This window comes from Nonomuraea cavernae (assembly GCF_014646355.1).
GTDB lineage: Bacteria > Actinomycetota > Actinomycetes > Streptosporangiales > Streptosporangiaceae > Nonomuraea > Nonomuraea cavernae.
The window spans coordinates 57,672-170,023 of sequence record NZ_BMNH01000004.1; the positions used below are offsets into that span (position 1 = coordinate 57,672).

Annotated in this window: 107 protein-coding genes and 1 pseudogene; 53 read left to right on the plus strand and 55 right to left on the minus strand. The window is 71.1% G+C overall.

Features of this window, described 5'->3' with window-relative positions; translation table 11 throughout:
* Window positions 1-25 precede the first annotated feature (25 nt).
* Genes IEY82_RS09485 through IEY82_RS09500 form a run of 4 tightly spaced genes read right to left on the minus strand, consistent with a single transcriptional unit; the run spans window position 26 to window position 3,271 of the window.
* Entirely contained in the window at window positions 26-913 is an 888-nt protein-coding gene (locus tag IEY82_RS09485) for an amino acid ABC transporter permease (RefSeq protein ID WP_189123660.1), read from the minus strand.
* Window positions 910-1,578 carry an amino acid ABC transporter permease gene (locus IEY82_RS09490; RefSeq protein WP_189123661.1) on the minus strand — a complete coding sequence of 223 codons (669 nt, stop codon included), beginning with the start codon at window positions 1,576-1,578 and terminating at the stop codon, window positions 910-912. Before IEY82_RS09490 ends, IEY82_RS09485 begins: the two co-directional genes overlap by 4 nt.
* A gap of 58 nt (window positions 1,579-1,636) precedes the next feature.
* On the minus strand, window positions 1,637-2,497 hold the full coding sequence (locus IEY82_RS09495; RefSeq protein ID WP_189123662.1) for a glutamate ABC transporter substrate-binding protein: 861 nt from the start codon (window positions 2,495-2,497) through the stop codon (window positions 1,637-1,639).
* 18 nt (window positions 2,498-2,515) lie between these two features.
* Window positions 2,516-3,271, minus strand: coding sequence for an amino acid ABC transporter ATP-binding protein (locus tag IEY82_RS09500; protein WP_308015947.1), 756 nt, complete (start codon window positions 3,269-3,271; stop codon window positions 2,516-2,518).
* A gap of 135 nt (window positions 3,272-3,406) precedes the next feature.
* Here IEY82_RS09500 and miaB point away from each other — a divergent pair, with 135 nt between their 5' ends.
* Window positions 3,407-4,897 carry a tRNA (N6-isopentenyl adenosine(37)-C2)-methylthiotransferase MiaB gene (gene miaB / locus IEY82_RS09505; protein WP_189123663.1) on the plus strand — a complete coding sequence of 497 codons (1,491 nt, stop codon included), beginning with the start codon at window positions 3,407-3,409 and terminating at the stop codon, window positions 4,895-4,897.
* 74 nt (window positions 4,898-4,971) lie between these two features.
* On the opposite strand, the gene IEY82_RS09510 is transcribed toward miaB, so the two are convergent.
* Entirely contained in the window at window positions 4,972-5,640 is a 669-nt protein-coding gene (locus IEY82_RS09510) for a hypothetical protein (protein ID WP_189123664.1), read from the minus strand.
* Window positions 5,641-5,813: 173 nt separating this feature from the next.
* Here IEY82_RS09510 and IEY82_RS09515 point away from each other — a divergent pair, with 173 nt between their 5' ends.
* From IEY82_RS09515 to IEY82_RS09530, 4 genes are all read left to right on the plus strand, one after another.
* Window positions 5,814-6,350: a hypothetical protein gene (locus IEY82_RS09515; RefSeq protein WP_189123665.1), complete on the plus strand. Its 537-nt coding sequence runs from the start codon at window positions 5,814-5,816 to the stop codon at window positions 6,348-6,350.
* Between the two features lie 282 nt (window positions 6,351-6,632).
* Entirely contained in the window at window positions 6,633-7,376 is a 744-nt protein-coding gene (locus IEY82_RS09520) for an isocitrate lyase/PEP mutase family protein (protein WP_189123666.1), read from the plus strand.
* Window positions 7,377-7,391: 15 nt separating this feature from the next.
* Entirely contained in the window at window positions 7,392-8,063 is a 672-nt protein-coding gene (locus IEY82_RS09525; RefSeq protein WP_189123667.1) for a class III extradiol dioxygenase subunit B-like domain-containing protein, read from the plus strand.
* 85 nt (window positions 8,064-8,148) lie between these two features.
* Entirely contained in the window at window positions 8,149-8,676 is a 528-nt protein-coding gene (locus tag IEY82_RS09530) for an NUDIX domain-containing protein (RefSeq protein WP_189123955.1), read from the plus strand.
* A gap of 2 nt (window positions 8,677-8,678) precedes the next feature.
* On the opposite strand, the gene IEY82_RS09535 is transcribed toward IEY82_RS09530, so the two are convergent.
* Entirely contained in the window at window positions 8,679-9,593 is a 915-nt protein-coding gene (locus tag IEY82_RS09535) for a ribonuclease Z (RefSeq protein WP_189123668.1), read from the minus strand.
* A gap of 92 nt (window positions 9,594-9,685) precedes the next feature.
* On the opposite strand from IEY82_RS09535, the gene IEY82_RS09540 reads away from it, so the two are divergent.
* Window positions 9,686-10,198 carry a methylated-DNA--[protein]-cysteine S-methyltransferase gene (locus tag IEY82_RS09540; protein WP_189123669.1) on the plus strand — a complete coding sequence of 171 codons (513 nt, stop codon included), beginning with the start codon at window positions 9,686-9,688 and terminating at the stop codon, window positions 10,196-10,198.
* Window positions 10,199-10,202: 4 nt separating this feature from the next.
* Here IEY82_RS09540 and IEY82_RS09545 read toward each other — a convergent pair whose 3' ends face one another.
* On the minus strand, window positions 10,203-10,394 hold the full coding sequence (locus tag IEY82_RS09545; RefSeq protein WP_189123670.1) for a hypothetical protein: 192 nt from the start codon (window positions 10,392-10,394) through the stop codon (window positions 10,203-10,205).
* Window positions 10,395-10,477: 83 nt separating this feature from the next.
* Here IEY82_RS09545 and miaA point away from each other — a divergent pair, with 83 nt between their 5' ends.
* Genes miaA through IEY82_RS09575 form a run of 6 tightly spaced genes read left to right on the plus strand, consistent with a single transcriptional unit; the run spans window position 10,478 to window position 16,488 of the window.
* Window positions 10,478-11,383 (plus strand): tRNA (adenosine(37)-N6)-dimethylallyltransferase MiaA, encoded by a 906-nt coding sequence (miaA, locus tag IEY82_RS09550; RefSeq protein WP_189123671.1) that lies wholly within the window; start codon window positions 10,478-10,480, stop codon window positions 11,381-11,383.
* Window positions 11,384-11,392: 9 nt separating this feature from the next.
* Window positions 11,393-12,205 carry a diaminopimelate epimerase gene (dapF, locus tag IEY82_RS09555; RefSeq protein ID WP_189123672.1) on the plus strand — a complete coding sequence of 271 codons (813 nt, stop codon included), beginning with the start codon at window positions 11,393-11,395 and terminating at the stop codon, window positions 12,203-12,205.
* Window positions 12,206-12,254: 49 nt separating this feature from the next.
* Window positions 12,255-13,010 carry an SCO6745 family protein gene (locus IEY82_RS09560; RefSeq protein ID WP_225262534.1) on the plus strand — a complete coding sequence of 252 codons (756 nt, stop codon included), beginning with the start codon at window positions 12,255-12,257 and terminating at the stop codon, window positions 13,008-13,010.
* 19 nt (window positions 13,011-13,029) lie between these two features.
* Window positions 13,030-15,306, plus strand: a complete 2,277-nt coding sequence (locus IEY82_RS09565) for a tetratricopeptide repeat protein (protein ID WP_189123673.1) — start codon at window positions 13,030-13,032, stop codon at window positions 15,304-15,306.
* Window position 15,307: 1 nt separating this feature from the next.
* Window positions 15,308-16,066: an SDR family NAD(P)-dependent oxidoreductase gene (locus tag IEY82_RS09570; RefSeq protein WP_189123674.1), complete on the plus strand. Its 759-nt coding sequence runs from the start codon at window positions 15,308-15,310 to the stop codon at window positions 16,064-16,066.
* Window positions 16,067-16,125: 59 nt separating this feature from the next.
* Window positions 16,126-16,488, plus strand: a complete 363-nt coding sequence (locus IEY82_RS09575; RefSeq protein ID WP_189123675.1) for a phosphomannose isomerase type II C-terminal cupin domain — start codon at window positions 16,126-16,128, stop codon at window positions 16,486-16,488.
* A 124-nt stretch (window positions 16,489-16,612) separates the two neighbouring features.
* Here the strand turns inward: IEY82_RS09575 and IEY82_RS09580 are convergent, their stop codons facing one another.
* Window positions 16,613-17,218, minus strand: coding sequence for a TetR/AcrR family transcriptional regulator (locus IEY82_RS09580; protein ID WP_189123676.1), 606 nt, complete (start codon window positions 17,216-17,218; stop codon window positions 16,613-16,615).
* Between the two features lie 111 nt (window positions 17,219-17,329).
* Here IEY82_RS09580 and IEY82_RS09585 point away from each other — a divergent pair, with 111 nt between their 5' ends.
* The gene (locus tag IEY82_RS09585; RefSeq protein ID WP_189123677.1) at window positions 17,330-17,923 is read left to right on the plus strand and encodes an SDR family NAD(P)-dependent oxidoreductase; all 594 of its coding nucleotides are present in this window, start codon (window positions 17,330-17,332) and stop codon (window positions 17,921-17,923) included.
* Window positions 17,924-18,221: 298 nt separating this feature from the next.
* Here IEY82_RS09585 and IEY82_RS09590 read toward each other — a convergent pair whose 3' ends face one another.
* The gene (locus IEY82_RS09590; protein ID WP_189123678.1) at window positions 18,222-18,830 is read right to left on the minus strand and encodes a TetR/AcrR family transcriptional regulator; all 609 of its coding nucleotides are present in this window, start codon (window positions 18,828-18,830) and stop codon (window positions 18,222-18,224) included.
* A 104-nt stretch (window positions 18,831-18,934) separates the two neighbouring features.
* Here IEY82_RS09590 and IEY82_RS09595 point away from each other — a divergent pair, with 104 nt between their 5' ends.
* The 6 genes from IEY82_RS09595 (at window position 18,935) to IEY82_RS09620 (ending at window position 28,530) form a co-directional block, all read left to right on the plus strand.
* Complete coding sequence (locus IEY82_RS09595) at window positions 18,935-20,404, plus strand: MFS transporter (protein ID WP_189123679.1); 1,470 nt, start codon at window positions 18,935-18,937, stop codon at window positions 20,402-20,404.
* 233 nt (window positions 20,405-20,637) lie between these two features.
* On the plus strand, window positions 20,638-23,085 hold the full coding sequence (locus IEY82_RS09600) for a GcvT family protein (protein WP_189123680.1): 2,448 nt from the start codon (window positions 20,638-20,640) through the stop codon (window positions 23,083-23,085).
* Window positions 23,082-24,284, plus strand: a complete 1,203-nt coding sequence (locus IEY82_RS09605) for a sarcosine oxidase subunit beta family protein (protein WP_189123681.1) — start codon at window positions 23,082-23,084, stop codon at window positions 24,282-24,284. Before IEY82_RS09600 ends, IEY82_RS09605 begins: the two co-directional genes overlap by 4 nt.
* A gap of 13 nt (window positions 24,285-24,297) precedes the next feature.
* A complete protein-coding gene (locus IEY82_RS09610; RefSeq protein ID WP_189123682.1) occupies window positions 24,298-24,546 on the plus strand; it encodes a sarcosine oxidase subunit delta in 249 nt (82 codons plus the stop codon).
* Complete coding sequence (locus IEY82_RS09615; RefSeq protein WP_308015948.1) at window positions 24,543-27,797, plus strand: 2Fe-2S iron-sulfur cluster-binding protein; 3,255 nt, start codon at window positions 24,543-24,545, stop codon at window positions 27,795-27,797. Before IEY82_RS09610 ends, IEY82_RS09615 begins: the two co-directional genes overlap by 4 nt.
* A 46-nt stretch (window positions 27,798-27,843) precedes the next feature.
* The gene (locus tag IEY82_RS09620) at window positions 27,844-28,530 is read left to right on the plus strand and encodes an HNH endonuclease family protein (protein ID WP_225262537.1); all 687 of its coding nucleotides are present in this window, start codon (window positions 27,844-27,846) and stop codon (window positions 28,528-28,530) included.
* A 127-nt stretch (window positions 28,531-28,657) separates the two neighbouring features.
* Here the strand turns inward: IEY82_RS09620 and IEY82_RS09625 are convergent, their stop codons facing one another.
* From IEY82_RS09625 to IEY82_RS09635, 3 genes are read right to left on the minus strand one after another with little or no spacing between them, the layout of a single operon-like run.
* Window positions 28,658-29,017, minus strand: coding sequence for a PepSY domain-containing protein (locus tag IEY82_RS09625; RefSeq protein ID WP_189123683.1), 360 nt, complete (start codon window positions 29,015-29,017; stop codon window positions 28,658-28,660).
* A gap of 35 nt (window positions 29,018-29,052) precedes the next feature.
* The gene (locus tag IEY82_RS09630) at window positions 29,053-30,291 is read right to left on the minus strand and encodes a sensor histidine kinase (RefSeq protein WP_189123684.1); all 1,239 of its coding nucleotides are present in this window, start codon (window positions 30,289-30,291) and stop codon (window positions 29,053-29,055) included.
* A complete protein-coding gene (locus tag IEY82_RS09635; protein ID WP_189123685.1) occupies window positions 30,288-30,968 on the minus strand; it encodes a response regulator transcription factor in 681 nt (226 codons plus the stop codon). The genes IEY82_RS09630 and IEY82_RS09635 overlap by 4 nt, the downstream gene beginning before the upstream one ends.
* 93 nt (window positions 30,969-31,061) lie before the next feature.
* Here IEY82_RS09635 and IEY82_RS09640 point away from each other — a divergent pair, with 93 nt between their 5' ends.
* A complete protein-coding gene (locus IEY82_RS09640; RefSeq protein WP_189123686.1) occupies window positions 31,062-31,589 on the plus strand; it encodes a septum formation initiator in 528 nt (175 codons plus the stop codon).
* On the opposite strand, the gene IEY82_RS09645 is transcribed toward IEY82_RS09640, so the two are convergent.
* The 8 genes from IEY82_RS09645 to aceB form a co-directional block, all read right to left on the minus strand.
* On the minus strand, window positions 31,573-33,486 hold the full coding sequence (locus tag IEY82_RS09645; RefSeq protein WP_189123687.1) for a hypothetical protein: 1,914 nt from the start codon (window positions 33,484-33,486) through the stop codon (window positions 31,573-31,575). The two genes, IEY82_RS09640 and IEY82_RS09645, sit on opposite strands and share 17 nt — an antisense overlap.
* Before the next feature lie 63 nt (window positions 33,487-33,549).
* Window positions 33,550-33,762, minus strand: a complete 213-nt coding sequence (locus IEY82_RS09650) for a DUF2277 domain-containing protein (RefSeq protein WP_189123688.1) — start codon at window positions 33,760-33,762, stop codon at window positions 33,550-33,552.
* 4 nt (window positions 33,763-33,766) lie between these two features.
* Window positions 33,767-34,501 (minus strand): IclR family transcriptional regulator, encoded by a 735-nt coding sequence (locus tag IEY82_RS09655; protein WP_189123689.1) that lies wholly within the window; start codon window positions 34,499-34,501, stop codon window positions 33,767-33,769.
* Window positions 34,502-34,512: 11 nt separating this feature from the next.
* On the minus strand, window positions 34,513-35,265 hold the full coding sequence (locus IEY82_RS09660; protein WP_189123690.1) for an IclR family transcriptional regulator: 753 nt from the start codon (window positions 35,263-35,265) through the stop codon (window positions 34,513-34,515).
* A gap of 13 nt (window positions 35,266-35,278) precedes the next feature.
* Window positions 35,279-36,481 carry a (Fe-S)-binding protein gene (locus IEY82_RS09665; protein ID WP_189123691.1) on the minus strand — a complete coding sequence of 401 codons (1,203 nt, stop codon included), beginning with the start codon at window positions 36,479-36,481 and terminating at the stop codon, window positions 35,279-35,281.
* A gap of 1 nt (window position 36,482) precedes the next feature.
* Window positions 36,483-37,730, minus strand: coding sequence for an FAD-binding oxidoreductase (locus tag IEY82_RS09670; RefSeq protein ID WP_189123692.1), 1,248 nt, complete (start codon window positions 37,728-37,730; stop codon window positions 36,483-36,485).
* Window positions 37,730-39,202, minus strand: coding sequence for an FAD-linked oxidase C-terminal domain-containing protein (locus IEY82_RS09675; RefSeq protein WP_372459695.1), 1,473 nt, complete (start codon window positions 39,200-39,202; stop codon window positions 37,730-37,732). The genes IEY82_RS09670 and IEY82_RS09675 overlap by 1 nt, the downstream gene beginning before the upstream one ends.
* A gap of 113 nt (window positions 39,203-39,315) precedes the next feature.
* Window positions 39,316-40,893: a malate synthase A gene (aceB, locus tag IEY82_RS09680; RefSeq protein WP_189123693.1), complete on the minus strand. Its 1,578-nt coding sequence runs from the start codon at window positions 40,891-40,893 to the stop codon at window positions 39,316-39,318.
* 158 nt (window positions 40,894-41,051) lie between these two features.
* Between aceB and IEY82_RS09685 the strand changes: the two genes are divergently transcribed.
* The 7 genes from IEY82_RS09685 (at window position 41,052) to holA (ending at window position 51,184) form a co-directional block, all read left to right on the plus strand.
* Window positions 41,052-41,747, plus strand: coding sequence for a DUF4097 family beta strand repeat-containing protein (locus IEY82_RS09685; RefSeq protein ID WP_189123694.1), 696 nt, complete (start codon window positions 41,052-41,054; stop codon window positions 41,745-41,747).
* Window positions 41,748-41,829: 82 nt separating this feature from the next.
* Window positions 41,830-43,242 carry a GTPase HflX gene (gene hflX / locus IEY82_RS09690; RefSeq protein WP_189123960.1) on the plus strand — a complete coding sequence of 471 codons (1,413 nt, stop codon included), beginning with the start codon at window positions 41,830-41,832 and terminating at the stop codon, window positions 43,240-43,242.
* A 426-nt stretch (window positions 43,243-43,668) separates the two neighbouring features.
* Window positions 43,669-44,877, plus strand: coding sequence for an imidazolonepropionase (gene hutI, locus IEY82_RS09695; protein WP_189123695.1), 1,209 nt, complete (start codon window positions 43,669-43,671; stop codon window positions 44,875-44,877).
* Between the two features lie 13 nt (window positions 44,878-44,890).
* Window positions 44,891-45,700 carry a DegV family protein gene (locus IEY82_RS09700; RefSeq protein WP_189123696.1) on the plus strand — a complete coding sequence of 270 codons (810 nt, stop codon included), beginning with the start codon at window positions 44,891-44,893 and terminating at the stop codon, window positions 45,698-45,700.
* Window positions 45,701-45,966: 266 nt separating this feature from the next.
* Window positions 45,967-46,815 carry a ComEA family DNA-binding protein gene (locus tag IEY82_RS38990; protein ID WP_225262539.1) on the plus strand — a complete coding sequence of 283 codons (849 nt, stop codon included), beginning with the start codon at window positions 45,967-45,969 and terminating at the stop codon, window positions 46,813-46,815.
* A gap of 574 nt (window positions 46,816-47,389) precedes the next feature.
* Window positions 47,390-50,167, plus strand: a complete 2,778-nt coding sequence (locus tag IEY82_RS39825; protein WP_268241127.1) for a ComEC/Rec2 family competence protein — start codon at window positions 47,390-47,392, stop codon at window positions 50,165-50,167.
* 33 nt (window positions 50,168-50,200) lie between these two features.
* The gene (gene holA, locus IEY82_RS09720; RefSeq protein WP_189123697.1) at window positions 50,201-51,184 is read left to right on the plus strand and encodes a DNA polymerase III subunit delta; all 984 of its coding nucleotides are present in this window, start codon (window positions 50,201-50,203) and stop codon (window positions 51,182-51,184) included.
* 143 nt (window positions 51,185-51,327) lie between these two features.
* Here holA and IEY82_RS09725 read toward each other — a convergent pair whose 3' ends face one another.
* The 6 genes from IEY82_RS09725 to IEY82_RS09750 form a co-directional block, all read right to left on the minus strand.
* Complete coding sequence (locus tag IEY82_RS09725) at window positions 51,328-52,026, minus strand: ABC transporter ATP-binding protein (protein WP_189123698.1); 699 nt, start codon at window positions 52,024-52,026, stop codon at window positions 51,328-51,330.
* Complete coding sequence (locus IEY82_RS09730; protein ID WP_189123699.1) at window positions 52,016-52,939, minus strand: ABC transporter ATP-binding protein; 924 nt, start codon at window positions 52,937-52,939, stop codon at window positions 52,016-52,018. The genes IEY82_RS09725 and IEY82_RS09730 overlap by 11 nt, the downstream gene beginning before the upstream one ends.
* Window positions 52,936-55,554, minus strand: coding sequence for an FtsX-like permease family protein (locus IEY82_RS09735; RefSeq protein ID WP_189123700.1), 2,619 nt, complete (start codon window positions 55,552-55,554; stop codon window positions 52,936-52,938). Before IEY82_RS09735 ends, IEY82_RS09730 begins: the two co-directional genes overlap by 4 nt.
* Window positions 55,551-58,646: an ABC transporter permease gene (locus IEY82_RS09740; RefSeq protein ID WP_189123701.1), complete on the minus strand. Its 3,096-nt coding sequence runs from the start codon at window positions 58,644-58,646 to the stop codon at window positions 55,551-55,553. The genes IEY82_RS09735 and IEY82_RS09740 overlap by 4 nt, the downstream gene beginning before the upstream one ends.
* A gap of 212 nt (window positions 58,647-58,858) precedes the next feature.
* Window positions 58,859-59,128: a 30S ribosomal protein S20 gene (gene rpsT / locus IEY82_RS09745; RefSeq protein ID WP_189123702.1), complete on the minus strand. Its 270-nt coding sequence runs from the start codon at window positions 59,126-59,128 to the stop codon at window positions 58,859-58,861.
* Window positions 59,129-59,258: 130 nt separating this feature from the next.
* Entirely contained in the window at window positions 59,259-60,251 is a 993-nt protein-coding gene (locus IEY82_RS09750; RefSeq protein ID WP_189123703.1) for a glycoside hydrolase family 18 protein, read from the minus strand.
* A 55-nt stretch (window positions 60,252-60,306) separates the two neighbouring features.
* Between IEY82_RS09750 and lepA the strand changes: the two genes are divergently transcribed.
* From lepA to IEY82_RS09765, 3 genes are all read left to right on the plus strand, one after another.
* Window positions 60,307-62,136 (plus strand): translation elongation factor 4, encoded by a 1,830-nt coding sequence (gene lepA / locus IEY82_RS09755; protein ID WP_225262541.1) that lies wholly within the window; start codon window positions 60,307-60,309, stop codon window positions 62,134-62,136.
* A gap of 236 nt (window positions 62,137-62,372) precedes the next feature.
* Complete coding sequence (locus IEY82_RS09760; RefSeq protein ID WP_189123705.1) at window positions 62,373-62,699, plus strand: hypothetical protein; 327 nt, start codon at window positions 62,373-62,375, stop codon at window positions 62,697-62,699.
* Between the two features lie 125 nt (window positions 62,700-62,824).
* On the plus strand, window positions 62,825-63,460 hold the full coding sequence (locus IEY82_RS09765) for an MOSC domain-containing protein (RefSeq protein WP_189123706.1): 636 nt from the start codon (window positions 62,825-62,827) through the stop codon (window positions 63,458-63,460).
* A 151-nt stretch (window positions 63,461-63,611) separates the two neighbouring features.
* Here IEY82_RS09765 and IEY82_RS09770 read toward each other — a convergent pair whose 3' ends face one another.
* Window positions 63,612-64,856 (minus strand): glycoside hydrolase family 18 protein, encoded by a 1,245-nt coding sequence (locus IEY82_RS09770; RefSeq protein WP_189123707.1) that lies wholly within the window; start codon window positions 64,854-64,856, stop codon window positions 63,612-63,614.
* 103 nt (window positions 64,857-64,959) lie between these two features.
* Here IEY82_RS09770 and hemW point away from each other — a divergent pair, with 103 nt between their 5' ends.
* Entirely contained in the window at window positions 64,960-66,180 is a 1,221-nt protein-coding gene (hemW, locus tag IEY82_RS09775; RefSeq protein WP_189123708.1) for a radical SAM family heme chaperone HemW, read from the plus strand.
* On the opposite strand, the gene IEY82_RS09780 is transcribed toward hemW, so the two are convergent.
* Genes IEY82_RS09780 through IEY82_RS39000 form a run of 3 tightly spaced genes read right to left on the minus strand, consistent with a single transcriptional unit; the run spans window position 66,173 to window position 68,651 of the window.
* Window positions 66,173-66,856, minus strand: a complete 684-nt coding sequence (locus IEY82_RS09780) for a DUF4870 domain-containing protein (protein ID WP_189123709.1) — start codon at window positions 66,854-66,856, stop codon at window positions 66,173-66,175. The two genes, hemW and IEY82_RS09780, sit on opposite strands and share 8 nt — an antisense overlap.
* Entirely contained in the window at window positions 66,853-67,665 is an 813-nt protein-coding gene (locus tag IEY82_RS09785; RefSeq protein ID WP_189123710.1) for a DUF3097 domain-containing protein, read from the minus strand. Before IEY82_RS09785 ends, IEY82_RS09780 begins: the two co-directional genes overlap by 4 nt.
* A gap of 17 nt (window positions 67,666-67,682) precedes the next feature.
* The gene (locus IEY82_RS39000; protein WP_225262542.1) at window positions 67,683-68,651 is read right to left on the minus strand and encodes a YccF domain-containing protein; all 969 of its coding nucleotides are present in this window, start codon (window positions 68,649-68,651) and stop codon (window positions 67,683-67,685) included.
* Between the two features lie 154 nt (window positions 68,652-68,805).
* Between IEY82_RS39000 and hrcA the strand changes: the two genes are divergently transcribed.
* From hrcA to IEY82_RS09805, 3 genes are all read left to right on the plus strand, one after another.
* Window positions 68,806-69,819: a heat-inducible transcriptional repressor HrcA gene (gene hrcA, locus IEY82_RS09795; RefSeq protein WP_189123711.1), complete on the plus strand. Its 1,014-nt coding sequence runs from the start codon at window positions 68,806-68,808 to the stop codon at window positions 69,817-69,819.
* Window positions 69,820-69,830: 11 nt separating this feature from the next.
* Complete coding sequence (dnaJ, locus tag IEY82_RS09800; protein WP_189123712.1) at window positions 69,831-70,970, plus strand: molecular chaperone DnaJ; 1,140 nt, start codon at window positions 69,831-69,833, stop codon at window positions 70,968-70,970.
* Between the two features lie 180 nt (window positions 70,971-71,150).
* Entirely contained in the window at window positions 71,151-71,885 is a 735-nt protein-coding gene (locus IEY82_RS09805) for a 16S rRNA (uracil(1498)-N(3))-methyltransferase (RefSeq protein WP_189123713.1), read from the plus strand.
* 9 nt (window positions 71,886-71,894) lie between these two features.
* Here IEY82_RS09805 and IEY82_RS09810 read toward each other — a convergent pair whose 3' ends face one another.
* Both IEY82_RS09810 and IEY82_RS09815 read right to left on the minus strand, forming a co-directional pair.
* The gene (locus IEY82_RS09810) at window positions 71,895-72,533 is read right to left on the minus strand and encodes a hypothetical protein (RefSeq protein ID WP_189123714.1); all 639 of its coding nucleotides are present in this window, start codon (window positions 72,531-72,533) and stop codon (window positions 71,895-71,897) included.
* On the minus strand, window positions 72,530-73,042 hold the full coding sequence (locus tag IEY82_RS09815; protein ID WP_189123964.1) for a SigE family RNA polymerase sigma factor: 513 nt from the start codon (window positions 73,040-73,042) through the stop codon (window positions 72,530-72,532). Before IEY82_RS09815 ends, IEY82_RS09810 begins: the two co-directional genes overlap by 4 nt.
* Window positions 73,043-73,323: 281 nt before the next feature.
* Here IEY82_RS09815 and IEY82_RS09820 point away from each other — a divergent pair, with 281 nt between their 5' ends.
* From IEY82_RS09820 to era, 8 genes are all read left to right on the plus strand, one after another.
* Window positions 73,324-73,668: a histidine triad nucleotide-binding protein gene (locus IEY82_RS09820; protein WP_189123715.1), complete on the plus strand. Its 345-nt coding sequence runs from the start codon at window positions 73,324-73,326 to the stop codon at window positions 73,666-73,668.
* Window positions 73,669-73,759: 91 nt separating this feature from the next.
* Window positions 73,760-74,797 carry a PhoH family protein gene (locus IEY82_RS09825; RefSeq protein ID WP_189123716.1) on the plus strand — a complete coding sequence of 346 codons (1,038 nt, stop codon included), beginning with the start codon at window positions 73,760-73,762 and terminating at the stop codon, window positions 74,795-74,797.
* Entirely contained in the window at window positions 74,794-75,270 is a 477-nt protein-coding gene (gene ybeY / locus IEY82_RS09830; RefSeq protein WP_189123717.1) for an rRNA maturation RNase YbeY, read from the plus strand. The genes IEY82_RS09825 and ybeY overlap by 4 nt, the downstream gene beginning before the upstream one ends.
* The gene (locus IEY82_RS09835) at window positions 75,267-76,562 is read left to right on the plus strand and encodes a hemolysin family protein (RefSeq protein WP_189123718.1); all 1,296 of its coding nucleotides are present in this window, start codon (window positions 75,267-75,269) and stop codon (window positions 76,560-76,562) included. Before ybeY ends, IEY82_RS09835 begins: the two co-directional genes overlap by 4 nt.
* Before the next feature lie 363 nt (window positions 76,563-76,925).
* Window positions 76,926-77,582 (plus strand): hypothetical protein, encoded by a 657-nt coding sequence (locus IEY82_RS09840; RefSeq protein WP_189123719.1) that lies wholly within the window; start codon window positions 76,926-76,928, stop codon window positions 77,580-77,582.
* Window positions 77,583-77,592: 10 nt separating this feature from the next.
* Window positions 77,593-77,913, plus strand: coding sequence for a cytidine deaminase-like protein (locus IEY82_RS09845; RefSeq protein ID WP_189123720.1), 321 nt, complete (start codon window positions 77,593-77,595; stop codon window positions 77,911-77,913).
* 1 nt (window position 77,914) lies between these two features.
* Window positions 77,915-78,391 (plus strand): NUDIX domain-containing protein, encoded by a 477-nt coding sequence (locus IEY82_RS09850; RefSeq protein WP_189123721.1) that lies wholly within the window; start codon window positions 77,915-77,917, stop codon window positions 78,389-78,391.
* 17 nt (window positions 78,392-78,408) lie between these two features.
* A complete protein-coding gene (era, locus tag IEY82_RS09855) occupies window positions 78,409-79,317 on the plus strand; it encodes a GTPase Era (RefSeq protein ID WP_225262552.1) in 909 nt (302 codons plus the stop codon).
* Here the strand turns inward: era and IEY82_RS09860 are convergent.
* From IEY82_RS09860 to IEY82_RS09905, 10 genes and pseudogenes are all read right to left on the minus strand, one after another.
* On the minus strand, window positions 79,308-79,799 hold the full coding sequence (locus tag IEY82_RS09860; protein ID WP_189123722.1) for a hypothetical protein: 492 nt from the start codon (window positions 79,797-79,799) through the stop codon (window positions 79,308-79,310). The genes era and IEY82_RS09860 overlap by 10 nt on opposite strands.
* Before the next feature lie 56 nt (window positions 79,800-79,855).
* Window positions 79,856-80,629 (minus strand): urease accessory protein UreD, encoded by a 774-nt coding sequence (locus IEY82_RS09865; protein ID WP_225262554.1) that lies wholly within the window; start codon window positions 80,627-80,629, stop codon window positions 79,856-79,858.
* 2 nt (window positions 80,630-80,631) lie between these two features.
* Entirely contained in the window at window positions 80,632-81,303 is a 672-nt protein-coding gene (gene ureG / locus IEY82_RS09870; protein ID WP_189123723.1) for an urease accessory protein UreG, read from the minus strand.
* Between the two features lie 14 nt (window positions 81,304-81,317).
* Window positions 81,318-82,013: an urease accessory protein UreF gene (locus tag IEY82_RS09875; RefSeq protein WP_189123724.1), complete on the minus strand. Its 696-nt coding sequence runs from the start codon at window positions 82,011-82,013 to the stop codon at window positions 81,318-81,320.
* Window positions 82,013-83,722: pseudogene (locus tag IEY82_RS09880) on the minus strand (urease subunit alpha). The gene IEY82_RS09875 and the pseudogene IEY82_RS09880 overlap by 1 nt, the downstream one beginning before the upstream one ends.
* Window positions 83,715-84,026: an urease subunit beta gene (locus tag IEY82_RS09885; protein WP_189123725.1), complete on the minus strand. Its 312-nt coding sequence runs from the start codon at window positions 84,024-84,026 to the stop codon at window positions 83,715-83,717. Before IEY82_RS09885 ends, IEY82_RS09880 begins: the two are co-directional and overlap by 8 nt.
* Entirely contained in the window at window positions 84,023-84,325 is a 303-nt protein-coding gene (locus IEY82_RS09890; RefSeq protein ID WP_189123726.1) for an urease subunit gamma, read from the minus strand. Before IEY82_RS09890 ends, IEY82_RS09885 begins: the two co-directional genes overlap by 4 nt.
* A gap of 71 nt (window positions 84,326-84,396) precedes the next feature.
* The gene (locus tag IEY82_RS09895; protein ID WP_189123727.1) at window positions 84,397-85,125 is read right to left on the minus strand and encodes a Mut7-C RNAse domain-containing protein; all 729 of its coding nucleotides are present in this window, start codon (window positions 85,123-85,125) and stop codon (window positions 84,397-84,399) included.
* A 25-nt stretch (window positions 85,126-85,150) separates the two neighbouring features.
* A complete protein-coding gene (locus tag IEY82_RS09900) occupies window positions 85,151-86,107 on the minus strand; it encodes a GNAT family N-acetyltransferase (protein ID WP_189123728.1) in 957 nt (318 codons plus the stop codon).
* A 41-nt stretch (window positions 86,108-86,148) separates the two neighbouring features.
* Window positions 86,149-86,394: a DUF2630 family protein gene (locus IEY82_RS09905; RefSeq protein ID WP_189123729.1), complete on the minus strand. Its 246-nt coding sequence runs from the start codon at window positions 86,392-86,394 to the stop codon at window positions 86,149-86,151.
* 38 nt (window positions 86,395-86,432) lie between these two features.
* On the opposite strand from IEY82_RS09905, the gene ddaH (IEY82_RS09910) reads away from it, so the two are divergent.
* Together ddaH (IEY82_RS09910) and leuA are read left to right on the plus strand one after the other, a co-directional pair.
* Window positions 86,433-87,176 carry a dimethylargininase gene (ddaH, locus tag IEY82_RS09910; protein ID WP_189123730.1) on the plus strand — a complete coding sequence of 248 codons (744 nt, stop codon included), beginning with the start codon at window positions 86,433-86,435 and terminating at the stop codon, window positions 87,174-87,176.
* 264 nt (window positions 87,177-87,440) lie between these two features.
* Window positions 87,441-89,147, plus strand: coding sequence for a 2-isopropylmalate synthase (gene leuA / locus IEY82_RS09915; RefSeq protein ID WP_189123731.1), 1,707 nt, complete (start codon window positions 87,441-87,443; stop codon window positions 89,145-89,147).
* A gap of 143 nt (window positions 89,148-89,290) precedes the next feature.
* On the opposite strand, the gene IEY82_RS09920 is transcribed toward leuA, so the two are convergent.
* The 5 genes from IEY82_RS09920 to IEY82_RS09940 all read right to left on the minus strand — a co-directional run bounded on the left by IEY82_RS09920 (window position 89,291) and on the right by IEY82_RS09940 (window position 94,042).
* Window positions 89,291-89,485: a hypothetical protein gene (locus IEY82_RS09920; protein ID WP_189123732.1), complete on the minus strand. Its 195-nt coding sequence runs from the start codon at window positions 89,483-89,485 to the stop codon at window positions 89,291-89,293.
* 383 nt (window positions 89,486-89,868) lie between these two features.
* On the minus strand, window positions 89,869-92,076 hold the full coding sequence (locus tag IEY82_RS09925; protein ID WP_189123733.1) for a hypothetical protein: 2,208 nt from the start codon (window positions 92,074-92,076) through the stop codon (window positions 89,869-89,871).
* Window positions 92,073-92,315, minus strand: a complete 243-nt coding sequence (locus IEY82_RS09930) for a hypothetical protein (RefSeq protein WP_189123734.1) — start codon at window positions 92,313-92,315, stop codon at window positions 92,073-92,075. Before IEY82_RS09930 ends, IEY82_RS09925 begins: the two co-directional genes overlap by 4 nt.
* 699 nt (window positions 92,316-93,014) lie before the next feature.
* Window positions 93,015-93,227 (minus strand): DUF397 domain-containing protein, encoded by a 213-nt coding sequence (locus tag IEY82_RS09935; protein ID WP_189123735.1) that lies wholly within the window; start codon window positions 93,225-93,227, stop codon window positions 93,015-93,017.
* Window positions 93,215-94,042: a helix-turn-helix domain-containing protein gene (locus tag IEY82_RS09940; RefSeq protein ID WP_189123736.1), complete on the minus strand. Its 828-nt coding sequence runs from the start codon at window positions 94,040-94,042 to the stop codon at window positions 93,215-93,217. The genes IEY82_RS09935 and IEY82_RS09940 overlap by 13 nt, the downstream gene beginning before the upstream one ends.
* Before the next feature lie 150 nt (window positions 94,043-94,192).
* Between IEY82_RS09940 and IEY82_RS09945 the strand changes: the two genes are divergently transcribed.
* The 4 genes from IEY82_RS09945 to IEY82_RS09960 all read left to right on the plus strand — a co-directional run bounded on the left by IEY82_RS09945 (window position 94,193) and on the right by IEY82_RS09960 (window position 99,374).
* Window positions 94,193-94,660 carry an ATP-binding protein gene (locus tag IEY82_RS09945; RefSeq protein ID WP_189123737.1) on the plus strand — a complete coding sequence of 156 codons (468 nt, stop codon included), beginning with the start codon at window positions 94,193-94,195 and terminating at the stop codon, window positions 94,658-94,660.
* Between the two features lie 370 nt (window positions 94,661-95,030).
* A complete protein-coding gene (locus tag IEY82_RS09950) occupies window positions 95,031-96,410 on the plus strand; it encodes an MFS transporter (protein WP_189123738.1) in 1,380 nt (459 codons plus the stop codon).
* On the plus strand, window positions 96,407-98,773 hold the full coding sequence (locus tag IEY82_RS09955) for a PEP/pyruvate-binding domain-containing protein (RefSeq protein ID WP_189123739.1): 2,367 nt from the start codon (window positions 96,407-96,409) through the stop codon (window positions 98,771-98,773). The genes IEY82_RS09950 and IEY82_RS09955 overlap by 4 nt, the downstream gene beginning before the upstream one ends.
* 1 nt (window position 98,774) lies before the next feature.
* Window positions 98,775-99,374, plus strand: coding sequence for a TetR/AcrR family transcriptional regulator (locus IEY82_RS09960; RefSeq protein WP_225262557.1), 600 nt, complete (start codon window positions 98,775-98,777; stop codon window positions 99,372-99,374).
* 113 nt (window positions 99,375-99,487) lie between these two features.
* Here IEY82_RS09960 and IEY82_RS09965 read toward each other — a convergent pair whose 3' ends face one another.
* A complete protein-coding gene (locus tag IEY82_RS09965) occupies window positions 99,488-100,186 on the minus strand; it encodes a TetR/AcrR family transcriptional regulator (RefSeq protein ID WP_189123741.1) in 699 nt (232 codons plus the stop codon).
* Window positions 100,187-100,300: 114 nt separating this feature from the next.
* Between IEY82_RS09965 and IEY82_RS09970 the strand changes: the two genes are divergently transcribed.
* From IEY82_RS09970 to IEY82_RS09980, 3 genes are read left to right on the plus strand one after another with little or no spacing between them, the layout of a single operon-like run.
* Complete coding sequence (locus IEY82_RS09970; protein WP_189123742.1) at window positions 100,301-100,654, plus strand: YrdB family protein; 354 nt, start codon at window positions 100,301-100,303, stop codon at window positions 100,652-100,654.
* 2 nt (window positions 100,655-100,656) lie between these two features.
* A complete protein-coding gene (locus IEY82_RS09975) occupies window positions 100,657-101,568 on the plus strand; it encodes an NAD-dependent epimerase/dehydratase family protein (protein ID WP_189123743.1) in 912 nt (303 codons plus the stop codon).
* Window positions 101,565-102,491, plus strand: a complete 927-nt coding sequence (locus IEY82_RS09980) for a Gfo/Idh/MocA family protein (RefSeq protein WP_189123744.1) — start codon at window positions 101,565-101,567, stop codon at window positions 102,489-102,491. The genes IEY82_RS09975 and IEY82_RS09980 overlap by 4 nt, the downstream gene beginning before the upstream one ends.
* Here IEY82_RS09980 and IEY82_RS09985 read toward each other — a convergent pair.
* Together IEY82_RS09985 and IEY82_RS09990 are read right to left on the minus strand one after the other, a co-directional pair.
* Entirely contained in the window at window positions 102,436-103,260 is an 825-nt protein-coding gene (locus IEY82_RS09985) for a trypsin-like serine peptidase (protein ID WP_189123745.1), read from the minus strand. The two genes, IEY82_RS09980 and IEY82_RS09985, sit on opposite strands and share 56 nt — an antisense overlap.
* A 186-nt stretch (window positions 103,261-103,446) precedes the next feature.
* Window positions 103,447-104,724 (minus strand): Glu/Leu/Phe/Val family dehydrogenase, encoded by a 1,278-nt coding sequence (locus tag IEY82_RS09990; RefSeq protein WP_189123746.1) that lies wholly within the window; start codon window positions 104,722-104,724, stop codon window positions 103,447-103,449.
* 242 nt (window positions 104,725-104,966) lie between these two features.
* Between IEY82_RS09990 and IEY82_RS09995 the strand changes: the two genes are divergently transcribed.
* Complete coding sequence (locus IEY82_RS09995; protein WP_189123747.1) at window positions 104,967-106,514, plus strand: alkaline phosphatase D family protein; 1,548 nt, start codon at window positions 104,967-104,969, stop codon at window positions 106,512-106,514.
* A gap of 94 nt (window positions 106,515-106,608) precedes the next feature.
* Here the strand turns inward: IEY82_RS09995 and rocD are convergent, their stop codons facing one another.
* The 3 genes from rocD to IEY82_RS10010 form a co-directional block, all read right to left on the minus strand.
* Entirely contained in the window at window positions 106,609-107,820 is a 1,212-nt protein-coding gene (rocD, locus tag IEY82_RS10000; protein WP_189123748.1) for an ornithine--oxo-acid transaminase, read from the minus strand.
* A gap of 1 nt (window position 107,821) precedes the next feature.
* Window positions 107,822-108,619, minus strand: a complete 798-nt coding sequence (gene ddaH, locus IEY82_RS10005) for a dimethylargininase (RefSeq protein WP_189123749.1) — start codon at window positions 108,617-108,619, stop codon at window positions 107,822-107,824.
* Window positions 108,620-108,731: 112 nt separating this feature from the next.
* Window positions 108,732-109,217 (minus strand): Lrp/AsnC family transcriptional regulator, encoded by a 486-nt coding sequence (locus IEY82_RS10010; RefSeq protein ID WP_189123750.1) that lies wholly within the window; start codon window positions 109,215-109,217, stop codon window positions 108,732-108,734.
* A 98-nt stretch (window positions 109,218-109,315) separates the two neighbouring features.
* On the opposite strand from IEY82_RS10010, the gene IEY82_RS40135 reads away from it, so the two are divergent.
* Window positions 109,316-111,670, plus strand: coding sequence for a GH1 family beta-glucosidase (locus IEY82_RS40135; protein ID WP_189123751.1), 2,355 nt, complete (start codon window positions 109,316-109,318; stop codon window positions 111,668-111,670).
* Window positions 111,671-111,686: 16 nt separating this feature from the next.
* Here IEY82_RS40135 and IEY82_RS10020 read toward each other — a convergent pair whose 3' ends face one another.
* A complete protein-coding gene (locus IEY82_RS10020) occupies window positions 111,687-112,076 on the minus strand; it encodes a hypothetical protein (RefSeq protein WP_189123752.1) in 390 nt (129 codons plus the stop codon).
* Window positions 112,073-112,306, minus strand: a complete 234-nt coding sequence (locus IEY82_RS10025; protein ID WP_189123753.1) for a hypothetical protein — start codon at window positions 112,304-112,306, stop codon at window positions 112,073-112,075. The genes IEY82_RS10020 and IEY82_RS10025 overlap by 4 nt, the downstream gene beginning before the upstream one ends.
* Window positions 112,307-112,352: the final 46 nt, after the last annotated feature.

Genomic DNA, 112,352 nt, shown 5'->3' on the forward strand with positions numbered 1-112,352 from the left:
CTACTCGGGTGACCACTCCGCGGCGTCAGCCTCCGGGTACGCCTCCGGCGGTTTGGTCCAGCCCGACCGCTCCGGGAGGCGCGATCGGTGTCGCCGCGGACTTGCGGCTGCGGCGGCTGCGCCGCTCCAGCCGGGTCGCCAGATAGCTCAGTGCCAGGTTGAGCGTCACGTAGATGATGCCGATGACGATGGCCGCCGGGATCAGCGAGCCGAAGAAGGCGGCCGGCAGGATCTTGAAGCCGGTGTTGAGCAGGTCGACGTAGGCGATGATGTAGCCGAGCGCGGTGTCCTTGAGCAGGACCACGAGCTGACTGACGATCGCCGGCATCATCGCCGTGACCGCCTGCGGCAGCAGCACCAGCCGCAGCACCTGGTTCTTGCGCATGCCGATCGCGTACGCCGCCTCCGACTGTCCCTTGGGCACGGCGTTCACGCCCGCTCTGACCACCTCGGCCAGGACCGACCCGTTGTACAACGTCAGGCCGAGCACCACCGCGGCGAACGCGTAGTCGCCGCCGCCGAACAAAGTCGGCGCGAGGTAGAAGATGAAGAAGATCAGCAGCAGCAGCGGGACGGCCCGGAAGACCTCCACCACCAGGCCCGCCGGGACCCGGATCCAGGCGTGGTCGGAGAGCCTGGCCAGACCGAAGATCGCACCGAAGGCCAGGGCGAGCACCGCGGCCACCGCGGCGGCCTTCAGCGTGCCGATGAGACCGGGGATGATGAAGAACTCCCAGGTCTCGGCCTCCAGGAACGGCTGCCAGATCTTGCCCTCGAACTGGCCCTTGGCGTCGAAGCCCCGGTAGACGCCGTAGACGGCGGCGCCGACCACCACGATGCTGACCAGCGTGAGGAGATGGTTGCGCACTCTCGTGCGCGGCCCAGGGGCGTCGAACAGGACAGAGGTGCTCATCGGACCACCGCCAGGCGTCGGGCCAGCCAGCCGGTGTAGTAGCCGATCGGCAGGGTGAGGGCCATGAAGGCCACGACGATTCCGAGGAAGATCGGAATCGAGGCGCCGGTGGTGTCGAACGTCTCCTTCATCACGGCCGCGGCGTCGGCCAGGAAGCCGCCGGCGGTGGCGACCGTGGTGTTCTTGATCATCGCGATCATCACGCTGCCGAGCGGGGCGACCACCGCGCGGAACGCCTGCGGCAGGATGATCAGCGTCAGGGACTGGAAGAAGGTCAGCCCGATCGCCCGGGCCGCCTCGGCCTGCCCCAGCGGCACCGTGTTGATGCCGGCGCGCAGCGCCTCGCACACGAAGGCCGAGGTGTAGACCGCCAGGCCCAGCGCGACGATCCAGAACGAGTTGGTCCTCGGCACGTCGGAGAAGACGAGGCCGAGCGTGTCGCTCAGGCCGAGCGCGGAGAAGGCCAGGACCAGGGTCAGCGGGGTGTTGCGCACCACGTTGACGTAGACGGTGCCCGCCGCGCGCAGCACCGGCGTCGGTGAGACCCGCATCGACACCAGGATCGTGCCGAGGAGGAGAGAGACGACCCCGGCCACGAGGGAGAGCTTGACGTTCTCCAGGAACCCCTCCGCGAGGGCGGGGGCGTACTTGATCAGTTCGTCCATCGTGCTCCACCACATAGGAGGGCGGCGGCCGGGTCACCGGCCGCCGCCTCTGGTGTGACTAGGCGCATCCCTCAGCCGGCGGTGCGGCCTCCGACACCTTCAGTCCTTCGATGCCGCCGAACCACTTGTCCAGCAGCTGCTTCATGGTGCCGTCGTCCCACAGCTTCTTCACCGCGGTGTTGACGGCCTCACAGGTCTTGGTGTCGCCCTTCTTCAGGCCGACGCCGTACTTCTCGTCGGTGAAGCCCTGGCCGAGGACCTTGAAGTTGCCTCCGGCCTGCTTGGCGAAGCCCGCCAGGATCAGGTCGTCGGTGGTGACGGCGTCGAGGTTGCTGCCGCCCAGCTTCTGCACGCACTCGGAGTAGTTGGCGGCGTCGACCGTGGTGGCGTCGAGGTCGAGCTCACCGTCCGGCGGCGGGTCGGTGATCCGCTTGTAGGAGTTGGAGCCGGCCGCCTTGCAGATCTTCTTCCCCTTCAGGTCCTGCGGGGTGTTGATCGAGGTGTCGTCCTTGCGGACCATCACGTCCTGGTGGGCGATGACGTACGGCCCGCCGAAGGTGACCTTGCCCTTGCGCTCCTCGGTGATGGAGTAGGTGGCCACGACCAGGTCGACCGTGCCGTTGGCCAGGAACGGCTCACGGTTGGACGAGGCCGACTCCTTCCACTCGATCTCCACGTCCTTGCCGCCGGCCAGCTCCTTGACCAGGGCCTTGGCCACGTCGACGTCGAAGCCCTCAGGCTCGGCGCCCTTCTTCAGGCCGAGGCTCGGCTGGTCCCACTTGGTGCCGACCACGATTTTGCCGGCCCCTTGGACCTTGTCGACCACGGTGGAGTAACTCTCGTCACCGCCGCCGCAGGCGGCCAGGCCGGCGACCAGGGCCGCGATGGAGAGCGCGGCTCCCATTCGACGCATGTGCATGTGTACCTACCTCAATAGTCAGTGCGTGAGGATCTTCGAGAGGAAGTCACGCGCTCGGTCGGTCTGCGCGTTGGTGAAAAACTCGTCGGGGGTGTTCTCCTCCACGATCTGTCCCTCGGCCATGAAGACCACCCGGTTGGCCGCCCGGCGGGCGAACCCCATCTCGTGGGTGACGACCATCATGGTCATCCCGTCACGGGCCAGCCCGACCATGACGTCGAGCACCTCCTGCACCATCTCGGGGTCCAGCGCGGAGGTCGGCTCGTCGAACAGGATCATCTTGGGGTCCATGGCCAGCGCTCTGGCGATCGCGACCCGCTGCTGCTGGCCGCCGGAGAGCTGGGCAGGGTATTTGTCGGCCTGCGCCGCGATGCCGACTCGTTCGAGCAGCTCCATGGCCCGCTCGTCGGCCGACCTCTTGGCGACTCGGCGCACCTTGAGCGGCCCCAGCGTGACGTTCTCGCGGATGGTCTTGTGCGCGAAGAGGTTGAACGACTGGAACACCATGCCGACGTCGGAACGCAGCCTGGCCAGCGCCTTGCCCTCCTCCGGCAGGACCTCGCCGTCGAAGGTGATCGTGCCGCCGTCGATGGTCTCCAACCGGTTGATCGCCCGGCACAGTGTGGACTTACCACCGCCCGAAGGACCGATGACGACAAGGACCTCGCCACGGGAGACCGTCAGGTTGATGTCCTTCAGAACGTGGAGGGCCCCGAAGTGCTTGTTGACGTTCTCCAACTGGACCAGTGGAGTGACGTCCCCGTTCTCCGTCATGGTCAAAACCTAGGGGGCCTTAGGACGCTGGTCACTAACCGAGCGGTACCGATCCGATCACATCATGCCACCGAGCTGCTGTTTTGTATCGTAGCGGCTGGCGCAGGACGGACAGCGACTACCCTTGGACATGCCATGACTGTGACCCAGGAGAGCGCCCGCACCTACGAAGTGCGCACATACGGGTGCCAGATGAACGTCCACGATTCCGAGCGCCTGTCAGGACTGCTGGAGGACGCCGGTTACGTCCGCGCGGCCGACGGCGAGAGCGCCGACGTGGTCGTCTTCAACACCTGCGCGGTGCGCGAGAACGCCGACAACCGCCTCTACGGCAACCTCGGCCATCTCCGGCCCGCGAAGATGAGCAACCCCCGCATGCAGATCGCGGTGGGAGGCTGCCTGGCGCAGAAGGACCAGGGAGAGATCGTCCGCAAGGCGCCCTGGGTCGACGTGGTCTTCGGCACCCACAACATCGGCTCGCTGCCGGTGCTGCTGGAGCGGGCCCGCGTCGAGGGCGAGGCGCAGGTCGAGCTGAAGGAGTCGCTCGAGGTCTTCCCCTCGACGCTGCCCACCAAGCGCGAGTCGCCCTACGCCGCCTGGGTGGCCATCTCGGTCGGCTGCAACAACACCTGCACCTTCTGCATCGTGCCGTCGCTGCGCGGCAAGGAGAAGGACCGGCGGCCCGGCGACGTTCTCGCCGAGGTCCGCACCCTGGTCGACCAGGGGGTGCTGGAGGTCACCCTGCTCGGCCAGAACGTCAACACCTACGGCGTCGAGTTCGGCGACCGGCTGGCGTTCGGCAAGCTGCTGCGCGCCTGCGGCTCGGTCGAGGGGCTGGAGCGGGTCCGTTTCACCTCACCGCATCCGGCCGCGTTCACCGACGACGTGATCGCCGCCATGGCCGAGACGCCCAACGTCATGCACCAGCTCCACATGCCGCTGCAGTCGGGCTCCGACCGCGTGCTCAAGGCCATGCGCCGCTCCTACCGGGCCGAGCGCTACCTCGGCATCATCGAGCGGGTCCGCGCGGCCATGCCCGACGCGGCCATCTCCACCGACATCATCGTCGGCTTCCCCGGCGAGACCGAGGACGACTTCCAGGCCACCCTCGACGTCGTACGGCAGAGCCGCTTCGCCAACGCCTTCACCTTCCAGTACTCCATCCGTCCCGGCACCCCCGCGGCCACGATGGACGACCAGATCCCCAAGCAGGTCGTCCAGGAGCGCTACGAACGCCTGGTCGCCCTCCAGGAGGAGATCTCCTGGGAGGAGAACAAGAAGCAGGTGGGGCGCACCCTGGAGGTGCTCGTCGCCGAGGGCGAGGGGCGCAAGGACGACGCCACCCGGCGGCTCTCGGGCCGGGCGCCCGACAACCGGCTCGTGCACTTCGCCGTCGGCGACGTGACGCCGCGGCCCGGTGACATGGTGACGGTCGAGGTCACCTACGCGGCGCCGCATCACCTGGTGGCCGACGGCGCCGTCCGGGAGGTGCGCCGCACCCGGGCCGGCGACGCCTGGGAGATCCGCCAGGGCGCTCCGGCCAAGGGCTCCGGCGTGCTCCTGGGGATGCCGTCCATCGGCCGTCCCGAGCCCGTGCCGGCGTCGGGCGGCTGCGCCGCCCACTGAGCCCGTGGGCGTGCGCGGCGCCCTCGGAGTTCGCGGCTCACGGAGCTCGCGACGTGCGCGTTGAGCCGCAGGGGTCAGCGGTGGAGGCCGTCGAGCAACTGATCGCAGTACGGCCGGCGGAAGTCGTCGAAGGTGGCGCACGGGTCCGCGCCTCGTATCTGTGGCGCGGGCGGCTCCGGTGGCGGTGTGCGCCTGGCCGTGCCGGGTGGCTGGGTGGCGGCCGGACGCACGGGCGGAGTCATGCTGGGGAGCGCCGGCAGCGTGGTGACCGTGGTGATCGTGGGGGCCGGCTGGGTGGCGGCGGCGCGTGGTTGCGTGGGACCGGGTGCGGGCGACCCGGCAGGGCCCCGCTCCGCGGTCGCCGATGTCGCCTCGCCGTCGCGAGCCGGCGGGACGGTCGCGTCCACGGCGGCCTCCGGCGGCAGGGCCCCGGCGGCGGTGGCCCCGGGCGGGGGGAGGACCTCGAGCCAGCGGGTGACCGGAGCCGGGTGACCGCCGGACGAGACCGTGCGGACCTCGGCGGGACGATTCGCCTGCCCAGCCGCTCCTGTGTGCTCGCCGGGAGCCGGGACGGTGGGCGAGGGGGCCGGATATCGCGCCTGCGGTGTCGGTGAGGGAATGCTCGACGCGCCGGAAAGCACGGCTTCCTGGTCGTTTATCGGCGCCTTTTTCGAAGCCGGCCTGGAGGTGCCGGTGAACGCGAGGAATATGCCGAGACCGGCGATGGCGAGTACTCCGGCCACGCCCGCCACGGGCGCCAGGCGCCCCCGGCTACCTGGGCGAATGGATCTAAGGGAGGACAAGTCGTGATTCCTTTGTGATGGGTGCGCGAGCATTCCACTGCTGCGGCTAGTGTGGTCCAACACCCGCGGAAGCCGGAGAGCTTTCCCGATACGACCGCAGGGAGTTGTCACCCATGCAGGATCCGACCGAGCCGGATCGCCAGGAGATCCTCACCGGGCCGGGCGATGCGCCCGGCTCCCCCCGCAAACGCAAGCCTCTCGTCCTCGCCGCCTCGGCACTCGTGGCCGTCCTCGCCGCCGGCGGTGTCGGCTACGCGCTGGCCGGCAACACCCCCGCCCAGGTGGGCCAGTCCGTTCAGCCCCCGTCCACCGGGGATGCCCCGGAGGAGGTCCCTGACGCGGACGACGGCGCCACCGGTGATGCCACCACTGACGTCCCGCAGGACGGCACCGCCTCCGACGCCGACACTGACACAGGTGCCGACACGGGCACCCGCCCCGACACGGGCAGCCGCCCCGACGCGGGCCCGGCCGACGAGCCGGCCGACCGGGGCTCGGCGGGCACCGACGCCAAGCGCTCGACCAACGTCGGCACCGGCAAGAAGCCCACGTCACCGCCCAGTGCCCCGGTCGAGGATGATCCGGCCGACAACCCGGCCGACGGTCCGGCGGGCCTGGTCAGCGGCGAGTGCGCCAAGAGCGGCTGCTGACGGCCGCGGCGGCCGGTTCGCTGAGACCAGGTGCGAAGGCCATGCGGCGGCCGGTCCGTCGAGAGTGGGTGCGAAGGCCATGCGGCGGCCGGTCCGTCGAGAGTGGGTGCGGAGGTCACGCGGCGGCCGGTTCGTCGAGAGTGGCCTCGAAGAGCCGCGCGGCGGCCGGTCCGCCGGCGCGGGGCCGCCCTCCGCATGGGCCGGACGCCTGGTCAAGTGGCTCACCGCTTTCAGCCCGTACTGGATCTACGGCGAAGGCCACTTCGTGCGTAGGGTCCCGGTATGACCACTGACAGAGCCGCTGCGCTGCGCGAACTCCATGTGCCGGGAAGGCCGCTGATCCTGCCGAACGTCTGGGACGCGGCCTCCGCCCGCGCCGTCGTGGAGGCGGGTTTCCCGGTGGTCGCCACCGGGAGCGCCGCGGTCGCCGAGGTGCTCGGCTACGACGACGGCGAGGCGACGCCGGTCGCGGAGATGATGGCCGCGATCGCCCGCATCGCCCGGGCCGTCGCCGCGCCCGTCACCGCCGACGTGGAGCGTGGCTACCGGCTGCCGCCCGCCGAGCTGGCCGAGCGGCTGATCGCCACGGGAGCCGTGGGCTGCAACCTGGAGGACACCGACCAGGCCACCGGTGCTCTGGTCGACGTCGAGGAACAGGCCGCGTTCCTGGCCGCCGTACGCGCCGCCGCCGGGCCGGGCCTGGTGATCAACGCCAGGGTGGACACGTACCTTCGGGGCGAGCGCGCCCGTGAGGTCGCCGTCGCGCGGGCGCGGCGCTACCTGGAGGCGGGCGCCGACTGCGTCTACCCGATCGGCCTCGCTGACGAGAAGGAGATCGAAAGGCTGGTCACCGAGGTCGGGGGCCCGGTCAACGTGCTGTTCCGGCCCGGGACACCCTCACTCGCCCGGCTGGCCGAGCTGGGGGTGGCGAGGGTCAGCTTCGGCCACGGCCTGCACGCGGCCGCGCACGCCCACGCCCGCGCTCTGTTCCAGGCGGTCGCCGAGGGCCGCGACCCCTACGCGTAGGCATACCCTGGCGTTGTGCTTGCCGCCGCGGCCGTCTGCCCGCACCCGCCGTTGATCGTGCCCGAGCTGGCCGGCGCCGCCGCGCCCGAGCTGGACGAGCTGCGTTCGGCCTGCCACGCCGCGATCACCGGGCTCCTCGCCGCCGACCCCGACCTGCTCGTCGTGGTGGGCGGCGCCGACACCACCAGCCGTTACGACGGCGGAGCCGCGGGCACGCTGCGGCCCTGGGGCGCCGACGTCACCGTGGGCCACGGCGACCCTGTGCTGCCGCTGTCGCTCACCATCGGCCGCTGGCTGCTGGAGGACCACGACGTGGCCGCCTTCCAGGCGGTGGCCTTCGACGCCGCCCCCGGCGACTGCCTGGCACTGGGCGCGGATCTCGTCAGGGACGGCCGGGTCGCGCTGCTGGTCATGGCCGACGGCTCCGCCCGCCTGACCGAGAAGGCGCCGGGCCACCACGATCCGGCGGCGCAGCCGTACAACGAGGTGATCGCCCGCGCCATCGCCGACGCCGACGTGTCCGCGCTCGCCCACCTCGACCCCGCGAAGGCCGACCGGCTGTGGGTGGCCGGGCGGGCCGCGCTCCAGGTGCTGGCGGGGGCGGCCGGCCCGGGTGACGTCAAGGGGCAGCTGCTGGCCGACCTCGCCCCCTACGGCGTCGGCTACTTCGTCGGCCTCTGGCGCTGACCCGCCGCACGTTCGTGACGGCCGCCGGGGTTTCGCCCTTGTAGCGTGGGTGGCGAGGTCGGGGGCCGAGATGGGAGAGTTCGGCATGCGCTGGCAGGTCCACTCCGAAAAGTCCCTCTATACCGACCGTTGGCTGGACGTCCGGGTGGCGGATGTCGAGCTGCCCGACGGCGGGCGGCTGGACCACCGGCTGATCCGGACCGCGCCGGCGGCCGGGGCCGTGGTCGTCGACGACCGGCACCGCGTGCTGCTGCTCTGGCGGCACCGCTTCATCACCGACTCGTGGGGGTGGGAGATTCCCATCGGCAAGGTGGAGGAGGGAGAGGAGCCGCGCGCCGCCGCCGCTCGGGAGGTGGAGGAGGAGACGGGCTGGCGGCCGGGCCCGTTGCGCCCGCTCCTGTACGCGCAGCCGTCCAACGGCATCTCCGACGCGGCCCACCACATCTTCCGTGCCGACGGCGCCACCCACCTCGGGCCGCCCAGCGACCCGTGGGAGGCCGAACGGGTCGAGTGGGTGCCGCTCGCGGACGTCCGCCGGCTGATCGACCGGCGCGACCTGGTCAGCGGCACCAGCATCGCCGCCCTGCTCTACCTGCTGACCGAGGGGCGGTAGCGCTACGGGACGGTGAGGTGGCGCCGGCGTTTGGGGACGGGGACGGTCATCAGATCGCGGGCGAGGGTGACCGGGCCGTCGTAGCTCTGGCGGACCTCGTCGAGGAAGGCGGGTTCGTCGGCGAAGCCGTAACGTTCGGAGAAGTGGGTCAGGACCAGGTGACGGGTACGGGCCTCGGCGGCGACCAGGCCGGCCTGGTGAGCGGTGAGGTGGCCGTACTCCTTGGCGAAGGCGGCCTCACCGGACAGGAAGGTCGACTCGATGATGAGGAGGTCGGTGCCGGCGGCGAGCTCGAAGACGGCGTCGCAGAGGCGGGTGTCCATGATGAAGGCGGCGCTCTGACCGGGCCGGGGGACGCTGCACTGGGCGAGGGTGACGCCCCGGACGGAGCCGCCGCGCTGCAACTCGCCCACCTCCGGGCCGCGGATGCCGAGGGCGGCGAGCCGGTCGGGCAGTATGCGGCGGCCGGCGGGCTCCTGGAGGCGGTAGCCGTAGGACTCGACGGGATGTGACAGACGGCGGGCGGTGAGGGGGCCGATGGCGGCATGGTCGCCGGTCACGGGGTGCTCGGTGATGACGTCGGTGTCGGCGAAGGCGGCGGCGTGGCGCAGGTTGCGCCAGTAGCTCTCGCCGGAGGCCGGGAAGACGGCCTGGACGGGGTGGCGCACCTTGTCGCGGGCGATGCGCTGGACGACGCCGGGCACGCCGAGACAGTGGTCGCCGTGGAAGTGGGTCACGCACAGCCAGTGCACGTCGGTGGCGCTGACCCCGGCGTGTGCCATCTGGCGCTGGGTGCCCTCGCCGGGATCGAACAGGAACCCCTGGCCGTCCCAGCGCAGTAGGTAGCCGTTGTGGTTGCGGTGCCGGGTCGGGACCGCGCCGGCCGTGCCGAGCACCACGAGTTCGCGAGATGACACGAGCGCGATGCTAGACGTTCGGGACGGATGTCGTCAGATGGCGGGCGTACGATACGACCGGAATGCCACGTACGACGACTTCACCTGAGGACATGATGGCCACGGTCGTGTTCGCCGAGCTGGCGACACCGGTGGGGCGGTTCGTGCTGGCCGTCACCGAGGACGGCCTGGTCGCGTCGGGATGGGGGTCGCGGGCGCGCCTGAGCGAACGTCTCGGCCTGCCCGAGGTGCACGACCCTGCCCGTGCCGCCTCAGCGGTCGCCGAGCTCGACGCCTACTTCGCCGGTGAGCTGCGGGTGTTCGAGACGCCCGTCGACTGGCGGCTGACGTCGGGGTCGCGGCGGCAGGTGCTCACGGCGCTGCACCGCGTCCCGTACGGCACGGCCGTGACCTACGGCGAGCTGGCCGGCCTCAGCGGGTCCCGGGTGCCGGCCCGCGGCATCGGCTCGATCATGGGCTCCAACCCGATCCCGATCGTGGTGCCGTGTCACCGGGTCGTGGCGGGCACCGGCCTCGGCGGTTTCAGCGGCGGCGAGGGCGTCGAGACGAAGCGCTGGCTGCTCACCCACGAGGGCTACCTGCAGCCAACGCTCCTCGACCTCTGACCGGTCAGACCTCCTCGTCGCCGGTCTTGTCCTGGGCGGCCGGTCCCGTCTGGCCGCCGCCGGCGGTCTCCTCACCGTGTGCGCGAGGCTCGCCGGGCATGTCGCCCGGCTTCTCCTGCCTGCTCTGCTTGGGGATGTGGTGCGCCTTCTCCTGAAGGCCGCCGAGCATCTCCTTGACCTTGTCCAGAATCGACATCTGACCCCCCGATCAGTCGGCCCTGGCCGGCGCCAGGGCGCCGTCTGTCACCCCCTACCCCGACTCTTGACACACTTACCGGTGTGCGCCAGCAGCCAGTCATCGCCGTCGTGGGTCCCACCGCGGCCGGAAAGTCCGACCTCGCCGTGGACATCGCGCTCCGGCTGGGAGGTGAGTGCGTCAACGCCGACTCCATGCAGCTTTACCGAGGAATGGACATCGGCACCGCCAAACTCTCCCTCGCCGAACAGCGGGGGGTCCCGCACCATCTCCTGGACGTCTGGGACGTCACGGTCACGGCCAGCGTGGCCGAATACCAGAAGCTGGTCCGGCCGCTCATCGAGTCGCTGCCGGTGCCCGTGCTCGTCGGCGGCAGCGGCCTGTACGTCCGGGCCGCGATCGACGACCTGCGCTTCCCGGGCACCGATCCGGAGATCAGAGCCAGGCTGGAGGCCGAGCTGGCCGAGACCGGTCCCGCGCCGCTGCACGAACGGCTCACGCGACAGGACCCGGCCGCGGCCGCCGCGATCCTGCCGAGCAACGGCCGCCGCATCGTCCGTGCGCTGGAGGTGATCGAACACTCCGGCCGGCCGTTCTCGGCCACCATGCCGTCCTACCAGGCGGTCTGCCCCAGTGTGCAGATCGGGCTGCTGGTGCCGAGGCCCGAGCTCGACGAGCGGATCGCGGTCCGTGTCCGGCGCATGTGGGCGGCGGGGCTGGTCGAGGAGGTGCGGGGGCTGCTCGGGCAGGGCCTGGCGGAGGGCCGTACGGCCGGCCGAGCCCTCGGCTACGCGCAGGTGCTGAGGTTCCTGGAGGGGGAGTGGACCGAGGAGGAGGCCCTGGAGGAGACGATCAGGGCCACCCGGCGCTTCGCCCGGCGCCAGGAGTCGTGGTTCCGGCGTGACCCCCGGGTGCGCTGGCTGCCTTATGACGCTCCCGACCTGCTCGAACGATCCCTGGCGCAGATCGCCCGGCCAGACTCGGCATAAAATTCGGATATGCGCTTCCTCAAGGGCCACGGCACCGAGAACGACTTCGTCATCCTTCCCGACCCCGACGGCGAGCTGGACCTGCATCCCGCGCTCGTCGCCGCGATCTGCGACCGGAGGGCCGGCATCGGCGCCGACGGCGTGCTGCGCGTGATGCGGACCAAGCTCAGCCCCGAGGTCTCCGACCAGGCCGGCCAGGCCGAGTGGTTCATGGACTACCGCAACGCCGACGGCAGCATGGCCGAGATGTGCGGCAACGGCGCGCGGGTCTTCGCCCGCTACCTCGTCGAGGCCGGCCTGGCCGAGCCGGGCGAGTTCGCCATGGCCACCAGGGGCGGCGTCCGGAGGGTACGGCTCGGCGCCGACGGCGACGTCTCGGTGGAGATGGGCAAGCCCGTCGTACGCGGCCGGAGCGTCGCGGGCGTCGGCGGCCACGAGTACGAAGGCGTGCACGTCGACCTGGGCAACCCGCACCTGGCCTGTCCCATCGGCGACCCGGTCGTCCAGCTCGACCTCGGCCACCAGCCCGCGTTCGACCCGGGCGTCTTCCCGAGCGGCGTCAACATCGAGCTGTTCAACCCCGTGGGCGAGGCGCGCGTGGTCATGCGGGTCTTCGAGCGGGGCGTCGGCGAGACGCGCTCGTGCGGCACCGGCGCGGTCGCCACGGCCGTCGCCGCGGCGGGGCTGAGCGGCGAGACCACCGGCACCTGGGCGGTGGAGGTGCCCGGCGGCACGCTCACGGTCACGCTGGAGGCCGAGACCAGCTATCTGTCCGGCCCCGCGGTGCTCGTCGCGGCCGGAAACCTGACGCTTGCAGAATGATGTTCTCCTGAGGGATGCTGAGTCCACTTTTTGAACCGAAGGGGTGGACATGGTGGACCCGCGCACCACGGCGAAGAGCGTGAAGGCGCCCATAGGCCAGTACGGCGGCGGCTTCATGATCTCCAGGGAGGCCAAGGCGGTCTGCGAGGAGTACGGCCTCGGCGCGCGCGAGTTCTACTTCCGCGGCCGGTGCGGAGTGCTCGGCGAGTGCGACGCCGGCGTGGTCGCCGCGGTCGCGGTGTTCTTCCCGCCCGGCCACGTCGAGGAGAGCTGGAACGGCGGCCGCAAGCTCCCCGTGGACAAGGCGGTCGAGCTCTACACCGAGGTCTGCCACGCCTGGGGACGACGCAGGCTCGGCCACTTCGACGGCTGCGCCAGGCTCGCCGAGCTGCTCGAACCGGTCGTCCGGCGGGCTTCGATGATCGGGGCGCCGCTGGCCGCCGGTTGGCGGGCGGTGCCGCTGCCCGAAGATCCGCCCGCCCGCGCCACTCAGTTGATGCACGTCGTGCGGGAGTTGCGCGGCGGCCTGCACGCCAACCTGGTGATCGGGGCGGGGCTCGGTCCGCTGGAGGCCGCGCTCGCCACCGGGCACGACGCCACGCCGTTCGGGCAGGTGACAGGCGTCGACCTCGCGAGGTTCTTCCAGTGGCCCGAGCCCTATCCGACGCCGGGGCCGGACATGGTCGCCCGCCGGGCGGCGGTGGAGGAGGCCACAGATGACCTGATGGCATCGGTATTTTCGGTTCTCAACGACACCGAATCGGACGAGCTCATCGAGCTTCTGCGTTTGGGGCACGCGCATTGACCTGGCAGACTGACCTGCCATGGACGTGGACATCTGGGCCTGGGTCGGCGAAACCCAGCAGCAGCTTTCCGAAGCGGGCAACGTGGGGCTCGCCATGGCGCTGGGAGACCTGCCCGCACAGGCCTACGAGGGCCGTTTCCCGCAGCTTGACGTGATGGCCCCGGCCATCGCCCAGCAGGCGGAGGGGCTGGAGCTGCCCTGGCTGGAGTTCTACGCCCGCTACTGGCATCTGCTCGGCCGGGTCGGCGACCGTGCTCAGGGCGCGGTCGCGATCGGCGACGCGGAGCAGTTGCTGGCCTTCGCCCAGCGCGAAGGGGTGCGCGACTGCCCGTCCGCTCCGGCGGCCGTCGAGGCGCTCGCGATGGCGTGGGCCAACGCCGACGGCCCCGGCTACGCCACCGAGCGGATGGAGACGCTCGGCGCGGTCATCGAGGGACTCCAGCCGGCCGACCCCGCCTACACCGGTCTGGTCACGCAGTACGTGGCCGCGCTCGTCGACGCGGGCAGGGCCACCGAGGCCGTCGGCTACGCCGAGGCCGCCGTCGAGCGGCTGCGCGCCGCCGACCGCCAGGCCAGCTGGGAGCTCGGCGCCGAGAGCGCCCGCGCGCTGCTCGCCGCCGGCCGCGCCGAGGACGCGCTCGCCGCGCTGCAGGCGGCGACCGACTTCCAGGCCGACGACCCGGTGGCCAAGCCCCGCCGCGACGGCGTGCGCCGCGCGTTGATCCTGGCCACGCTCGGCCGCATCGCCGAGGCCGTCGACGCGCTGCCCGACCTCGACGTGGTCGGCGAGCACCCGCGCTCCTGGGTCGAGTGGTCCGAGGCGGTCGGCAAGCTGGCCGGCTCCACCCAGATCACCAACACCTGGCAGCTCGGCCGGGTGCTGCGCCAGTGGATCGACTACTTCGGCATGATGGGCGGCTACCGCGCCCGGGTCGAGCTCTCGCTGATCGCCGGCCACCTGGCGCTGGCCAGGCAGGGCGCCTGGCAGGCCCGGCTGCTGGCCGATCTGGCCGAGTCGGGCACCGCCGAGCTGCGCGAGAGCGCGGGCCTGGCCGAGCGCATCGCCGCGCTGCGCGCCGCCGCCGACGCGACCGCCGAGCCGGAGGCGCCCGGTCCGCTCGACGAGCGGGTCGCCTACTTCGACGCCGCCGACGGCTACAACGCCGACCCCGAGCGCTGGGTCGGCTGGCTCGCCCCGCTCTCCGGCCAGGATCTCGAGACGACCCGCCGGCACACCACCACGCTCGGCTTCCTGGGCTACCCGGCCACGGGCGCCGACATCTACTGGAAGCTGCTGGTCGACTCCGGCGACATCGCCACCGCCGACCCCGAGGACATCGGCTACCTGACCACGCTGCTCACCGAGGCGAGGCAGGACGAGCGGCTGGAGCAGATGGCCGCGATGCTCGCGCACGACCAGCAGCACCTGGCGCTGACCCGGCTGCACAGCGCCCGCGAGCGCTGGGCCGAGGCACTGGACGCCGCCGAGCACGCCGTCGCCGCCGGGGCCGGCATCGAGGCCCGCCGCCTGGTCGCCTCCGCCGCCCAGCAGCTCGACCAGAACGCCAGGGGCGCCGACGTGCTGCGCGAGGTCCTCGACGAGCTGACCGAGGAGGACGTCTGGCGCATGATCGTCATGGCCACCTCGGCCGAAGACTGGGACACCGTACGCAAGGGCGCGGCCAAGATCGGCATGCCGGTCAAGTCGGCCGAGGGCCCGATCGAGGAGGAGATGGGCCTCATCAGGGTCATCCTGCCCGCGCCCGACGGCGGCCAGCGCCAGGTGCTGTCCATCCGCACCGGCCCCGCCACCGCCAGGCTGGCGCTGCCGCAGCCGCGCGGCATGGACTACAACGCCGGCGACCTGGTCGTGTTCGACCCGCAGCTGCTGGAGCCGCTCCCCGAGGACCCCGAGGAGCAGCAGAACTTCGTGCCGCCCTTCGCCGCGGTGCGCATCCTGCGGCCCGGCGGCTACACCAGCTACTTCTTCGACGGCGCCGCGCCGAGCGAGGCCGACTGGGCGGAGTTCACCGAGGTCATGGCCGAGCGCGGCTGGCCGATGTGGGTCTACAGCGACGAAAACTACACGGTCACCCACCCGACCGGCGGCGACCCGCTGCCGGGCGTGTTCGGCTGGGTCGCGGTGCCGCCCAACGTGTCGGCGGTCGAGGTCGACGCCCTGCTCGACGACGCGACCGAGCGCTGGTCGCACCCGCTGGCCTGGCTCGACCTGGCCCGCGAGGTCGATGTCGAGGTCGAGCGCCACGAGCGCATCGTGAAGGAGTACGGACTCTAAAATGCTGCGCAGCTTCAGCCTTGAGGGCAAGGTGGCCGTCATCACCGGGGCGTCCTCCGGGCTGGGCGTGGCCTTCGCCCGGGGGCTGGCCGAGGCCGGCGCCGACGTGGTGATCGGCGCCCGGCGCCTCGACCGGCTCGCGGACACGCGGCGGCTGGTGGAGGAGGCCGGTCGCCGGTGCCTGGCCGTGCGCACCGACGTGACGCGGGTCGAAGACTGCGACGCGCTCGTGGCGGCGGCGGTCGCCGAGCTGGGCGCGGTCGACGTGCTGATCAACAACGCCGGCGTGGGCACCGCGGTGCCCGCCCTGCGGGAGACGCCGGAGGAGTTCCGGCAGGTGATCGACATCAACCTGCTCGGCACCTACTGGATGGCCCAGGCGTGCGCGCGGGTGATGCGGCCCGGATCGTCGATCGTCAACATCGGCAGCATCCTCGGTGAGACGACGGCGGGGCTGCCCCAGGCGGCCTACAGCGCGTCGAAGGCCGCGGTGATCGGGCTGACCCGCGACCTGGCCCAGCAGTGGACGGGACGGCGCGGGATCCGGGTCAACTGCCTGGAGCCCGGTTTCTTCGAGTCCGAGATGACATCCCAGTACAAACCGGGCTACCTGGAGGAGCTGCTGGAGCGGCGGGTGCCGATGGGCCGGGCCGGCGACCCCGCCGAGCTCGTGGCGGCAGCCGTCTTTCTGGCGAGTGACGCCTCGTCGTACATCACCGGTGTGACGCTTCCCGTGGACGGCGGGATTTTGATCACCTGATAGCTTGCCCTCTTGGCCCGGGCGTTTCGGGTTCGTCGGGTTGCGAAGCGGGAGGGACGATGCAGGAGATCGACAGGCTGGCCGCGGTGATCCGGGACGAGCGTCCGTGGGGCGGCTTCGAACGGTTCACGCTCAACGAGACGTCGACCGTGAAGATCATTGATGTCGCGCCCGGCCAGACGCTCAGCCTGCAGCGCCACGAGCACCGCGACGAGCTCTGGGTCGCCCTCGACGCGGGCTGCGTCTTCGAGGTCGACGGGCAGCGGCTGGAGCCCGAGGTGGGCGAGCGCATTCTCATCCGTCGCGGGCAGACCCACCGGCTCAGCTCCTCCGGTCCGGCCACCCGCATCCTGGAGATCGCCTTTGGGCACTTCGACGAGGACGACATCGAGCGTCTTGAGGACGCCTACGGCCGTTCCTGACGGTCAGCGATCGGATCGGCGGCAGGGCGACGATCGCATCGAACGGCGGATCGGCGGCGGATGGGCGATCCCATTGAACGGCGGATCGGACATCGGGCCGGCGGTGGATCGGCGGAAGAGCGGATCAGCGGGCGTAAAGGCCGGTCAGGGCGGTTTTCACCACTGCGTCCGCGTAGTCCGATGTCAGCGGGCCGCTGCGATAGAGCCAGCGCCGGTGGACCGCGCCCCACAGCAGGTCGACGGCCACGTCGAGGTCGAGGTCGGCGGGTAGCTGGCCGGCCTCCTGGGCCTTGCGCAGTCGGGTCTTCTTGAGCTCTTTCATGGGCTCCTCCAACTGCTCGGCGTAGCGCGCGGCGAGCTCCGGGTCGGTCGCGATCTCGGTGTTGAGCGCACGCATCGGCTCGTCGAACCGGGGGTCAGTCAGCTCGGCGACCGTGGCGCGGAGCACTTCCTTGAGATCGGCCTCCAGGTCGCCCGTGTCGGGGAGCGCCGCGTCGCCCTCCTGGCCCTCGGACAGCGACAGGAAGGCGTCGAACAGGACCGCGCCCTTGGACGGCCACCACCGGTAGATCGTCTGCTTGCCCACGCCGGCGCGGGCGGCGATGCCCTCGATGCTGAGCCTGGCGTAGCCCACCTCTCCCACCAGCTCGAACGCGGCCATGAGGATGGCCCGCCTGGACGCCTCGCTGCGTCGGTTGGCGTCGGGAGGTGTTTGTCGGCGGTCGGTCATGGGGGGCAAAGTATCACGAGACGAGACGGTTCGGCTTGACAGCTCCATGGCGGGGAGGCGTAGTTCAGGACACGAGACGAACCGTCTCGTCTAAAGAAGGAGGTGCAGGCCATGACCGCTGGACGTGTGTGGTTCGTCACCGGTGCCAGCCGCGGGCTGGGCAGGGCGTTCACCGAGGCGGCGCTCGGCGTCGGAGACCGGGTGGTGGGACTCGCCCGTGACGTGGAGCCGCTCGCCGGACTGGCCGGGGACCGGTTGCTCGCGCTGCCCGTGGACGTGACCGATCGCGACGCGGTGTTCGCTGCCGTGGAGGTCGCCGTCGAGCAGTTCGGGCGGCTGGACATCGTGGTCAACAACGCCGGCACCCTGCACATGGGCATGATCGAGGAGTTCGGCGAGGCCGAGGCCCGGGCGCAGATGGAGACCGACTTCTTCGGCGCGTTGTGGGTGAGCCAGGCCGTGCTGCCGCGGTTGCGGGAGCAGGGCTCGGGTCACCTCGTCCAGGTCTCCAGCATCGGCGGCCTCGGCGGCCACCCGATGACGGGGATGTACAGCGCGAGCAAGTTCGCCCTGGAGGGGATGAGTGAAGCGCTGGCGATGGAGGCCGCGCACGACCTCGCGTTCGACCTGTCGCGGCGGCGGATGGCCACCTGCGAGGCGTGGGAGGCGGCCGAGCACGCCGTCCCGCAACCGCCTGGCTCGTGAAATCCAAGATCCGCAGTTCGTTACCGACAGCGGCCTGGCTGACCTGACCGTACGCCGGAGAGGCCCGCGCCCGCCCGCGTTCCGACACCACCTCGTACGTCTACCTGGGTGCCGTCCGGCGAATCCTCGAGAACTGGGTGACCACCGGCAGGCACCCCCGCTGGACCAGGCGAGCGTTCTGGACATTGCGGGCATGGCCGTACTCGCCATCGGGCGAGCTGATCGACATCGCGTTCGATCGCGTCAGCGGGCAGGAGGCGGCCCGGATTCTGAGCGAGGTGCTCGGCCGCCAACCTGATCATCCACCAGACCCGATGAGCGGGAGCAGCAGGTCATCGACGACCGCTTCGATCTGCTCGCCGGTGCTCTTGGGTTGTCCGCTGATGCAGTGGTAGAGGAGCATCGCTGGCCCGGCTGCGGCGATCGCCGTCTCGCTCGCACCCGATGCGGCGCCGCCGTATCTTCTGATCAGCTCGATGATGCGTGTCTCGCAGGGCACGGTGACCGACTCATGGAAGAGAACACGTAGCTGGGCGGTCTGCTCATCGCCTGCGGCCGCCACCGCCTGGAAGGCCGTGCCCTTGGAGTCGAACAGTGCCTGATTGAGGTAGCCGAGGAATATCACCAGGCCGTCGCGGAGCGGTGTGTCTGCGGGGATCTCCGGCGGGGCGGGAAGCAGGTCGCGCAGCGCATCGCGTACCAGTTCCTCCTTGTTGCGCCACCGCCGGTACAGGGCCGCCTTACCGGTGCCGGCCGCGGCGGCGACTCGGTTGGTGCTCAGCTTGGCGTAGCCGACGGTCCCGAGCTGCTCGATCACCGCGTCGAAGATGACCCGGCGCAGCGCTTCACCACGCCGCCGCGAGATGGGCGGCTCCGGCCGCGCCGCCTGTTCCGCCGATGTGGTCATCGACCCCTCCGTACGCACTCGACCGTTGCGCTCTCACCCTACTGGCCCCATATAGTGAACCACCTGGTTCCCTATATGGAGATCGCCCAGTCTGAGGAGGAGAGATGTCGAGCCCACCCGAAAGATCCCCCGCTGCAGCACCGGCGCCCGCCACCGACGCGGCGCCGCGAGCCGCTGACGCAAAGCTGACCGGCTTCGGTGTGATGACACTGGCCGTGATCGTTTCCTGCGAGCTGATTCTGATGCTCGACGCCACGATCATGAACGTCGCGCTGCCTGAGATCCGGGGCGGTCTCGGGTTCACCCCCGTCGGGCTGTCCTGGGTCACCAACGCCTTTCTGCTCGCCTACGGCGGCTTGATGCTGCTCGGCGGCCGTGCCGGTGACATTCTCGGCCACCGTAAGGTGTTCCTCATTGGCATGGCGCTGTTCACCGCCGCCTCCCTGCTGGGCGGCTTAGCCCCCACCCCCGAGGTGCTCATCGTCGCCCGCGCCGTGCAAGGTCTGGGTGCGGCGTTGGCCGCGCCGAGCACGCTTGCCCTGCTGACCACCAACTTCCAGGGCAGCCTGCAGGCCAAGGCCCTCGGTGTCTACTCCTCGGTCACCGCTTCTGCCATGACCTTCGGCCTGGTCCTGGGTGGAGTCATCACCACCGCGCTGTCTTGGCGCTGGGTGCTGTTCATCAACGTCCCCATAGGGCTGTTCGCGATCCTGGTCGCACCGCGATATGTCGCCAAGTCGCCGACACGGGCGGGCCGTTTCGATGTGAGCGGGGCGCTGACGTCGGTGTTCGGGCTGGTCGGGGTGGCCCTCGCGCTGGCGCGTACAGTCGAGCACGGCTGGCAGGACCCGGTCGCGCTCGCGGCGCTGACGACCGGGGTCGTACTGCTGGTCGCGTTCGTGCTGATCGAGTCACGGGCGAGGCAGCCGATCATGCCACTCCGGCTGTTCGCCGACCGTACCCGCGCCGCTGCCTTCGCCGGCCTCCTGCTGATCCCCATGGTGACGGTGAGCATGCAGTTCTTCGTTGTCCAGTTTCTCCAGGAGGTGCTGCACCACAGCCCACTGCAGGCCGGGTTGGCGTTCCTGCCCATGGCGATCGGGATGTTGCTGACCGCGCAGAACGCATCGAAAGCGATTGCCAAGTTCAGCGCCAAGACCGTCGCGCTCGTCGGTGTGGCGTTGCTCGTGGCCGGCGTGGCGTGGCTGGTTCCGATCTCGGCGATGACAAGTTACGTGGCCGGCATCGCCGGTCCCCTGCTGCTGGCAGGGGTGGGGCTGGGCTTGGTCGTCGTACCGTTCAACATGGCGATCATGTCCACCGTCGACCCTGCCGAGTCGGGAGTTGCCGCCGGGGTGCTCCAGACCGCGATGCTCATCGGCGCCTCGGTCGGCCTTGCGGCACTGTCCACTGTGTACGCCTCGACCATCGAAGAAAACAGCGCCTCCGTGACGCGCCCCACAGTCGATGCCATCGCCGCGGGCATGGGGGCAGCCTTCGCCGTCAGCCTTGGCTTCGCGGCCACGGCACTGCTGATCATCTTTTTTGTGATGAAGAGAACACGCCTGCCCTGAGGTAGTGAGCGCCGACCAGATCCCTCCGACTGAGGATGAGAGCACATCGCCGCGCGCCGGCGGCGGCCTGACCCTCGCCTGGCCCGGGACAGAGGAGTCCCGGACCAGGCGGGTCACTTGATCCCTCGCGTGTCCGAGGGAGGGACGCGGGGCCTTGTCCGGCGGTGTTCTGGGCTCTATGTTCGTTCCGTAGTCCGGTTTTTGTTGCGTAATAGGGAACAACCGGAGGGTGCATGGGGAGCCGGCCTCGTTTGGTGATCATTGGAGCCGGCATCGTGGGCTGTGCCCTGGCCGACGAGCTCACCGGGCGGGGGTGGACCGATGTCACCGTCGTCGACCAGGGGCCGCTCTTCGCCACCGGCGGGTCCAGCTCGCACGCCCCGGGCCTGGTCTTCCAGACGAACCCGTCCAAGACGATGACCGAGTTCGCCTCCTACACGGTGCGCAAGTACACCCGGCTCAGGCTCGCCGGGCGCCCCTGCTTCGACCAGGTCGGCGGGCTTGAGGTGGCCACCACCCCTGAACGCTGGACCGACCTGCACCGCAAGGCGGGGTGGGCCGAGTCCTGGGGGGTGGAGGGCGAGCTGGTCGACACCGACCGGTGCCTGGAGCTCTGGCCGATGCTCGACCGGCGCCTGGTGCTGGGCGGCTTCCACGTGCCGAGCGACGGGCTGGCCGCCGCCCTCAGGAGCGCGGAGGCGCAGGCGGGCCGGGCCGCGGAACGCGGGGCGCGGCTGCTGGCGAGGCACACCGTGGTGGGCGTCGAACAGCGGGGCGGCCGGGTCACCGGGGTCGCGGTCGAGACCGGGGACGCGAAGTACCGGGTCATCCCGGCCGACGTGGTCGTGTGCGCCGCCGGGTTCTGGGGGCCGTCCGTCGGGAAGATGGCCGGGCTCACCGTGCCGCTGCTGCCGCTGGCCCACCAGTACGCCAAGTCCGGGCCGCTGGCCGTACCCGAGGGGCCCATCCTGCGGCACCAGGATCGCGACCTGTACTTCCGCGGCCACGGCGACCGCGTCGGGATCGGGTCCTACGCGCACCGGCCGATGCCGGTCGGGCAGCACGAGATCGGGCCGAAGGGCACCGTGATGCCCTCGGTGCAGGCGTTCACCGAGAAGGACTTCGAGCCGTCCTGGCGCGACGCCGTCGAGCTGCTGCCCGCGCTCGGCGAGTCCACCTGCACCGACGGCATCAACGGGATCTTCTCCTTCACCCCCGACGGCTTCCCGCTCATCGGGGAGGCGCCGGAGCTGGACGGGTTCTGGCTGGCCGAGGCGGTCTGGGTGACGCACTCCGCGGGCGTCGCCAAGGCCGTGGCCGAGCTGCTGGTTGATGGGTGTTCGAGCTTCGACCTGCACGAATGCGAGCTCAGCAGGTTCGAGAAGGTCCAGCTGGCCCCGGCCTTCGTCGAGGAGCGCGGCAGGCGGAACTTCGTCGAGGTCTACGACGTGATCCATCCGCTGCAGCCGATGGAGTCGCCGCGGCCGATGCGGACCAGCCCGTTCTACCAGCGCCAGACCGAGCTGGGTGCGGCCTTCCTGGAGGCCGCCGGGTGGGAGCGGCCGCACTGGTTCGAGGCGAACGTTCCGGCGCTGGAGGAGCTGATCCGGCGGCGGGGCAGCGACGGGGAGGTGCCGGAGGCGGCCGCCGAGCCGCTGGTCGGCCTGGCCCGGCGGGGGGAGTGGGCCAGGAGGTACTGGTCGCCGGTGGCCGCCGCCGAGTCCTACCTGACCAGGGAGAAGGTCGCCCTCTACGACATGACGCCGCTGAAGCGGATCGAGGTGCGCGGGCCCGGGGCGGTCTCCTTCCTGCAGCACCTGACCACCAACAACGTGGACAAGAAGCCTGGCTCGGTCACCTACGCGCTGCTGCTCGACGCCCGTGGCGGGGTCCGCTCCGACCTGACGGTGGCGCGGCTGGCGGAGGACCGCTTCCAGGTCGGCGCCAACGGCAACCTCGACCTCGACTGGCTGACCCGGCACGCGCCCCGCGACGTGCGGGTCCGCGACATCACGCCGGGCACCTGCTGCGTCGGCGTGTGGGGCCCGCTGGCCAGGGAGCTGGTCCAGCCGCTCACGGACATGGACCTGTCCCACGCGGGCTTCCGCTACTTCACCTGCAAGGAGGGGTACGTCGGGCACGTGCCGGTCATCGCGATGCGCGTGTCCTACGTGGGGGAGCTGGGCTGGGAGCTCTACACCACGGCCGACCTGGGCCTCAAGCTCTGGGACACGCTCTGGGCCACCGGCCTGCCGATCGCCGGGGGCAGGGCCGCGTTCAACAGCCTGCGCCTGGAGAAGGGCTACCGGCTGTGGGGGGTCGACATGACGCCCGAGCACAACCCGTACGAGGCGGGGCTGGCGTTCGCCGTCCGTGACGACAAGGACTTCCTGGGCCGCGACGCGCTGTCCGCCGACATCACCCGCAAGCTCGTGCCGCTGCTCAGCGCCGAGGTGGTCATGGGCAAGGAGCCGGTGCGGCACGCGGGCCGTACGGTCGGATACGTCACGAGCGCCGCCTACGGGCACACGATCGAGCGGCCCATCGCGTACGCCTGGCTGCCGATCGAGCTGACCACCCCAGGCACACATGTCGATATTTCATACTTCGGGCGGCAAGTCCCCGCCGAGGTCGCCGCCGAACCGCTGTTCGACCCCAAGATGGAGAAGATCAGACGTTGACCCATCCCGACTTCCTCTGGCGCGACCCCGACCCCAAGCCCTCCTACGACGTGGTCATCGTGGGCGGCGGCGGACACGGTCTGGCCACCGCCTACTACCTGGCGGCGAACCACGGCCTGACGAACGTGGCGGTGCTGGAGAAGGGCTGGCTGGCCGGCGGCAACATGGCCCGCAACACCACGATCATCCGCTCCAACTACCTGTGGGACGAGAGCGCCGCGATCTACGAGCACTCGCTCAAGCTGTGGGAGGGGCTGAGCGAGGAGCTCGACTACGACCTGATGTTCAGCCAGCGCGGCGTGCTCAACCTGGCCCACAGCCTGGGCGACGTGCGCGAGGGCAGGCGCCGGGTCAACGCCAACCGGCTGAACGGGGTCGACGCCGAGTGGCTCGACGCCGACGAGGTCAGGAAGTTCTGCCCGATCGTCAACGTGTCCTCCTCCGCTCGCCATCCGGTGCTGGGCGCGACCCTGCAGCGGCGCGGCGGCATCGCCAAGCACGACCACGTGGCCTGGGCGCTGGCCCGCAAGGCCGACGCCTACGGCATCGACCTGATCCAGGGCTGCGAGGTGACCGGCTTCGACATCGAAGGCGGCCGGGTGCGGGCCGTGCGCACCTCGCGGGGCCGGATCGCGGCCGGGAAGGTCGCGCTGGCCTCCGCCGGGCACACCTCGGTGCTGGCCGAGCGGGCCGGGATCCCGCTGCCGCTGCAGTCGCACCCGTTGCAGGCGCTGGTGTCGGAGCTGCTGGAGCCGGTGCTCGACTGCGTGGTCATGTCCAACGCCGTGCACGTCTACGTGAGCCAGGCGCACAAGGGCGAGCTGGTCATGGGAGCGGGCATCGACGCGTACAACTCCTACGGCCAGCGCGGCGCGTTCCACGTGATCGAGGCGCAGATGGCGGCGGCGCTGGAGCTGTTCCCGATCTTCAGCCGGGTGCGGGTGCTGCGGACCTGGGCCGGCATCGTGGACGTCTCGCCCGACGCCTCGCCGATCATCGGCCGCACTCCCGTCGAAGGTCTGTACGTCAACGCCGGCTGGGGCACCGGCGGGTTCAAGGCCACTCCCGGCTCCGGCTGGGTCTACGCGCACACGATCGCGCACGACGAGCCGCATCCGCTCGCCGTGCCGTTCGCGCTCGAACGGTTCACCACGGGCGCGCTCATCGACGAGCACGGCGCGGCCGCCGTAGCGCACTGAGAGGGGAGCGCCGATGCTGCTGATCGACTGCCCGCACTGCGGGCCGCGCGACGAGAACGAGTTCCGGTACGGCGGCCAGGCCGGGATCGCCTACCCAGAGCGGCCCGCGGAGCTGACCGACGACGAATGGGCCGGGTACGTGTTCCGGCGCGACAACCCCAAGGGCTGGTTCCACGAGCGCTGGTTCCACGCGCACGGCTGCCGCGTCTGGCTGACCGTCGAGCGGCACACCGTCACCCACGAGATCCGGAAGCCACGATGACCCGTCTCCCTTCGGGCGGTCTGGTCGACCGCTCGGTCACGCTGTCGTTCCGCTTCGACGGCCACGCGCTCCAGGGGCACCCCGGCGACACCCTCGCCTCGGCGCTGCTCGCCTGCGGGGTGCGCGTGGTGGGCCGCAGCGTGGAGCTGGGACGGCCGCGCGGCGTCTTCTCCGCCGGCGCCGAGGAGCCCAACGCGCTGGTCCGGGTGGGGGCCGACCCGATGGTGGCGGCCACCACCGTCGAGCTGCGCGACGGGCTGGAGGCGTGGAGCCTGCGCGGCAAGGGCCGGGTGGACCTCGACGCGGCCGACGACCGGCGCTGCGACAAGGGCTACCTGCACTGCGACGTGCTCGTCGTCGGCGGCGGGCCCGCCGGGCTGGCCGCGGCGCTGGCGGCGGGCCTGACGGGCGCGCGGGTCATCCTGGTGGACGACCAGCCGCGGCTCGGCGGCGACCTGCTGAACAGCCGCGTGCGGCTCGACGGCGCCCGGGGCCTGGACTGGGCGGCGCTGGTGGCGGCGCGGCTGGCCACGCTGCCCGAGGTCAGGGTCATGACGCGGACGACCGCGATCGGCTACCACGACCACAACTACCTGGTGGCCGTCGAACGGCGGCCCGGCGGTGAGCGACTGTGGCACTTCCGGGCGCGCGGGGTGGTGCTGGCGACCGGCGCGCACGAGCGGTCGCTCGCGTTCCCCGGCAACGACCGGCCGGGCGTCATGCTCGCCTCCGCCGCCCGCGCCTACGCCAACCGGTACGGCGTGCGCCCCGGCCGCCGGGCCGTCGTCTTCGCCTGCGCCGACTCCGGCTACGAGGCGGCCCGCGACCTGGCCGCCGCCGGAGTGGAGGTCGCGGAGATCGTGGACCCGCGCGCGCCCGGCGGCGAGGTCGTCACCGGCACCACCGCCGACGCCGGCGGGCTGCTCGACGGCGTCCGGATCGGGTCGCGGCGGGTCGAGGCCGACCTGCTGGCCGTGGCGGGCGGCTGGAACCCCGCTGTGCACCTGTTCAGCCAGTCGCAGGGCACGCTCCGCTTCGACGAGGGGCTTCAGACGTTCGTGCCCGACGTGTCGGCGCAGGCCGAACGGTCGGCGGGGGCCTGCCGGGGGCTGTACGGCACGGCCGAGGCGATCGAGGACGGATTCGCCGCCGGGGCGCAGGCCGCCGAGCAGGCGGGGTTCGGCCCCGTTCACCTCCCGAGGGTGCCGGACGGCGACGAGCGGGCGCTGCGGGCCCCGGCGGCGCTCTGGATGACCGGTCCCGGCGCGACCCAAGCCGGTGGCGGCGAGCCGGTCCGCGCCGAGCCGGTCGGCACCGAGCCCGGCCTCAGCGAACCCGCGTTCGTGGATCTGCACCGCGACGTCACCGTGGCCGATCTGGCCAGGGCCACGGGCGCCGGGATGCGCTCCCCCGAGCACGTCAAGCGCTACACCACCGCGGGCACCGGAGCCGACCAGGGCAAGACCTCCGGGGCCGTGGTGACGGGGGTGATGTCCGCGCTGCTCGGGGTCGGGCCTGGCCAGGTGGGCGGCACCACGTACCGGCCGCCGTACACGCCGGTGTCGTTCGCGACCCTGGCCGGGCGTGACCGGGGGCCGCTGTCCGACCCGGTGAGGACGACCGCCCTGCACGCCTCGCATCTGGCCAGGGGAGCGGTCTTCGAGGACGTCGGCCAGTGGAAGCGCCCGTGGTACTTCCCCCGCGACGGCGAGGGCCTGAATGAGGCCGTGCGACGGGAGTGCCACGCGGCCCGCACCGGGGTCGCCGCGATGGACGCCTCCACGCTCGGCAAGATCGACATCAGAGGCGGCGACGCGGGCGGGTTCCTCGACCGGATCTACACCAACCTGTACTCCACGCTCCCCGTCGGAGCCTGCCGCTACGGGGTGATGTGCGGCGCCGACGGGATGGTCTTCGACGACGGCACCACCAGCCGGCTCGGCGACGACCACTACCTGATGACCACCACGACGGGCAACGCGGCGGCCGTGCTCGACTGGCTGGAGGAGTGGCACCAGACCGAGTGGCCCGCGCTCGACGTCTCCTTCACCTCGGTGACCGACCACTGGGCGACGGTCGCGGTCGTGGGGCCCCGAGCCCGCGAGGTGCTCTCCGTGATCGCGCCGGACGCCGCCGGGCTGGCGTTCATGAGGCACACGGCCGCCGAGGTGCTCGGGGTGGAGGGGCGGGTGTTCAGGATCAGCTTCTCGGGCGAGCTCGCGTACGAGGTCAACGTGCCCTCCTGGTACGGCCGGAGCCTCTGGGAGGCCGTTCTGGGCCTGGGCGCGGTGCCGTACGGGACCGAGACCATGCACGTGCTGCGGGCCGAGAAGGGGTTCGCCATCGTCGGCCAGGAGACCGACGGGACCGTCACCCCGCAGGACCTGGGCCTGTCCTGGCTGGTGTCGAAGCGCAAGCCCGACTACATGGGCAGGCGCTCGCACGCGCGGCCGGACACCTCGCGCGACGGTCGCAAGCGGCTCGTCGGGCTGCTCGCCGACGACCCGGCGGAGCAGGTGGAGGAGGGCGCGCAGCTGGTGGCCGGGCCCGGCGACCGGGTGATGCTCGGCCACGTCACCTCCGGCTACACCAGTGCGGCGCTCGGCCGGACGTTCGGCCTGGCCATGGTCCGCGACGTCACGACCGGCGACCGGCTCACGGCCGTCTCCGGCCAGGCGGCCGTTCCGGTGACGGTGGTGGAGCCCGTCTTCTACGACCCGGAGAACACCCGCCGTGACGGCGACCCGTCCGTGGCCCGGCGCGGAGGAGACGCGAGCCCTTCCCCGGCCGGTCCCTCAGCGGAGGCGTGCCGGGCGGAGAGCCCGGCGGCCGGGTTCGCGGAGCGCTTCGCGGCGGCCGGCGACGACCGCGTACGGGTGCGGGAGGCGCCGTTCATCCCGATGTGGGAGGTGCGCGGCGCGGATCCGGGCACCGGGCTACGGCTGGGACCGGCCTGGTGGCTGGTGACGGGCGAGCCTGAGGGGCGGCCGGGCTGGGTGGACGTGTCCGCCCAGCGGACGGTGCTGGAGCTCGACGGGCCGGGCGCGCTGGACGTGCTGATCACCGGCTGCCCGGTCGACCTGCACCCCTCGGTGTTCACCGCACCGGTCCAGACGCTGCTCGGCCAGGCCCCGGTCATCCTGGAGCCGACGGCCTCCGGCTACCGCGTCTACGTGCGCGCGTCGTTCACCGCGTACCTGGCCGAATGGCTTCTCGATGCTATAGCGGGGAATTTGGTGATTTTGGGGTAATAGCTCTACCTAGACTTTACGAAAAACTATAAGTCTGGGAGACAGTGTGCGGTTTCGTGTTGGATTGGCCGGATTAGCTGCTGCGGCGTTGCTCACCGGATGCGGGGAACTGGAAGCGCGGATCGATGCCGACACCGGCTCCGCCGCCGACTCGAAAGGCTCCCATTCCAAGAGCGACATCACCGACGCCCTCAAGAAGCTGGACAAGCTGGCCGTCAAAGGCCGTGCCCCGCGCACCGGGTTCGAACGCGAGAAGTTCGGCCCCGCCTGGGCGGACGTCGACCGCAACGGCTGCGACACCCGCAACGACATCCTCAAGCGTGACCTGACCGACGAGACCTTCAAGCCCGGCACCCATGACTGCATCGTGCTCACCGGCACCCTGAAGGACCCCTACAGCGGCAAGACCATCTCCTTCAAGCGTGGCCAGGACACCAGTACGGCGGTCCAGATCGACCACCTGATCCCGCTCTCGGACGCCTGGCAGAAGGGCGCCCAGCAGTGGACGGACACCAAGCGCAAGGAGTTCGCCAACGACCCGCTCAACCTGCTCGCGGTCGACGGCCCGCTGAACGGCCAGAAGAGCGACGCCGACGCCGCGACCTGGCTGCCCCCGCGCAAGGCGTACCGGTGCGCGTACATCGCCCGTCAGGTCGAGGTGAAGGCGAAGTACGACGTCTGGGTCACCGCTGCCGAGAAGACCGCGATGAAGGACATCCTGGACACCTGCTGACACAGCCCGGATCGCGCCGGAGAACCGGCGCGATCCGGGACGGTCCATGGACGGCGGAACGGCGGGACGTCAGGGCGCCGAGCCGGACGGAACTCCCCGCCGCTCGGCCTTCGACGTCTCACGGTGGTCAGTCGTCGTCGGAGTCGTTCGAGTCGTCGGAGTCGTCGGAGGCGGTCGCCTTCGCCGTCTCGTGCTTGAGCACCTTCCCGCTCGTCGCGTCGAGGTCGAACTCGTGCTCCACGTCACCCTTGACCAGGTCGACCTCCCACTTCGCCGTCTTCGAGTCGTCCCGGTCGAGGGACACGTCGTCGATCCACCCGCCGGGCACCTGGTCGTGGGCGATCTTGATGGCCTGCTCCGCGGTGACCTTGGGGGCCACAGGCGGGGCGGTGGCGGACGTGGCGGCGACGGCGACCGCCGTGCTGCCGCCCGCGATGAGGAAGACGATTCCGGTACCTACTGCGATGACTCTGTTTGTGATCCGCATGGCCCCACCTCATCGTGATCGCCGGTAAGAGCGCGCTAAGGACCGGTTAACACCACGTCCACGACCGCCCCGCCCCCGGCGGCGTACGAGACCGACAGCGACCCGCCCGAGGACTCGGCCGCGCGGCGGGCGATGTCGAGCCCGAGACCGGTCGAGCCGCCCGCGCTGTCACCCCGCCTGGCCAGGGCGGGATCGAACCCCGGCCCCCGGTCGCTCACGGTCAGCGCGGCGCCGGAGCCGCGCGGAGCCAGCCGCACGGCGAACGGGACGCCCTCGGGGGTGTGCGCGAAGACGTTGCCCAGCAGCGCGTCCACGCAGGCCGCGAGGTCGGCCGCGCCCACCGCCACGGGCAGCTCCGCGTCCGGCAGGGACACCTCCACCTCGCGCCCCTGGTCCTCGGCCAGCACCGACCAGAACCGCACCCGCTCCCGCACCACCGCGGTCGCGTCGCAGCTCTCCCGGCCGGCCGAACGCCGCCGGGCGTCGGTGATGACGGTGCTCACCGCCCGCTCCAGCGCGTCGACCCGGGCCGCGAGCCTGGCCGCCTCCTCCGGGTCGCGCAGCGCCTCCGCGTCCAGCCGCAGGGCCGTCAGCGGGGTGCGCAGCCGGTGCGACAGGTCGGCCACCGACTCCCGCTCGGCCGCCAGCAGGTCATCGATGCGGGTGGCCAGGTGGTTGAGGGCCAGGGCCACCGACCGGACCTCGGGCGGTCCGCCCGGCTCGGCCCGCGCGGCCAGGTCGCCGCTCGCCAGCCGGTGCGAGACGCGGGCCAGCCCGTCGACCGGCCTCGTCACGGCCAGCGCCAGCCGGTCGGCCAGCACGATGCCGAGCAGGACCAGCCCCAGCCCCAGGACCAGCAGCGCCGCCCAGGCCTCGCGGACGCCTCGCGTCAGCTCGGCGTCGCTCACGAAGACCCTGATCACCGCCGTGCCCTCGGAGGTCTGGGCGGACGACAACACCTCCCTGCCATCGGGCGCCTCCGCGGTGACGCTGCGGCCGGTCGCGGCGAGGCGTACGGCGGCGGAGCGGGGAGCGGCGGCGCCCAGGACCCGCCCATCCGGCAGGAACACCGTCACCGGCCGGGGCACCTGCTCGACCGCCAGCGCCAGGTCGGGGGTGCCGACGGCGACGCTCACCGACTCGGCGGCGGCGGTGGCGCGGTTCATCGCGCCGTTCTCCGCCACCGACCGGATCAGCAGCGCCATCGGCACCAGCAGCGCGATCAGCACCAGCGAGGTGGTGGCCGCCACCAGCAGCGCCAGCCAGCGCCTCATGACGGCTCGGTCAGCTTGACCCCGACCCCGCGCACGGTGTGCAGATAGCGGGGGTCCGCGGCGGTCTCGCCCAGTTTCCTGCGCAGCCACGACAGGTGCACGTCGACCGTCTTGTCCGCGCCGCCGTAGGGGAGCTGCCACACCTCCGTGAGCAACTGCCGCTTGCTCACCACCTCGCCGGGCCGGGCGGCCAGGTAGTGCAGCACGTCGAACTCACGCGGTGTCAGATCCAGCTCCTGTCCGTCGAGCGTGGCCGCCCTGGCCCGCGGGTCGACGCGCAGCCCGCCCACGAGCAGCGGCTCGGCCGCGGGCTCCGCTCCCGCGCGCCGCAGCACGGCCCTGATCCGCGCGTCCAGCTGCGCCGCGCTGTACGGCTTGACGACATAGTCGTCGGCCCCCGCGTCGAGCACCGGCACCATCTCGGAGTCGCCTTCGCGCGCCGTCGCGACGATCACCGGCACCCGGCTCACCGCGCGCAGCATGCGCAGCAGGTCCACGCCGTCGAGGTCGGGCAGCCCCAGGTCGAGCACGACCAGATCGGGCCGGTCGTCGACGGCCAGCCGCAGCCCCTCGAAAGCCGTGGGAGCCGAGGAGACGGCATGGCCGAGGTCCCGCAGGCCGCGGCTCAGCGCGCTGCGGATCGCCACGTCGTCCTCGATGAGCAGGATGTCAGCCATATGGGGAAACCGTAGACGGTGAAACACCATGCGAGGAGCGCTCTTAGCGTTGCCTTAACCAGGCATTAGCCGCAGATGGCGGAAACTGGCGCAGTGAAGAGACTCGTGCTGGCCTGGGTGGTCACGGCGGTGGCGGCCACCGGCGCGGCCGTGGCGGTGCTCGGCCTGCTCGGCAGTGCCCTCACCGGCTCGTCCGGCCGCGTGCTGAGCCAGGGGGAGATCCGCGCCGCGCTCTCCTCCGTGACCCCGCGCCCGGCCGCGCCCTCCACCACGCCACCGGTCACACCGTCCGCCACACCGTCGACCGCGCCGTCGACCGCGCCGTCGACCGCGCCGTCCATCCCGCCGTCCGCGACCCCGTCGGTCACGCCGCCCGGGGCGAGCTCGCCCCCCGCGCCCCGCGAGGAGCTGATCCGGACGCGCGGCGGCACGGTCGTCGCCGCCTGCCAGGGCGACCAGGTGACGCTCCGGTCGTGGAGCCCGGCCCAGGGCTACTCCGTCGACGGCGTCGAGCCGGGCCCCCGCCACGAGGCCACGGTGGAGTTCGAGCCCGACGAGGGGGAGGACGTCGAGGTGACCATCGGCTGCTCGGGCGGCCGGCCGGTCATGCTTCCGCGCTGAGCGCCGCCTTCGTCAGCTCGGCCTGCCGCCGGATCTGCCCCATCACGATGGGGTTGATGCCCTTGGCCGCGAACCTGGACACCATCTCGTCCAGCACCGTGCCGGCCCGGCCCAGGTCGCCCTGTCTGGCCTCGGCTCTGGCCAGGCGGCGCATCACCAGGTTCAGGGTGATGTTGTCGATGCTCGCCTCACGGGCCACCGCGGTCAGCTGCTCGATGCCCCGCTTGGGGTCCGGCGGCCGGATCCGCAGCCGCTTGCCGGCGGTGAGCGTTTTGAACTCCCGCTCGGCGTTCAGGCCCTTGACCAGGCGGGCGTAGACGGCCAGGGGATGCCCGCCGTACCTGTCGACCAGCTCGTCCAGCGCCTCGTTGCCGGCGCGCAGCGACGGCGAGTCGGAGCCGAGCAGCGAGAACAGCTTGCCCTGCTCCTCGCCCAGCATCAGCTCCGCCACCCGGTGATCGTCGCCGGTGACCGGGTAGCGCACCCTGACCAGGCAGGAGGGCGAGACGATGCGCGAGCCGTCGGCGGCGATGTACTGCCCGCGGACGTGGTACTCGCCGGGCTGCTGGAAGTAGTGGCCGTCGCGCCCGTGCCCGATGTAGGCGCTCCGGTACATGGCCGGGTTGCCCTCGTCGAGCCGCACCTCGTTCGACGAGTCGACGCAGTGCCGCATCATCGGCCGGTAGAGCAGGGTCCGGCCGTCGGGACGGGTGACGCAGATCTGGGTGAACTCGGTGTCGGGATGCAGGTGGCTGTGCGTGGTGCGCGCCTCGCCCGTGCCCGACAGCTTGAGCTCCACCACCACCGGCTCCCCGAAGCCGAACGCCTCCTTGGCCCGCACCTCCAGCCGCAGCCCGGAACGGTCCTCGACGGGCTGCTCGAAGGGCGTGATCTCGGCGGCGCCGGTGCCGAACGCGTTGGCGCCCATCGCCACGTCCCGGTAGAACCCGTGGCGCAGGTGCACCAGCTCGGGATCGGTGAACTGGAAGGGGAACGCCGACCAGTAGCCGATCTCGCCCCCGGGCCGGTAGTTCTGCACGTAGTTCATCCACGACAGGTCGCCGAAGCCGCCGCTGGGGCCGAGCGGCTGGGGCGGCGTGGCGAGGTTCTTCTGCCACGAGTGCAGCAGGTTGAACGCGTGCCCCAGCTCGTGCACGTACGTGCGCAGTTGCGCCCGCTGCGCCTGCGGCGAGTCGCCCTTGATGGCGTCGTAGAACACCGCGGACCCCTGCCGCTGGTGGGCGTCGTTGTAGTCGAACATGATGCCCCGGTAGCCGCCCACGTGCCTGCTCGCCACCAGCAGCCACACCCGCCAGGCCACGGCGTCGCCGAACCCGCTGAACTGCTGCGTCATCGCGTGGTGCAGCTCGGCGTCGTCCCACGCCAGGTCGGCGCCCGACCCGTCGACCGGGATCACGCCCGGCCGGGCCACGGTCAGCCGGACCCCGGCCTCCGCGAACGCCTCGACGACGCCGAGATCGCGGGCCGCGGTGCCCGGCGGGCAGGGCAGCGCCCCGGTGTTGTAGGCGGTGAACGGCTCGGCGCCCGTCACCGAGTCCTGTTCCAGCAGCACGCTGCGGAAGTACGGCGAGTCGTAGGACACCGGGTAGGACCGCCCGGCGACCACGGCCCGGCCGGTGCCGTGGCTGATCGTCACGCTGACGTCCCTGACCGGCGCGTCGAAGGTGAAGACGCCCCGTCCCTCGATCCGCGCCTCGTCACCCTCGGCCCGTACGGCGACGGAGTTGACCACGAACGAGCCGACGTACGCGGTGGTCGAGCCCGCCACGGAGAACACGTCGCCGCTGACCCGGCCGGTCGGGCGCAGGCCGTCCACATCGATCCGGAGCTCCAGGCGCGCGTCGCCGTCCTGACCCTGATACAGCCCGCTGATCATGGGATGCTCCCTGGAATCGATGTGGGGGTACATCGGGGAGACTTATCCCGGCGGTCGGCCCTGTCAACGGCCTCCACGAACATGCAGCGCCCCGAGCAACTCCTCGGACGCCCTGGTGATCGTCTCCACCGCCCGGTCGAACGCCTCCGCGTTGTGCGAGGCGGGCGCGCGGAACCCGGAGATCTTACGGACGTACTGCAGGGCGGCCGCCCGGACGTCGTCTTCGGTGACGTCCTCGGTGTAGGGCGGGCGGAGGGTCTTGATGCTTCTGCACATGCCTCTAACGGTAATGGCCGAGCTGCCGCCCGATCTCCCGCGCGCCCTCGGCCAGCAGCTCGCCCACCTCCGGCAGCCGGTCCGGAGTGAGCCGGTAGGACGGCCCGGAGGCGCTCACGGCGGCCACCACCGAGCCGTCGCCGCCCACGATCGGCGCGGCGACCGCGTTCAGCCCGGCCTCCAGCTCCTCGACCGTGCTCGCCCAGCCGCGCCGCCTGATCAGGTCGAGCTCCAGCCGGTCGGCGTCGGTGATGGTCGCGGCGGTGTAGCGCTCCAGCCGGGGCGGCAGCGGCAGGGTCCCGAACGCCAGCAGCACCTTGCCGCTCGACGTCGCGTGGGAAGGGGTGCGCTGCCCGACCCAGTTGTGGCCGCTGATCGCCGAGGGGCCGCGTACCTGGGTGATGTTGACCGTGTCGCCGTCCTGCGGCACCGCGATGTTGACCGTCTCGCCGACGGCCTCGGCCAGCCGCAGGCAGACGGGCCTGCTCGCCCGCGACAGGTCGAGCTGGGCCGTGGCCGCGCCCGCCAGGCGCACCACGCCGAACCCGAGCCGGTAGCGCCCGCGCGAGCCGTTCTGCTCCACCAGCCCGCCCTGCTCCAGCGCCGCGAGCAGCCGGGACGCCGTGGACTTGTGCACGTCGAGCTCGACCGCGAGATCGGTCACCCGTGTCGAACCCTCCCGGGCCAGAATCTCCAGGATCGTGATCGCCCGGTCGACTGACTGAACGGAGGTGCTCATAACGCAACACACTAATCCGCGGCGGGCGCCGGGCTGAGCTCGGCGCCGAAGTCGTGCGCGATGCCCCGCAGGCGCTCGGCCAGCTCGTCGCGGTCCAGCGCGTCGATGCGCTCGGCCGGTCCCGACACCGACATCGCGGCCACCACCCGCCCACCGCCGCGCACCGGCACGGCCAGGCAGTGCACGCCCAGCTCCTCCTCGCCCAGGTCCATCGCGTAGCCACGGTCCCTGACCAGGTCCAGCTCGGCCAGCATGGCGTGCACCTCGGTGATCGTGTTGGGCGTGCGGCGCGGCATCCCGGTCCGTTCCAGCAGCGTGACGGCCTCCTCGGCGCTCCGGTCGGCGAGCAGCACCTTGCCCACGGCCGTGCTGTGCGGCAGCACCCTGCGGCCCACCTCGGCGAACATCCGCAGCCTGCGCGGTGACTGCGCCTGCGCCACGTACACGATGAAGTCGCCCTCCAGCACCGCCAGGTTCGCCGTCTCGCCCGACAGCTCCACCATCCTGGTCAGGTACGGCTGCGCCCACTCGCCGACCATGCCCTCGGCGATGCCGCCCAGCCGCACCAGGCCGCCGCCCAGCGCGTAGCGGCGGCCTGAGTCCTGGCGCACGTAACCCCGGGTGAGCAGCGTCTGCAACAGCCGGTGGATCGTCCCGTACGGCAGGCCCGTCCTGGCGGCGATCTCCGACAGCCCCGCCTCGCCGCCGTGTTCGGCCAGCGCCTCCAGCACGTCGAGCGCCCGCTCGACCGACTGCACGCTCATGCGGTCACCGGGCTCACAGGGAGACCCCGCGCAGCGAGGCGTCCAGCACCTCGGCCGTGTGCGCCACCCTGATCGTGGCGCCGCCGCGCCGCATGGCGGCGGCGATCTGCATCGTGCAGCCCGGGTTGGCCGACACCAGCAGCTCGGCGCCGGTCGAACCGACCGCCTTGGCCTTGCGGTCGCCCAGGTCGCGGGCCGCCTCGGGCTGGAAGATGTTGTACGTGCCCGCCGAGCCGCAGCAGATGGCCGCCTCGGGCACCTCGCGCAGCTCCAGCCCCGGGATGCCGCGCAGCAGCTCGCGCGGCTGGGCCCGGATGCCCTGCGCGTGGGCCAGGTGGCAGGCGTCGTGATAGGCCACGGCGAACGGCAGCGGATGCCGCTCGGCGACCGGGCCCAGCTCGACGAGGAACTCCGACAGGTCCATCACCCGGAAACCCGGCTCGGCGCCGAGCAGCTCGGCGTACTCCTTCATCGACGACCCGCAGCCGGCCGCGTTGACCACGACCGTGTCGACCCCGGCCTTCCGGAACGTCCGCACCGTCCGGCGGGCCAGCCGCCTGGCCTGATCGGCCCGTCCGGCGTGCACGCTGAGCGCCCCGCAGCAGCCCTGACCGGCGGGGATCAGCACGTCGCAGCCCTCCAGCGCGAGCACCCGCGCGGTGGCCGCGTTGACCTGCGGGAAGAACTCACCCTGCACGCATCCCGTCAGCATGCCGACCACGGCCCGGCGCTCGCCTCTGGCCCTGACCAGCCGCGGCATCCGCTGCCGCCGTTCGACCCGGGGCGCCAGCCCGGCCATCGCGCCCAGGCTCGGATGCGCCCGCTCCAGGAAGGGCGCCAGCCGCTCGGCCAGCCACATGCCGGGCCGCAGCAGCCGCAGCCTGCGCGGGTAGGGGAACAGGCCGAAGACCAGCCCGCGCACCGCCCGCTCCCGGGGGTCGCGCTCGTGCGCGCGCTCCACCTCGGCCCTGGTCTGCTCGATCAGCCGGTCGTACTTCACGCCCGACGGGCAGGCGGTGACGCAGGCCATGCAGCCCAGGCAGGCGTCGAAGTGCCCGGCCATCTCGGGCGTCACCGGGGTGCCCTCGACGTGCTGCTTCATCAGATGGATCCGGCCGCGCGGCGAGTCCATCTCCTCTCCCCACAGCACGTACGTGGGGCAGGTCGGCAGGCAGAAGCCGCAGTGCACGCAGTCGTCGATCAGCTCCGGATCCATCTCAGATCCCTCCCACGAAGCGGCCGGGAGACATCCTGCGTCCCGGGTCGAACCGTTCCTTGACCCGCCGCATCAGCGGCAGCGCGCCGACGGGCCCCCACCGCTCCACCCTCTCGTACGGCGAGGCCGGCACGGTCACCACGGCCACCCGCTCCCGCAGCCCGGCCACCGCGGCCGCCAGCGCCTCCTCGGTGACCTCGCCCACGGGCGCCAGGTGCAGGCGGCCGGACACCGGCGAGCCGCGCAGCCGGAACCCCGCGTCGCGGGCGGCGTCGAGCACCCCGTTCAGAGCGTTCGGCGGGAACCGCACCTCGACCAGCACCTCACCCGCCGGGCGGGCGGCATCCGGTGTCTCGCCCGCCGGGCCTGTCCCGTGCGGCGGCTCATCATCCGGAAGCAGGCCCCACCACGGCGGCGGCCCCGGCGCCACCTCGCCGCCCGCGACCTCCCGCAGCGCGAGCGCCCGGAGGTCGGCCGCCGACCCCTCGACCAGCGCGGCCACCGTGACCGGGCCGCCGGGGTCGGGCCGGTCGATCTCCACGGCGCTCGGCTCGGCCTGCGAGGCCGCCAGCGCCACCGCGAGCTCCCGGACCCGCTCGGGAGCCACCCGCGTCACCAGCCAGCGCCGGTCGGCCGGCAGCGGATGCAGGCGGAACGTGGCCTCGGCGATCACGCCCAGCGTGCCGTAGGAGCCGGTGAAGAGCTTGCCCAGGTCGTAGCCCGCGACGTTCTTGACCACCTTGCCGCCGGAGCGGGCGATGGTCCCGTCGGCCAGCACGACCGTGATGCCGATCAGCAGGTCGCGCGGCGTGCCGTAGCGGAAGGAACGCGGCCCGGCCGTGGCGGTGGCGAGCGTGCCGCCCACCGTCGCGCCCGGTGCGGCGTCCAGCGCCAGCTCCTGGCCCTCGGCGGCGAGCGCGGCGGTCAGCGCGTCCATGGTGACCCCGGCCTGGGCGCGCACCACCAGGTCACCCGAGGCGTGTTCGAGGATCTCGTTCAGGCAGCACAGGTCGAGCAGCACGTCGCAGCGCTCGGGCGGGCGGCCCCAGTGCAGCTTGGTGCCGCCACCGACGGGCGCCAGCGCGAGGTCCTGCTCGGCGCAGACGCGCAGCACCGCCGAGATCTCCTCCACCGTCTCGGGCAGCGTCACCCAGCGTGGCACGACCCCGGCCACGGCGTCGCCCTCGTCGGCGTCCCTGATCGTGACCCCGGTCTTGTCCAGCGACTCGCGTGATTTCAGCTGTGACATCAGAACTGCTCCGCCTTGCCCGACTCGACCAGCGGGTGCGCGCCCTTGCGCACGCCCGGCACTTCACCGCACAGGCGCGGCGTGGGGAACACCTTGCCGGGATTGGACAGGCCGCGCGGGTCGAAGGCGCACCGGACCAGCTGCATGGTGTCGAGGTCGGCCTCGGAGAACATCCTCGGCATGTAGCGGACCTTGTCGACGCCCACGCCGTGCTCGCCGGTGATCGATCCGCCGTGCTCGACGCACAGGTCGAGGATGGCGCCGGAGACCACCTCGGCCCGCTCGCCCGCCCCGGGCTCGCCGTCGTCGAACAGCACCAGCGGGTGCAGGTTGCCGTCGCCGGCGTGGAACACGTTCGCCACCCGGATGCGGTGCTCGGCCGACAGCCGGTCGATGGCGGCCAGCACCTCCGGCAGCGCGGTGCGCGGCACCACGCCGTCCTGCACGATGTAGGCCGGGCTGATCCGCCCCACGGCGGCGAACGCCGACTTGCGGCCCTTCCAGATCGCGGCCCGCTCGGCCGGATCGGCCGCCACCCGCAGCTCGAACGCCCCCGAGCAGATCTCCTTCAGCCGGTCGAACTGCCGGGCCACCTCGGCGGCGGGCCCGTCGAGCTCCACGATCAGCACCGCGCCCGCGCCCTCGGGATAGGAGCAGGCCACCGCCGCCTCCGCGGCCTCGATGGACAGCGCGTCCATCATCTCGATCGCGGCCGGCACGATGCCCGCCGCGATGATCGCCGACACCGCGGTGCCGCCCTGCTCGATGCTCTCGAACGCCGCCAGCACCGTGGTCACGCTCTCGGGGGCGCGGCTGAGCCGTACCGTGATCCTGGTGGCGATGCCGAGCGTGCCCTCGGAGCCGACGAACGCGCCCAGCAGGTCGTAGCCCGGGTCCATCCGGTCGAGCGTGACCAGGTCGCCGTCGGGGGTGACGATCTCACAGGCCTCGACGTGGTTGACGGTGAAGCCGTACTTCAGGCAGTGGGCGCCGCCGGAGTTCTCCGCCACGTTGCCGCCGATCGAGCAGATCTGCTGGCTGGACGGGTCGGGGGCGTAGTAGTAGCCCTGCTCGCGCACCGCCTCGGTGATGGCCAGGTTGGTGACGCCCGGCTCGACCACGGCCCGGTGGTTGGGCAGGTCGATCTCCAGGACGCGGCGCATTTTGGAGGTGACGATGAGCACGCCGTCCTCGCGGGGCAGCGCGCCGCCGGACAGCCCGGTGCCGGAGCCCCGGGCCACGAACGGCACCGCGAACTCGTTGCACAGCCGCACCACCCGGGCCACCTGCTCGGCGGTCTCCGGCAGCACGACGACGCCCGGGGTGGCCCGGTGGTAGGTGAGGCCGTCGCACTCGTAGGTGCGCAGGCGTACCGGATCGGTGATCACCGAGTCGGCGGGCAGCGACGAGCGCAGCGCCGCCGTCAGCGGGTCGAGCGCGGCGGTCGCAGGCGGGGCGTCTCCAGCATGCAAGGGGTCTCCAGGTCGCCCGTTTCCGGTCTCAGTTCATCTTTGGTGATACCCGTCCGCTTATGTCCGGTGCCGATCCACCGGACATAAGCGGAAATTTCTTTACATAGGGGTTTCTACGGCATTCGAGCGTACGCGGGCAGGGTCAGGAACTCCGCGAAGTCGTCGTCCAGCGCGACCTCCTTGAACAGCGCCGTCGCCTGGGCGTAGAGCTCCTCGTCGTAACCGGGCTCAGTGGCGATCTTGGACAGCTCGTCCTCGATGATCTGCTCGACCAGCGCCTTCGTCACGGTCGCGCCGGTGTCGGCGAGCGTGATGTCGTTGTGGATCCACTGCCAGATCTGCGAGCGGGAGATCTCGGCCGTGGCCGCGTCCTCCATCAGGTTGTGGATGGCCACCGCGCCCAGCCCGCCCATCCAGGCGGCCAGATAGCGCAGCGCCACGTCCACGTTGTTGCGCAGGCCGGCCTCGGTGATGTCGCCGGGCGTCTCCGACACGGCCAGGAGATCGGCGGCCGAGACGCTGACGTCCTCGCGCTTCCGGTCGAGCTGGTTGGGCCGGTCGCCGAGCACGCCGTCGAAGACCTCACGGCAGATCGGCACCAGGTCGGGGTGCGCCACCCACGAGCCGTCGAACCCGTCGCCCGACTCGCGGGTCTTGTCGGCCCGGACCTTCTCCAGTGCCACCGCGTTGACCTCGGGATCGCGCCGCGACGGGATGAACGCCGCCATGCCGCCGACCGCGTGCGCGCCGCGCTTGTGGCACGAGCGCACCAGGAGCTCGGTGTAGGCCCGCATGAAGGGCGCGGTCATCGTGACGGCGTTGCGCTCGGGCAGCAGGAACTCACGGCCCCGGGTGCGGAACTTCTTGATCACGCTGAACAGGTAGTCCCACCGGCCCGCGTTGAGCCCCGCCGAGTGCTCGCGCAGCTCGTACAGGATCTCCTCCATCTCGAACGCGGCCGGGTACGTCTCGATGAGGACGGTCGCCCTGATCGTCCCCTTCGGGATGCCGAGGAGCTCCTGGGCGCGGACGAACACGTCGTTCCAGAGCCGCGCCTCCTGGTGCGACTCGATCTTGGGCAGGTAGAAGTAGGGGCCCTTGCCCTTGGCGAGCTGCCGCTGCGCGCAGTGGAAGAAGTAGAGGCCGAAGTCGAACAGCGAGGCCGAGACGGGCCGAGAGTCGACCTGGGCGTGCTTCTCGTCGAGGTGCCAGCCGCGCGGCCGGACCACGATGGTGGCCAGCTCGTCGTCCGGCCTGAGCGCGTAGGACTTGCCGCCCGACTCGAAGTCGATCGTCCGGTCGAGCGCGTCGCGCAGGTTGAGATGGCCGCTCACGCAGTTGGCCCAGAGCGGGGAGTTGGCGTCCTCGAAGTCGGCGAGCCAGACCTTGGCGCCCGAGTTGAGGGCGTTGATCGTCATCTTCCGGTCCACCGGGCCGGTGATCTCGACGCGGCGGTCCTCAAGGCCGGGGGCCGGCGTGGCCACGCTCCACTCGCCCTCCCTGATCTCCTTCGTCTCGGGCAGGAAGTCGAGCGTGCCGCCCGCCGACAGCTCGGCCTGCCGCGCCTGCCGGGCCTCCAGCAGCTCCAGCCGCGTGGCGCCGAACTCGCGCTGCAGGGTGCCCACGAACTCGAGCGCCTGAGGCGTGAGGATCTCGTCGAACCGTTCGAGAATCGGACCGGTGATCTCCATGTCTCCTCTTTCCGCTATGTGGAAAACAAGTTCTGGATTATGGAAGTGGAAGCTACTGTACCCCGGCGTCACCCGGTTAAAGTCCGGGGGGTCGCCCGAGGGGGATGTCGGGGGCATCCCCGATGCGCGCGAACCATGCCCGGGAGAAGATCCAAGGCATGAAGACAATCGTGATCGCGGGCGGACTGCTCGCCTCGGCGGTCCTGCTGACGGGCTGCGGGCTGCAGAGCCTCGCGGGCCCCGCCAACCAGGACGTCGTCAACTACGAGGTCGCCGACAAGGTGGCCAAGCTGGACCTCAGGACGGCCTCCGGTGACGCCGTGATCACCGAGCACGACGGCACCGCCGTCCGGGTCACCGAGACCCTCCAGTGGAGCGACACCAGGCCCGAGGCCGAGCACCGGGTCGACGGCGACACCCTGTTCATGACCTACACCTGCAAGGGTGCGGTCAACTTGGGCAGATGCGCCGTCAACTACAAGATCGAGATTCCCAAGGGCCTGCGCGTCATGGTCGACACCGGTTCCGGTGACATCACGCTCAGGTCGCTGACCGGCCCGCTGGAGACCTCCTCCGGCTCCGGCGAGGTGTCCGGCACCGGCCTGGCCGGCAAGACGCTCGTCGTCGAGACCGGCTCGGGCGACCTCGACCTGAAGTACGCGTCCCCGCCCGACAGCGTCGAGGTCAAGACCGGTTCGGGCGACGTCGTGCTGCACGTCCCCGACGGCTCCTACGCGGTGTCCACCGAGACGGGCTCGGGTGACGTCGCGGTGTCGGTCAAGGATGACGACGCGTCCCCGCACAAGATCTCCCTCAAGGGTGGTTCGGGCGACATCAGCCTGCTGCCCGGATAACTAGGTGCTTACGCGGGGATGTCATGCCACGATCGGGGAAGACACTGCGGTGTCCAGACGTTCCCTCATAGAGATGACACGAATGCACGAATACTCCGAGCTCGACGAGTTCGAGACCGGCGACATGGACCTAGAGGAGCGCCAGGCGCTGCGCCGCGTGGCCGGCCTCTCCACCGAGCTGCAAGATGTCTCCGAGGTCGAATACCGGCAGCTGCGCCTTGAGCGGGTCGTGCTGGTCGGCGTGTGGACGTCGGGCACCGCCGTCGACGCCGAAAACTCGCTCCTCGAGCTGAAACTCCTGGCCGAGACCGCCGGATCCGAGGTGCTCGAAGGCCTCGTCCAGCGCCGCCAGAAGCCCGACCCGGCCACCTACATCGGCTCCGGCAAGGCGCTGGAGCTGCGCGACGTGGTCGAGTCGACCGGCGCCGACACCGTGATCTGCGACGGTGAGCTGACCCCCGGCCAGCTCCGCCAGCTGGAGGAGACGGTCAAGGTCAAGGTGATCGACCGCACCGCGCTGATCCTCGACATCTTCGCCCAGCACGCCAAGAGCCGCGAGGGCAAGGCCCAGGTCGAGCTGGCCCAGTTGCAGTATCTCCTTCCGCGTCTGCGCGGCTGGGGTGGCAACCTGTCCCGGCAGGTCGGCGGTCGCGCCGCGGGCGGCGTCGGCATCGGCGGGCGTGGTCCCGGTGAGACGAAGATCGAGCTCGACCGGCGCCGCATCCGCGAGCGGATGGCCAAGCTGCGCCGCCAGATCGGCGGCATGTCGACCTCTCGCGAGACCATGCGCCAGCGGCGCAGCCGGCGCGAGGTCCCGGCGGTCGCCATCGCCGGCTACACCAACGCGGGCAAGTCCTCGCTGCTCAACCGCATCACCGGTGCCGGTGTGCTGGTGGAGGACTCCCTGTTCGCGACCCTCGACCCGACGGTCCGCAGGGCGCGCACGCCCGAAGGCAGGGTGTTCACGATCGCCGACACCGTCGGCTTCGTCCGGCACCTGCCCCACCAGCTGGTCGAGGCGTTCCGGTCCACGCTGGAGGAGGTCGCCGACGCCGACCTGATCCTGCACGTGGTCGACGGCTCACACCCCGACCCCGAGGGGCAGCTGGCCGCCGTACGCGAGGTCTTCGCCGACATCGAGGGCGCCTCCGACGTGCCCGAGATCGTGGTGATCAACAAGGCCGACGCGGCCGACCAGGACGTGCTCGACCGCATCGCGAGGCGCGAGCGCGACAGCATCGTGGTCTCCGCACGCACCGGCGCCGGCATCCCCGAGCTGATGGAGCTCATCGAGCGTGAGCTGCCCAGGCTCGACCACGAGGTGCTGCTGCTCGTTCCCTACGACAGGGGCGACCTCATCTCGCGGGCCCACAAGGAGGGCGAGGTGCTCTCGGTCGACCACGGCGGCGACGGCACCGTCCTGCACGCCCGGGTGCTGCCCGGCCTGTTCCAGGAGCTGGTGCGCGTGGGCAAGCCGGTCGAACGCGTCTCGTAGGGCTCTCAGAGGGGCGGCTGGGGGCAGCTCTCGCCGATAAATAGCGCAGAGTTGCCCAAAAGCGACAGTGGTCCTCGCATCGCGGGATTGCTAGGATAAGCCAAGCCTTTCGACGCTAATGACGCGGGTTCCGGATGATGGCTGGTGTGAATCATGTTGCCTGCGGGGGCCAGAGGGGGAAGCCGGGGCATGGTGGTGCCTGGGATGATTGGGCTATCTTCCGAATAACCCTGTACAGCGAGCCAGCCTGTGAAATAACGTAACTGAACTGAAATCGCCGGATCATGAGTCCGGCGATACGGTCACCGCACAGCCTTACGCGGATGAGAGCAGGAGACCCCCCATGTCGTCCGTACCCGGAGCCGGCTCAGCGGGCGCGGCGTCAGCCGTGCGCTGGGTGCTGTGCTCGTGCGGGGCGGTGGTGCGGTGACTGTTCGGCTCCTGACCAACATCGGCCGCCTCTGGACCGGCAACGAGGTCCTCAGCAACGCGGCCATCCTCGTGCACAACGACCGCATCGCGTGGGTCGGGCGAGCGCCCGACCTGCCGCAGAGCGTGCCCGGAGTCGTCGACGACATCGTCGACGTCGACCACGTCGAAAACCTGGGCGGCGCCCTGGTCACGCCCGGTCTCATCGACGCCCACACGCATCCCGTCTACGCCGGCAACCGCTACGCCGAGCTGGCCATCCGCACCGGTGGCTCCACCTCCTCGGCGATCACCGCCGCCGGTGGCGGCGTGGGCTCCACCGTCACCGTGACGCGCGGCACCGACCCGTGGACCCTGTGCAACGGCGTGCGCGAGCGGCTGCGCGGCTGGCTGCTCAACGGCACCACGACCGTCGAGGCCAAGACCGGCTACCACCTGACCCGCGACGGCGAGCTGGCCGACGTGCGGCTCCTGCGCGAGCTGGAGAAGGAGCCGATGATGCCGCGGGTGCACGTCACCTTCCTCGCGGCGCACGTGGTGCCTCCCGAATACTTCGGCCGCCAGCGCGAATACGTCGAGGCCGTGGGCGCCTGGTGCGCCGACGCCGCGGCGGCGGGTGCCGACAGCGTCGACGTCTACTGCGACGAGGGCCACTTCACCACCGAGGAGTCCCGCTGGGTCCTCGCCTCGGGCCGCAACGTCGGCCTGCTGCCGCGCATCCACGCCGGCCTCTTCAGCCGGCGCGGCGCCGTGCAGCTGGCCGCCGAGCTCGGCTGCGCCTCCGCCGACGGGCTGCACCACATGTCCGACGAGGACATCGCGATCATGTCCCGCTACGGCGTCCCTGCGGTCGTCTGCCCCGCGACGGCGCTCCAGCGCGGCAAGGTGCCGCCGGTCCGGCAGATGATCAAGCACGGTGTCCAGATCGCGCTCGGCAGCGACCACAACCCCGGCTACTGCGGCATCACCTCGATGTCGCTGGTCATCGCGATGGCCGTGTCGGCGTTCGGGATGAGCGTCAACGACGCGCTGCGGGCCGCCACCCTGGGCGGCGCCACCGTCCTGGGCGCGCCCGACCGCGGCGTTCTCGCTCCCGGCCGGCTGGCCGACATCGTCCAGTGGGACGCCGACCACGAGGGTGCCTTCGCCTGGTCCTTCGGCCTCAAGCCGCGCCGCGTCTGGCGGGGTGGGACCCCGGTCCAGTAGTTAATCTCGGTGTATGCCGCAATCGGTCGCCGTAGTCACTGATTCCACCGCTTACCTGCCGTCTGTCTCCGATATCTCGGTTGTGCCCGTGCAAGTGATCTCGGCCGGCGTCTCCTACGACGAGGGTTCCTTCACCGGCGACCTGACCGGCGCGACCACCTCACGCCCCGCGCCCGCGCGCTTCGCCGCCTGCTACTCCGCCCTCGCCGCCGACGGTGCGGCGGCCATGGTCTCGATCCACCTCTCCGGCGACCTCTCCGGCACCGTGGAGGCGGCACGGCTGGCCGCCCAGGAGGCGCCCGTGCCGGTCGAGGTGATCGACAGCCGGTCCATCGCCATGGGGCTCGGCTACCCCGTGCTGGCAGCCGCCCGGGCCGCCTCCCTCGGCGGCACTCTGGAGGAGGTGGCGGGCGCCGCCCTGCGCTGCGTGTCGCGGACGCGGTCGTTCTTCTACGCCGACTCGCTCGATCGGTTGCGGCGCGGCGGGCGGATCGGCGCGGCCGCCTCGCTGGTGGGCTCCGCCCTCGCCATCAAGCCGCTGCTGCACGTCGTGGACGGGCGGGTGTCGTTACTGGAGAAGGTACGCACCTCCGCCAGAGCCATTTCGCGCCTGGAGGATCTGGCGGTGCAGGCCGCCGGGCCGCAACCGGTCGAGGTGGCCGTGCAGCACCTGGAGGCGCGGGAGCGCGCCGAGTCGCTGGCCGAACGGCTGCCCAAACGGCTGCCGGGGCTCGTGGAACTACGCGTGGTCGAGGTCGGCGCCGTCATCGGGGTCCATGTCGGGCCCGGCATGCTGGGTCTGACGGTCTCCCTGCCCGGCTGACCCCTTCCTGGCCGCGGATCCCCCGGCGTCGCGCGGTCCATGGCGTCCGTTTTCCGCCCCCGCCGTCTCGGTGACGACCGTCCGGGCCCTGGCGGGAGACACAGCGTCAGCGCGTGGCGCCGGTCTTTGGCGCCCGCCTTCAGCCGGCTGGGCTGTCCGGGCCGTTGGTTCTGGCTTGTCCACAGGACCGTGACCCCCTGCCGGGTTGTCCACAGAACGTCGTTCGCCCCAACGCTCCAGGACCCCGGGCTTCTACGTTCGTCCGCGTGCGCACCCACGACCCGACGGCCGAGCAGACCATAGCCGAGTCGCGCCTCCGGTCGATCACCACGCCCGAGCGCCGGTCCCAGCGCGCCGCTGTGCCGTCACTGGCTTCACGTTCCCAGGCTCCGATCGCCACCCCTGGCATCGCCACCCCCGGCATCGCCACCCCCGGTTCGGCTCCCCGCCCTCCGGCCGTGCCGCCCATCTCCGTCCCGCCGTCATTCGCGGCCTTCCGCACCGCCATCGCGACCCAGGCTCCGGCGCTCGACCCCGGCCGTCCAGGGCTCCGCGTCCTGCTCGTGCTGGGCGTGTTCGCGGCGGTGGTCGCGGGCGTCTTCCTCTGGCGATCCCAACCGGCCCCGGAGCCCCTGACCGCCCCCTCGCCCATGCAGCCACTACCCATGGCCACGCCCGCCGCCTCCACCCCTACGGCACAGCTGACCGTCCACGTCACCGGCAAGGTGCGCAAACCAGGCGTCTACACCCTCCCCGTGGGCGCCCGGGTGACCGACGCGGTGACCGCGGCCGGGGGAGCACGGCAGACGACCGCCACGGGCTCGGTCAACCTGGCCAGACGCCTGGTCGACGGCGAGCAGATCGTCGTCGGCGCCCCGGCGGGCCCCACGGCCCCCGGCGCGGCGCAGGCAGACCCGGCCACCGCCGTGCTTGATCTCAACGCGGCCACACCCGACCAACTGGAGCAGTTGCCGGGCGTCGGCGAGGTCCTGGCCGCCCGCATCGCCGAGTTCCGCACCGCCCACGGCGGATTCACCAGCGTCGACCAGCTACGGGAGGTGAGCGGCATCGGGCCGCGTACCTATGACGAGCTCAAAGGCAAGGTCCGCGTCTGACATGTCCCGCGATCTACCTGCCACCCCATGCGGCGAGAGCCGACCAGGAGACCCTCCCGCGAGCTCCCTGGGCGACGCCGCGAGCGCCTGCGGCGACGCCGCTCTGAGCGGGCTCTCGCCGCACCTGCTCGGTGACGGCTCTCTGAGCGGGCGCTCGCCGCACCTGCCCAGTGACGCCCCTCTCAGTGAGGACGCACCGCCTCCGTCTGGTAGCAGTGGTCTTCTCAGCGAGCATTCCTGGGTTCTGGTCCTGCCCGCGCTCACGGTGTGGGCCGGTGCGCTGGTCCTGCTCGGGTGTTCCGCGACGGTCAGCCTGATCGTCTTCGCTGTGACCTCGCTTGGAGCCCTGGCCACGGCATGCCTCCGGCGCACAGGCAGGCAAGCCCCAGCCTTCCGGGGCACGGCATGGTTCCGGCGCGCGCGTGGGGTGGCTCCAGCCTCCCACCCGCTTCGCCATGTCCGCCCGACCTGCGCCCAGCTGAAATCCTGGCTGGCCGCCTCACCTGGCCGGAGGATCGTCGGCGCTCGCGGGCAGCGCTGGTTCACCTCCTCGGCCCCGTGGCCCTGGCGCAACGTGACCATCGCGGTGCTGGCGTGCCTGGCGGCCACCTCGGCGGCGGTGGGTCTCCGGGTATACGCCGTCAGCACCGGGCCGGTGGCCGAGTTGGCGGCGAAGGGGGTGACGGTCACCGCAGAGGTCACGTTGACGGACGACCCCAGGGTGATCAGTCGCGGGCGTTTCCACCGGGAAAGGGTGGTGGTTCCCGCCGAGCTCGAGGTCTATCGCACCGCCCGGCAGCGCGTGGTGACGCGGACGCCCGTCACCGTCTTCGCCAACGGCGCCGAGTGGCGTTCCCTGCTCCCGAGCCAGCGTCTGGAGGTCACCGCGAGGCTGGCCCAGGCGACCCCTGGCGACCTGGTGAGCGCCGTTCTGCTGGTCCGGGGCCCACCCAGGGTCCTCACCACGCCCAGCCGGCTGCAGGCCGTGGCAGGCACGCTCAGGGCCGGTCTGCGCACCGCCGCGGACGTGCTCCCCGCCGACCAGCGTGGTCTCCTCCCAGGGCTGGTCGTCGGTGACGTCTCCCGGATGGATCCTCAGGTCAGCGCTGACCTCAAGGAAGCGGGTCTGAGTCACCTCAACGCGGTGAGCGGCACCAATCTGTCGATCGTGGCAGGTGCGGCTCTGGCCCTCTCGCGCCTGGCGGGCCTTCCCCTCGTTCTGAGAGCCGTCTTCGCCGCCATCGCCATGATCGCGTTCGCGGTGGTGGCCCGGCCGTCTCCCAGCGTCCTGCGCGCACTCCTCATGGGCCTCGTCGCCGCCGTCGCCCTCGCCACCGGCCGCGCCAAGGACGGCGTGGCGGCACTTTCGGCGGCGGTTCTCCTGCTGATCCTCTTCGCCCCCGAGCTCGCCCGTTCGTACGGCTTCGCCTTGTCCGTCCTCGCAACCGCCGGAATCCTGCTCCTCGCCCCTCGCTGGCGCGACCGCCTGTCGAAGCCGTCACCTCAACCGACTCCGCCGGCCGGTCCACATCCCGACGACGGACTCCCGCCACGGACGAGTCCACGGAGCATCGCCTATCTGGCACGGCCGATACCGTCCGACAACGGCGAAACCACGCCTGAGCCCGACGCGGCGGACTTGGGGCGATCGGCAAGGCGTCGCGAAGTGCGGGCGCGACCGGCCGGCTGGGATTGGCTGCGGGCACGGCTGGGTCACGAGCGTGGAGTCGGCGTGCCTTTGGGTCATGAGCGCGGAGTGCGCCTGCGGCTGGGTCATGAGCGCGGAGTGCGTGTGCGACGGGGGCATGAGCGTGGACTCCGCGTGCGTTCGGGTCATGGGCGTGGAGTGCGTGAGCGGCTAGGGCACGAGCGTGGAGCGCGTGTGCGGCGGGCCGGACGACAGGTACCTACGCGGTTGGCCTGGCGCCGGATATTCGTGCGGTTGGCCGGGCGCTGGACACCCGCCTCGGTGGCGGAGGGCCGGATGCCCGCGCGGGCGGCGGAGGGCCGAGTGCACCTGCGGGTGGCGGGGCGACGGACGCGGATGCCGAGGTGGGTGGCTGAGGCCGTGGCGGTGCCCGCGGCGGCGCAGGTGGCGGTGACGCCTGTGCTGGTGTTGATGGCCGGTCAGCTGTCGCCGGTCGCGGTGCCGGCCAATCTGCTGGCCGGCCCGGCCGTGGCGCCCGCGACCCTGCTGGGCTTCGCCGCCGCGCTGATGGCCCCCTTCTGGCCCGAGGCCGCCCGGCTGCTGGTCGTCCCCGCCGGTTACGCGGTGGGCTGGATCATCACGGTCGCACGGGGGGCGGTGAACATCCCGATGGCGACCCTGCCGTGGCCGGGTGGCGTTGAAGGGCTGGGTCTGCTCGCGATCACGGTCACCGCTGTGGTCGTCCTCTGGAGACGCCACGCCTGGCGAGCGGTGACCCTGGCGGTGGCCGGGGGAGCCCTGGTCGCGGTGTTCGTCATTCGCCCCATCGCCGCGCCCTGGCCGCCCGAGTCGTGGTTGATGGTGATGTGCGATGTGGGGCAGGGCGACGGCCTGGTGATCGCGGCAGGGCCCGGGCGAGGCGTGGTGGTCGACACCGGTCCCGACCCCGTGGCCATGGATCGCTGCCTGCGCACGCTGGGGATAGACGAGGTGCCTCTGGTGATCCTCACCCATCCCCATGCCGATCACGTCGACGGCCTGCCAGGTGTCCTCAGAGGCCGGCGCGTCGGCGCGGTGGTCGTGAGCCCTCACCGCCCCGGCTCCGGCGATCCGGCCCCCGGAAACTCCCCCTCACATTCGCCTCCGAAGGGTCATGAGTCCCACTCCTACGAGTCCCTCGGGTCCGACCGGTCCCGTCCGTCCCGGCTGTCGGACGATCTGGCCAGGCGTCGCATCCCCGAGTGGACGGCGGCGCCAGGCACCCGGTGGCGCCTGGGCCCCTCGGAGCTGACCGTCCTCGGCCCGGCGCAGGGGCACGCCAACAGGGGACAGGGCGAGGGGAGCGAGATCAACAACTCCAGCGTCGTCGTTCACGTACGCTGGCGAGCCGGTTCGGCCCTGCTCAGTGGCGACATCGAGATCGAGGCCCAAGACCGGCTGCTCCATGGTCCCCTGCCCGTCGCCGACATCCTCAAGGTCCCGCATCACGGGTCCCCCCGGCAGGATCCGGCCTTCTTCGCCGCGGTGGGCGCCCGTGCGGCACTGATCAGCGTGGGCGCCGGCAACGACTACGGCCACCCGGCCCAGCCCACGATCGCCCTCCTCAACCGCCTAGGCGCCCGCGTCTACCGCACTGACAGGTCCGGCGACCTCGCGGTGGTCGAGCAGGACGGCGCCCTCGCCGTCGTGGCCCGAGGACGGTGACGGTCGAGTACCAGATTGGCGGCGGGGCGTGGCATGCTGCTCGACATGGCGCGTACCGATCCAGCACTCGTGACACTGGTCATCGGCGACGAGGAGCTGCTGGCCGAGCGGGCGGTCGCCGCGGTCGTGGCGGCGGCGCGAGCCGGTGAGGCGGGCGCCGAGGTGCACGATCTCGTCGGGTCCAAGGTGACGCCGGGTGAGGTGACCCAGCTGACCTCGCCGTCCCTGTTCGGGGACCGGACCGTGGTGGTGATCCGGTCCGCGCAGGATCTGGTGAAGGACGTCATCGCCGAGGTCGTGGCCTACGCCGCGCATCCCTCCGAGGACGCCGTTCTCGTCCTGGCGCATCCCGGCGGAGTCAAGGGCAAGGCGCTGGTCGACGGGCTCAAGAAGGCCAGAGCCGAGGTCGTCACCGTCAACAAGGTGACCAAGGCGGGGGAGCGGCTCGACTTCGTCAAGGGTGAGATCAAGCGGGCGGGGCGGGGCATCTCCGCCGACGCCGCTCAGGCGCTCCTCGACGCCGTGGGCAACGATCTCCGGGAGTTGGCGGCGGCCTGCAGCCAGTTGGCGTTCGACACCGAGGAGAAGACGATCGACCTCGCGGCCGTGGGCCGCTACCACAAGGGGCGGGCGGAGGTCACCGGGTTCAACGTGGCCGACTCGGCGATCGAGGGGCGGCTCGGTGAGGCACTTGAGCAGCTGAGATGGGCGCTCGGCACCGGTGTGGCGCCGGTGCTGCTGGTGAGCGCGCTGGCCGGCGGGCTGAGGTCCGTTGCCAAGGTCGGTGGAGCGCCCCGCAATCTGCGCGGCGGGCAGCTCGCCAGCCATCTGGGCATGCCGCCGTGGAAGATCGACCGGGTCAAGCGCCAGCTCAACGGCTGGGGCCCCGAGGGCCTGTCCCGGGCCATCCAGGCCGTGGCCGAGGCTGACGAGCAGGTCAAGGGCGGCGGCGCCGACCCCGCCTACGCGCTGGAGCACACCGTCCAGGTCATCGTGGCCAACCGCACGGGCCGCTGACCCGCCTCTCGGCTGACGCGTCCCGCACGGGCTGCCGACCCGCCTCTCGGCTCACGCGTCCCGCACGGGCCGCTGACCGGCCACTCGGTTGACGCGTCCGCCATGCGGTGCGATCGCGTGACCTGACCCGTCGGCGCCGACTGTCAGGACTCCTGCAGCGCGGCCTCTCGGAGCACGCCGTCGCGGATCTCCAGCACCCGGTCCGCGAGCGTGATGAGGCCGGGGTCGTGCGTGGCGACCAGCGCGGTGACGCCCTCGCTGCGTACGAGGGCGCGCAGCAACTGCATGATCTGGCGGCCCGTCTGGGAGTCGAGCTGCCCGGTCGGCTCGTCGGCGACCAGCAGCTTCGGCCGGTTGGCCAGCGAGCGGGCGATCGCGACGCGTTGCCGCTGGCCGCCGGACAGCTCGTACGGGCGTTGGTTGGCGTGCTGCTCCAGCCCGACGAGGGCGAGCAGCATGCGGATCCGCTTCTCCCGCTCCGCCACCGGCGTACGGCGGAGCCGCATGGGCACCCCGACGTTCTCGGCAGCCGACAGCACGGGGATCAGCCCGAACGACTGGAACACGAACCCCACCACGTCACGGCGCAGTTCCAGCAGGTCGCCGTCGGACATGGAGGTGACCTCCCGCCCCTCCACGACGACCCGGCCGGCGTCGGGCCGGTCGAGGCCGCCGATCTGGTTCAGCAGCGTGGTCTTGCCGGAGCCCGACCGGCCCCGGATGGCGATCAGCTCACCGGGGAACGCCTCGAACGACACCTCGTGTAGCGCGACGACCTCCTTGGGCCCGCTCCGGTAGACCTTGCGCAGGCCCTCCACCAGGACCAACGGCTCACTGCTCATGGGAGGGCTCCTCTCGGGCCGGCCATACGCCGATATGGTCGGACTCGAGTTCGAGGCGTACCCGGCGTTCCATCTCAAGGGCGTTCATGAAGTCGCGGGGGAGCTGTAGCCGGCCCACCCGGTCGAGCACCGCGTACTCCTCCGCCACGAGCCGGCCCTCGGCGTCCTCCCGGCGCAGCGTCTCGCTGCTGGTGCGCCCGTCGCGGATGCCGATCGTACGGTCGACCTGCTCCGACACGAGCGGGTCGTGGGTCACGATGACCACGGTGACGCCCAGCTCCCGGTTGGCCTTGCGCAGCGCGTCGAACACCTGGGCCGAGGTCTCGCTGTCGAGCTCACCGGTCGGCTCGTCGGCCAGGATGAGCTGGGGGGAGTTGGCCAGGGCGACCGCGATGGCCACCCGCTGCTGTTCGCCACCGGACAGCTCGGCCGGTCCGTGCCCGGCGCTGTGGCCCACGCCGAGCAGGTCCAGCAACTCCAGCGCGCGGCCTCGGCGGGCCTTGCCGGCCAGCTTCATCGGCAGCTCGACGTTCTCCCGCGCGGTCAGGTAGGGGAGCAGGTTGCGCGCGGTCTGCTGCCAGATGAACCCGACCACCTCGCGCCGGTAGCGCAGCCGGTCCTTGGCGGTCATCGCGAGCAGGTCCATGCCCGCGACCCTGGCCACGCCGGCGGTGGGCACGTCGAGGCCGGACAGCACGTTGAGCAGCGTCGACTTGCCCGAGCCCGACGCGCCCACGATGGCGACCAGCTCGCCGCGCTGGATGAGCAGGTCGAGCCCCTGCAGGGCGACCACCTCGACGCCCTCGGTCTTGTAGATGCGCACCAGGTTGTCGCAGACGATGTGCGCGTCGCCGCCGAAGGCGGCCCGTTCGACGCTCGCCTGGGCTTCCAGCTCGGACAGGGTCGGATTCACGTGAGCTCACCCACTCGAAGCGTGGCGCCGAGGGCGCGGCGGCGGCTGATGGCGGTGTGGACGTAGGCGCCGAGCACGGCCGCGAAGGCGAGCCCGGCGGCCAGGAACGCGGGCGTGACCAGGTCGAGGTCGAATTCGCCGACGGCCACTCCGCCCGCGTAGGAGGACAGGTCCACGCCCGGCCCGAGCGCCGCGGGCAGGCCGAGGCCGAGCGCCAGGCCGACGACCGCGGTGATGAGGATCATCGGGAGCACCTCCAGCACGGTCAGCCGTTGCGCCTGCCGGTCGGACAGCCCGAGGGTGCGCAGGAACGACAGCGCTCTGGCCCGCTCGGCCGCGCCGATCACCAGCGTGACGACGACCGCGACGAGCGCGTACGCGGCCAGCGCGATCGTGGTGACGAGCAGCACGCTCCGGACGGTGGTGGTCAGCGGCCCGCCCTCGATCGAGGCCAGCTCCGCGGCCTGCGTGGTGACGGTGGCGCGCGGCGATCCCGACGCCTTGAGGACGGCCGCCGGATCCGCGTCGCCCTTGATGAGCAGTGCGTTGACCGACGGGCGTTCGTTCACCTCGAAGGGCAGCACCAGGAACGGCTTGCCGGAGAAGAACCCGGGCACCGAGGAGACCACGCCGCGCTCGGTGACCTTGGCCCGCCTGAGCCAGCCGACGTCGATGGTGCCCCGCCCGCGTAGCTCGGGTGAGACCAGCGCGGGGACACCGGACGGCACGCCCGGCATGGCCGGCACACTGATCGGCGCGCCTGCCAGCACCCGCCGCCACCCGTCCAGGTCGACCGCGATGGCGTCGGCCCGCTCGCCGCCGTAGCCGAGCTGAACCTGGGCCGTCTGCGCGGGCACGACGAGCTCCACGCCCGGCACCCGGCGGACCCGTTCGACGGCGTCGGGCGGCAGCTCGACGGCCGAGGTCAGCCTGATGGGCGCCCCCGCGTTCTGCCAGGAGGCCAGCCGCTGGGTGTCGGCGATGCCGCCGGAGATCACCGAGGCGAACACCGAGACACCGAGTGCGGGCAGCAGGATGAGCACCGGCAGCACGCTGCCGGACCGCGCCCGGGCCGCCCTGGTCAGCCCCAGGAACGGAACGGCCGGTCGGCGGCGGGCGGCCAGGCGTACGAGCAGGCGCAGTGGATACGGGTAGCAGCGGATCGTGATCAGCGCGGCGGCCACCGTCAGGGCGATCGGCACGAACAGCAGGAACGGGTCGTCCCCGGCGCCCTCGGCGGTCAGGCCGCGGCTGCGCAGCAGGTAGGCGCCGGCCAGTGCGAGCACCACGACCAGCGCCTCCAACGTGATCCGCCGGGCCGAGGGCCGGGTGGTGACCACGTCGTCGCGGCGTTCGTGCAGCGGCGCGCGATGCGTGAGCGCCAGTCGCGCGGCGGCGAACCCGGCGGCGGTGACGACCACCAGCGCGGGCCCGGCGTGCACGATCCACGTCACCGGCCCGGGGATCAGGAAGGACAGGGCGTAGCCGGCCAGCGCGGCGGGCGCCACCGCGCAGGTCGTCAGCGCCGTGCCCGCCCCGGCGACCTGCCGCAGCGACCCGCCGCGTGCCCGCGCCAGCGCCAGCGAGTGGTCCATCCGGTCGGTCAGCAGGTGCACGGACAGCACGATCACGCCGAGGGCCACCGCCAGCAGGCCGCCGAGCACCAGGAACATCACGGTCCGCGCGGTGGCCATCGCGGCGCTGAAAGCGGTCAGCAGCTCGGGCAGGTGGGTCTCCAGCCAGGTCCGGGTGGACACGCTCACCGACCGCAGCGCGACCCCGCGGTCGAAGACGGTGATCGCGGTGGCGATCTCGGACGTCCCGAGTGACGAGAACGCCTCCGGGTCGACCGGCAGGACCCAGCCGTAGCGCAGGTTGCGGTCGGCGCCGCTCAGCTTGGCCAGGCCGCTGTCGGAGATCAGCGCGGTCGTGCGCCTCTCCGGGTCGAGCTTGCCGGGCGGCTGTGTCTCGGTGACGCGCAGAACGTCGCCGTGGTGGCTCCAGTAGCGGTCGGCGGGGTCGGTGGCCGCGAACACACCGACGATCCTGACCGCCGCGGGGTGACTCTCCCCGATGATCGCCACGTCGCCGAGCCGGAGGCCCATCTTGGCGCGGGCCTCGTCGACGACGCCCACCTCGAACACCGGGATGGTCGCCTGCTCGTACGCCATGGTGGAGGGCGCGCCTGGAGCTCGGCCGTCGATCCAGCGGACCCGCCGGTCGGCGTCGGACAGCCAGGCCAGGTTGACGAACCGCATGCCGCCGGACCCGCGGACCGGCGTGTCGTACGTCTTGGCGCTGGCGTGGCCGGTGGAGGCGCCGGCCGGGACCACGAGCGGACGCAGCGGCCCGGGCAGGAGCGCCCGGTACTCCGCGTCCCTGGAGTCGAACTGGGCGCGCTCGATCAGGTCGTCCTCGCGGGAGTTCGCCGCGACCCGTACGGTGAGATCGACCTGCGAGGCCCCCGCGCCGCGCAGCGACTCGCGCAGCGCGTCGTCGAACGAGCCCTGCACCAGCCGGGGCAGCCCGGCGACGAGCAGGCAGGCGCTCAACGTGAGCACGGCGAGCACCGCCATCGTGCCGAGGTGCGCCCGGGCGAGCGGCAGGATCCTCACTGGTCCTCCCCGATGCGGAGCACGCGGCCGAGCCCCTGACCCCGCAGGTGCCGCGCCAGCCCGGCGACGATGGCGAACAGCAGCACGGCCACCCCTGCCAGCAGGCCGCCGGTCGCGAGCCACGGAATGTCGAGGACCACGCCGGGCGTGACGGCAGCCGCCTGCCCGGTGAGCACGATGTGCGGCACCACGAGGACCCCGACCACGACCGCGAGCACGGTCCCGGCGATCAGCGACAGTCCGATGACGAACGTCTGCTCGATGGCCAGCAGTCCGAACACCTGCCGGAAGCTCACGCCGAGCGCCCGCAGGATGGTGAACTCCGACATCCGCTCCCTGGCCGCGACCACGGCGTTGACCAGGAACCCGAGGGCCGCGAACACCAGCGCCGCGACGAAGCCGAGGATCAGCGCCCCCTGCAGGCCGGTGGCCAGCGGGTCGTCCTGGAGTTGGGCGGCGAGCGCGCGCTGCTCGACGACGGTGACGTCCCACCCGGGATTGCGCTTCAGCGCCGCGTGCGCGGGCCCGGCGTCGCCGCCCTCGGCGGCGAGCCACCACTCGGTCGCGGGCCGGGCGAGCTGCCCGGCCGCGAGCCCGATGGCCTGCAGGTCGCTCCAGTCGACGAGCACCGCCTGCTGGTCGGGCGCCGTCGCCGGCATCCGGTCCACGATGCCGGCCACCCTGATGTCGACGGTGTTGCGATCCAGGCTGACGCGTCCGACCTCGCCGGTGGCCAGGTCGAGCGTGGCGGCGAGGTCGGCCGTGAGCACCACGGGCAGCGCCCAGGCCGTCGAGGACGCGCCGAGGGCGAGCGCGACCGGCTGCGATCCGACGACGCCCAGGGTGGCGGGTAAGGGGATCGGCCCGCCGTCGGCGCTCAGCCCGGTCAGCGTGACCGTCGGGGCGCCGCTCTGGGGCCGGCCCGTGACCAGGCCGCGGATCGACAGCGGGTAGCTGATCTTCCCGCTCCGCCCGGCCAGCGTCGTGAGGTCCACCTCGATCCGGTTGTCGCCGGTGCGCAGCACGCCCAGCGGCAGCTCGCGCCACACGTCGAGGGCGTCGGAGACGACCAGCCGGAGCGGCGCGTCCATGTCCGTCCGCGCCCGTACGGTCAGCGTGGCCGGGCGGCCCGGGAGCTCCAGGGTCGCGGCGCGCGGGACGCCCTCACGAAGCGCGCGGGACAGGTCGGCGACCGGCCGCGCCGACAGGTCGGGACGGAGCTGGAACACGTCCTCCAGCTTGGCCGCGTCGAGCCCGAGCAGGACGGCGTCCTCGCCGCCGAACTCGACCTGGCCGCGGAAGGCGGGCGAGAGCGCCGTGACGCCCGGCAGCGCGGCGAACGCCGTCCCCCGGCCGAACGTGCCCAGCTCGGGCCCGTTCGGCGGCCCCGAGATCCGCAGGTCGGCCCCGGCCTGATGGCGGGCCTGGTCCTGCTGCGAGGTGCGCCAGGTGGACGCCGTGGCCATGGACACGATGCCGATCGCGATCGCCATGGTCAGCAGCAGCGCCGGGCCGGCGTACCTGAGCGGGCGCCTGCTCACCTGCCGGGCGCCGAGCGCGGCGGCGAACGTGGGCCGCCCCTCGGTCAGCCGTTCGGCGAGCTTCGACACGCGCGGGACCAGGCGCAGTCCCAGCATGCCGCCGGTGAGCAGCGCCAGCGCCGGCCCGGAGATGATCAGCGGGTCGATGCCGAGGTCGCCGCCGGCCGTGGTGGTGACGGGGGCGCCGTAGTGGCGCAGCTGCCAGATGGCCAGCCCGGCCACCACCAGCAGCGCCAGGTCCGCGCCCGCCCGCTCGATCAGCCCGCGCCCGCCGCCGCGCCCGCGCGCCGACTGCTCCTCCACATAGGTACGGCGCGCGCCCGCCAGAGCCGGCAGCACGAGCAGCACGGCCGCCGCCAGGGCGACGCCGAACGAGACGAGGAACGTGCCCAGGTCGACCGGCGGCGCCAGCCGCACCCCCGAGGCGCTGATCCACGGCAGCGAGTTGACCAGCGCCAGCAGCGGCGGCCCGAGGAACGGCGCGATGATCGCGCACGGGATCGCCACCAGCAACGCCTCACCCCCGGCCAGGGACGCCAGCCGCGGCGTGCCCGCGCCCCGCGAGCGCAGCAGCGCGATCTCCATCCGGCGGTGGTCGGCCAGCAGCCGGGCGGTCAGCATGAGCGCGTACGCGGACAGCAGGAGCAGTTGCAGCACCGGGATCAACATGGTCGAGCGCGCGACCAGGGAGGCGGTGCCGAGCTGGGTGAGGAGCTCGGGCAGCCGGCTGGCGGCGGTGCAGGAGCCACAGCCGTTCGCGTGCAGCGCCGACCGCAGCTCGGCCACCCGGGCGGCGAGCGGACGCAGTTGCTCCGGCGTCAGCGCGCGCAGGTCGGGGACCGCCGTCCAGGTCGCGTTGACGTTGGTGGCGAAGCGGCCGAGGAACGTTTCGCGGGGCACCATGAGCGGGCCGTAGGTGGTGTACTCGCCTGTTTCGAGGCCCCGACTGAGCAGCTCCTCGCCGCTCCAGCGGTCGCCGAAGGGGTCGTTCAGCTGGAAGACGCCGGTGACGCGGACCTTGACCGGGTCGCCGTCGAGGCGGCTCTCGGTGGTGAACTCCTGGCCGGCCTTGAAGCCGGTCGCGGAGGCGGCCGACAGGGAGATGGACGCCTCGACCGTGTCGCCCTTCCCGGCGGCGGCGCCGGGCCAGGCGCCGGAGACGAGCCTGGCGTGCCGGTCGAGCCCGTCGTAGCCACCGAACCTGAGCAGCTCTGGCCGCTGGCGGCGCTCCTGGCCGGGCAGCACGTAGGAGTCGGAGCGGAAGCTGGTGGTGAGGTCCGCGGGCGCTCCGGCGTACGCCTCGCCGAACCGGGCGCGTACGGCCTGGTCCAGCCGGGGGAACGTGGCCGCCGTCACCGGCGCGCCGACGGTCGCGGCGACCTGGCCGAGCGAGGCGGTCTCCATGGTCCGGCGCACGCCCGCCTCGGCGATGGAGGAGGCGTACATGGTCAGCGCGACGAGCGTCGTGGTGGCCAGCAGAATCGAGCCGAACGCGGCCAGCAGCAGCATGGGCTGGCTGAACGCGCGCTTGACCACCAACGGCCCTCGCATGTGCCCCCTCTCGCCCGTCTAGATGAACTCTGGGCAAGGGCCGGACGGAGGGCAAGGGATCTTTCCATCGGTGACACAGCCGATGCGCCGCGGCGACGCGCGTGTGATATCGAAACTGTGACACAACCTGGGCAGTACGCCCATGTCGCTGAGCTAAGGAGACACGGAAACGCCGCACCCCTGAGGGAGTGCGGCGCTCGAAGAGACCAGGATTACTTGGCGGCCAGGGAGGCGGCCTGCTTGGCGATCGCGGACTTGCGATTGGCAGCCTGGTTCTTGTGGATGACGCCCTTGCTGACGGCCTTGTCCAGCTGACGGGCGGCGACGCGCTGGAGCGCGACGGCCTGCTCGACGTCACCCTGCTCGGCGGCCTCGCGGAACTTGCGGACAGCCGTCTTCAGGGAGGACTTGACCGCCTTGTTGCGCAGGCGGGCCTTCTCGTTCTGCTTGTTGCGCTTGATCTGGGACTTGATGTTCGCCACGAAGAAGCCTCGGTGAAAGTCTTGGTGATGGATGGGGCGCGCGGGCTCGAGAGAGGGCGCGCCACACGCAGTTGACCAGAGTACCAATAACCCAGGTCGTCGCTCAAATCAACGGCCCGGGGCGCTGGACTCAGGTCAGCCACTCGGTAGCGTACTCCCTCCAGTCCTCCTCCGTGGCGGCGAAGTCGACATAGAGGGCCAGCCCGAACCTTTCGCGCGCGCCGTGCGCCGACAGGGCCAGCTTGGCGCCCCGCGCGGCCGTGGCCACGCTCTCGGCCGCGTCGCTCCACGCCACGCCGTGGTCATGGTAGGCGGGAGCGCCCACGAACACGTGCTTGTCCTTGGGGGTCAGGTCGAGGGCCAGCTCGGCCTGCCGTACGACGTGGCCGCCGTACAGGGACTCCAGGGGCATGGCCGAGTCGTAGGTCATGATCGCCACCTGGTCGACCCGGTCGGCGACCTGCTTGAAGTACGCCTGCGACCAGTACTTGTCGTGGCCTCTGGCGATCCTGAACGCGGTGCGGGTCAGGGGATAGGGCTCGATCTGCGGGGTCGAGGTGGACAGCAGCGCGGTGTGCCGCCTCGTCTGCTCCAGCAGGTCGAGGAACTCGTTGTCGTCGTCGCCGATGGGCTCGAAGTTGTAGTGGACGCCGTCGAAGCCGGTCTTCATGACCGCGGCGACGCCGTCCAGCACGTTCGCCCTGGAACGGGGGTCGTCGAGGTCGAGGCGGCCGCCGTTGACCTTCTGGCCGAGCCAGGCGGAGACGCGGACACCAGGGAGATGCTTCTTCACCCATAGGACGAAATTTCGGGCGTTGGGGTAGCGGGCGGGATCGAGGCGGCCGTCGTGGCCGAACGGCCCGGAGTGCACGTACAGGTCCTTGATCCCCGTACGGCCGAGCCGGGCCGCGAGGTCCTTGACATCCTGCTCCGTACGCCGGCCGTCGACCCACATGTGGCCCATCCAGAGGGCGTCGTCGCCGGTGCTCTTCGCCCATGCCGCCGGGTCACCGGTAAACTGGACGCGGTACGCGCCGGCCAAGAGGCCGAGCAGCGCGACCACGACGACCATGGCAAGCGCGATCAGGCGCAGGCCGCGGCGAATGACGGTTCGGGCAATCATCCGAGCATGTCACCATGAAAGACGCTTGACCTCAACCCTGTCGAAACGAGCTTCGGTGCGCACTCAGCCTGGCCAGACCGACCCCGCGTTGATCCGCAACTTCTGCATCATCGCGCACATCGACCACGGCAAGTCGACCCTTGCCGACCGGATGCTGCAGATCACCGGTGTGGTCGACGACCGTTCCATGCGCGCCCAGTACCTCGACCGGATGGACATCGAGCGCGAACGCGGCATCACGATCAAGTCCCAGGCGGTCCGGCTGCCATGGGACGGCCACGTGCTCAACATGATCGACACGCCCGGCCACGTCGACTTCACCTACGAGGTCTCGCGGTCGCTGCAGGCCTGCGAGGGCGCCGTGCTGCTGGTCGACGCCGCCCAGGGCATCGAGGCGCAGACGCTGGCCAACCTCTACCTCGCCATGAACGCCGACCTGCACATCATCCCGGTGCTCAACAAGATCGACCTGCCGGCCGCGCAGCCCGAGAAGTTCGCCGACGAGCTGGCCGGCCTGATCGGCTGCGATCCCTCCGACGTGCTGCGCGTGTCCGGCAAGACCGGCGTGGGCGTGCGCGAACTGCTCGACCACGTCGTGCAGACGGTGCCCGCCCCGGTCGGCAACGCCGACGCCCCCGCCCGGGCACTGATCTTCGACTCGGTCTACGACACCTACCGAGGCGTCGTGACCTACCTGCGGGTGATCGACGGTCACCTGGGCAAGCGCGAGCGCATCCTCATGATGTCCACCAAGGCCGCGCACGAGACGCTGGAGATCGGCGTCATCTCGCCCGAGCCCAAGCCGTCGGACCTCGGGCTGGGCGTCGGTGAGGTCGGCTATCTGATCAGCGGCGTCAAGGACGTGCGCCAGTCGCGGGTCGGCGACACCGTGACCACGGTCGTCAAGCCCGCCGAGGAGATGCTGGCGGGCTACGACCATCCCCGCCCCATGGTCTTCTCGGGCCTCTATCCGATCGACGGCGACGAGTACCCCGAGCTGCGCGAGGCGCTCGACAAGCTCCAGCTCAACGACGCCTCGCTCATCTACGAGCCGGAGACCTCGGCCGCGCTCGGGTTCGGCTTCCGGGTCGGCTTTCTGGGCCTGCTGCACATGGAGATCATCCGCGAGCGGCTGGAGCGGGAGTTCGGCCTGTCGCTGATATCCACCGCGCCCAACGTCGTCTACCGCGTCGTGATGGAGGACGGCTCCGAGCTGACCGTGACCAACCCGTCGGAGTTCCCCACCGGCGGCAAGATCGCGCAGGTCTTCGAGCCGGTCACCAAGTCCACGATCCTGGCCCCGGCGGAGTTCATCGGCGCGATCATGGAGATCTGCCAGGGGCGCCGCGGCCAGCTGCTCGGCATGGACTACCTGTCGGAGGACCGCGTCGAGATCCGCTACACGCTGCCCCTCGGCGAGATCATCTTCGACTTCTTCGACCAGCTCAAGTCGCGCACCCGCGGTTACGCCTCCCTCGACTACGAGCCCGCGGGCGAGGAGGAGTCCGACCTCGTCAAGGTCGACATCCTGCTGCAGGGCGAGGCGGTCGACGCCTTCAGCGCCATCGTGCACAAGGACAAGGCCTACACCTACGGTGTCGACATGGCCAAGAAGCTGCGTGAGCTGATCCCCCGGCAGCAGTTCGAGGTGCCGATCCAGGCGGCCATCGGCGCCCGGGTCATCGCCCGCGAGAACATCCGCGCCATCCGCAAGGACGTCCTGGCCAAGTGCTACGGCGGCGACATCTCGCGCAAGCGCAAGCTGCTGGAGAAGCAGAAGGAGGGCAAGAAGCGGATGAAGATGGTCGGCCGGGTCGAGGTGCCCCAGGAGGCCTTCGTCGCCGCGCTGTCCACCGACTCCGGCGGCGACAAGCCCAAGAAGTAGCCGCGCGCGCCTGTCCTCGCGGCCCGGCGAGGCCAGGCGGCGAACGAGCCAGGCCGGCGAACGTGGCCAGGCGGCGAACGTGGCCAGGCGGCGAACGTGGCCGGCCTGCTACGACCGTCGCGCGCGAGATCTCCTTCCGCGCCGGGGATTCTGTCGGTGCGGTCGTCTACCTTCTGTCTCGAACACTCTTGCGACTGGAGTTAACGAGTGGAGGGTCCACAGTGATGCTTGACGTGATGGCCACTGAGCGGTTCGAGCGCGCCGCTGTGCTGGGGGTCGCGATGGCCGAGGAGTTGCGCCGGTTGCTGAGGCTGCACCTGACTCCCGCCGAGGTCGCGGAGGACGGCACCGTCCTGGTCGACGTGCCCTATCCCGACGCGGCGGTGGTCCTGGCGGTGCTCGACGTGGCCGCCGACTGCTTCGGCGCGCGGGGTGAGTCGGTCGAGGAGATACGCCAGGCCGCGCTGGAGACGCTCTTACAGCTGGCGGGATTCGAGACCGGGTCCCGGCTCCAGCTCGCCGGCTCCGGTGCCGCCACCTCCGGCCCGTGGGGGCGGGGTTGACGGCGGGCCCCGCAACCTTCCGGCCCGCGAGGGCTGACGCTCAGCGCGCGCCCGGGATCGGGGACACGAGAGAGAGGCCATTAACGGATCGCCGTCCAGGCGGAGCCTCGGTTAGCGTCTGAAGTATGCGCGTTATCTCGGTAAATATCGGGCGATCAGTCAAGGCGGAGTGGGCAGGCAAGGCTGGATGGACGGCCATCGGCAAAACGCCGGTGAGCCATCGGGTGGCGGTGCACGACAACGGGCTGACCGGTGACGAGCGGGCCGACAAGGAGGGCCATGGCGCGCCCAGCCATGCGGTCTACTCCTACGCCAGGGAAGACTACGACTGGTGGGAGGGGCAGCTCGGGCGTGAGCTGCCCGACGGCAGGTTCGGCGAGAACCTCACGACGTCGGGCCTCGACGTCAACGGCGCGCTGCTCGGCGAGCGGTGGCGGGTCGGCACCACCCTGCTGGAGGTGACCGGCCCCCGGGTGCCGTGCGTCGTCTTCCGCAACTGGATGGACGAGCCCGGGTGGATCAAACGGTTCACCCAGGCCGGGCGTCCCGGGGCCTACCTCAGGGTGGTGGAGCTGGGCGAGCTCGGCGTGGGTGACGAGGTGGAGATCGTGGCGCGGCCCGCCGAGAGCGTGACCGTCGCGGAGTCGTTCCAGGCCTACCACGGAGACAGGGAGCTGATGCGGCGCATCGTCGCCCTCCCGGGCCACGCGGCCTCCTGGGACAAGGCCGCGGCCCGCGTCCTGGGTGTCGGCGCGTCCTGACGCCCGTGCGGCGCGCCCCGGAGGGCGCGCCGCGAAGGATCACTCGGCAGGGATCACTCGGCAGGGATCACTCGGCAGGGATCACTCGGCAGGGATCACTCGGCAGGGATCACTCGGCAGGGATCACTCGCGAGGAGTCACCCGCGAGGGGTCACCTGAGCACCGAATACAGGGCGGTGGTGAGCGAGGCGCGGTCGTCGTCCTGGTCGAGCGACCACATCATCGACCCGCCCAGGTTCTTGAGCCGGATGTAGGCGGCCTTCTGCACGAGCACCGCCGGATCGTCGTACGACCACAGCTCGTTGCCGTCGTACGACCAGAGCGTGCCGGTGCGCAGGTCGCGGTGCCGCTCGCCGGGTTTGGCCACCAGGTCCTTGTAGTCCTCGGTGCCCGCGGCCCACTTGCCCGGCGCCGGGCCGGTGGCGGGCTGGTAGAGGCCGTCGCCGCCGCCGGTCACCCCGGTCCAGCCCTGGCCGTACGCAGGCACTCCGATCACCAGTTTGCGTCCGGGCGCACCACGTGACAGGTAGTCGCGTACGGTCTGGTCGACGCTGTAGCGCACCGGGTTGGGGTCTCGCCGGTCGGTGAGCAGGTTGGCGTTGTGCCCGGTCCGGGTCTCCCAGCTGCCGCGCAGGTCGTACCCCTGAACGGTGGCGAAGTCGAGCTGCCCGAACACCCGCGCCACCTCGAACCCCGCGTCGATCTTGGCCGTGGCGGCGGGCAGGAAGGCGGTCAGCAGCGAGGAGGCGGAGAAGGCGCGCAACTGGGCGCGCAGTTCCTCGACGAACAGCGTGAAGTTACGCCTGTCCTCGGGCCGGACGGTGTTGCCCTCGGCGCCGGACGAGCCGGGCCACTCCCAGTCCAGGTCGATGCCGTCGAACACGCCGGCGGCGGCCCCGGGCTCCAGGCCGGGCAGGTTGCCGCGCATCCACAGGTCGACGCACGACCGGGCCAGTCTGGCCCGGGACTCGGCGGTCAGCACGGCGTCGGAGAAGTGCGCGGACCCGGTCCACCCGCCGAGCGAGATCAGCGCCTTCAGGTGCGGATGCCTGGCCTTCAGCTTGCGCAGCTGGTTGAGGTTGCCGTTGAGCGCCTGGCCGGCTTCGTCGGCCACCCCGTCCACGCTCTGCTCGGCGGGCACCGGGCGCTGCCAGTCAGCCCACGGGTCGGCCGAGAAGCAGTCGCCTTCGGCGTTGACGAAGCCGAAGGCGTAGTTGAGGTGGGTGAGCTTGGCCGCGGCGCCGCTGGTGTCCACGTCTCTGACGTGGAAGTCGCGGCCGTACACACCCCATTGGATGAAGTAGGCGACCCGTTTGAACCCGGTGTGCGCCTCGGCGGGCACGGCGACCGCCGAGAGGCCGAGTAAGAGCGAGAGTACGAGCAGAAGCTTCTTCACGAGGCGGCTCCCGGAGACCTACTTATAGGAAACTTTCTTATAAGTAGACCGGATCGTAGGCCGGTGGGATCGGGCAGTCAATGGCAACGGGCAGACTGGAGGGGTGCCATCCATCCTCCCCGACGGAGATCCCGCGCCCTCCACCGGCGAGCTGCCCGAGAGCGCGCTGCGCGGCCTCGGCTCACGCCCGTTCGGCTTCTACGTGCACGTGCCGTTCTGCGTGACGCGCTGCGGCTACTGCGACTTCAACACCTACACCGCCGACGAGCTCGGCCCCGGTGCCGCGCACCGCGACTACGCCGATACGGCGATCGCGGAGATCCGCCTCGCGCGGCGGGTGCTCGGAGACGCCGACCTGCCGGTGCGGACCGTGTTCTTCGGGGGCGGCACCCCCACCCTGCTGCCCGCGGCCGACCTGGGCAGGATCCTGGCCGCGATCGACGCGGAGTTCGGCGTCTCGCCGGGCGCGGAGGTGACCACCGAGGCCAACCCGGAGTCGGTCGACCCCGCCTACCTGACGGAGCTCCGCGGGGCCGGCTTCACCCGGGTCAGCTTCGGCATGCAGAGCGCCCGGGAGCACGTGCTCAAGGTCCTCGACCGGCGCCATACCCCCGGCCGGGCCGCGCAGGCCGTCCACGAGGCCAGGCGGGCCGGGTTCGAACACGTCAACCTCGACCTGATCTACAGCACGCCGGGAGAGACCGACGACGACTGGCGCGCCTCGCTGGACGCCGCGATCGAGGCCGGGCCCGACCACGTCTCCGCCTACTCGCTCATCGTCGAGCAGGGCACCAGGCTGGCCGCCAGGATCCGGCGCGGCGAGCTGCCGATGCCCGACGACGACGTGGCCGCCGACCGCTACCAGCTCGCCGACGAGCTGCTGGAGAAGGCCGGCTTCCGCTGGTACGAGGTGTCCAACTGGGCGACCTCCGACGAGGCGAGGTGCCTGCACAACCTGCTCTACTGGACCGGCGGCGACTGGTGGGCGGCCGGCCCCGGCGCGCACAGCCACGTCGGCGGCACCCGCTGGTGGAACGTCAAGCACCCCGCCGCCTACGCCCGGCGGCTGGCCGAAGGCGCCTCACCCGCGCACGCCCGCGAGGTGCTCACCGCCGACGACCGCGAGACCGAACGCCTGATGCTGGAGCTCCGGCTCGCGTCCGGCTACCCGCTCGCCGACGTGGCCCCGGGCGCCCGCACGACCGTCGCGACCGCGCTCGGCGGCGGGCTGCTGGAGCCCGAGTCGTTCAAGACGGGGCGGCTGGTGCTCACCCTCAAGGGCCGGTTGCTGGCCGACGCGCTGGTGCGTGACCTGGTCAGCTGACCAGGCGGATGGCGATCGGGTAGCGGTAGTTCTCGCCCTTGTTGGCGGCTATCGCGGCCTGGATGTGGAAGATCAGCGACACGATCCAGACGACCGGCAGCAGCAGGAGCCCGATCAGGACGATCGTCAGCAGCCCGGCGACCATGTAGCCGATGAACATCGTGATCTGGAAGTTGAGCGCCTCGGCCGCCTGGTCGCGGACATAGGGCGACTCGTCCTTCTTCATCAGGTAGATGATCAGCGGGCCGACCCAGGACACGAGCAGGCCGAGCAGGTGGGCGAGCATCGCCATCGTGGTGTCGTCGGAGCCGGGGCGCGGGCCGTATCTTCCGGGCACATGCGGCGGCCGTTGCTGCGGGGCGCCGTAGCCCTGGCCGGGGTGCTGCTGGTAGCCGTATCCCGGCTGCTGGTAACCCGGGGGCGGGGTGGGCGGCTGGCCGTAACCGTAACCCTGCTCCGGGCTGGAGCCGGGCTGCTGCTGGTAACCCTGCCACTGGTCGGCGGGAGGCTGATGACCGGGCCGCTCGAACCCGGGCTGGGGCTGGTAGCCCGGCGCGGAGCCGGGTTGCGGCTGGTAGGGCCCTTGCGGGCCCGAGCCCTGCGGCGGGATGTCCGACTGTGAGATGCGCCGGGTGGCGTCGTCGTCCGGCTGCTGTTGGGGCGGGTCCTGGCTCACGATGCCTCCGTAACGAAGTCGATCAGTTCCTCGACCCGGCCGAGCAACTCGGGCTCCAGGTCGGCGTAGGTCGAGACGGCGCCGAGGATCCGCCGCCACGCGTCGGCCGGCTCCACGCGCCAGCCCAGGGCGGCGATCACGCCCTCCTTCCACGGTACCCCTCGCGGCACGTCCGGCCAGGCCGGGATGCGCAGCACGGAAGGCTTGACCGCCTGCCAGATGTCGACGAACGGGTGCCCGACGACCAGCACGTCCGGGGAGGTCACCTGGGCGGCGATCCGGCTCTCCTTGGACCCCGGCACCAGGTGGTCGACCAGCACACCCAGCCGGCGTCCCGGCTCCGGCCCGAACTCCTCAACGATCGCGGGAAGATCGTCCACGCCTTCGAGGTACTCGACCACCACCCCTTCCACGCGAAGGTCGTGACCCCAGATCTTCTCCACCAGGGCGGCGTCGTGCACGCCCTCGACGTAGATGCGGCTCTGCCTGGCCACCCTCGCCCGCAGCCCCTCGACGGTGATCGAGCCGGACGCGCTGCGCCTCGGCTCGCGGGCCGCGGCCGCCGCGGCCGGGCGGGTCAGCGTCACCACCTTGCCGTCCAGGAGGAACGCCGCGGGCGCCAGCGGGAACAGCCGCCGCCTGCCGAAGCGGTCTTCGAGCGTGACGGCCTCCTTGTCGCAGGCCACCACCGCGCCGCAGAAGCCGCTCTCGGCGTCCTCGACGACCAGATCGGGCTCCGCGGGCACCTGTGGGATCTTGCCCTTGCCCGGGCGCCGCCAGTTTTCCCGGAGAACATCGCCGTCGTACACACGGGGACCGTAGCAAATCACCCCGCCATCGCGAGTCGCTTGCGGCTGCCGCTCCGCCGTACCAGCACCACGATCGTCACGACGACACCGACGAGCAGACCGAGCCCGGGGATGAGCAGCAGCGCCGCCACGCCGCCCACGAGACCGCCCACCGCCGAGGAGGCGTCACGGCCCACGCCGAAGCGCGCGTCGGCCTGCTCCTGCGTCGCGCAGGTGAGCTGGTAGTCGCCCTGCGCGGGCGCGTTGATCACCAGGATGAGCTCCCAGCGGGTGGAGCCGACCGTGACCGTCTGGTTGGCCGCCGTGTTGGCGAGCCTGGCCGGAGCCGGTCCGCCGGAGATCTGGCAGGTGTAGTGCACCCGCGCGGTGCTGGCCAGGTAGATCACCGGCTTGTCGGCGGGGTTGATCGGCACCGTCACGCTTTCGCCGGCCGCGAACGTCGTGGTGGGCGCCAGGTGGCTGACGGTGCTGAAAATGCCGGTGACGAACAGCACCGCCCCGGCCAGCACGCAGACCAGCGCGACGCCCCAGCCGGCCGCGATCCACCACAGCTTCGGCCTGACCTGCTTGGGATCCACCGGCCCGGCGAACTGCGGCGAGCCGCTGAAGGGGCCCGGCAGGTAGGGCTGCTCGCCCTGTGGTGGTGGCGGGCCGCCATACTGCGGCTGACCATACCGCGGCTGCTCGCCGGAAGGCTGACCGTACGAGGGCGGGCCGTACTGGGGCTGGTCACCGTAGGAGGGCTGACCGTACTGCGGCGCCTGGTCACCGTAAGGGGGCTGACCGTACTGGGGCTGTCCGTACGGTGGTCGGCCCTGCGGGTGCTGGCCGTACTGCGGCGGCCCCTGCGGAGGCTGGCCGTATTGGGGCTGCCCATAACCCGGCTGCTGCCCGTGGAGCGGCTGGTCGTACGGGGGCCCCTGCCCGGGTTGAGGACCCGGCCCTGGCGGGGGGCCGGAGGACGGAGGCTGGGATTCGTCGGTCATGTCGGCCAGTCTGAGGCCTTTGGGCGGACGTACGCCAGCGGCGGGATGGAGATGTGTTATCGCACCTTGTGGGAGAGAGCCGTACACTTGGCACTCGGGAACACAGAGTGCTAGACCTGTCGTTTCCGTTGGGCAAGAGGCAGGAGGTGAGCACGTGCTCGATGATCGGAAACTGGCGGTGCTCCGCGCCATTGTCGAAGACTACGTGTCCACCAACGAACCGGTGGGCTCCAAGGCGCTCGCCGAGCGCCACAATCTGAAGGTCTCTCCGGCGACGGTCCGCAACGACATGGCCGCGCTGGAGGAGGACGGCTACATCACCCAGCCGCACACCAGCGCGGGCCGGGTGCCGACGGACAAGGGCTACCGTCTGTTCGTCGACCGGCTCTCGCAGGTCAAGCCGCTCTCCGGGGCGGAGCGCAGGGCGATCGAGACCTTCCTCGCGGGCGCCGTCGACCTCGACGACGTGGTGACCCGCACGGTGCGGCTGCTCGCGCAGCTGACCAGACAGGTCGCGGTGGTGCAGTATCCGACGCTGACCCGCTCGACGGTCAGGCACGTCGAGCTGGTGCCGCTGAGCGAGCGGCGCGTCATGCTCGTGCTCATCACCAACACCGGCCGCGTCGAGCAGCGCGTGATAGAGCTGCCCGAGGTGGTGGAGGACACCCGCATCGCCCACCTGCGCGCTGTGCTCAACTCCTGTCTCGACGGCTGCGGCCTGAGCAGTGTGCCCGAGCAGGTGGCCGACCTGCCCGAGCGGCTGCCGGTCGAGGACCGGCCCGTGGTGGCGACGATCCTCTCGGTGCTGCTCGAGACGCTCGTGGAGCGCCACGACGAGAAGATCGTGTTCGCCGGCGCGGCCAACCTGGCGGGCGCCGACTTCACCACCGGCCTGCGCGACGTGCTCGAGGCGCTGGAGGAGCAGGTCGTGCTCATGCGGTTGCTCGGCGAGACTTCCCCAGACATCCCGTCCGCGCTCACCGTGCGCATCGGCTCCGAAAACCCCTATCTCCACGGCACGTCCATCGTCGCGACCGGATACGGTTCTGGCGACAAGCAACTGGCCCGGCTCGGCGTGCTGGGGCCCACAAGGATGGACTATCCCGTGACGATGGGCGCCGTACGCGCGGTGGCACGCTACGTCAGCCAGATCCTGGCTGCATCATAAGAGGTCGATAAGTGGCAAACAGCGACTACTACGCCACCCTCGGGGTGCGACGTGACGCCGGTCAGGACGAGATCAAGAAGGCCTACCGGAGACTTGCCCGCGAGCTGCACCCTGACGTGAATCCCGACCCTGAGACCCAGGAGCGGTTCAAGGAGATCACGCAGGCCTACGAGGTGCTGTCCGACCCGAACAAGCGCCAGATGTACGACCTGGGCGGCGACCCCTTCGGCGGTGCGGGCGCGGGCGCCGGAGCGGGCGGTTTCGGTGCGGGCTTCCCGTTCAGCGACATCATGGACGCCTTCTTCGGCACCGCCGGCGGTGCGCGCGGGCCCCGGTCGCGGGCGCGCAGGGGCCGCAACGCCACGATCCGCGTCGAGCTCGACCTGCGCGAGACCGCGTTCGGCACCACCCGCGAGCTGGTCGTCGACACGGCCGTGCTGTGCGAGGTGTGCCAGGGCGCCGGCGCCGCGCCCGGCACCCACCCCGACGCCTGCGACATGTGCAACGGCCGCGGCGAGATCTCCCAGGTCACCCGCTCGTTCCTCGGGCAGGTCATGACCTCCCGGCCGTGTCCGCAGTGCGGCGGCTTCGGGTCGATCATCCGGCACCCGTGCCAGGAGTGCTCGGGCGACGGCCGCGTGCGCACCCGCCGCACCATCAAGGTCCGCATCCCCGCGGGCGTCGAGGACGGCACCCACATCCAGCTCGCCGGCGAGGGCGAGGTCGGTCCCGGTGGCGGCCCACCCGGAGACCTCTTCCTGGAGATCGTCGAGCGACCGCACGAGATCTTCGAACGGCGTGGTGACGACCTTCACTGCACCGTCCAGATCCCGATGACCGCCGCCGCGCTCGGCACCATCCTCGCCGTGGAGACGCTCGACGGCTCCGAGGAGGTCGACGTGCGGCCGGGCACCCAGTCGGGCCAGGTCATCACCATGTACGGCCGGGGTGTGCAACGGCTCAACGAGAGCGGCCGCGGTGACCTGCTGATCCACGTCAACGTCGAGACCCCGTTGCGTCTCGACCCGGCGCAGGAGGAGCTGCTGCGCGAGCTGGCCAAGCTGCGTGGCGAAGAGCGCCCTCCCGGCAAGTTCGCCCCTGGGCAGCAAGGTTTTTTTTCCCGTCTGCGTGACGCGTTCAACGGGAGGTGAGGTCGCCGCGCCGCGGCCGGAAGGATCGTCTCCGCGGGTCACCACCCGCGGAGCTGGGCGGGCGCCGGGTGGCGAGCGGGGCGATCGGCCACATCGCCGACCCCGCTTGAAGTGACGACGCGCGCCGATTCGCCGGGTGCTCGATTGACCGCCCATCGTGAGGATTCGAGGTGATCGCCGGTGACCGTGCCGGTTTTCCTGGCCGCCGATCTCGCGGAGCTCAAGGGACCCGAGGTGGTGCTCGACGGCCCCGAGGGGCGGCACGCGGCCGTGGTGCGCCGGATGCGGGCCGGGGAGCGGGTCGATCTGACCGACGGTGCGGGCGCGGTCGCCGAGTGCGTCGTGAGCGAGGTGCTGAAGGACGCGCTGAGGCTTGAGGTGACCGTTCGCCGGCAGGTGGCGGCCCCGAGGCCCCGGCTCGTCGTGGTGCAGGGCCTGCCGAAGGGCGACAGGGGTGAGCTGGCGGTCGAGATGATGACCGAGGTGGGCGTCGACGTGATCGTCCCCTGGGCGGCCTCGCGCAGCATCACCCAGTGGAAGGGCGACAAGGTGGCCAAGGCGCTCGGCCGGTGGCGCTCCACGGCCCGTGAGGCGGGCAAGCAGGCGCGCAGGTTCCACCTGCCGGAGGTGACCGAGCCGGCGTCCACGGCGCGGGTCGAGGCCCTGCTGGCCGAGGCGGCCCTGGGGTTGGTGCTGCACGAGGAGGCGGCCGAGCCGTTGTCCGGCAGGGAGTTGCCCGCCGATGGCGACGTCGTCGTGGTGGTGGGGCCCGAAGGCGGGGTCTCGGAGGACGAGCTGGCCAGGTTCACGGCGGCGAAGGCGGTGCCGGTGCTGCTCGGGTCCACGGTGTTGCGGACCTCGACCGCCGGGGTGGCGGCGGCGGCCGTGCTGCTGACCCGCAGCGGCCGCTGGTGAGCGCGGCCCTCAGGGCGTCGCAGGCGGCGAGCCGCCGAGCGGGCTCGCGATGTCGCCGGGGGTGGGGATCGGGTCGGCCGGCGGGCACTCGGTCTCGGGGCAGGCGCTGACGGGCGAGTCAGGCTCGGTGAGCGTCGGGGTGGGCGTGGGGGTGGGAGTGGCGGTCGGGCAGTCGTCACGCGGCTCGGCCGGCGTCTCCGGGACCGTGGGACATGGCGTGCGGGTCGGCGTCGGGGTCGGCTTCGGCTTGCTGGTCGACTTCGCGGTCTCGGACGGCTGCTGAGGCGGACGGCTGGTCGGGGGGACGATCACGACGTTAGGTGGTTCGGTCCGCTCCGTCGGCTCGGGCGACACGGCCCGGTTGGTGGAGGAGTTGGCAGGGGGAGTGGAGGTGTTCCTGATCTCCTGGACGGTCTCCTGCAGGACCTGCTGGCGCAGCTCGGGGACGACCATCACGATCGTTCCGGCCACCAGCACCGCGCTGGCCGCGGCCGCGCCCGCCCGCCACCAGAACAGGTTGCGCATCCCGCGCCGCTCGATGCGGGCACGGATGATCTCCAGACCTTCCGGCGAGGGCACGACCGTGTCCGCCTCCGCGCGCAGCACACGGCGTAGTACGTCGCCGTACTCGTCGGGGGGCTGGGTCATGACATCTTCTCCAGGACAGCTCGCAAGGCGGCCATGCCACGCGCGGTGTGGCTCTTGACCGCGCCCTTGCTGATGCCCATGGCGTGGGCGATCTCAGCCTCGGACAGATCACCGTAGTAACGGAGGACGAGTGCTTCTCTCTGACGTGTCGGCAGGGATCGGAGGGCCTCGATGACCGCTGAGCGTTCGAGCTCGCCGATCGCGCCGTTCTCGGCGCTCGGGGCGTCGGGCAGACCCTTGGGAGCGTACTTCTCGACGACCGCGCGGTGACGCAGCACGGAACGGGACCGGTTGACGACGGATTGTCGTAGGTAGGCGAGTGCTTTGTCGGGATCGCGCAGCCTGCGCCAGGCGCCATGAATGGCGACGAACGCGTCCTGCACGACTTCCTCGGCGGTTGCCATGTCGCGCACCAGCAACACAGCGAGACGCACTAAAGACCGAAAGTGCGCGCTGTAGAGCGCGGTCACGGCCATGTCGGCATCCCACCCGACCGGCACCGCCCCCATCGACCTGTCGGCCAGAAGGGTTTCGGTGGTCACATCAGTGGGACGCGCGGCCTTCCCAGTGGGTTTACGCTCTTCCGGTTCCTTTGGGGGCATTACCCAGTCGTGTCCTCGCCAGGTGGCCTCGCCCGACCCTGAATCGTCCTACTTTGCTGAAGTGTGGCACACCCACCCTAACCGCGAGGATCTTCCGGCGCACGGCACGCGGGATTACCGATTCGCAACGAGGCGCGGCGAATCGGACCCGCCAAGGTGGCGACGGGTCCGGTCGGTAAGGTGCTCCTGTGACCGACTGCCTCTTCTGCAAGATCGCGGCCAAGGAGATCCCAGCCGAGATCGTACTCGAGACCGACAGGGCTGTGGCGTTCCGTGACATCAACCCGCAGGCCCCCACCCACGTGCTGGTCATACCGAAGGAGCATCACGCGGACGCGGCGGCGCTGGCCCAGGCCGACGACGGGCTCGCCGACGATGTGATCAAGGCCGCGCACGCCGTGGCCGTCCAGGAGGGCGTGGCCGAGGGCGGCTACCGCATCGTGTTCAACACCGGGCCGGGCGCGGGGCAGACGGTCTTCCACGTGCACGCGCACATGCTCGGCGGGCGCGGCCTGTCGTGGCCGCCCGGTTGATATTGGCGCGAATGCCAGGCCTGGTCCCGGCTACGATGTGTGGAGAAGTACATCCGAACAGACCGGGAGGCATCAGGCCACGGGCCTGCCCATGTCCGAACTACACGAATCCCGACGGACTGCACCTCCTTCGCGCACTCAGGCCAAGGTGCTGATCCCAGACGATTATCCGATGGTCAGCCTCCTGGGCTCACGTGACGAGCTGCTGCGCGTCATCGAGGGCGCTTTCAGGGCCGACATCCACGTGCGTGGCAATGAGATCACCGTCACCGGCAGCCCCGACGAGAGCGGCGCCGTGGTGCGGCTGTTCGAGGAGCTGGTCGAGGTGCTGCGCAGTGGGGGCGAGCTGACCCCCGACGCGGTCGAGCGGAGCATCGCCATGCTGCGGATGACCTCCGACCGGCCCGCCGAGGTGCTGTCCCTCGACATCCTCTCCTCGCGGGGCCGCACGATCAGGCCCAAGACGGTCAACCAGAAACGCTACGTCGACGCGATCGACAAGCACACGGTCGTCTTCGGCATCGGCCCCGCCGGCACCGGCAAGACCTATCTCGCGATGGCCAAGGCCGTGCGCGCGCTGCAGGAGAAGCGGGTCAACCGGATCATCCTGACCCGTCCGGCGGTCGAGGCCGGAGAGCGGCTGGGCTTCCTGCCCGGCACCCTCTACGAGAAGATCGACCCCTACCTGCGGCCGCTGTACGACGCGCTGCACGACATGGTCGACCCCGACTCGATCCCCAAGCTGATGGCCGCCGGCACGATCGAGGTCGCGCCGCTGGCCTACATGCGGGGCCGCACCCTCAACGACGCCTTCATCATCCTCGACGAGGCGCAGAACTCCTCGGCCGAGCAGATGAAGATGTTCCTGACCAGGCTCGGCTTCAACTCCAAGATCGTGGTGACCGGTGACGTCACGCAGGTCGACCTGCCCGCGGGCACGACCAGCGGGCTGCGGGTCGTCCAGCAGATCCTCGACGGCATCCCCGACATCCACTTCGCCCGCCTGTCCAGCGCCGACGTGGTGCGTCACAAGCTGGTGAGCGAGATCGTCGACGCCTACGGCCGCTACGACGCGCTGCAGGAGCCGAGTGCCGCCAAACCCATCCAGCAGCGGGGCAGACGGCGATGAGCATCGAGATCAACAACGAGTCGGGCGCCGAGGTCGACGAGGAGGGCATCGTCGAGCTGGCCGGCTACATGCTCGGCGAGATGGGCATCAACCCGCTCGCCGAGATGTCCATCATGATCGTCGACGAGGCGGCCATGGCCGAGCTCCACGAGAAGTGGATGGGCGAGCCGGGTCCCACCGACGTGCTGGCCTTCCCGATGGACGAGCTGCGTCCCGGCGGCGGGGCGCGCGGCGACGCCGAGGGGCCCACCGACCCGGCGCTCCTCGGCGACGTGGTGCTGTGCCCGCAGGTGGCCGCCCGGCAGGCGGCCGAGGCGGGTCACGACACCCGTGACGAGCTGGAGCTGCTGTGCACGCACGGCATCCTCCACCTGCTCGGATACGACCACGCCGAGCCTGACGAGCACAAGGAGATGTTCGGTCTGCAGGCCCGGCTCCTCGAGTCGTGGCAGGAGGTGCGCAGCTCGCGGTGAACGTCTGGTTGCCTCTGGCCGTCGTCCTCGTGGTGATCGGCGGACTGATCGCCAGCGTGGAGACGGCACTGACGCGCATTTCCCGGGTGCGGGCCGAGGCGTTCGTACGTGACGGCAGGCGCGGCGCCGAGCGGCTGCAGGCCATCGTCAACGATCCGCCGCGCTACCTCAACCTGCTGCTGCTGCTCAGGCTGAGCTGTGAGCTGGTCGCCACGGTGATCGCCACTCTGTTGTTCATCGACCTGATGAGCGACCAGGGCTGGGCCTACTTCGCCGCGGCGGCCATCATGATCGTGGTCAGCTACGTGATCGTCGGCGTCATGCCCCGCACCCTGGGCCGCCAGCACGCCGGGCCGATCGCCCTGGCCGGCGCCCCCGTGGTCTACGGTCTGACCCGCATCTTCGGCCCGCTGCCCAAGCTGCTCATCCTGCTCGGCAACGCGCTGACCCCCGGCAGGGGCTTCCGCGACGGCCCGTTCACCTCCGAGGCCGAGCTGCGCGACCTGGTCGACCTGGCCGAGGAGCGCCGGATGATCGAGCCGGACGAGCGCGAGATGATCCACTCGGTCTTCGAGCTGGGCGACACGCTGGTCCGCGAGGTCATGGTGCCCCGCACCGACATGGTCTTCATCGAGCGGGGCAAGACGCTCAACCAGGCGCTGTCGCTGGCGTTGCGCAGCGGGTTCTCCCGCATCCCGGTGGTGGGCGAGAACGAAGACGACGTCATCGGCATCGCCTATCTCAAGGACATCGCCCGCAGGGTGCACGAGGCGGGCCAGGACAGCAGCAAGGAGAAGGTCGAGTCGATCATGCGTCCGGCGACGTACGTGCCGGAGAGCAAGCCGATCGACCAGCTGCTGCGCGAGATGCAGGCCCGGCAGATCCACCTGGCGATCGTCATCGACGAGTACGGCGGCACCGCCGGGCTGGTCACGATCGAGGACGTCCTGGAGGAGATCGTCGGCGAGATCACCGACGAGTACGACCAGGAGGCGCCCCGGGTCGAGCCGATGCCCGACGGCGCGCTCCGTGTGACGGCCCGGATGCCGGTCGACGAGCTGGCCGAGCTGTTCGACACCGAGATCGAGGTCGACGACGTGGAGACCGTGGGCGGGCTGCTGGCCCACGCGCTCGGCCGGGTGCCGATCGCCGGGTCGCAGGCCGACGTGGCCGGTCTGCGGCTCACCGCCGAGAGCCTGGCCGGCCGCCGCAACCGCATCAGCACCGTGGTGGTCCGCCGCGTCGCGCCGCCCGAGACGGACGTCAGGCCGGTCGCCGCCGCGCAGGACTGACCGTCGCCTCCGTCGGCAGCCGACGCTGTAAGGATGCGGCAGGTGTCAGTGTTGCGGGCGATTGTGGCAAGTGTTCTACAAGTCTTCTGCAAGCGGTCTGTCCCAGTCTGTAGCTCGACACCACAGTGCGGTGGGTGTCACGAAGGGAAGCGTCCCGAGCGCCGGGTGGGGTTCGCGGTGGGAGGGACACTCTCTTGGGGGGTGACGGCATCTCGGTCAGCTAGCCGATCGAGATGTTGCTTTAAGGGGTGTTCTCGTCTGATAAGCCAGGCGAGGGCACCCTTTTAGCGTTTGGACCTTTATTGACAGGTCTGGTGGATTGCCGCGCTCGGCCCCCGGGGTAGATCGGCTGCGGGGGGAATCATGAAGCGCGGACTGCGGATCACCGGCCTGGTCGTCGCATGCGGCCTGGTCAGCGGGCTCCTGATCGGATGCCTGGTGGGGTGCGGCAGCGAGGCCACCGAGGGCCACGCCGACCCACGGGCCCTGGCGGCACTCCGGGGGGCGCTGGGCACGCCCGCCCGGCTGCCGGACGGCTTCGCGCCGAGGCCCCAGGACGCGTGGCGGGCGCCGTTCACCGCCGCCAACCGCAACTGCCGGGTCCTGCTCGCACCTGTCGGCGGCCGGGCCCCCGAACGGGCGCTGACCGCGCAGGCGGCGGTCAGCTATCAGGGTGACGAGCTGGGCGAGCAGGTCGGCGTCGGGCTCGCCCGCTACGTCGGCTCCGAGGCCGAAGGGCACATCGACGACCTGGCCACGGCCCTGTCGGAGTGCCGGAAGGTGCGCTCGCGCGGCGGCACCCGCCTGCGGCTGCGCGAGCTGCCGCTGCAGGACGTGGGAGACGAGGCGATCGGCGCCGAGCTGCGCGGAAAACTCAACGGCTACCCGTACGCGCTGGACGTGGTGCTCGCCCGCTCGGGTGACACCCTGGTCTCGCTCGTGCACACGGGCATGGCCGGGGTGGACCGGGAGCGCACGCGGCAGCTCCTCACCGCCGTGATGGGCATGGCCAGCGCCTAACCTAGTGCCTGTGACTCTCGATCCTGAAGACAGCAAGCTCATCACCCTGGCCCGCGCCTCCAGGACGCGTGGTGGCTCCGCTGAGGGCGCCGCCGTGCGCGACGAGACCGGGCGCACCTACTCGGCCACCGACGTCGCACTGCAGGCGCTCCAGCTCTCCGCGGTGCAGGTGGCGGTCGCCATGGCGGTCTCCAGCGGCGCGCGGTCGCTCGAGGCCGCGGCGCTGGTCACGGCGGCCGACGGGCCGAGCGCCGCCGACGAGGCGGTGGCCCGCGAGCTGGGCGTCAAGGCTCTGCTCGTGGCCGGCCCCGACGGCACCCCGCGGAGCTGACATGCCGATCTCCCCTCATCTCGCCAGAGTGCGCGCCAAGGTCGGTTCCGATCTGCTGATGCTGCCGTCGGTGTGCGGCTGCGTGTTCGACGAGTCGGGGCGGCTGCTGGTCGCGCGGCACGGCGACGTCGACCTCTGGGCCGCGCCGGGCGGCTGCCTCGACCCGGACGAGCGGCCCGAGGACGCCGTGGCCAGGGAGCTGCGCGAGGAGCTCGGCATCGACATCGCCGTACGCGGTCTCATCGGCGTCTACGGCGGGCGGGAGTTCCGCACCGTGTACCCCAACGGCCACCAGTGCGGCTACATGGTCGCGGTGTACGGCTGCGTGGTCGCGTCCGGCGTCCCCGTCCCCGACGGCGACGAGATCACCGACGCCCGCTGGATCACCGAGCAGGAGCTGACCGGGCTCACGATGACCCCGTGGTCGCCGCACGTGCTGCCCCACGCGTTCGCCTGGTGGCGAGACCAGGGCCGATGATGGGCCAGAATTGCGGGGTGACTTCGCCAGACAGCCATCGCGCCGGATTCGCCTGCTTCGTGGGGAGGCCGAACGTCGGCAAGTCCACGCTGATGAACGCCCTGGTCGGCACGAAGGTGGCGATCACCTCGTCCAAGCCGCAGACCACCCGCCGGGTCATCAGGGGCATCGTGCACCGGCCCGACGCCCAGATCGTCGTCGTCGACACCCCGGGCCTGCACCGCCCGCGCACGCTGCTCGGCGAGCGCCTCGACAGTCTGGTGCTGTCGACGCTGACCGAGGTCGACGTGATCGGTTTCTGCCTGCCCGCCAACGAGCCGATCGGCAAGGGCGACCGGTTCATCGCCGACAAGCTGTCGGCGGTGAAGCGCACTCCGGTGGTCGCCGTGGTCACCAAGACCGACCTCGCCGGCAAGGAGCAGATCGCCGCGCAATTGCTGGCGGTGTCACAGCTCGCCGAGTTCGCCGCGATCGTCCCCGTGTCGGCGCAGCACGGTGACCAGCTCGACGTGCTGGCCGACGTGCTCGTGGAGCACCTGCCCGAGTCCCCGCCGCTGTACGAGGGCGGGCAGCTCACCGACGAGCCCGAGCAGGTGCTGGTGGGAGAGCTGATCAGGGAGGCGGCACTGGAGGGCGTGCGCGACGAGCTGCCCCACTCGATCGCCGTCGTGGTCGACGAGATGATGCCGCGCGAGGGGCGTGACGACCTGCTCGACATCTACGCGCACCTGTTCGTGGAGCGCCCGTCGCAGAAGGCGATCGTGATCGGGCACAAGGGCGAGCGGCTGCGCGACGTGGGCACCCGGGCCCGCAAGCAGATCGAGGCGCTGCTCGGCACCCGCGTCTATCTCGACCTGCGCATCAGCGTGGCCAAGGACTGGCAGCGCGACCCCAAGCAGCTGCGCCGGCTGGGCTTCTACGACTGATCGGCGCGGCTCGCCAGCGCCGGCGTCAGCGTGAGCAGCGCGAAGACGATCAGCGCCAGGGCGCTGGCCAGCGCGGCGAACCAGCCGTAACGGATCACCGGCTCGACCGACAGCACCCTGCCCAGATCGACCGACACCCGGTCGGCCGCCCCCGCCGGATCGGTCACGTACAGCACCAGCATCAGCGTGGCCAGCGCGCCCGGCAGCGCGGCCAGCGCCGCGATCCAGGGGCGGGTGATCAGCCCGGCCAGGCCGAAGGCCAGCGCCGCCATCCCGGCGATCAGCGTGTAGACGCCGAAGCCGTCGTCGGTGCCGCGCACGTCACGGGAGACGGCGCCGCCGATCAGGTCGCTGCTGGCCTCGACGCCCGCCCACGGCAGGATCGCGCAGAACACGAGCAGCGCCGCGGCGATGGTGACGGCGAACGCGTGAGCCCGCCGCGGCCGGCGTCGCGCGGGACCCGGCGAAAGGTAGTCGGCCACACGGTCACCATAGGACGACCGGACGCTCCGGGCCAGGCCGGCGGGCCTTCGGCGGGTCACCCGGCGCCGGACGGGGCGGACGCCAGCGCCTCGCCCCACTCCAGGCGGTCGCGCAGGGCGACGGCGTCCGGGGCGAGCGCGGACACCAGGACGCCGGGGCCGGCCAGCGGGAGCACGGCGACCCCGTCACCGACGACCGCCTCCCGGCAGGCCGGTCCGGGGGTGACGAGGGGGGTGACGAGGGTGGTGCCGACGCAGCGGGCGGTGCCGTAGATCGCCGATGAGGTGTCGAGGGCCGGGTCGCCGACGACGTGCTCCTGCCTGAGCAGGGGACGGCCGTCGCTGGTGGCGTCGAAGCGGGCGTGACAGCGGCCCGGACGCTCGCCGTACCGGCCGAACACGATCTCCTCCCGCCAGAGCACGCGCGCGTCCGCCGCCAGGGCCAGCCGTACGGTCAGGCGGTGCGCACATCCGGCGGCGAGGACCGTCGGTTCGGGCGCGAACCGGAGCGAGGCCCCGGCGCCGACCCGCGCGGTGATCAGCAGGTGTGACTCGCCCTCGCCGGGAAGCACCAGCGTGCTCGCCACCGAACCGACGTCCAGGCTGGTGCCCGGGGCGACGTCGAGGTCGAGCCGGAGCCGGTCGCCGCCGAGCGGGCCCGCCGCGGTCGAGACGAGGTGCACGGTCCGCGCGCCGGTCTGGCGGAACGTCAGCGGCGGCGCCGAGCCCAGCCCGCTGACGACCGTTCGCCCGCCGGACAGCGAGGTCGCGACGAAGGCGCGGGCCCGCATAGCGTGGCGGTCGGCGGGCGGGAGGGCGTCGGCGGTCACGGTCAGCCCGCGGAGACGGGACGCTCGGACCAGGCGCGCAACTGGACGGACACCCAGGCGGCCACCTTGGCCACCTCGGGCTCCCGCCTGATCGAGGTGAAGAGCACCGGCCGGTCGCCGCGCACGGCGGCCGCGTCGCGGGCCATCACCCCGAGGTCGGCGCCGACCATCGGCGCGAGGTCGGTCTTGTTGACGACCAGCAGGTCGGCCGTGGTGACACCGGGACCGCCCTTGCGCGGCACCTTGTCACCGCCGGACACATCGAGGACGAAGATCTGCCGGTCGGCCAGGCCGCGGCTGAACGTCGCCGTCAGGTTGTCGCCGCCGCTCTCCACGATCACCAGGTCGAGCGGGCCGAAACGGTGTTCGAGGGTCTCCACGGCGTCGAGATTGGCGGCGATGTCGTCGCGGATCGCCGTGTGAGGGCAGCAGCCGGTCTCGACGGCCAGGATGCGTTCGCCGTCGAGCACCCCGGCCGCGCGCAGGAAGTCGGCGTCCTCGGTGGTGTAGATGTCGTTGGTCACCACGCCGAGGCGTGTCGACGGGCCGAGCACCCGGCACAGCGCCGCCACCAGCGCCGTCTTGCCGCTGCCCACCGGCCCGCCCACGCCCAGCCGCAGGGCCCGGCCGTGCCCGTCAGGGGCGTGGTGGTGGTCGTCGTGGTGGGCGCTCATGGCGGAGTCCTTTCCTAGGAGACGAACAGCCTGACCGCGGCCCTCGCGTGCCGTTCGGCCAGCAGGTCGAGAGCCGGCGCGGAGTGGGCGGACAGCTCCGCCCACGCGGTCTCCGGACCGGAGACGAGGGAGGCCAGCTCCTTCAGGTCAGGGGCCAGGTCGGCGAGCAGCCGGTGGACCTCGACCGGGTCCAGGCCGAGCAGGCGCGCCGCCGCCGTGGCCGGGCCCGTGACGGCGTGGTAGGCCGCCGCCAGGGCGGCGTCCCCGGGCGAGGCTCCCGCCGCGTGCGCCGCCGCCCCCAGCGCGACGGGATGATGCGGATCGGGTACGGCCAGCGCCAGGGAGTCGAGCGCGGGTGCGGGCCAGACACGGCGTGCCACCCGGAGCAGCAGCCGGCCCTGGATCCTGGACGCGGCCCGCTGCGCCGGTGACGCGGTCCGGGCGTCGGCCTCGGCGTCGAGGCCGGTCCACGGCGGCGTTCCCGGCGGAGCGTCCGGCGCTGCTCGGGCCGCACCGCAGGCCGCGCAGCAGGCGGCGGCGAAGGCGGTGGCGACGCGGCCCGAGGTGTGCAGGCGGCCCCTCAGGAAGGCCGAGAGAGACGGGAGGTCATGGACGGCGCCGGAGGCGACGGCCTGCTCGGCGCCACCGGAGTGGGCGTGCCCCCCGGCCGGGAGCCGGGAGTCGGTGAGGAGGAGCAGCGCCGGGTGCATCAGAACAGGAAGTAGCGCTGCGTCATGGGCAGCGCGGCGGCCGGCGCGGGTTCGACGAGGTCGCCGTCGATGAGCACCCGGAAGGTGTCCGGCTCGACCTCGATCCGGGGGAGCGCGTCGTTGAGCGGCATCGCCTCCTTGCCGCGCCCGCGCACGTCGGCCACCGGGACCAGGCGGCGGCGCACCGCCAGGCGGTCGGCGAGCCCCTCGTCGAGCGCGAGAGGGGAGACGAAGTGCAGCGACGTGGCCGCCGCCGTCACGGGGACGGCGCCGAACATGGGGCGTGAGAGCACCGGCTGAGGGGTCGGAATGGAGGCGTTGGCGTCGCCCATCTAGGCCCACGCCACCACGCCGCCCTTGAGCACCAGCGCCGGCTTGACCCCGAAGAACGCCGGGTCCCACAGCACCAGGTCGGCCAGCTTGCCTCGTTCCACCGAGCCGACCTCGCTGTCGAGACCGTGCGCGATGGCCGGGCAGATCGTGTACTTGGCGACGTAGCGGCGGGCCCGCAGGTTGTCGGCCGGACCACCGCCGAGCACGCCGCGGCGGCCCTTCATCACGTGGGCCGTCTGCCAGGTGCGGATGACGGTCTCGCCGATGCGGCCCATCGCCTGCGAATCAGAGCCGATCATGGAGATGGCGCCCAGGTCGTGGAGCACGTCCTCGGCCGCCATCGTGGAGGGCCTGATGCGCGACTCGGCGAACGCCAGGTCCTCGGGGATCGACGGGTTGAGGTGGTGGCAGACCATCAGCATGTCGAGATGCTCGTCGAGGGTGTTGACGGTGTGCGGCCTGGTGGGATTGGTGGAGGAGGGCAGCACGTTGGCGTAGGACGCCACCCGGATGATGTCCGGAGCGTGCCCGCCCCCGGCGCCCTCGGTGTGGTAGGCGTGGATCGCGCGGTCGCCGATGGCGGCCAGCGTCGACTCCACGAACCCGGCCTCGTTCAGCGTGTCGGTGTGGATCGTCACCTGCACTCCGGTCGCGTCGGCCACCGTCAGGCAGGCGTCGATCGCGGCGGGCGTGGTGCCCCAGTCCTCGTGCAGCTTGAAGCCGGACGCGCCCGCCCTGAGCTGCTCCATCAGGCCCTCGGAGCTGACCGTGTTGCCCTTGCCGAGCAGCGCGAAGTTGAGCGGATAGGAGTCGAGCGACTCCAGCATCCTGGCCAGGTACCAGGTGCCGGTGACCGTGGTCGCCTTGGTGCCCTCGACCGGCCCGGTGCCGCCGCCGACGATCGTGGTGACGCCCGCGCCGATCGCCTCGTCGAGCAGCTGAGGGCAGATGAGGTGCACGTGGGAGTCGACCGCGCCGGCGGTGAGGATCTTGCCGTTGCCGCTGAGGATCTCGGTGGACGGCCCGATCACGATGTCGACGCCGTCCATGGTGTCGGGGTTGCCGGCCTTGCCGATCGCGCTGATCCGGCCCCCGGCGACGCCGACGTCGGCCTTGACCACGCCCCAGTGGTCGAGGATCACCACGCCGGTGATGACCAGGTCGGCCGCGCCCTCGGCCCGGGTGGCACGGGCCTGGCCCATGGACTCGCGGATCACCTTGCCGCCGCCGAACACCGCCTCGTCACCAGCGCCGGCCGGGCCCATCGCCAGGTCCTCGGTCACCTCGACGAACAGGTCGGTGTCGGCCAGCCTGATCCGATCGCCCGTGGTGGGGCCGTACAGCGCCGCGTAGCGGGCGCGGGAGATGTCAGCCATCGAGCGGACCAGCCCATTCCGGTCGCAGGCCGGGCACCACGCGGCCTCCGGCGATGGACACCAGCGTCACGTCACGCTCCACGCCCGGCTCGAACCTGATCGCGGTGCCCGCCGGAACGTCGAGCCGCATCCCCCAGGCGGCGCCGCGGTCGAACTCCAGGCCCGGGTTGGCGGCGGCGAAGTGGTAGTGGGAACCGACCTGCACGGGCCGGTCAGCCGTGTTGACGACCCGCACCGTCACCCGCTCGCGTCCCGGGTTGAGCGTGATGGCGCCCTCGGGATGGAGGTACTCGCCGGGGATCACGGGATGGGCCTGTGGACGGTGACCAGCTTGGTGCCGTCGGGAAAGGTGGCCTCGATCTGCACGGTGTCGAGCATCTCGGGCACGCCGTCCATGACGTCGTCCCGGGCCAGCACGGACCGCCCGGACTCCATCAGCTCGGCCACGGTCCGGCCGTCCCGGGCCCCCTCCATCAGGAACGACGCGATGATCGCGGTGGCCTCGGGGTGGTTGAGCCGCAGGCCCCTGGCCTGACGCTCGCGCGCGACCCCGGCGGCGACGTGAATGAGCAGGCGCTCCTGCTCGTGTGGGGTAAGCCGCATGGCCGGACCCTAGGAACCGGCCGTTTCGCGAGCGTTGCCGGGGGATGTCGTGTTGGTTTCCGGTGCGTGGATCAGCCCGCGGTCCATGCTCTGGCCGACTCCACGATCTCCTCCAGGTGGCCGCTGTGGGCGCCGTGCCAGTAGACCTGGCCGCAGGTGCGGCACTGGCCGTAGGCGTCGAAGGTGCGCCGGGTGCCCGCCTCCAGCAGCGGCTCCACCTCGTGTTTGGCGGCCGGGATCAGCAGGCCGTTGCAGGCCGTGCACCTGGTCCAGGGGCGCAGCGGGGGAGAGAAGCGTTCGAGCAGGTCGCGCAGCTGGTCGCGCGGGCTGGAACCGCGTACGTACGCCCCGAGCCAGAGGGCGCGGCGGCGCAGCAGGCCGCGGTCCTGGGTGAGCAGCACCCGGCGCTCCTCGTTGGCCTGCGCGACGAGAGCCGGATCGTCCATGTCGTTGTGGTAGGCCGTGTCGAGACCGAGCAGCCGCAGCCGCCGCGCCAGCGTGCCGAGGTGCACGTCGAGCAGGAAGCGGGGCTCCTCAGGCAACTGCTGCGGCCGTGGCACCGCGGGCACGTCCACGATGTCGCCCGCGACCGGCAGGTAGGACGGGGTGACGCCACGGTCGCCGATGGTCATCGGGCCGACCTCCGTGAGCGGGACCCCGATCGACTCCACGTGATGGCCCAGGGTCGAGGTGCGGTCGAGCGTCACCCGGTGCCACTCCTGCCGGCGGCTCACGGGCAGGAACATGAGCAGCTCCGGGGCGATGCGAAGGTGCGCCTCCCGTTCGGTCACGATGTCCATTCTGCGCGATCGGATGGGTGCCTCCTCAGATCGGGAGCTGCCAGATGTGCCATTCGTCCAGGAGCGTGAAGCCCATCGCCTCGTTGATGGCCAGCATGTGCGCGTTGGACGTGGCGTTCCACGTGATGATCCGCTCGACCTGCGGCTCCAGCTCGCGCAGGCGGAGCAGGTTGGCCAGCTTGAGCAGCAGGCCCAGGCGGTGGCCGCGATGCGGGCCGAGCACGACGGTGTCGGCCTGATGGGCCCAGCCGTCGGCACGGTCGGCGTTGACGTACAGGCGGGTGAATCCGGCGGGCGCGCCGTCGGAGACGCGCCTGGCGATCGCGGTGTGGCAGTCGGAGCCGCCCGGCACGATCAGCTCCTCGCGCGCCCGGATGCGCTCGATGTCGTAGACCGCGTCCTCCATCTCGGCGCCGAGCGGGGCGTCGTTCATGCCGGCGGTCAGTATGGCCAGGTCGGCGAGCCGGTCCGGCCCGGCGGGGCCCTTCCAGAGCTCCAGTTCGTAGCCCTCCGGCCGGGGCAGCATGTCGCGGAACCGGCGCCAGTCGACCTCGCGCAGTTCGAGGGTGCGGCGGGCCTCCGTGAGCGACACCGTGAAGCCGTGCGCCTCCGCGAAGCGCGCGCCCGTGCCCACAGCGGGCGTCTCGACCAGGAGCAGCCGCCTGCCCTCGGCGCGCAGCCGGTCGCGAGCCGAGCCGAGCAGCCTGCCGCCGAGCCCCCTGCCGCGCCGGTCGGGGCGCACGAACAGCGGATCCACCCAGCCCAGATGCGTGTTGTCGAGCGTGGGCAGGACGATCCGGTAGCCGCCCACGACCTCGTCGCCGTCGCGCTCGACGTGGGACTCGATCTGCGAGCCCCGCTGCTCCCGGGTGAACATCACCTCGAAGCGGCGCGATGACAGCACCGGACCGGGCTGGTCGGCGACGGCCTGGACATAGGCGGCGTGCAGTCGGCCGAGGGTCGCGCCGTCGATCGTCGTCATGGATCCAGGCAAGCGCATGGGCCCCGGACCCGGCCACCGGTTTACTGCCGGTAGTCCTCGACCTCGCTGACCGGCCGGGGCGCCGCGTTGTCGGGGTCCTCGCCCGCGTGGCGGCGGGCCCTGCGCTGCCGCAGCAGGTCCCAGCACTGGTCGAGCGCCACTTCGAGCTCCTTCACCCGGGCGTTCTCCTCGTCGGAGGTGACCTCGCCCGCGGACAGCCGGCCGCGCAGTTCGTGCTCCTCGTCGACCAGGGCGCTGATCCTGCTGAGAATCTCGTTGTCCCGCATGTCCGAGACTCTACTGACTTCGTGATAGAACACGCCCTATGTCTGGTATCGCGCTGGTAAGAAAGCCCGGCCCCCGCCTCGCGGACGGCCTCCTCAGCTACGTCCAGCGCGAGCCCGTCGATCCCGGCCTGGCCACGCGGCAGCACGACGCGTACGTGGCCGCCCTCGCCGACGCGGGCTGGCGGCCGGTGTACGCCGAACCGGCCGACGACCTGCCCGACGCCCCCTTCGTCGAGGACACGGTGGTGATCTCCGGGCGGCTGGCCGTACTGACCAGACCCGGTGCCGAGGAGCGGCGGCCCGAGGTGGCGTCGGTGGCGTCGGTGGTGCGCGGGCTGGGGCTGAAGGCGGTGCGGATCACCGGCTCGGGCACCCTCGACGGCGGTGACGTGCTCCAGGTGGGGCCCACTGTCTACGTCGGGAGGTCGGCCCGGACGAACGACGAGGCCATCTCCCAACTGGCCGCCCTGCTCCCGGAACGCCGGGTCGTGCCCGTCGACCTGGACGGAGTGCTGCACCTGAAGTCGGCCGTCACCGCGCTGCCCGACGGCACGCTCATCGGCCTCGCCGCGCACGTGAACCTGAGCGGACTCCTGGAGCCCGCCGAGGAGGCCGGGGCGCACGTGGTGCCGCTCGGGGGAGACCGGGTCCTGATGGCCGCCTCCGCCCCGCGCACGGCCGCCGCGCTGGAGAAGCGAGGGCTCAAGGTGATCACCGTGGACATCTCGGAGTTCGAGAAGCTGGAGGGGTGCGTCACCTGCCTGTCGGTTCTCATTCCCTAGACGCCGGGCCTGATCCGGTCGGGTCGGATGCGGTCGGGTCGGATGTGGCCGGGCCCGATCCGGCGGGGCCTGAGGCCGGGCCGATCTGGCCGTCGGATGCGACGGAGCCGGATCGTCCACCGCGACACGTCTGGTAACGTGCAGAGCATGCTGCGTGTGCTGCTTCTTAGCTGCCGCGGCGGGGGCCACTGAGGCCGGCTCCCTCGCCGCGGAGCCTGTCATGCGCGTCGGCCGTTCTTCATCGACCGACGAGGAGCCCCAGAGATGACCGCTCAGCAGCCCAGTTCCATGCCTTATCAGCGCTATCAGCCGTTCGAGCCGATCCGCCTGACCGACCGCACCTGGCCCGACCAGGTGATCACCAAGGCTCCCCGCTGGTGCGCGGTCGACCTCCGTGACGGCAACCAGGCACTGATCGACCCGATGGACTCACACCGCAAGCTGCAGATGTTCGAGCTGCTGGTGCGGATGGGCTACAAGGAGATCGAGGTGGGCTTCCCGGCCGCCTCGCAGACCGACTTCGACTTCGTCCGGCAGATCATCGAAGAGGACCGCATCCCCGGCGACGTGGTCATCCAGGTGCTGACCCAGGCCCGGCCCGAGCTGATCGAGCGCACCTTCGAGTCGATCCAGGGCGCCCGGCAGGCGATCGTCCACCTCTACAACTCCACCTCGACCCTGCAGCGCCGCGTCGTGTTCGGCCTGGACAAGGAGGGCATCACCGCCATCGCGGTCGAGGGCGCCAAGCTGGTCAAGAAGCTCGCCGACGCGAGCGACGTGGACGTACGGTTCCAGTATTCTCCCGAGTCGTTCACCGGCACCGAGCTGGAGTACGCCGTCGAGGTGTGCGACGCGGTCAACGACGTGTGGCAGCCCACGCCCGAGCGCAAGGTCATCGTCAACCTGCCCGCCACGGTCGAGATGGCCACGCCCAACATCTACGCCGACCAGATCGAATGGATGCACCGCAACCTCAGGCGCCGCGACTCGATCATCCTGTCGCTGCACCCGCACAACGACCGCGGCAGCGCCGTGGCCGCGGCCGAGCTGGGCTACATGGCCGGGGCCGACCGCATCGAGGGCTGCCTGTTCGGCAATGGCGAGCGCACCGGCAACGTCTGCCTGGTCACGCTCGGCATGAACCTGTTCTCCCAGGGCGTCGACCCCGAGATCGACTTCAGTGACATCGACGAGATCCGCCGCATCACCGAATACTGCACCCAACTGCCCGTGCACCCGCGCCACCCGTGGGGCGGCGAGCTGGTCTACACCGCCTTCTCCGGCTCCCACCAGGACGCCATCAAGAAGGGCTTCGAGCACCTGGAGCGCGACGCCCACGAGGCGGGCGTGCCGGTCGACGACTTCACCTGGGCCGTCCCCTACCTGCCGATCGACCCGAAGGACATCGGCCGCACCTACGAAGCGGTCATCCGGGTCAACAGCCAGTCGGGCAAGGGCGGGGTCGCCTACATCATGAAGTCCGACCACCAGCTCGACCTGCCGCGCCGGCTGCAGATCGAGTTCTCGAAGGTGGTGCAGGCCCACACCGACACCGAGGGCGGCGAGATCAGCCCGGCCACGATGTTCGCCATCTTCCAGGACGAATACCTGCCCAACCCGGCCAACCGCTGGGGTCGGCTGAGCCTGATGGCCCACCGTCACGAGTCCACGGTCGACGACAAGGACCGCATCAGCGCCGACGTACGCCTCAACGGTGAGATCCGCGAGGTGGAGGGCATCGGCAACGGTCCGATCTCGGCGTTCATCGACGCCATCTCCAGGGTCGGCTTCCAGGTGCGGGTGCTCGACTACGTGGAGCACGCGATGAGCGCGGGCAGCGACGCCAAGGCCGCCTCCTACCTGGAGTGCGACATCAACGGCCAGGTGCTCTGGGGGGTCGGCATCGACGCCAACACCACCACGGCCTCGCTCAAGGCCATCATCTCCGCGGTCAACCGCGTCTCTCGCTGACCGCACTGCTCGCTCCACCGCCGGGCCCCGCATGATCTGCGGGGCCGGCACCTGGGATGCGCCCACAAGGCCACACACCCGACCATTTGACCGCCTGCCCGTGATCACGGGGCGAGGCGGTCGAGTCGTTTCAGCTGGGCTTGTTACTTGCCGGGCGTGCAGTCGTACAGCTCGCCGTAGCGTTTCTGGGCGATGCGCATGAGCTCGATCAGATCCTTGATCCCATCTCTGCCCTTGGCGACCTGGGACAGGTCGATGTCGATCAAGCGGGCTTCGTTGTCGCAGCGAAATTTCGCACTCACCCGGTAGGGCTGGTCCGCGAAAATCGAATCCGGCATGTACCCGACCATGCCATCGCCTAGATCGCGAGGGAGCGGAACTCCTCCATGCCTCGTGAATACTGCTCGTCTGTCATCCAGCAAGAAGTTCAGGTGCTCTTGAGGCATGCCCGGGCCCTCGTGCATCCACCACACCTCCAGAGGCGGAGGGGTTCTGTCAGGAGCCGAGCAGTTACCGTTTCTCTTAGTTCCAGCAGTCTCTTCAGCGAGTGGTTCGGTTACGCCAGTCACGGAACGAAATGCCTGCTCGGGGATAAGACTGCAGACGTATGGTGAGGAATCTACGATCGGCAGAGGAGGAGCCAGTGTAGAGACGATGTCGCTCTCCGGAGTGCAGGATACGCCGAACAGCACAAGGGCTGTCAGAGTAAGAGACAGGCCCCTCATTCTTTTCTCCTGGAGGATGAGGGAATCTGGAGGTCGAGATAATCGTCCACCTCGCTGGTCCTATGGAATGTGCTCTTGAAGCGATCAAGCAGGTCGTTGCTTCCTCCGGCGGCCCGAGTCCACGTGAGGAATTCGCTGTATTCTTGAGGAGTCATTTCGGAGAAGCGCTTGATCGTTCGCCCATCACCGGCAGCGAATTTCTGCTTTCCGAAGCCGAGTCCGTCAAGCATCCCTTTGTTCAGCATGGCTGTGGCCAGCATCTGCTCTGCAAGTCTTTCTACCGCCAGTCGGTTGTCCGCCAGCGTCCGGTGTGTCTCGTCCAGCCCCTGCCCGTGTTCGGAGATCTGCAAGGCAATCTGCTTGGCGACCTCGTCGTACGCGGCTCCGGCGATTTTGTCGTACTGCGTATTGATCAGGTTGCCGAAGGCTCCGGTGGCCAGCTCACCGACCTGTTTGGCCCCCGGCACGGGGAGCAGGCCGATCGCATCGCGCACCATGGTTTTCAACGACTCGTCCACCTTCTTGTCGTTCAGCCCCTGGGCAATCAACACCTGGCGGCGGATTTCCACGATGTGGCTGAAGGGACGTGCCTCTGCCACGGTCCGGTCTATTAGAAACTGTTTGATGTCGGCCTTGTCGACCCGGCCGTCCTCATCGAAGTCGAACTTCTTGACGTCGGCCTTCGTGAAACCGAGCCGCTCGGCGTTGGATGCGGTCAAGCCCACTGGTGCCACGGTGTCGAGTGCCGCTCGCATGTGTTCGGTCTGCGCTCTCACCAGTGCTTCGAAGCCGGCGTCGTGGGAGGCGGCCAGCACGAGTGCGTAGGACATGTCCTGGGCCGCGACCTTGCCGAAGGTGGCGTGGTTAAGGAGGAGCCGGGAGAGTTGGTCGATGTTGGCGGAGATGGCACGAGCTACCGGGTAGCTCAGGGGCGCGAGACGATCGAACGTTTCTCGGTTCCTGATCTCCAGGTTGCCGTCGTCGGCTTTGCCGAAGGCGCCTCGCACCTCGTCAGCGACGATTTTGGTCAGCTCGGAGGCCAGTTTTTGGGAGGTTGCGTCCTGGCCGGTTGTCGCGGTCACCAGCATGTCGTTGAACGGCGCATGGTCCTTCAAGTAGAGAGAAGCGCCCCACCGGGTCGTGAGCAGATAGTCCAGCACGGATGTCTTCCACTCGGCCGGGGTGTGGTCCAGCAGGGTGTGGGACGCCTCGCGGCTGGACTTCGCCGCGTGGAACAGGTCGTCCAACACCGATGATCCGCCCTTCGCGCCTGGAACACCGGCTTGCGTCCCCGGTCTCAGCAGGGTGCCGAGGCCGAGTGCGCCGGCCAGGTCGATGACGGGGATCTGGGCGCTCGCGAAGGCGCTGCCCAGTGGGTCCTTGCTCGCCGCCCACGCGTCCTTGCGCTGCTCGTGCTCGTAGGCGATCACGTCGCGTCCGATGACCTCCATGAACTCCTTCGAGAACGGTGTCTTCCCGTCGTGGGCACGCCAGATGAGCGCCTGCGCCTGGTAGCCCGAGTGGGTCGTGTCGCCGGTTCTGTGCTCGGCGCGGCCCTCCTTCGCCAGGTCCTTGAGGAAGCCGGCGCCCATGTACGCCGGATCCTTCGGGTTGGTTCCCTTGGCCAGGGCGGTGGCCAGCATGCTCAGGGCCTTCTGGCCAGAGACAGAGAGCCGGTCCGCGCGGCCCGCATCTTCACGATTCATGGCATCGCGCAACTGTGTGGCGAAGGAGCCGGGCGACCGCGTCACGCCTCGGCCGCCCAGCGTGCCCAGGAACGCCTTGACGAACTCGGCGTCCCCGGTGCGTGACGCGTACTTCCGCAACTCCGCCAGCGCCTTGGCATCCCCGTCGGTGGCCTTCAGCGCGGCACGACCCGCCAGCGTCCCGTCCAGGAGTCCCTTCGCGATCTCCAGCCGGTCAGGAATCTCCAGGAAGCTCCCCGCGGGTGTGCTCCTCCCGAAGGTGACCTTCTGCCGCTGCAGCTCGTGAACCAGTCGCTGGCGTCGCCGCAGGTCCTCGGCCTGCGTGGTGACCCGTTCGGCCAGCTCACGCAGGCGCGTGGCCGGAGCGGTGTCGAGCCCGGCACTCCGCAACTCGCCGTACAGGGTCTGCGCCAGCTCCTCCAGCAGCCCGGCAGCCTGGGCATGCTTGCCCGCCATCGTGTCGAACTCCGGCAGCTTGACCCCGCTGAACTCTGTCATGACCTGTCCGGCAGCGATGCCAGCTCTTGCTTCGCGCTGTGTACGGCCTGGGTGAGCATGTCGCGCAGCTCCCGCTGGTCGGCGTGGACCTGGGCGTCGAACCGGGCACCCGTCGGTCCCACCCACGCGTCGTTCTCCATCAGGCGGCAGGAAGGGTCGAGCGCCCACCAGTGCTCGTCCGACAGCCGCTGGATCCGCTCTGCCACGGCCCGCATCGCCTCGCGATCGACGTTAGCCACGATGATTCCTCGCATGGCTCGCTGCACAAGAACCAGATCAGGAGGCGGCGTCCCCCACGGGCTCACACGGTATGCAACATCACGTCAACAAACAAGCTGAAACTCAGTGAAAGTATGGAGCGCATTCCGAGGATGTGCGCATTGGTCTGTTTGTCTGACTATGAGCAAGACTTCGGTTCCGCTCGACAAAGGGAGGTGGCGCGGTCTCGGCGAGGGGGAATGGGCGGTGATCTATGGATCTTCTCCCGCCAAAATTGAAACCGGCTGGATGCGTTGAACATCAACTGAAACGGCCGGGCTGGGAACGGGGCCGGAAGGGCGGCCAGTGCGCCATCGCCAACAGAAAGATCATGGCCGCCGGAGTAGAACAGATGCGCTGACTGTGCCGTTTTGCGCGTTCGAACATCGTCCCGGCGACTCGTCGTGGTGGCGGCGGTCAAGCAGGAATTTGTCGCGAGCGACGGCACCTAGCAAGCCAAGGCCATCAGGAGAGGGGAAGATCGTGCTCACTGGGTTCGGGCCGCTGGTCGCCTGTGCCTGGTCGGAGCGATGAGTAATCGACAAGAAACTGTTGCGGATGGCGTTGCTGAACGCCGCGTTCCGCAGGTTGTTCTCATGTCTTACGGCGGATCCGCACGCTTGTGGCGTCTCACGGATGACTCTCCGTGAGAGTGGAAAGCCCCTGCTCAGGCGTGTTGATCAGTCGAACTCGCCGTTCTTCACGCCGGCGATGAAGGCGTTCCACTCGTCCGGAGTGAAGATCAGTGCTGGGCCGGTGAGATTCTTGCTGTCGCGGACGCCTCGGCGCCCTCCGGACAGTTCGGCGACCTCAACGCAGTTGCCGCCATCGGGTCCCGAGTGGCTGGATTTGCGCCAAATGGCTGTGTCGAGTTCTCGAGTCAGCTCGTCCATCGCTGCAGCGTCTCCTTGATCACTTCTAGGGATTCGCGCTGGGGCAGTGCTTCGGAACGAATCCCCTCATATCTGTATGTTAGGACGCTGACGTCCTCTGGTCGCTCTGTTACTCGGCTCATGACTCCAGCGGATTCGACATACGCCGTGTCGAAAACTCCGTGAGCTTGAGCAATGGCGAATCCGCCGGCCAGACCGGTCGTGGAGTAGGCCGTGAAAGGCAGGATCTGGATGGTGGTCCGGGGAGTTCGGCCCGCTTCGAGGAGGCGGGTGAGCTGCGCCGACATTATCTCGGGGCTGCCGATTGGGCGATGCAGGACTGCCTCATCGATCACGACCCACAGCAGTGGCGGCTTGGGGCGCCGGAGAATGCTCTGCCGTTCCATTCTGGCGATCACATGCTCCTCGATCTGTTCGGAAGTCACGCCGACCTCGCCGCTCAGCACGGCGCGCGCGTAGTCCTCGGTTTGGAGCAGGCCGGGCACGACCAGGGGCTCCCAGGAGCGGATCGCCTCCGCCGTGGCCTCCACGTCGAGCCAGGGCCGAAACCAGGGCGGAGCCGATGCGTGGCTGACCATCGGCCAGAGCCGCATCAGTGCTCCCTCGGCCTCCAGGGCCTCGTCGCAGTGACGGGCGAACTCCTCCGTGGGCGACCGTCTGGCTGTCTCGATCATGCTGATCGTGCCGACGGAGTAGGAGACCGCCTTCGACAGGCGGATCTGGGACCAGCCCCGGGCCTTGCGGTGTCGCCGTAGCTCGAAGCCGAAGAGCGCGGTCGGCGAGTCAGCAGGGCACAGCTCGCTCTCCTTGGGCATCTGACCTCCCGGGGGGACTGCCACCCGTTTCAATGAGACTTTCACCGAAACGGTTGATGGCATAGCGAAGTCAATCAACTACTCAATGTAGCCGCGGCTTGGGATGGTGGGAAGGCCGATCCAGGCCGACTTCTTTGAGTGGGTGAAGCCATGAAAGCAGCGAGCGCGGAGCCGAGGATCATCGGTTCGATCCATCTGGCCGGCATTCGCGAGTCCGTCCCGCACGCTCGCTCCGAGGTGCGCAGATGGCTCGGCGAGGATCATCCCGCGGTCGAAGACGCCGTGCTGGCGGCGTCCGAGCTCGTGACGAACGCGCTCCGGCACTCCGACGTCAGGCCGTACGACCTCATCGGCCTCACCGTCGCCGCGACGGAGGAGACGGTGTATGTGGAGGTGTGTGACCCCGGGTCCGCGTTCTCCGGGCCGCACATCCGGCAGGAGCCGGAGGCGGAGGACGGTCGTGGTCTGCTGATCGTCCGTGAGATCTCCCAGGAGTGGGGCACCCGAGAACACGGCCGTGGGCTGGGCCGCACCGTCTGGTGCGCGATCCGGGTCGTTCATCCTTCTGGCCTGTCCGCTTCGAGCCGCTCTCCGGCCGGCGGACGCGTCCCTGGCTGACCGTACGGTCGGCCAGGGGCAGGCGGCGCCGTCTCCCCTGGGAGGGGTGTCGCGGAAAACGTCCGGCCCGGGGCCTTCCCCCGTGGGCCGAGCCGGGCGCGGCCCCCGAAGAGCGTGCCGCCCACCTCTTCGGGGGCCATCTCCATGGCCGGATGGCCTGTTGCGCGGCAGCGGTGCGGCCGCAGGGGTTGGCCGAACAGGTCGCCACGCAGGTGCTCGGCCTTGGCGCGTCGCAGGCCGTACTGGCTCGATGGAGGGTGTTCATCGACGTCATCGGCAGAGGTGGGCTTGGCAGGGTTAGTGAACGTTGCGTTTCTTAAGGCGGGGCTCTATTCTCCTTAGAGAACGACTCGTTCTCTAAGGAGCGGTCATGAAGTTCGTCCTCCCCGGACTGCTGCTCGCGATGCTGCTCGGCGCGCTCGACCAGACGATCATGGCGCCCGCCCTCCCGGCGGTGGCGACCGCGCTCGGCGGGCTGGGCCAGATGCCCGCCGTGATCACCGCCTACCTGGTCGCCGCCACCGTGGTGATGCCCGTCTACGGCAAGCTCGGCGACCGCTACGGGCGCAAGCCGATGATGCAGGCGGCGATCGTCATCTTCGTCACCGGCGCCGTGCTCTGCGCGCTGGCCGGGTCGATGCCGCAGTTCGTCGCGTTCCGCGCGCTGCAGGGCGTCGGCGGCGGCGGGCTGATGATCGGCGCACAGGCGATCATCGGCGAGCTCGTCAGCCCCCGCGAGCGCGGCCGCTACCTGGGCCTCATCGGCGCCGCCTACGTCGTCGCGGCCGTCGGCGGACCACTGCTCGGCGGGTTCATCGTCGACCGGTTCGACTGGCGGTGGATCTTCGCCGTCTACCCGCCGCTCGGTCTGATCGCGCTGGTGCTTCTGACGGTCACGCTGCGACTGCCCAAGCCGGTGAGTCGCGCGCCGATCGACGTCGCCGGCGCGCTCACCCTGGCCGTCGCCGTGGTCGGCGTCGTGCTGCTCGGTCAGACCCGAGAGCCCGTCTTCCTGGCCGTGGCGCTCGCCGGCGCCGTCGCGTGGCTGGTGAGCGCGAGGTACGCGGCCGACCCGATCCTGCCGCTGCGGCTCTTCCGCGACCGGGCCTTCGCCGTGCCCGTGACGATCAGCATGCTCGTCGGGTTCGCGCTGTTCGGCACCGTCACGTACCTGCCGGCCTACCTGCAGATCGCGCTGCGCTCCACCGCCACCCAGGCCGGGCTGCTGGTCACGGCGTTGATGGCCGGCGTGCTGATCACCACCATCGTCTCCGGCCGGCTCATCACCCGGACCGGCCGCTACAAGCCCTATCCGGTGGCGGGCACCGCCGTGGCCGCGCTCGGCCTGGCACTGCTGCCCTTCGCCGACGGTGCCGCGGTGTTCGCGGCCGTGATGCTGCTGATCGGGCTCGGCATCGGGCTCGTCATGCAGGTCATGGTGCTGGCCGCGCAGAACGCCGTCGAGTACGCCGACCTCGGCACCGCCACGTCGTCGGTGACGTTCATGCGCCAGATCGGCGCCTCGGCCGGGGTCGCGCTGGCCGGAGCGCTGATCACCTGGCGGATCGCGGGCGACCTCCCCGTGGCCGGGCCGGCCGGCCTGCCCGAGAGCGTGCGGGCCGCGTTCGCCGAGGCCGTGCCGCCCGTCCTCGGCGGCATGGCGCCGCTGCTCGCCGTGGCCTTCGTCCTCGCGCTGGTCCTGCCGGCGCGTCCCCTGCGCACCACCGCTTACGTCGAGGAGAGAGCATGACACTCGTCGCGCCCCTGCGGGCGTTCGGCCGTGACGACCTGGCACTGGCCGGCGGGAAGGGAGCCAATCTGGGAGAGCTGGTCCGCAAGGGCTTCCCCGTCCCCGACGGCTTCGTGATCACGACCGCCGCCTACGACCTGGTCGCCGGCGGCCACGACACGCGCGACCACTTCGAGCGGGTGGAGTTGCCCGCCGAACTGCGCGAGGCCATCGCCGCCGGCTACGCGGCGCTCGGCCGCGGCCCGGTCGCCGTCCGCTCCAGCGCCACCGCCGAGGACCTGCCCGGCGCCGCGTTCGCCGGCCAGCAGGACACCTACCTCAACGTCGTGGGGGAGGAGGCCCTGGCCGACGCCGTACGCCGGTGCTGGGGGTCGCTGTGGGGAGACAGGGCCGTGGCCTACCGGCACCGGCTCGGCATCGACCCGGGCGAGGTGCGCATCGCGGTGGTCGTGCAGAGCATGGTCGAGGCGGAGACGGCCGGCGTGCTGTTCACCGCCGATCCGGTCACGGGCGACCGCGCGCGGATCGTGGTCGACGCGAGCAGCGGGCTGGGGGAGGCGGTCGTCTCCGGTCTCGTCACCCCCGACCACTACGTGCTCGACGCCGCGGGGGAGGTCACCGCGTACACGCCGGGCCGGCGCGAGGTGGTCATCCGCGGCGCGGCGGGCGGCGGGGTCGTCCGCGAAAGTGGTGCCGGCGCGTCCGGCGAGCGGCTGCCCGGCGAGGCGCTGCGCGAGCTGGCCCGCCTGGCCGGCGAGGTCGCCGGACACTTCGGCAGGCCGCAGGACATCGAGTGGGCCTATGCCGGCGGCCAGGTCAGGCTGCTGCAGGCGCGTCCCATGACGGCGCTCCCGCCGCCGCCGCTGGGACGGCTCAACCCGGTGCGGCGCAAGCTCGGCGCGATCCTGCTGGAGTACATGCCGGTGCGGCCCTACCCGATCGACATGTCCACCTGGGTTCCGTACGGCCCTGCCGGGCTGATGGCCAGAGTGACCGGCCACTTCGGCATCAGGGGCGCCTTCGAGGACTTCCTGGTGGAGGAGGAGGGCGTGGTCTACGCGTTGGTGCCGCCGCGCCCCCGTCCGTCAATCCGGATGCTGGTCACGCCGGTGCGGATCCTCCGGCTGGCCAGGCGCCACGACCCTGCCCGGTGGACCGAGGACCCGCGCTTTCGCGCCTTCGTCGCGGCGACCGAGGAGCTGGAGTCCCGCGACCTGGCCGCGCTGCCGTGGCCGGAGCTGGTCCGGGTGCCCAGGCAGGCGCTCGACCTGGTGCAGCCGGTGGCCGACCTGCGCATCGACTACCTGCCGGGCAGCGGCCTCGCGCTGCTGAGACTGCTCGTGTCGCTCAAGCTGCTCGGGCGCGGCAAGGAGTTCGGCGATCTGATCGCGGGCGCTCGCACCCGCACCTCCGACGCCAACCAGGCGCTGGAGGAGCTGGCCGAGGAGGCCCGGCTGACGGGCGCACTCGACGCCGACCCGCCCCCCGCCGCCTTCGCCGCCAAGCTGCGGGACTTCCTCGCCGAGTACGGCCACCGCGAGACGGCGAGCCCGCTCCTCGTCACCCCGCCGACCTGGGCCGACGCGCCGGAGACGGTGCTCGGCCTGGTCAGGGTGCTCGCGGCCAAGCCGCCTGCTCCCGCCGCCGGCGGCGACGCGCTCGAACGGCTGCTCGCCCACCCCCGGCTGCGTACGGCGGCCCGCCGGGCCAGGATGACGCGCCGGGTCCAGGCGGCGCGCGCCGGCGTCGCCTTCCGCGAGGACAGTCACTTCTTCTTCACCGAGCCGCTGCCCGTGCTGCGCCGCTCCCTGGTGGAGATCGGCCGCAGGCTGCGCGACGCTGGGCTGCTCCAGGAGCCGGAGGACGTCTTCCATCTGCGGCTGGAGGAGCTCGAAGGGATCGATGACGTCAGGACGCCGGCCGAGCCCGACCGTGAGCGGTTGCGCGCGGCCGTGCTCCGGAGGGCGGCCAAGCGGGAGGAGTTCGCGGGCGTGCGGCTCATCGACCCGGCCGCGATCTTCCCCGCGCGGCCGGCGGGTGACGCGCTCGTCGCCGGGACGCCCGCGGGCGGCGGCACCGCCACCGGACCGGTGAAGGTCATCGCGGATCCGGCCGAGTTCGGTCGGCTGACCGAGGGCGACGTGCTCGTCTGCCCCTACACCAACCCGTCGTGGACGCCGTTGTTCCAGCGGGCCGCGGCCGTGGTGGTGGACACGGGCGGCAGCGCCTCGCACGCGGCGATCGTGGCCCGCGAGTACGGCATCCCGGCCGTCATGGGCACCGGTGAGGGGACCTCGGTGCTGGCCGACGGGCAGCTGGTGACCGTCGACGGCGGCACCGGCCTGGTCTCCGCGGCTTCGTAGGATGCGTGACATGGTGACCGACCACCGCAAGCTGCCCCGCCGTCGCGGCGAGGAGCTCAGCGCCGCCATCTTCCGGGCGACGCTCGACGAGCTCGCCGACGTCGGCTACGCCGGGCTGACCATGGAACGGGTCGCCGAACGGGCCAAGGCCAGCAAGGCGTCGCTCTACCGGCGCTGGCCCACCCGCATCGAGCTGGTGATGGACGCGGTCTACCACCTGCTGCCCGCCCCGCTCTCGGTGCCCGACACCGGCACGCTGCGCGGTGACGCGCTGGCCGGGCTGAGACGTACGGCGGAGTTGCTGACCGGACCGGCGGGCGAGGCGCTGCGCGGGCTGCTCGGCGAGGCGCTGGGCGACGAGTCGCGCGCCGCCAGGTTCCGGGAGAACTCCCAGCGGGCGGGCAGGCGGATGATGGAGGAGGTCACGCGCCGGGCGGTCGAGCGGGGTGAGATCGATCCGGCCGCCGTCACCCCGCTCCGCCTGGACGCCGGGCAGGCGCTGCTCAGGCAGCACTTCCTCTTCGCCGGCCCGTCCATCCCCGACGAGCTGGTCGTTCGGATCGTCGACGAGGTGATCGTGCCGTTGTTCGGCTCGCGGTGAACGGCTCAGCGCCAGGCGGCCGGATCGGCGTGGCGGGCCCGTCCTGGCCATGGCCGATGTCGTGGCCGGCCCGTCGGCCGGTGGAGCTGTGACCGGCCCGTCGGCCGGCGGAGCTACTGAGCGAGGCCCATCATCCCGGCCAGCAGGCGCGCCGAGTGGTCGAAGACCGCCCGCCTGTCCTCGATCGTGTTCTCGAACTGGCCGAACACCTCGAAGTTGATCCACCCGTACAGGCCGGTCCACGCGGTGACGCAGCGCAGCAGCACGTCGCCGGGCACGCCGGGCATGAGCTCGCCGATGACCGCAGTCTCGGCGACCGCGGCCGGTGGCGGGGCGGGCGCGGGGGGCGGCGGGGTGAGCGCGCCCGCGTGGTACGCCTCCGACAGGATGCGCCCGTACACCGCGACGTCGCGGACTCTGGCGGAGACCGTGTCCTGCGGCGCGTGATAGCCGGGCACCGGCGAGCCGTACAGCAGCGCGTACTCGTGCGGGTGCGCCACCGCCCAGTCGCGGACGGCGTGGCAGGCGACCAGCCATCGGCCCAGGTAGTCGTCCGGGGAGCAGGCGGCGTCGGCCCGTTCGACCGCCTCGCCGAGCGCGTTGTAGCCGTCGATGATCAATGTGGTCAGCAGGTCATCGCGGCTCGGGAAATATCGGTAGATGGCCGATGAGACCATGCCCATCTCCCGCGCGACGGCCCGCAGGGACAGGCCCCCGGCGCCTTCGGTGGCCAGCTGACGGCGGGCGATGTCGGCGATCTCCCTGGTCAGCTCGGCCCTGACTCGTTCTCTGGCGGTACGGCTGGCTGTCATGCCCCGCACGCTACCAGAGCGGCGGCAAAAAACGAGAGCACCGCTCTTGACGACTGTCGCTCACGTGAGAGAGCATTGCTCTCACAAGAGAACGGCAGTCACGAGGAGAATGCGATGCCCACCCTCGCCAAGGGGGCCAACCTGGCCCTGATGTTCCTGCTGGAGCTCGGTGTCCTCGCTGCCGCCGGCTACTGGGGCTTCACGCTGAGCGAGAGCTGGGGCGTCAAGCTGCTCGCCGGTCTCGGCGGGCCCGCCCTGTTCGTGGCCGTGTGGGCGCTGTTCGGCGCGGGAGGCGGCGCCAACGCCGTCTTCCCCCTGACCGGTCCCGCCCGCGCCGCGCTCGAGATCATCTGGTTCGGCGGCGGAGCGCTCGCCCTGCACGCCGCCGGTCTGACCACCCCGGCCGCCGTCCTCGCCGCCCTCTTCGTCGTCAACGCGGTCCTCCGTCTCGTCTGGAAGCAGGTCTGATCATGGGTAAGCACGTCGTCGTAGGTTCCGGCCAGGTCGGCAACCACCTGGCCGGCAAGCTCCTCGCCCGGGGACATGAGGTCACCGTGGTGACCCGCTCGGGCAGCGGCCCCGCCGGGGCGACCAGGGTGGCGGCCGACGTCGCCGACCAGGCCCGGCTGATCGAGGTCACCAGAGGCGCCGACGTCCTCTACAACTGCGTCAACCCCCGGTATCACCGCTGGCTCACCGACTGGCCGCCGATGGCCGCCTCCTTCCTGGGCGCGGCCGAGGCCACCGGCGCGGTCCTCGTCATCCTCGGCAACCTCTACCCGTACGGCCCGGTCACCGGCCCCATGACCGAGGACCTGCCGCTCGCGTCCACCAACCCCAAGTTCCAGGTCAGGGCCAAGATGTGGGCCGACGCGCTGGCCGCGCACGAGGCGGGCCGGATCAGGGTGACCGAGGTGCGCGGCTCCGACTACTTCGGCCCCGGCGCCACCGACCAGTCCTACCTCGGCGACCGGTTCCTCGTGCCGCTCCGCGAGGGCAGGACGATCCAGCTGGTCTGGCCCGCCGACATGCCGCACAGCTGGACCTACCTGCCCGACGTGGCCGACGCGCTGATCGTGGCCGGCGCCGACGAGCGGGCCTGGGGGCGGCCGTGGCACGTGCCCACCGGCGAGCCGCGTACCTTCCGGGAGATGGGGGAGCGGATGGCCGCCCTGCTGGGCCGGCCCGCGCCCCGCCTGATGCGGCTGCCGTGGCCGGCGGTGCAGGCCGCGGGCCTGTTCTCGCCCATGATCGGCGAGCTGCGGCACACCCGCTACCAGTTCGTCGCGCCGTACGTGCTCGACTCGTCGGCGTTCCAGCGTACGTTCGGCCTCGCGCCGACCCCGCTGGACGAGGCGCTGAAGGCTACGCTCGTGGCGTGAAGATCGCCATGATCGGCCTGGGCGACATAGCGGAGAAGGCCTACCTTCCCGTGCTCGCCGCCCAACCCGGCCTCGACCTGCACCTGTGCACCCGCGACAGGCACACGCTCGACCGGCTCGGCGACGCCTACCGCGTCGCCGCCCGGTTCTCGTCCGTGGACGAGGTGATCAAAGCCGGGGTCGACGCCGCCTTCGTGCACGCCGCCACGGTCGCGCACCGCGAGGTGGTGGAGCCCCTGCTGGAGGCCGGGGTGCATGTGTACGTCGACAAGCCGATCGCTGACAACCTGGCCGACTGCGGGCATCTCGCCCGGCTGGCCCGGGCGACGGGCAGGTCGCTGATGACCGGCTTCAACCGGCGCCACGCTCCCGGCTACACCGGGCTCGCCGAGCTGCCCCGTCACCTCGTGCTGATGACCAAGCACCGGGCCGACCACCCCGACGTGCCCAGGCGGGCGGTGTTCGACGACTTCATCCACGTGGTCGACACGCTGCGCTTCCTCGCCCCCGGCGAGATCACCGGCACCAGGTTCCGCACCCGCGTACGCGACGGGCTGCTCGAACACATCGTGCTGGAGCTGTCCGGCGACGGGTTCACCGCCATCGGCCTGATGAACCGGGTGAGCGGCGCCGCCGAGGAGACCTGCGAGGTCATGGGCGACGGGGTCAAGCGCCGGGTGGTCAACCTCGGCGACGTGATCGATTACGCGGGTGGCGAGACCCTCACCAGGCGGCCCGACTGGACCCCGGTCGGCAGGCAGCGCGGCATCGAGCAGATCTGCCTGGCCTTCCTCGACGCGGTCCGCGACGGCCGCACGATCACCGCCGACGATGCCCTGCTCACCCACGCGATCTGCGAGGACATCGTCAGGCAGGCCGATGCCGCCGCATCCACCGGTCCGAGCGGGTCAGCATCTGGTTGAACGTCCCGCCGCCGAGCCGGGCCAGCACGGTGAAGCCGCTCTGGTCATGCAGCGGGCTGGAGGACGAGACGACGCCGGCCACCAGGTCGCCGTACAACGCGGGCCCGCCGCTGGCGCCCGCCGGAGCGTGGCAGTTGCGCGTGACGAGCAGCCCGGGCTCGCGCGAGATGGCCTCGACCGCGTCGCCGACGCAGTGATAGAGCTCGGTGCCCGGGTAGTGCCGGCCGGCCGGGTAGCCGAGCAGTTCCAGGCCGCCGAGCGAGGTGCCCCTGCGGGTGCGCAGCGTCCGCAGCCCGCGCCCGGTCACGTCCTCCAGCGGGCGCCTGCCCCTGGCCACCCCGACCAGTCCGACGTCGTACGGGAGCAGCTCCGGAGAGTACGGCTCGCTCCGCCAGCGATCCGGCACCCACGTCCGCACCGCGCGCCAGGCGCCGAACGGCGGGCGGCCCTCCTCGTAACCGGGAAGGAACGTCACCCGCTTCAGCGTCCGGCCCTTGTCGTGCAGGCAGTGCGCGGCGGTCAGCACCAGGCTGCGGCTCTTCGACCTGATCACCGAGCCGCCGCACAGGACGGTGCCGCCGGTGACCGGATCGCGCGACAGCAGCACCCCCGACAGGCGGTGGTCCGAGGTGTGGGGAGCGGCGACCGGCGCGTAGCCGAGCCGGTCGCCGCCGGGTGTCAGGACCCGTTGCTCCGGCACGGACCGTAGGGACAGCTCCGAGGCGCCGGTGGGGTCGAGTAGGGCGAGGGACAGCACCAACCTGAGCACGGACCACACTCTAGGGGCGTCATGATCAGCATCCTGACCTGCGACACCTTGGCTTTACCAACCTGTGGACCGGGCGGGTGACCGGTGACGAGCCGGGCCGGCTGATCCGCCGGACGTCGCTCGACGGTCCGTGAGCGTCCACGCCGCCCCGCCTCCTCACCGGCAGGCGGGGCGCGCGTCACGTCGTCAGGGGTAGAGGCCGCGCATCTGGTGGGCCTCGGCGACCCGGCCCACGCCGATGACGTGCGCCGCCTGCCGGAGCGTGAGGCCGCGGTCGGCCGACAGCGACTTCACCTCGCCGTAGGCGCTCTCCATCAGGTCGCGGAGCCGCATCTCGACCTCGGCCGCGCTCCAGGAGTAGGCCTGCATGTTCTGCACCCACTCCAGGTAGGACACGATCACCCCGCCCGCGTTGGCCAGGATGTCGGGCACCACCGTCGTGCCGTGCTCGGCGAGGATCTCGTCGGCCTCGGGAGTGGTGGGCCCGTTGGCGCCCTCCACGATGAGGCGGGCCCGGATCCGGGGCGCGTTGGCGGCGGTGATCACGCCTTCGAGGGCGGCGGGCACCAGCAGGTCGACGTCCAGCTCGAACAGCTCGTCGCGGTCGAGCGCGTCGGCGTGGCGGTAGCCGCGCACGCCGCCCGTCTCGGCGACCCAGGCGCGCAGGTCGGCGATGTCGAGGCCGCTGCTCGCGTGGACCGCGCCCGACACGTCGGAGACGGCCACCACGGTGCAGCCGGCGTCGGACAGGTACTGGGCGGCCAGCGCGCCCACCTTGCCGAACCCCTGCACGGCGACGGTCACGCCCTCGGGCGAGCGGCCGAGGGCGGCCAGGGCCACGATCTGCACGCCACGCGAGGTCGCGCCGGCCCGGCCGAGCGAGCCGCCGAGCGCCGTCGGCTTGCCGGTGACGACGCCGGGCACCGAGTAGCCGGCGTTGACGCTGAACGTGTCCATGATCCAGGCCATGGTCTGCTCATCGGTGCCGACGTCGGGGGCCGGGATGTCCTTCTCCGGGCCGATCAGCGGCAGGATCTCGTTGACGTAGCGGCGGGTCAGCCGTTCGAGCTCGCGGGTGGTCAGCGTCTCGGGGGCGACGGCCACGCCGCCCTTGGCGCCGCCGTAGGGGATGCCGACGAGCGCGCATTTCCAGGTCATCCACATCGCGAGCGCGGTGACCTCGTCGAGGTCGGCGCTGGGGTGGAAGCGGATGCCGCCCTTGGCGGGGCCGCGCGAGACGTTGTGCTGGACCCGGAAGCCCTGCACGACGTCCAGCCGGCCGTTCTCACGGCGGACGGGGACCGAGACGGTCAGCGAGCGGCGCGGCGTGGCGAGCATGAGACGGAGCCCGTCGTCGAGCCCGAGATGGTCGCCGGCCTGGCCGAGTTGGTGGAGAGCGGAGTCGAGGGCCTGGCGGCCGGGAGTGATCGGAGCCGGCGTCTTTGACGGCACCACGAGGGTCATGGGAACGCATCCTCCTGTTTTGGATGCCCAACTACGGGTAAAGCGCCGTTGCTTTAATCCTTTTGGGCGTACTTGTTGTGATCATCTCAAGCGGGGGTCAGTCGTGCACGGCCAGATCGGCGAACACATCGAGACTGATCTGTTTCCGATCAATCCAAGCCGACGATCGATGTGCTGGATACGTGCCACTCTGGCACGCTGATGATCCGGAGTGTGCCGAACTGTCGAATTGAGGGATATGCATGGCCGCGCTCGTGATCGGCCCGATGCTGCGCTACGTCGACGCGTCCAGCGCCACGATCTGGGTGGAGACCAGCGATCCGTGTACGGTCGCCGTGCTGGCCGGCGACCGGTCGTGGCAATCGCCCACGTTCGCCGTGCACGGCCACCACTACGCGCTGGTCGACCTGACCGAGTTGTCCGGAGACATCGACTCCTACGCGGTGGAGCTGGACGGCGAGCGGGTGTGGCCGCTCGAAGGGCGGCCGCCGAGCCGCATCCGGCTGCTGCCGGCCGAGGGGCCGCGCCGGCTGGCGTTCGGCTCGTGCCGCACCAGCGTCCCCCATGACACCGCGCACGTCCTGACCCACGGCGAGGACGTGCTGCGCGCCTTCGGCGGCCGGTTGATGACGGCCGGCGAGGAGGAGTGGCCCGACCTCCTGGTGCTGCTCGGCGACCAGGTCTACGCCGACAGCCCGTCACCCGAGATGCTCGACTTCATCCATGAGCGCCGCGACACCGAGCCCCAGAACGAGATCGCCGACTACGAGGAATACTGCGAGCTCTACCGCCAGGCCTGGAGCGAGCCGGAGATCCGGTGGCTGCTCTCCACGGTGCCGAGTGCGATGATCTTCGACGACCACGACCTGCGTGACGACTGGAACACCTCGCAGACCTGGCGCGAGCAGATGGCCGAGGTCTCCTGGTGGCGCCGCAGGGTGATCTCCGGACTCGGGGCCTACTGGGTCTACCAGCACCTCGGCAACCTGTCGCCGGCCGAGCGAGCCGACGACCCGCTGCTGCGCGCGCTGATGGACGGCGACGGGGGCGACGCGCTCGACGCCTTCGCCGACAAGGCCGACACCGAGCCGAGCAGCAACCGCTGGAGCTACTCCCGCGACCTCGGCCACACCCGGCTGATCATGATCGACACCCGGTGCGCCAGGCAGCTGACCCCGGGAGACCGGCGGATGCTCGACCCGGGAGAGTGGGAGTGGCTGCTCGACGAGGTGGCCAAGCCCGCCGACCGGATCGTGATCGGCTCCTCGATCCCCTTCCTGCTGCCCGAGGGCGTCCACTCGGTGCAGAACTGGAACGAGGCCCTGTGCGACGGAGCCTGGGGCAAGGTCGTCCAGCGGCTGTCGGAGAGGTTCAGGCAGTTCGTCGACCTGGAGCACTGGGCCGCCTTCCGCCGCTCCTTCGACGACCTGGCCAGGCTGCTCGCCCGCATCGGCAAGCCGGTGCTCATCCTGTCGGGCGACGTCCACTACTCCTACGTGGCCAAGGCCCGCACCGCGCCCGTCTGGCAGATCGTCTGCTCGCCGATCCGCAACCCGCTCAGCCCGGTGCTCCGCTGGGCCAACGTGATCACGCAGTTCGGCGTCGCCACGGTCGTCGGCGGCCTGCTCGCCCGGCTGGCCGGCATCCGGCGGCCGCCGTTCCGCTGGCGGGTGACCGAGGGGCCGTGGTTCCAGAACGCCCTGGCCACGCTCACCTTCCCCGACGAGGCGACCTGGTTCGAGTCGTCCGGCAACACCCTCAAGCAGATCGACTCCGTACGGCTCCGCTGACCGCCACCGCGGCCGGACCGGTCAGGTCCGGCCGCGGGCCGCGTCACCGGCGGTCACCGGAACGCGGGCTCCGGCCCTCAGGCCGGAGAGCGGGTCACCGGCGGAAGGAGGCGATCGTCTCGGCGAGCTGGTCGACCGCCCAGAGGAGGTCCTCCTCGGAGATCGTGATCGGCGGCGCGAGCCGGATCGTGGAGCCGTGCGTGTCCTTGGCCAGCACACCACGGGACATCAGCGCCTTCGACACCTCACGCCCGGTGGCCAGCGACGGGTCGATGTCGACGCCCGCCCACAGGCCGCGCCCGCGCACGGTGACCACGCCGTCGCCGACCAGCTCGGCCAGCCGGGCGTGCAGCACCTCGCCGAGCCGGGCGGCCCGGTCCTGGTACTCGCCGGTGTTGAGGATCTCGATCACGGCGTTGGCGACGGCGCAGGCCAGCGGGTTGCCCCCGAAGGTGGACCCGTGCTGCCCCGGCTTGATCACGCCGAGCACGTCGCTGTCGGCGGCGATCGCGGAGACCGGCACGACGCCGCCGCCGAGCGCCTTGCCCAGGACGTAGATGTCCGGCACGACGCCCTCGTGGTCGCAGGCGAACGTCTTGCCGGTGCGGCCGAGCCCCGACTGGATCTCGTCGGCGATCATCAGGATGTTCTCGGCGGTGCACAGCTCGCGCAGCTGCGTCAGGTAGCCGTCCGGCGGCACCAGCACCCCCGCCTCGCCCTGGATGGGCTCGACCAGCACCGCCACCGTGTTGGAGTCGACCGCCTCACGCACGGCCTCGATCGAGCCGTACTTCACCACGCTGAAGCCCGGGGTGTAGGGGCCGAATCCGTCGTGGGCGTCGGGATCGGTGGAGAAGCTGACGATCGTGGTGGTGCGGCCGTGGAAGTTGTCCTCCATCACGATGATGTTGGCCTGGTCGCGCTCGACGCCCTTGACCTCGTAGCCCCACTTGCGGGCCACCTTGATCGCGGTCTCCACGGCCTCGGCGCCGGTGTTCATCGGCAGGATCATGTCCTTGCCGGTCAGGTCGCCCAGCCCGGAGCAGAACGCGGCGAACTGGTCGTGGTAGAACGCCCGGCTGGTCAGCGTGAGCTGCTGCAACTGCCGCTGCGCCGCCTCCAGGATCTTGGGGTTGCCGTGGCCGAAGTTGAGCGACGAGTAGCCGGACAGGAAATCGAGGTAACGCTTGCCCTCGACGTCGGTGACCCAGGCGCCCCGCGCCTCGTGGATCACGATGGGCAGTGGGTGGTAGTTGTGCGCGCTGCGGCGCTCACTGAGCTCGATCAGCTCCGCGCTGGTAGTCATCTCAGAATTCCCCCCTGATCTCCAGTGTGCAGCACTTGGGGCCGCCACCTGCCTTGCGCAGCTCCGACAGGTCGACCGGGATCACCTCGTAGCCGCGCCGCTCCAGCTCCCGCCGGAGGTCGACGGCCTCGGAGTTGATCACCACGTTCGTGCCGTCGCTGACCGCGTTGAGCCCGAGCACCTCGGCGTCGGCCGCGCCGGCGAGCACCGCGTCCGGGAACAGCCGCCGCAGGACCTCCTGACTGCCTTGGGAGAAGGCGTCAGGGAAGTACGCGACATTACGCCCGTCTAGTGAGAATAGTGCCGTATCCAGGTGGTAGAACCGCGGGTCTACCAGCGACAACGACACCACCGGGCGGCCGAGGAACTCCTGTGCCTCCTGATGCGCGGCGAGGTGGGTGCGGAAGCCGGTGCCGGCCAGCACGACGTCGTCCAGCGCGAGGAAGTCGCCCTCACCCTCGTTCACGTGCTCCGGCTCCCGGACCGGATAGCCCCGGTCGGTGAACCAGCGCAGATAGGCCGGGCCCTCGGGCCCGCGCTGCGGGTAGGCGAACCTGGCGCCGTAGGCGCGCCCGCCCACGACCAGCGCGCCGTTGGCGGCGAACACCATGTCCGGCAGCCCTTCCACCGGATCGATGAGGCTGACCTTGTGCCCGAGGTTCTCGTACGCCGCTTTGAGTCCTTCCCACTGCCGGATCGCGAGGTCGCGATCGGCGCCCGCCTCGGGACGCATCCACGGATTGATCGCGTACTCGACCGTGAAGTGCTCCGGACGGCACATCAGGAAGTGTTTGGGCATGCAGGTCTCCGTCATGGTTTAAGGCAGAGAGATGACGGGGCCAGCCTAGGAAGAGATGTTTACGCAGGCCAAGCGGGCAATATTGCGTGTAGGTTAATTTCCGTTGCGACTCTCAGCCGCCCACCGGTGATCCGTTGCGTGGGTCGGACGCGACGGCTCCGGTCGGCAGATCCACCAGCCTGGACAGCACGATCGAGCTCTTGGTGCGCACCACGAAGGTCTCCGCCGCGATGCGTTCGATCACCCGCTCCACGTGGCGCACGTCGGTGGCGCGGATGTGCAGCAGCGCGTCGGCCTCGCCGGTGATCGTGGCCGCGGCGACCACCTCGGGGTAGCGCGCCATCGCCAGCGCGATGTCGGACGGCTTGGTCTTGCCCTGACAGAACAGCTCGACGTACGCCTCGGTGTTCCAGCCGAGCGCCCGCGGCGCCACCCTGGCGCTGAACCCGGTGATCGCCCCCGTCTCGCGCAGCCGGTCGACCCTGCGCTTGACGGCCGACGCGCTCAGACCGACGTCGTGCCCGATCTCCGCGTAGGTCGCGCGGGCGTCCTCGACGAGCGCCGCGATGATGTCACGATCCAGCCGATCCAGTTCCACGGGGCCTGTATATCGCCTAACCCCACCACCGCGCGATGCGGCAGACTGTGGCCCCGCCAGGTCGCCGGAGGGTTTCGGCAAATGAGATCATCATCGACATGAGCACAGCGCGGTTCCCGGAGGGGTTCATCTGGGGAGTGTCGACGTCGGCCTACCAGATCGAGGGCGCCTCCGGCGAGGACGGCAAGGGTCCGTCCATCTGGGACGCCTTCCCCGGCGGGCGCGACGGCGACCCCGCCTGCGACCACTACCGGCGCTACCCCGAGGACGTCCGCCTGATGCGCGACCTCGGCATGACGGCCTACCGGTTCTCGGTGAGCTGGTCTCGCGTGCTGCCCGAGGGCGCCGGCCGCCGCAACGACCTCGGCCTCGACTTCTACGACAGGCTGGTCGACGAGCTGCTGGGCGCCGGCATCACCCCCTACGCCACCCTCTACCACTGGGACCTGCCGCAGGCCCTCGAAGACCGCGGCGGCTGGACCTCCCGCGACACGGCCCAGCGGTTCGCCGACTACGCGCGGGTCACGCACGAGCGACTCGGCGACCGGGTCGACACCTGGTTCACCCTGAACGAGCCGTGGGTCGCCGCCTTCATCGGTCACGGCTCCGGCGTCCACGCCCCCGGACGGCGCTCGGCGGCCGACGCCTTCGTCGCCGCCCACCACATGCTGCTGGCGCACGGGCTCGGAGCCGAGGCGCTGCGCTCGTCGGGCGCCTCTCGGGTCGGCGTCGTGCTCAACCTGTCGCCCGTCCTGACCCCGGCCCAGCTCGGTGACTTCGCCGTGGAGCCGTCCGAGGAGGACGCCGAGGCCGTGGCCAGGATCGACACGCTGCTCAACCGGCAGTTCGTGGAGCCGATCCTGCGCGGCCGCCACCCCGGCGACCTGCTCCCCGTGATCGAACGGGAGGCGGGGCTCGGTCACGTCCACGACGGCGACCTCGACGTCATCGGCCGGCCCATCGACTTACTCGGCGTCAACTACTACACGCCCGTCGTGGTGCGGGCGCAGCCGAGCGCCGCCGCCGACCCCGCCTTCCCCGGCAGCGAGGGGATCCTGTTCTGCAGCGTGCCGACGGCGGTGACCGCCATGGGCTGGCCCATCATGCCGGGTGGCCTGTCACTGGTCCTGCGCCGCCTGACCCGCGAATACCCGGACACCGAGCTGATGATCACCGAGAACGGCGCCGACTTCGTCGACGTCGTCACCGGTGACGGCATCCACGACGTCGACCGGACGAGCTACCTCGAAGAGCACCTACGGGTCCTCCGCGCCTCGCTCGACGAGGGGGCCCGGGTCCGCGGCTACCTCGTCTGGTCGCTGCTCGACTGCGTCGAATGGGCCGACGGCTACCAGCGCAAGTTCGGGCTGGTGCACGTCGACTTCGCGACCCAGCGACGGCGGCTGAAGGACAGCGCGCTGTGGTACCGCGACGTCATCAAGCGCAACGGGCTCGGCGTCGACCGGCCGAAACGGCCGACCCTGGAGACCGTCGCCGCCCGCGCCCAGGTCTCCAGGGCGACCGTCTCACGGGTGGTCAACGGCGAGGCGTCGGTCAGCCCCGAGGTCCGCGCCGCCGTGTTGCGGGCCGTCCAGGAGCTCGGCTACGTGCCGAACGCGGCCGCCAGGAGCCTCGTCACGCGGCGCGCCAACGCGGTCGCGCTGATCCTGTCGCCCCCTCAGCCCGGCGGCGAGGCGCTGGTCTCCGCCGTCGTCCAGTACGTCACCAGCCTCCTGGAGGGGGCCGGCAAGCAGATCGTGCTCATGCTGGCCGACACCGCCGAGAGCCAACGCCGCATCGTGCGGCACGTCGAGACCCACCAGGTGGACGGCGTCGTCCTCGTGCTCCCCGAAGGCGCCGGGCCGCTCGCCGAACGGCTGGCCCGCACCGAGGTGCCCGTCGTCCTGCTGGGCAGGCCCGCCATCGCCTCCCTCGTCCCGTACGTCGACGTCGACAACACAGGCGGCGCCCGAGCCGCCACCGCCTACCTGCTCGACCAGGGCCGCCGTCAGCTCGGCATCATCTGCGGGCCGACCGACCTCGTCGCCGTCCAGGACCGGCTCACCGGCCACCGCGACGCGCTGCACCAGGCCGGGCTGCATCCGATCACCGCGCCGGCCGGGCTCGACCGCGAGTCCGGCGCGGCGGCGGCCCGCCGGCTGATGGGCGACGTGCCGGGGCTGGACGCCGTGCTCGCCACCTCCGACCAGCTGGCCATCGGCGCCCTGCGCGCCGCCCGGCAGGCCGGGCGGCGGGTGCCCGACGACCTGGCGATCGTCGGCTTCGGTGACATCGACGCCGCCTCCGCCACCACCCCGGCGCTCACCACGGTCCGGGTGCCGGTCAGCGAGCAGGCCCTGGCCCTGGCCCGGCTCCTGCTGTCGCGGCTCGACGGCCGCCACACCGGCTCGGTCGTCCTGCCCACCCACCTCGTGGTGCGCGAAACCACCTGACCGTCGCAGCCAGGGCTCAACCGGCCCTGAGCTGCCCGACCCGTTGCCGTGACAGTCCGCCGAGCAGCCGTCCCGTGTCTTCGTCGGTGACTTTTTCCTTTTTGAGCCGGGTCGCTACCCGACTGCCGATCTTCCGGAGGCTCTCTTCGATCTGGTCACGCTGTTCGCGCAGCGTCCGGAACCGTTCCAGGTCCTGCCGCACCTCCTGCGGCAGGCCCGTGTAGTTGTATACCAACTCGACCTCGTCCGGTTCGCAGCCGAGCATGAGCGGCATGATCGCGCTCAGCTCCTCCTCTAGCTCGGCCAGCGTCCGGCCCGCGCCACTACCGGGGGTGTCGCGCGGAATGCCGTTCCAGTAGCCGTCTTGGCGGGTGACGTCGATGATGACGCTGATCTGCTGGGTCACAGGAGCCATCCTTCCCCGAAGAGATGAGCGAGGTCGCGTTCGAGCTTCGCGAGCTTGGTCTGATCGATGAACTGTGTCGGGACGAACGTCCTGGCGACGATTACCTGGGTGACGTCATACAGGAACAGCACACGGCCGAACTTGGTGTCCGCGGCCCAGTCTGGACGTGGCTCATGCTTGCGGCACAGCTCGTAGACCCGATCGCGAATCTCCTGGTACGTGGAGAGCACACGTGGACGCTATACCCCTAGCGGGATCGTCGCTACCGAGCTTGCG

Bases quoted from the DNA above. Each gene is read 5' to 3' on its own strand.
- IEY82_RS09485 (WP_189123660.1), bottom strand. From the start codon at position 913: ATGAGCACCTCTGTCCTGTTCGACGCCCCTGGGCCGCGCACGAGAGTG.
- IEY82_RS09490 (WP_189123661.1), bottom strand. From the start codon at position 1,578: ATGGACGAACTGATCAAGTACGCCCCCGCCCTCGCGGAGGGGTTCCTG.
- IEY82_RS09495 (WP_189123662.1), bottom strand. From the start codon at position 2,497: ATGCACATGCGTCGAATGGGAGCCGCGCTCTCCATCGCGGCCCTGGTC.
- IEY82_RS09500 (WP_308015947.1), bottom strand. From the start codon at position 3,271: ATGACGGAGAACGGGGACGTCACTCCACTGGTCCAGTTGGAGAACGTC.
- miaB (WP_189123663.1), top strand. From the start codon at position 3,407: ATGACTGTGACCCAGGAGAGCGCCCGCACCTACGAAGTGCGCACATAC.
- IEY82_RS09515 (WP_189123665.1), top strand. From the start codon at position 5,814: ATGCAGGATCCGACCGAGCCGGATCGCCAGGAGATCCTCACCGGGCCG.
- IEY82_RS09520 (WP_189123666.1), top strand. From the start codon at position 6,633: ATGACCACTGACAGAGCCGCTGCGCTGCGCGAACTCCATGTGCCGGGA.
- IEY82_RS09530 (WP_189123955.1), top strand. From the start codon at position 8,149: ATGCGCTGGCAGGTCCACTCCGAAAAGTCCCTCTATACCGACCGTTGG.
- IEY82_RS09540 (WP_189123669.1), top strand. From the start codon at position 9,686: ATGATGGCCACGGTCGTGTTCGCCGAGCTGGCGACACCGGTGGGGCGG.
- IEY82_RS09545 (WP_189123670.1), bottom strand. From the start codon at position 10,394: ATGTCGATTCTGGACAAGGTCAAGGAGATGCTCGGCGGCCTTCAGGAG.
- dapF (WP_189123672.1), top strand. From the start codon at position 11,393: ATGCGCTTCCTCAAGGGCCACGGCACCGAGAACGACTTCGTCATCCTT.
- IEY82_RS09560 (WP_225262534.1), top strand. From the start codon at position 12,255: ATGGTGGACCCGCGCACCACGGCGAAGAGCGTGAAGGCGCCCATAGGC.
- IEY82_RS09565 (WP_189123673.1), top strand. From the start codon at position 13,030: ATGGACGTGGACATCTGGGCCTGGGTCGGCGAAACCCAGCAGCAGCTT.
- IEY82_RS09570 (WP_189123674.1), top strand. From the start codon at position 15,308: ATGCTGCGCAGCTTCAGCCTTGAGGGCAAGGTGGCCGTCATCACCGGG.
- IEY82_RS09575 (WP_189123675.1), top strand. From the start codon at position 16,126: ATGCAGGAGATCGACAGGCTGGCCGCGGTGATCCGGGACGAGCGTCCG.
- IEY82_RS09580 (WP_189123676.1), bottom strand. From the start codon at position 17,218: ATGACCGACCGCCGACAAACACCTCCCGACGCCAACCGACGCAGCGAG.
- IEY82_RS09585 (WP_189123677.1), top strand. From the start codon at position 17,330: ATGACCGCTGGACGTGTGTGGTTCGTCACCGGTGCCAGCCGCGGGCTG.
- IEY82_RS09590 (WP_189123678.1), bottom strand. From the start codon at position 18,830: ATGACCACATCGGCGGAACAGGCGGCGCGGCCGGAGCCGCCCATCTCG.
- IEY82_RS09595 (WP_189123679.1), top strand. From the start codon at position 18,935: ATGTCGAGCCCACCCGAAAGATCCCCCGCTGCAGCACCGGCGCCCGCC.
- IEY82_RS09600 (WP_189123680.1), top strand. From the start codon at position 20,638: ATGGGGAGCCGGCCTCGTTTGGTGATCATTGGAGCCGGCATCGTGGGC.
- IEY82_RS09610 (WP_189123682.1), top strand. From the start codon at position 24,298: ATGCTGCTGATCGACTGCCCGCACTGCGGGCCGCGCGACGAGAACGAG.
- IEY82_RS09615 (WP_308015948.1), top strand. From the start codon at position 24,543: ATGACCCGTCTCCCTTCGGGCGGTCTGGTCGACCGCTCGGTCACGCTG.
- IEY82_RS09625 (WP_189123683.1), bottom strand. From the start codon at position 29,017: ATGCGGATCACAAACAGAGTCATCGCAGTAGGTACCGGAATCGTCTTC.
- IEY82_RS09630 (WP_189123684.1), bottom strand. From the start codon at position 30,291: ATGAGGCGCTGGCTGGCGCTGCTGGTGGCGGCCACCACCTCGCTGGTG.
- IEY82_RS09635 (WP_189123685.1), bottom strand. From the start codon at position 30,968: ATGGCTGACATCCTGCTCATCGAGGACGACGTGGCGATCCGCAGCGCG.
- IEY82_RS09645 (WP_189123687.1), bottom strand. From the start codon at position 33,486: ATGATCAGCGGGCTGTATCAGGGTCAGGACGGCGACGCGCGCCTGGAG.
- IEY82_RS09650 (WP_189123688.1), bottom strand. From the start codon at position 33,762: ATGTGCAGAAGCATCAAGACCCTCCGCCCGCCCTACACCGAGGACGTC.
- IEY82_RS09655 (WP_189123689.1), bottom strand. From the start codon at position 34,501: ATGAGCACCTCCGTTCAGTCAGTCGACCGGGCGATCACGATCCTGGAG.
- IEY82_RS09660 (WP_189123690.1), bottom strand. From the start codon at position 35,265: ATGAGCGTGCAGTCGGTCGAGCGGGCGCTCGACGTGCTGGAGGCGCTG.
- IEY82_RS09665 (WP_189123691.1), bottom strand. From the start codon at position 36,481: ATGGATCCGGAGCTGATCGACGACTGCGTGCACTGCGGCTTCTGCCTG.
- IEY82_RS09670 (WP_189123692.1), bottom strand. From the start codon at position 37,730: ATGTCACAGCTGAAATCACGCGAGTCGCTGGACAAGACCGGGGTCACG.
- aceB (WP_189123693.1), bottom strand. From the start codon at position 40,893: ATGGAGATCACCGGTCCGATTCTCGAACGGTTCGACGAGATCCTCACG.
- IEY82_RS09685 (WP_189123694.1), top strand. From the start codon at position 41,052: ATGAAGACAATCGTGATCGCGGGCGGACTGCTCGCCTCGGCGGTCCTG.
- hflX (WP_189123960.1), top strand. From the start codon at position 41,830: ATGCACGAATACTCCGAGCTCGACGAGTTCGAGACCGGCGACATGGAC.
- IEY82_RS09700 (WP_189123696.1), top strand. From the start codon at position 44,891: ATGCCGCAATCGGTCGCCGTAGTCACTGATTCCACCGCTTACCTGCCG.
- holA (WP_189123697.1), top strand. From the start codon at position 50,201: ATGCTGCTCGACATGGCGCGTACCGATCCAGCACTCGTGACACTGGTC.
- IEY82_RS09725 (WP_189123698.1), bottom strand. From the start codon at position 52,026: ATGAGCAGTGAGCCGTTGGTCCTGGTGGAGGGCCTGCGCAAGGTCTAC.
- IEY82_RS09740 (WP_189123701.1), bottom strand. From the start codon at position 58,646: ATGCGAGGGCCGTTGGTGGTCAAGCGCGCGTTCAGCCAGCCCATGCTG.
- IEY82_RS09750 (WP_189123703.1), bottom strand. From the start codon at position 60,251: ATGATTGCCCGAACCGTCATTCGCCGCGGCCTGCGCCTGATCGCGCTT.
- IEY82_RS09760 (WP_189123705.1), top strand. From the start codon at position 62,373: ATGGCCACTGAGCGGTTCGAGCGCGCCGCTGTGCTGGGGGTCGCGATG.
- IEY82_RS09765 (WP_189123706.1), top strand. From the start codon at position 62,825: ATGCGCGTTATCTCGGTAAATATCGGGCGATCAGTCAAGGCGGAGTGG.
- IEY82_RS39000 (WP_225262542.1), bottom strand. From the start codon at position 68,651: ATGACCGACGAATCCCAGCCTCCGTCCTCCGGCCCCCCGCCAGGGCCG.
- IEY82_RS09810 (WP_189123714.1), bottom strand. From the start codon at position 72,533: ATGACCCAGCCCCCCGACGAGTACGGCGACGTACTACGCCGTGTGCTG.
- IEY82_RS09815 (WP_189123964.1), bottom strand. From the start codon at position 73,042: ATGGGGGCGGTGCCGGTCGGGTGGGATGCCGACATGGCCGTGACCGCG.
- IEY82_RS09825 (WP_189123716.1), top strand. From the start codon at position 73,760: ATGTCCGAACTACACGAATCCCGACGGACTGCACCTCCTTCGCGCACT.
- ybeY (WP_189123717.1), top strand. From the start codon at position 74,794: ATGAGCATCGAGATCAACAACGAGTCGGGCGCCGAGGTCGACGAGGAG.
- IEY82_RS09840 (WP_189123719.1), top strand. From the start codon at position 76,926: ATGAAGCGCGGACTGCGGATCACCGGCCTGGTCGTCGCATGCGGCCTG.
- IEY82_RS09850 (WP_189123721.1), top strand. From the start codon at position 77,915: ATGCCGATCTCCCCTCATCTCGCCAGAGTGCGCGCCAAGGTCGGTTCC.
- ureG (WP_189123723.1), bottom strand. From the start codon at position 81,303: ATGAGCGCCCACCACGACGACCACCACCACGCCCCTGACGGGCACGGC.
- IEY82_RS09875 (WP_189123724.1), bottom strand. From the start codon at position 82,013: ATGCACCCGGCGCTGCTCCTCCTCACCGACTCCCGGCTCCCGGCCGGG.
- IEY82_RS09890 (WP_189123726.1), bottom strand. From the start codon at position 84,325: ATGCGGCTTACCCCACACGAGCAGGAGCGCCTGCTCATTCACGTCGCC.
- IEY82_RS09895 (WP_189123727.1), bottom strand. From the start codon at position 85,125: ATGGACATCGTGACCGAACGGGAGGCGCACCTTCGCATCGCCCCGGAG.
- IEY82_RS09900 (WP_189123728.1), bottom strand. From the start codon at position 86,107: ATGACGACGATCGACGGCGCGACCCTCGGCCGACTGCACGCCGCCTAT.
- IEY82_RS09905 (WP_189123729.1), bottom strand. From the start codon at position 86,394: ATGCGGGACAACGAGATTCTCAGCAGGATCAGCGCCCTGGTCGACGAG.
- ddaH (WP_189123730.1), top strand. From the start codon at position 86,433: ATGTCTGGTATCGCGCTGGTAAGAAAGCCCGGCCCCCGCCTCGCGGAC.
- leuA (WP_189123731.1), top strand. From the start codon at position 87,441: ATGACCGCTCAGCAGCCCAGTTCCATGCCTTATCAGCGCTATCAGCCG.
- IEY82_RS09920 (WP_189123732.1), bottom strand. From the start codon at position 89,485: ATGCCGGATTCGATTTTCGCGGACCAGCCCTACCGGGTGAGTGCGAAA.
- IEY82_RS09925 (WP_189123733.1), bottom strand. From the start codon at position 92,076: ATGACAGAGTTCAGCGGGGTCAAGCTGCCGGAGTTCGACACGATGGCG.
- IEY82_RS09935 (WP_189123735.1), bottom strand. From the start codon at position 93,227: ATGGACGAGCTGACTCGAGAACTCGACACAGCCATTTGGCGCAAATCC.
- IEY82_RS09940 (WP_189123736.1), bottom strand. From the start codon at position 94,042: ATGCCCAAGGAGAGCGAGCTGTGCCCTGCTGACTCGCCGACCGCGCTC.
- IEY82_RS09945 (WP_189123737.1), top strand. From the start codon at position 94,193: ATGAAAGCAGCGAGCGCGGAGCCGAGGATCATCGGTTCGATCCATCTG.
- IEY82_RS09950 (WP_189123738.1), top strand. From the start codon at position 95,031: ATGAAGTTCGTCCTCCCCGGACTGCTGCTCGCGATGCTGCTCGGCGCG.
- IEY82_RS09955 (WP_189123739.1), top strand. From the start codon at position 96,407: ATGACACTCGTCGCGCCCCTGCGGGCGTTCGGCCGTGACGACCTGGCA.
- IEY82_RS09960 (WP_225262557.1), top strand. From the start codon at position 98,775: ATGCGTGACATGGTGACCGACCACCGCAAGCTGCCCCGCCGTCGCGGC.
- IEY82_RS09965 (WP_189123741.1), bottom strand. From the start codon at position 100,186: ATGACAGCCAGCCGTACCGCCAGAGAACGAGTCAGGGCCGAGCTGACC.
- IEY82_RS09970 (WP_189123742.1), top strand. From the start codon at position 100,301: ATGCCCACCCTCGCCAAGGGGGCCAACCTGGCCCTGATGTTCCTGCTG.
- IEY82_RS09975 (WP_189123743.1), top strand. From the start codon at position 100,657: ATGGGTAAGCACGTCGTCGTAGGTTCCGGCCAGGTCGGCAACCACCTG.
- IEY82_RS09990 (WP_189123746.1), bottom strand. From the start codon at position 104,724: ATGACCCTCGTGGTGCCGTCAAAGACGCCGGCTCCGATCACTCCCGGC.
- IEY82_RS09995 (WP_189123747.1), top strand. From the start codon at position 104,967: ATGGCCGCGCTCGTGATCGGCCCGATGCTGCGCTACGTCGACGCGTCC.
- rocD (WP_189123748.1), bottom strand. From the start codon at position 107,820: ATGACTACCAGCGCGGAGCTGATCGAGCTCAGTGAGCGCCGCAGCGCG.
- ddaH (WP_189123749.1), bottom strand. From the start codon at position 108,619: ATGCCCAAACACTTCCTGATGTGCCGTCCGGAGCACTTCACGGTCGAG.
- IEY82_RS40135 (WP_189123751.1), top strand. From the start codon at position 109,316: ATGAGCACAGCGCGGTTCCCGGAGGGGTTCATCTGGGGAGTGTCGACG.